General features: G+C 34.9%; 114 protein-coding genes (2 of these 114 cut by a window edge). 54 read left to right on the top strand and 60 right to left on the bottom strand.

Features of this window, described 5'->3' with window-relative positions:
* On the top strand, window positions 1–1,048 hold the 3' portion of the coding sequence (gene zwf, locus BUR19_RS08810; RefSeq protein WP_074234901.1) for a glucose-6-phosphate dehydrogenase. Its footprint begins 434 nt before the window's first position; 1,048 of the gene's 1,482 nt are visible here — the last part of the coding sequence; the start codon falls outside the window, past its left edge; it ends in the stop codon at window positions 1,046–1,048.
* A gap of 16 nt (window positions 1,049–1,064) precedes the next feature.
* The gene (gene pgl / locus BUR19_RS08805; RefSeq protein WP_074234899.1) at window positions 1,065–1,775 is read left to right on the top strand and encodes a 6-phosphogluconolactonase; all 711 of its coding nucleotides are present in this window, start codon (window positions 1,065–1,067) and stop codon (window positions 1,773–1,775) included.
* A gap of 70 nt (window positions 1,776–1,845) precedes the next feature.
* Here the strand turns inward: pgl and BUR19_RS08800 are convergent, their stop codons facing one another.
* Window positions 1,846–3,453 (bottom strand): S8/S53 family peptidase, encoded by a 1,608-nt coding sequence (locus BUR19_RS08800; protein ID WP_074235615.1) that lies wholly within the window; start codon window positions 3,451–3,453, stop codon window positions 1,846–1,848.
* Between the two features lie 143 nt (window positions 3,454–3,596).
* On the opposite strand from BUR19_RS08800, the gene BUR19_RS08795 reads away from it, so the two are divergent.
* Window positions 3,597–4,727 carry a DegT/DnrJ/EryC1/StrS family aminotransferase gene (locus BUR19_RS08795; RefSeq protein ID WP_074234897.1) on the top strand — a complete coding sequence of 377 codons (1,131 nt, stop codon included), beginning with the start codon at window positions 3,597–3,599 and terminating at the stop codon, window positions 4,725–4,727.
* A gap of 22 nt (window positions 4,728–4,749) precedes the next feature.
* Entirely contained in the window at window positions 4,750–5,769 is a 1,020-nt protein-coding gene (gene galE, locus BUR19_RS08790; protein WP_074234896.1) for a UDP-glucose 4-epimerase GalE, read from the top strand.
* A gap of 32 nt (window positions 5,770–5,801) precedes the next feature.
* Here galE and BUR19_RS08785 read toward each other — a convergent pair whose 3' ends face one another.
* From BUR19_RS08785 to BUR19_RS08760, 6 genes are all read right to left on the bottom strand, one after another.
* The gene (locus tag BUR19_RS08785) at window positions 5,802–6,458 is read right to left on the bottom strand and encodes an NAD(P)H-binding protein (RefSeq protein ID WP_074234894.1); all 657 of its coding nucleotides are present in this window, start codon (window positions 6,456–6,458) and stop codon (window positions 5,802–5,804) included.
* Between the two features lie 154 nt (window positions 6,459–6,612).
* The gene (gene idi / locus BUR19_RS08780; RefSeq protein ID WP_074234892.1) at window positions 6,613–7,122 is read right to left on the bottom strand and encodes an isopentenyl-diphosphate Delta-isomerase; all 510 of its coding nucleotides are present in this window, start codon (window positions 7,120–7,122) and stop codon (window positions 6,613–6,615) included.
* Between the two features lie 308 nt (window positions 7,123–7,430).
* A complete protein-coding gene (gene rsmA, locus BUR19_RS08775; protein WP_074235614.1) occupies window positions 7,431–8,204 on the bottom strand; it encodes a 16S rRNA (adenine(1518)-N(6)/adenine(1519)-N(6))-dimethyltransferase RsmA in 774 nt (257 codons plus the stop codon).
* A gap of 139 nt (window positions 8,205–8,343) precedes the next feature.
* The gene (locus BUR19_RS08770; protein WP_074234890.1) at window positions 8,344–9,471 is read right to left on the bottom strand and encodes a lactonase family protein; all 1,128 of its coding nucleotides are present in this window, start codon (window positions 9,469–9,471) and stop codon (window positions 8,344–8,346) included.
* 63 nt (window positions 9,472–9,534) lie between these two features.
* Entirely contained in the window at window positions 9,535–11,850 is a 2,316-nt protein-coding gene (locus BUR19_RS08765) for a DUF5686 family protein (protein ID WP_083600710.1), read from the bottom strand.
* 55 nt (window positions 11,851–11,905) lie between these two features.
* Window positions 11,906–13,018 (bottom strand): lactonase family protein, encoded by a 1,113-nt coding sequence (locus tag BUR19_RS08760; protein ID WP_074234888.1) that lies wholly within the window; start codon window positions 13,016–13,018, stop codon window positions 11,906–11,908.
* A 281-nt stretch (window positions 13,019–13,299) separates the two neighbouring features.
* Here BUR19_RS08760 and BUR19_RS08755 point away from each other — a divergent pair, with 281 nt between their 5' ends.
* Window positions 13,300–13,944 carry a uracil-DNA glycosylase gene (locus BUR19_RS08755; RefSeq protein ID WP_074234886.1) on the top strand — a complete coding sequence of 215 codons (645 nt, stop codon included), beginning with the start codon at window positions 13,300–13,302 and terminating at the stop codon, window positions 13,942–13,944.
* Window positions 13,945–13,975: 31 nt separating this feature from the next.
* Here the strand turns inward: BUR19_RS08755 and BUR19_RS08750 are convergent, their stop codons facing one another.
* Together BUR19_RS08750 and BUR19_RS08745 are read right to left on the bottom strand one after the other, a co-directional pair.
* The gene (locus BUR19_RS08750) at window positions 13,976–14,386 is read right to left on the bottom strand and encodes a hypothetical protein (protein WP_074234884.1); all 411 of its coding nucleotides are present in this window, start codon (window positions 14,384–14,386) and stop codon (window positions 13,976–13,978) included.
* Between the two features lie 9 nt (window positions 14,387–14,395).
* Window positions 14,396–14,884 carry a DUF456 domain-containing protein gene (locus BUR19_RS08745; RefSeq protein WP_074234882.1) on the bottom strand — a complete coding sequence of 163 codons (489 nt, stop codon included), beginning with the start codon at window positions 14,882–14,884 and terminating at the stop codon, window positions 14,396–14,398.
* A gap of 87 nt (window positions 14,885–14,971) precedes the next feature.
* Here BUR19_RS08745 and BUR19_RS08740 point away from each other — a divergent pair, with 87 nt between their 5' ends.
* The 8 genes from BUR19_RS08740 to gcvP all read left to right on the top strand — a co-directional run bounded on the left by BUR19_RS08740 (window position 14,972) and on the right by gcvP (window position 24,883).
* Window positions 14,972–16,231, top strand: a complete 1,260-nt coding sequence (locus BUR19_RS08740; protein WP_074234880.1) for a mechanosensitive ion channel family protein — start codon at window positions 14,972–14,974, stop codon at window positions 16,229–16,231.
* A 23-nt stretch (window positions 16,232–16,254) separates the two neighbouring features.
* A complete protein-coding gene (locus BUR19_RS08735; RefSeq protein ID WP_074234878.1) occupies window positions 16,255–16,974 on the top strand; it encodes a pyridoxine 5'-phosphate synthase in 720 nt (239 codons plus the stop codon).
* 16 nt (window positions 16,975–16,990) lie between these two features.
* Window positions 16,991–17,764 (top strand): alpha/beta fold hydrolase, encoded by a 774-nt coding sequence (locus BUR19_RS08730; protein WP_074234876.1) that lies wholly within the window; start codon window positions 16,991–16,993, stop codon window positions 17,762–17,764.
* A gap of 82 nt (window positions 17,765–17,846) precedes the next feature.
* Entirely contained in the window at window positions 17,847–18,788 is a 942-nt protein-coding gene (locus tag BUR19_RS08725; RefSeq protein WP_074234874.1) for an alpha/beta hydrolase, read from the top strand.
* 72 nt (window positions 18,789–18,860) lie between these two features.
* Window positions 18,861–19,121, top strand: coding sequence for a hypothetical protein (locus BUR19_RS08720; protein WP_074234873.1), 261 nt, complete (start codon window positions 18,861–18,863; stop codon window positions 19,119–19,121).
* Window positions 19,118–20,128 carry an NAD-dependent epimerase/dehydratase family protein gene (locus BUR19_RS08715; RefSeq protein ID WP_074234871.1) on the top strand — a complete coding sequence of 337 codons (1,011 nt, stop codon included), beginning with the start codon at window positions 19,118–19,120 and terminating at the stop codon, window positions 20,126–20,128. The genes BUR19_RS08720 and BUR19_RS08715 overlap by 4 nt, the downstream gene beginning before the upstream one ends.
* Window positions 20,128–21,888, top strand: a complete 1,761-nt coding sequence (locus BUR19_RS08710) for an AMP-dependent synthetase/ligase (RefSeq protein ID WP_074234869.1) — start codon at window positions 20,128–20,130, stop codon at window positions 21,886–21,888. The genes BUR19_RS08715 and BUR19_RS08710 overlap by 1 nt, the downstream gene beginning before the upstream one ends.
* Window positions 21,889–22,024: 136 nt before the next feature.
* Window positions 22,025–24,883, top strand: coding sequence for an aminomethyl-transferring glycine dehydrogenase (gcvP, locus tag BUR19_RS08705; RefSeq protein ID WP_074234867.1), 2,859 nt, complete (start codon window positions 22,025–22,027; stop codon window positions 24,881–24,883).
* Between the two features lie 78 nt (window positions 24,884–24,961).
* Here gcvP and BUR19_RS08700 read toward each other — a convergent pair whose 3' ends face one another.
* Window positions 24,962–25,732, bottom strand: coding sequence for an alpha/beta hydrolase family esterase (locus tag BUR19_RS08700; RefSeq protein ID WP_074234865.1), 771 nt, complete (start codon window positions 25,730–25,732; stop codon window positions 24,962–24,964).
* A gap of 433 nt (window positions 25,733–26,165) precedes the next feature.
* Between BUR19_RS08700 and BUR19_RS08695 the strand changes: the two genes are divergently transcribed.
* Window positions 26,166–27,596 carry an OmpA family protein gene (locus tag BUR19_RS08695; RefSeq protein ID WP_074234863.1) on the top strand — a complete coding sequence of 477 codons (1,431 nt, stop codon included), beginning with the start codon at window positions 26,166–26,168 and terminating at the stop codon, window positions 27,594–27,596.
* 287 nt (window positions 27,597–27,883) lie between these two features.
* On the opposite strand, the gene BUR19_RS08685 is transcribed toward BUR19_RS08695, so the two are convergent.
* Window positions 27,884–28,519 (bottom strand): hypothetical protein, encoded by a 636-nt coding sequence (locus tag BUR19_RS08685; RefSeq protein WP_074234859.1) that lies wholly within the window; start codon window positions 28,517–28,519, stop codon window positions 27,884–27,886.
* A 3-nt stretch (window positions 28,520–28,522) separates the two neighbouring features.
* Window positions 28,523–28,855, bottom strand: coding sequence for a DMT family transporter (locus BUR19_RS08680; RefSeq protein WP_074234857.1), 333 nt, complete (start codon window positions 28,853–28,855; stop codon window positions 28,523–28,525).
* Between the two features lie 226 nt (window positions 28,856–29,081).
* Between BUR19_RS08680 and BUR19_RS08675 the strand changes: the two genes are divergently transcribed.
* Genes BUR19_RS08675 through BUR19_RS08665 form a run of 3 tightly spaced genes read left to right on the top strand, consistent with a single transcriptional unit; the run spans window position 29,082 to window position 32,600 of the window.
* Entirely contained in the window at window positions 29,082–29,852 is a 771-nt protein-coding gene (locus tag BUR19_RS08675; protein WP_074234855.1) for a 4-hydroxy-tetrahydrodipicolinate reductase, read from the top strand.
* A gap of 54 nt (window positions 29,853–29,906) precedes the next feature.
* Window positions 29,907–30,470: a hypothetical protein gene (locus tag BUR19_RS08670; protein WP_245799047.1), complete on the top strand. Its 564-nt coding sequence runs from the start codon at window positions 29,907–29,909 to the stop codon at window positions 30,468–30,470.
* 6 nt (window positions 30,471–30,476) lie between these two features.
* Window positions 30,477–32,600 carry a cation:proton antiporter gene (locus tag BUR19_RS08665; protein ID WP_074234851.1) on the top strand — a complete coding sequence of 708 codons (2,124 nt, stop codon included), beginning with the start codon at window positions 30,477–30,479 and terminating at the stop codon, window positions 32,598–32,600.
* A gap of 22 nt (window positions 32,601–32,622) precedes the next feature.
* Here BUR19_RS08665 and BUR19_RS08660 read toward each other — a convergent pair whose 3' ends face one another.
* The 7 genes from BUR19_RS08660 to BUR19_RS08630 all read right to left on the bottom strand — a co-directional run bounded on the left by BUR19_RS08660 (window position 32,623) and on the right by BUR19_RS08630 (window position 37,738).
* On the bottom strand, window positions 32,623–33,243 hold the full coding sequence (locus tag BUR19_RS08660; protein ID WP_074234849.1) for a DUF4304 domain-containing protein: 621 nt from the start codon (window positions 33,241–33,243) through the stop codon (window positions 32,623–32,625).
* A 15-nt stretch (window positions 33,244–33,258) separates the two neighbouring features.
* Window positions 33,259–33,759 carry a hypothetical protein gene (locus BUR19_RS08655; protein WP_074234847.1) on the bottom strand — a complete coding sequence of 167 codons (501 nt, stop codon included), beginning with the start codon at window positions 33,757–33,759 and terminating at the stop codon, window positions 33,259–33,261.
* A gap of 8 nt (window positions 33,760–33,767) precedes the next feature.
* Window positions 33,768–34,829, bottom strand: coding sequence for an NAD(P)H-dependent flavin oxidoreductase (locus BUR19_RS08650; protein WP_074234845.1), 1,062 nt, complete (start codon window positions 34,827–34,829; stop codon window positions 33,768–33,770).
* A complete protein-coding gene (locus tag BUR19_RS08645) occupies window positions 34,826–35,257 on the bottom strand; it encodes a hypothetical protein (RefSeq protein WP_074235612.1) in 432 nt (143 codons plus the stop codon). Before BUR19_RS08645 ends, BUR19_RS08650 begins: the two co-directional genes overlap by 4 nt.
* A gap of 4 nt (window positions 35,258–35,261) precedes the next feature.
* Window positions 35,262–35,927, bottom strand: a complete 666-nt coding sequence (locus tag BUR19_RS08640) for a DUF2461 domain-containing protein (protein WP_074234843.1) — start codon at window positions 35,925–35,927, stop codon at window positions 35,262–35,264.
* 60 nt (window positions 35,928–35,987) lie between these two features.
* Window positions 35,988–36,905, bottom strand: coding sequence for a T9SS type A sorting domain-containing protein (locus BUR19_RS08635; protein WP_074234840.1), 918 nt, complete (start codon window positions 36,903–36,905; stop codon window positions 35,988–35,990).
* 101 nt (window positions 36,906–37,006) lie between these two features.
* Window positions 37,007–37,738: a DNA-formamidopyrimidine glycosylase family protein gene (locus BUR19_RS08630; protein ID WP_074234838.1), complete on the bottom strand. Its 732-nt coding sequence runs from the start codon at window positions 37,736–37,738 to the stop codon at window positions 37,007–37,009.
* Window positions 37,739–37,809: 71 nt separating this feature from the next.
* Between BUR19_RS08630 and BUR19_RS08625 the strand changes: the two genes are divergently transcribed.
* Window positions 37,810–39,165, top strand: a complete 1,356-nt coding sequence (locus tag BUR19_RS08625) for a deoxyguanosinetriphosphate triphosphohydrolase (RefSeq protein WP_074234836.1) — start codon at window positions 37,810–37,812, stop codon at window positions 39,163–39,165.
* 73 nt (window positions 39,166–39,238) lie between these two features.
* On the opposite strand, the gene lipB is transcribed toward BUR19_RS08625, so the two are convergent.
* The 3 genes from lipB to BUR19_RS08610 all read right to left on the bottom strand — a co-directional run bounded on the left by lipB (window position 39,239) and on the right by BUR19_RS08610 (window position 42,415).
* Window positions 39,239–39,952 (bottom strand): lipoyl(octanoyl) transferase LipB, encoded by a 714-nt coding sequence (gene lipB, locus BUR19_RS08620; protein WP_074234834.1) that lies wholly within the window; start codon window positions 39,950–39,952, stop codon window positions 39,239–39,241.
* Between the two features lie 195 nt (window positions 39,953–40,147).
* Complete coding sequence (locus tag BUR19_RS08615; RefSeq protein ID WP_074234832.1) at window positions 40,148–41,434, bottom strand: T9SS type A sorting domain-containing protein; 1,287 nt, start codon at window positions 41,432–41,434, stop codon at window positions 40,148–40,150.
* A gap of 189 nt (window positions 41,435–41,623) precedes the next feature.
* Window positions 41,624–42,415 carry a T9SS type A sorting domain-containing protein gene (locus tag BUR19_RS08610; RefSeq protein ID WP_074234830.1) on the bottom strand — a complete coding sequence of 264 codons (792 nt, stop codon included), beginning with the start codon at window positions 42,413–42,415 and terminating at the stop codon, window positions 41,624–41,626.
* 104 nt (window positions 42,416–42,519) lie between these two features.
* Between BUR19_RS08610 and BUR19_RS08605 the strand changes: the two genes are divergently transcribed.
* The 13 genes from BUR19_RS08605 (at window position 42,520) to BUR19_RS08540 (ending at window position 60,083) form a co-directional block, all read left to right on the top strand.
* Complete coding sequence (locus BUR19_RS08605; protein ID WP_074235611.1) at window positions 42,520–44,649, top strand: TonB-dependent receptor plug domain-containing protein; 2,130 nt, start codon at window positions 42,520–42,522, stop codon at window positions 44,647–44,649.
* Window positions 44,650–44,660: 11 nt separating this feature from the next.
* Window positions 44,661–45,767, top strand: a complete 1,107-nt coding sequence (locus BUR19_RS08600) for an HmuY family protein (protein WP_074234828.1) — start codon at window positions 44,661–44,663, stop codon at window positions 45,765–45,767.
* Between the two features lie 18 nt (window positions 45,768–45,785).
* Window positions 45,786–46,667, top strand: a complete 882-nt coding sequence (locus tag BUR19_RS08595; protein ID WP_074234827.1) for a heme/hemin ABC transporter substrate-binding protein — start codon at window positions 45,786–45,788, stop codon at window positions 46,665–46,667.
* Window positions 46,668–46,804: 137 nt separating this feature from the next.
* Window positions 46,805–47,845, top strand: a complete 1,041-nt coding sequence (locus BUR19_RS08590; RefSeq protein ID WP_074234826.1) for a FecCD family ABC transporter permease — start codon at window positions 46,805–46,807, stop codon at window positions 47,843–47,845.
* Window positions 47,842–48,618, top strand: coding sequence for a heme ABC transporter ATP-binding protein (locus BUR19_RS08585; RefSeq protein ID WP_074234824.1), 777 nt, complete (start codon window positions 47,842–47,844; stop codon window positions 48,616–48,618). The genes BUR19_RS08590 and BUR19_RS08585 overlap by 4 nt, the downstream gene beginning before the upstream one ends.
* Before the next feature lie 124 nt (window positions 48,619–48,742).
* The gene (locus BUR19_RS08580; RefSeq protein ID WP_074234822.1) at window positions 48,743–49,387 is read left to right on the top strand and encodes a class I SAM-dependent methyltransferase; all 645 of its coding nucleotides are present in this window, start codon (window positions 48,743–48,745) and stop codon (window positions 49,385–49,387) included.
* A gap of 129 nt (window positions 49,388–49,516) precedes the next feature.
* Complete coding sequence (locus BUR19_RS08575) at window positions 49,517–50,539, top strand: hemin-degrading factor (protein WP_074234820.1); 1,023 nt, start codon at window positions 49,517–49,519, stop codon at window positions 50,537–50,539.
* Window positions 50,540–50,806: 267 nt separating this feature from the next.
* Window positions 50,807–51,484, top strand: coding sequence for a response regulator transcription factor (locus BUR19_RS08570; protein WP_074234818.1), 678 nt, complete (start codon window positions 50,807–50,809; stop codon window positions 51,482–51,484).
* A gap of 138 nt (window positions 51,485–51,622) precedes the next feature.
* Window positions 51,623–52,924 carry a HAMP domain-containing sensor histidine kinase gene (locus BUR19_RS08565; RefSeq protein WP_245799045.1) on the top strand — a complete coding sequence of 434 codons (1,302 nt, stop codon included), beginning with the start codon at window positions 51,623–51,625 and terminating at the stop codon, window positions 52,922–52,924.
* Between the two features lie 346 nt (window positions 52,925–53,270).
* Complete coding sequence (locus BUR19_RS08560; RefSeq protein WP_175565887.1) at window positions 53,271–54,518, top strand: TolC family protein; 1,248 nt, start codon at window positions 53,271–53,273, stop codon at window positions 54,516–54,518.
* Window positions 54,518–55,642 carry an efflux RND transporter periplasmic adaptor subunit gene (locus BUR19_RS08555; protein ID WP_245799044.1) on the top strand — a complete coding sequence of 375 codons (1,125 nt, stop codon included), beginning with the start codon at window positions 54,518–54,520 and terminating at the stop codon, window positions 55,640–55,642. Before BUR19_RS08560 ends, BUR19_RS08555 begins: the two co-directional genes overlap by 1 nt.
* 214 nt (window positions 55,643–55,856) lie before the next feature.
* Window positions 55,857–58,955, top strand: a complete 3,099-nt coding sequence (locus BUR19_RS08550; protein WP_074234814.1) for an efflux RND transporter permease subunit — start codon at window positions 55,857–55,859, stop codon at window positions 58,953–58,955.
* 495 nt (window positions 58,956–59,450) lie between these two features.
* Window positions 59,451–60,083, top strand: a complete 633-nt coding sequence (locus BUR19_RS08540) for a peptide deformylase (protein ID WP_083600708.1) — start codon at window positions 59,451–59,453, stop codon at window positions 60,081–60,083.
* A 3-nt stretch (window positions 60,084–60,086) separates the two neighbouring features.
* Here the strand turns inward: BUR19_RS08540 and BUR19_RS08535 are convergent, their stop codons facing one another.
* Complete coding sequence (locus BUR19_RS08535) at window positions 60,087–60,452, bottom strand: winged helix-turn-helix transcriptional regulator (protein ID WP_074234810.1); 366 nt, start codon at window positions 60,450–60,452, stop codon at window positions 60,087–60,089.
* Between the two features lie 229 nt (window positions 60,453–60,681).
* On the opposite strand from BUR19_RS08535, the gene BUR19_RS08530 reads away from it, so the two are divergent.
* Window positions 60,682–61,599 carry a DsbA family protein gene (locus tag BUR19_RS08530; RefSeq protein ID WP_074235607.1) on the top strand — a complete coding sequence of 306 codons (918 nt, stop codon included), beginning with the start codon at window positions 60,682–60,684 and terminating at the stop codon, window positions 61,597–61,599.
* A 132-nt stretch (window positions 61,600–61,731) separates the two neighbouring features.
* Window positions 61,732–62,076, top strand: coding sequence for a phage holin family protein (locus tag BUR19_RS08525; RefSeq protein WP_074234808.1), 345 nt, complete (start codon window positions 61,732–61,734; stop codon window positions 62,074–62,076).
* 53 nt (window positions 62,077–62,129) lie between these two features.
* Here the strand turns inward: BUR19_RS08525 and BUR19_RS08520 are convergent, their stop codons facing one another.
* Window positions 62,130–62,717 (bottom strand): Crp/Fnr family transcriptional regulator, encoded by a 588-nt coding sequence (locus tag BUR19_RS08520; RefSeq protein WP_074234806.1) that lies wholly within the window; start codon window positions 62,715–62,717, stop codon window positions 62,130–62,132.
* A gap of 136 nt (window positions 62,718–62,853) precedes the next feature.
* Here BUR19_RS08520 and BUR19_RS08515 point away from each other — a divergent pair, with 136 nt between their 5' ends.
* A complete protein-coding gene (locus BUR19_RS08515; RefSeq protein ID WP_074234804.1) occupies window positions 62,854–63,747 on the top strand; it encodes an SDR family oxidoreductase in 894 nt (297 codons plus the stop codon).
* A gap of 43 nt (window positions 63,748–63,790) precedes the next feature.
* Here the strand turns inward: BUR19_RS08515 and trpA are convergent, their stop codons facing one another.
* The 12 genes from trpA to BUR19_RS08455 form a co-directional block, all read right to left on the bottom strand.
* On the bottom strand, window positions 63,791–64,525 hold the full coding sequence (trpA, locus tag BUR19_RS08510; RefSeq protein WP_074234802.1) for a tryptophan synthase subunit alpha: 735 nt from the start codon (window positions 64,523–64,525) through the stop codon (window positions 63,791–63,793).
* 86 nt (window positions 64,526–64,611) lie between these two features.
* A complete protein-coding gene (gene trpB / locus BUR19_RS08505; RefSeq protein WP_074234800.1) occupies window positions 64,612–65,790 on the bottom strand; it encodes a tryptophan synthase subunit beta in 1,179 nt (392 codons plus the stop codon).
* A 22-nt stretch (window positions 65,791–65,812) separates the two neighbouring features.
* A complete protein-coding gene (locus BUR19_RS08500) occupies window positions 65,813–66,346 on the bottom strand; it encodes a hypothetical protein (RefSeq protein WP_074234798.1) in 534 nt (177 codons plus the stop codon).
* Between the two features lie 7 nt (window positions 66,347–66,353).
* Complete coding sequence (locus BUR19_RS08495) at window positions 66,354–66,821, bottom strand: OsmC family protein (RefSeq protein WP_074234796.1); 468 nt, start codon at window positions 66,819–66,821, stop codon at window positions 66,354–66,356.
* Between the two features lie 56 nt (window positions 66,822–66,877).
* A complete protein-coding gene (locus BUR19_RS08490) occupies window positions 66,878–67,546 on the bottom strand; it encodes a phosphoribosylanthranilate isomerase (protein WP_074234794.1) in 669 nt (222 codons plus the stop codon).
* 10 nt (window positions 67,547–67,556) lie between these two features.
* Window positions 67,557–68,057: a hypothetical protein gene (locus tag BUR19_RS08485; RefSeq protein ID WP_074234792.1), complete on the bottom strand. Its 501-nt coding sequence runs from the start codon at window positions 68,055–68,057 to the stop codon at window positions 67,557–67,559.
* Between the two features lie 16 nt (window positions 68,058–68,073).
* A complete protein-coding gene (gene trpC, locus BUR19_RS08480) occupies window positions 68,074–68,853 on the bottom strand; it encodes an indole-3-glycerol phosphate synthase TrpC (protein WP_074234790.1) in 780 nt (259 codons plus the stop codon).
* A 73-nt stretch (window positions 68,854–68,926) separates the two neighbouring features.
* Window positions 68,927–69,916 carry an anthranilate phosphoribosyltransferase gene (gene trpD, locus BUR19_RS08475; RefSeq protein WP_074234788.1) on the bottom strand — a complete coding sequence of 330 codons (990 nt, stop codon included), beginning with the start codon at window positions 69,914–69,916 and terminating at the stop codon, window positions 68,927–68,929.
* A gap of 1 nt (window position 69,917) precedes the next feature.
* Window positions 69,918–70,484: an anthranilate synthase component II gene (locus BUR19_RS08470; RefSeq protein WP_074234785.1), complete on the bottom strand. Its 567-nt coding sequence runs from the start codon at window positions 70,482–70,484 to the stop codon at window positions 69,918–69,920.
* On the bottom strand, window positions 70,481–71,920 hold the full coding sequence (locus tag BUR19_RS08465) for an anthranilate synthase component I family protein (protein ID WP_074234783.1): 1,440 nt from the start codon (window positions 71,918–71,920) through the stop codon (window positions 70,481–70,483). The genes BUR19_RS08470 and BUR19_RS08465 overlap by 4 nt, the downstream gene beginning before the upstream one ends.
* A gap of 239 nt (window positions 71,921–72,159) precedes the next feature.
* Entirely contained in the window at window positions 72,160–73,710 is a 1,551-nt protein-coding gene (locus BUR19_RS08460; protein WP_074234781.1) for a T9SS-dependent choice-of-anchor J family protein, read from the bottom strand.
* A 137-nt stretch (window positions 73,711–73,847) separates the two neighbouring features.
* Window positions 73,848–74,315, bottom strand: a complete 468-nt coding sequence (locus BUR19_RS08455; RefSeq protein WP_074234779.1) for an acyl-CoA thioesterase — start codon at window positions 74,313–74,315, stop codon at window positions 73,848–73,850.
* A gap of 134 nt (window positions 74,316–74,449) precedes the next feature.
* Between BUR19_RS08455 and BUR19_RS08450 the strand changes: the two genes are divergently transcribed.
* From BUR19_RS08450 to BUR19_RS08435, 4 genes are all read left to right on the top strand, one after another.
* Complete coding sequence (locus BUR19_RS08450) at window positions 74,450–74,800, top strand: arsenate reductase family protein (protein WP_074234777.1); 351 nt, start codon at window positions 74,450–74,452, stop codon at window positions 74,798–74,800.
* 121 nt (window positions 74,801–74,921) lie between these two features.
* On the top strand, window positions 74,922–76,130 hold the full coding sequence (locus tag BUR19_RS08445) for a DUF763 domain-containing protein (RefSeq protein ID WP_074234774.1): 1,209 nt from the start codon (window positions 74,922–74,924) through the stop codon (window positions 76,128–76,130).
* A gap of 9 nt (window positions 76,131–76,139) precedes the next feature.
* On the top strand, window positions 76,140–76,700 hold the full coding sequence (locus BUR19_RS08440) for a hypothetical protein (protein WP_083600707.1): 561 nt from the start codon (window positions 76,140–76,142) through the stop codon (window positions 76,698–76,700).
* Between the two features lie 17 nt (window positions 76,701–76,717).
* A complete protein-coding gene (locus tag BUR19_RS08435; protein WP_074234772.1) occupies window positions 76,718–77,200 on the top strand; it encodes a hypothetical protein in 483 nt (160 codons plus the stop codon).
* 78 nt (window positions 77,201–77,278) lie between these two features.
* On the opposite strand, the gene BUR19_RS08430 is transcribed toward BUR19_RS08435, so the two are convergent.
* From BUR19_RS08430 to BUR19_RS08385, 10 genes are all read right to left on the bottom strand, one after another.
* Window positions 77,279–79,066: an acyl-CoA dehydrogenase family protein gene (locus BUR19_RS08430; protein ID WP_074234770.1), complete on the bottom strand. Its 1,788-nt coding sequence runs from the start codon at window positions 79,064–79,066 to the stop codon at window positions 77,279–77,281.
* A gap of 47 nt (window positions 79,067–79,113) precedes the next feature.
* On the bottom strand, window positions 79,114–79,470 hold the full coding sequence (locus tag BUR19_RS08425; protein ID WP_074234768.1) for a four helix bundle protein: 357 nt from the start codon (window positions 79,468–79,470) through the stop codon (window positions 79,114–79,116).
* A gap of 39 nt (window positions 79,471–79,509) precedes the next feature.
* A complete protein-coding gene (locus BUR19_RS08420) occupies window positions 79,510–80,685 on the bottom strand; it encodes an acetyl-CoA C-acyltransferase (protein WP_063968187.1) in 1,176 nt (391 codons plus the stop codon).
* 46 nt (window positions 80,686–80,731) lie between these two features.
* Window positions 80,732–81,094, bottom strand: a complete 363-nt coding sequence (locus BUR19_RS08415; protein WP_074234765.1) for a four helix bundle protein — start codon at window positions 81,092–81,094, stop codon at window positions 80,732–80,734.
* A gap of 39 nt (window positions 81,095–81,133) precedes the next feature.
* On the bottom strand, window positions 81,134–83,533 hold the full coding sequence (locus BUR19_RS08410; protein ID WP_074234763.1) for a 3-hydroxyacyl-CoA dehydrogenase/enoyl-CoA hydratase family protein: 2,400 nt from the start codon (window positions 83,531–83,533) through the stop codon (window positions 81,134–81,136).
* An 8-nt stretch (window positions 83,534–83,541) separates the two neighbouring features.
* Window positions 83,542–83,994 (bottom strand): MarR family winged helix-turn-helix transcriptional regulator, encoded by a 453-nt coding sequence (locus BUR19_RS08405; RefSeq protein ID WP_074235605.1) that lies wholly within the window; start codon window positions 83,992–83,994, stop codon window positions 83,542–83,544.
* A gap of 144 nt (window positions 83,995–84,138) precedes the next feature.
* A complete protein-coding gene (locus BUR19_RS08400) occupies window positions 84,139–85,086 on the bottom strand; it encodes an ABC transporter ATP-binding protein (RefSeq protein ID WP_074234761.1) in 948 nt (315 codons plus the stop codon).
* Between the two features lie 76 nt (window positions 85,087–85,162).
* Complete coding sequence (locus BUR19_RS08395) at window positions 85,163–85,540, bottom strand: GxxExxY protein (protein ID WP_074234759.1); 378 nt, start codon at window positions 85,538–85,540, stop codon at window positions 85,163–85,165.
* 79 nt (window positions 85,541–85,619) lie between these two features.
* Complete coding sequence (locus tag BUR19_RS08390) at window positions 85,620–86,588, bottom strand: iron ABC transporter permease (protein ID WP_074234757.1); 969 nt, start codon at window positions 86,586–86,588, stop codon at window positions 85,620–85,622.
* A gap of 12 nt (window positions 86,589–86,600) precedes the next feature.
* Window positions 86,601–87,236, bottom strand: coding sequence for a TlpA family protein disulfide reductase (locus BUR19_RS08385; protein ID WP_074234754.1), 636 nt, complete (start codon window positions 87,234–87,236; stop codon window positions 86,601–86,603).
* Between the two features lie 86 nt (window positions 87,237–87,322).
* On the opposite strand from BUR19_RS08385, the gene BUR19_RS08380 reads away from it, so the two are divergent.
* The 9 genes from BUR19_RS08380 to BUR19_RS08340 all read left to right on the top strand — a co-directional run bounded on the left by BUR19_RS08380 (window position 87,323) and on the right by BUR19_RS08340 (window position 94,453).
* Window positions 87,323–88,453 (top strand): 2Fe-2S iron-sulfur cluster-binding protein, encoded by a 1,131-nt coding sequence (locus tag BUR19_RS08380; protein WP_074234752.1) that lies wholly within the window; start codon window positions 87,323–87,325, stop codon window positions 88,451–88,453.
* Window positions 88,453–89,076, top strand: a complete 624-nt coding sequence (locus tag BUR19_RS08375) for a SanA/YdcF family protein (protein ID WP_074234751.1) — start codon at window positions 88,453–88,455, stop codon at window positions 89,074–89,076. Before BUR19_RS08380 ends, BUR19_RS08375 begins: the two co-directional genes overlap by 1 nt.
* Before the next feature lie 21 nt (window positions 89,077–89,097).
* On the top strand, window positions 89,098–89,697 hold the full coding sequence (locus BUR19_RS08370) for a hypothetical protein (protein ID WP_074234750.1): 600 nt from the start codon (window positions 89,098–89,100) through the stop codon (window positions 89,695–89,697).
* A 109-nt stretch (window positions 89,698–89,806) separates the two neighbouring features.
* On the top strand, window positions 89,807–90,304 hold the full coding sequence (locus BUR19_RS08365; protein ID WP_139297290.1) for a hypothetical protein: 498 nt from the start codon (window positions 89,807–89,809) through the stop codon (window positions 90,302–90,304).
* A gap of 96 nt (window positions 90,305–90,400) precedes the next feature.
* Window positions 90,401–91,018, top strand: a complete 618-nt coding sequence (udk, locus tag BUR19_RS08360) for a uridine kinase (protein WP_074234746.1) — start codon at window positions 90,401–90,403, stop codon at window positions 91,016–91,018.
* A gap of 2 nt (window positions 91,019–91,020) precedes the next feature.
* Window positions 91,021–91,371 (top strand): FtsB family cell division protein, encoded by a 351-nt coding sequence (locus BUR19_RS08355; protein ID WP_074234744.1) that lies wholly within the window; start codon window positions 91,021–91,023, stop codon window positions 91,369–91,371.
* Window positions 91,372–91,492: 121 nt separating this feature from the next.
* Window positions 91,493–92,647, top strand: a complete 1,155-nt coding sequence (locus tag BUR19_RS08350; protein WP_074234741.1) for a methylmalonyl-CoA mutase family protein — start codon at window positions 91,493–91,495, stop codon at window positions 92,645–92,647.
* 99 nt (window positions 92,648–92,746) lie between these two features.
* Entirely contained in the window at window positions 92,747–93,766 is a 1,020-nt protein-coding gene (locus BUR19_RS08345) for a pseudouridine synthase (RefSeq protein ID WP_074234739.1), read from the top strand.
* Between the two features lie 42 nt (window positions 93,767–93,808).
* Window positions 93,809–94,453 (top strand): alpha/beta hydrolase, encoded by a 645-nt coding sequence (locus BUR19_RS08340; RefSeq protein ID WP_074234737.1) that lies wholly within the window; start codon window positions 93,809–93,811, stop codon window positions 94,451–94,453.
* Window positions 94,454–94,487: 34 nt separating this feature from the next.
* Here BUR19_RS08340 and BUR19_RS08335 read toward each other — a convergent pair whose 3' ends face one another.
* From BUR19_RS08335 to BUR19_RS08300, 8 genes are all read right to left on the bottom strand, one after another.
* The gene (locus BUR19_RS08335) at window positions 94,488–96,884 is read right to left on the bottom strand and encodes a hypothetical protein (protein WP_074234735.1); all 2,397 of its coding nucleotides are present in this window, start codon (window positions 96,882–96,884) and stop codon (window positions 94,488–94,490) included.
* Between the two features lie 147 nt (window positions 96,885–97,031).
* Window positions 97,032–97,418, bottom strand: coding sequence for a DoxX family protein (locus tag BUR19_RS08330; protein WP_074234732.1), 387 nt, complete (start codon window positions 97,416–97,418; stop codon window positions 97,032–97,034).
* Between the two features lie 37 nt (window positions 97,419–97,455).
* On the bottom strand, window positions 97,456–98,229 hold the full coding sequence (locus tag BUR19_RS08325; RefSeq protein ID WP_074234731.1) for a DUF1223 domain-containing protein: 774 nt from the start codon (window positions 98,227–98,229) through the stop codon (window positions 97,456–97,458).
* Between the two features lie 119 nt (window positions 98,230–98,348).
* Window positions 98,349–99,116, bottom strand: coding sequence for a LytR/AlgR family response regulator transcription factor (locus BUR19_RS08320; RefSeq protein ID WP_074234728.1), 768 nt, complete (start codon window positions 99,114–99,116; stop codon window positions 98,349–98,351).
* The gene (locus tag BUR19_RS08315) at window positions 99,097–100,113 is read right to left on the bottom strand and encodes a sensor histidine kinase (RefSeq protein ID WP_074234725.1); all 1,017 of its coding nucleotides are present in this window, start codon (window positions 100,111–100,113) and stop codon (window positions 99,097–99,099) included. Before BUR19_RS08315 ends, BUR19_RS08320 begins: the two co-directional genes overlap by 20 nt.
* 120 nt (window positions 100,114–100,233) lie before the next feature.
* The gene (locus BUR19_RS08310) at window positions 100,234–100,674 is read right to left on the bottom strand and encodes a hypothetical protein (protein WP_074234724.1); all 441 of its coding nucleotides are present in this window, start codon (window positions 100,672–100,674) and stop codon (window positions 100,234–100,236) included.
* Window positions 100,674–101,642: a heme-binding domain-containing protein gene (locus BUR19_RS08305; RefSeq protein WP_074235604.1), complete on the bottom strand. Its 969-nt coding sequence runs from the start codon at window positions 101,640–101,642 to the stop codon at window positions 100,674–100,676. The genes BUR19_RS08310 and BUR19_RS08305 overlap by 1 nt, the downstream gene beginning before the upstream one ends.
* A 159-nt stretch (window positions 101,643–101,801) precedes the next feature.
* On the bottom strand, window positions 101,802–102,548 hold the full coding sequence (locus BUR19_RS08300; protein ID WP_074234722.1) for an SDR family oxidoreductase: 747 nt from the start codon (window positions 102,546–102,548) through the stop codon (window positions 101,802–101,804).
* Window positions 102,549–102,669: 121 nt separating this feature from the next.
* Here BUR19_RS08300 and BUR19_RS08295 point away from each other — a divergent pair, with 121 nt between their 5' ends.
* Window positions 102,670–103,008: a winged helix-turn-helix transcriptional regulator gene (locus tag BUR19_RS08295; protein WP_074234720.1), complete on the top strand. Its 339-nt coding sequence runs from the start codon at window positions 102,670–102,672 to the stop codon at window positions 103,006–103,008.
* Between the two features lie 61 nt (window positions 103,009–103,069).
* Here BUR19_RS08295 and BUR19_RS08290 read toward each other — a convergent pair whose 3' ends face one another.
* The 3 genes from BUR19_RS08290 to BUR19_RS08280 form a co-directional block, all read right to left on the bottom strand.
* Window positions 103,070–105,289 (bottom strand): NADP-dependent isocitrate dehydrogenase, encoded by a 2,220-nt coding sequence (locus BUR19_RS08290; RefSeq protein ID WP_074234718.1) that lies wholly within the window; start codon window positions 105,287–105,289, stop codon window positions 103,070–103,072.
* 148 nt (window positions 105,290–105,437) lie between these two features.
* Window positions 105,438–106,790, bottom strand: a complete 1,353-nt coding sequence (locus BUR19_RS08285; RefSeq protein WP_074234716.1) for a cadherin repeat domain-containing protein — start codon at window positions 106,788–106,790, stop codon at window positions 105,438–105,440.
* A gap of 7 nt (window positions 106,791–106,797) precedes the next feature.
* Entirely contained in the window at window positions 106,798–107,247 is a 450-nt protein-coding gene (locus tag BUR19_RS08280; RefSeq protein ID WP_074234714.1) for a T9SS type A sorting domain-containing protein, read from the bottom strand.
* 98 nt (window positions 107,248–107,345) lie between these two features.
* On the opposite strand from BUR19_RS08280, the gene tpx reads away from it, so the two are divergent.
* Entirely contained in the window at window positions 107,346–107,843 is a 498-nt protein-coding gene (gene tpx, locus BUR19_RS08275) for a thiol peroxidase (protein ID WP_074234712.1), read from the top strand.
* A gap of 66 nt (window positions 107,844–107,909) precedes the next feature.
* A complete protein-coding gene (locus BUR19_RS08270; RefSeq protein ID WP_074234710.1) occupies window positions 107,910–108,482 on the top strand; it encodes a Crp/Fnr family transcriptional regulator in 573 nt (190 codons plus the stop codon).
* A gap of 50 nt (window positions 108,483–108,532) precedes the next feature.
* Here BUR19_RS08270 and tatC read toward each other — a convergent pair whose 3' ends face one another.
* Together tatC and BUR19_RS08260 are read right to left on the bottom strand one after the other, a co-directional pair.
* Window positions 108,533–109,351, bottom strand: coding sequence for a twin-arginine translocase subunit TatC (gene tatC, locus BUR19_RS08265; protein ID WP_074234707.1), 819 nt, complete (start codon window positions 109,349–109,351; stop codon window positions 108,533–108,535).
* Window positions 109,352–109,405: 54 nt separating this feature from the next.
* On the bottom strand, window positions 109,406–110,365 hold the full coding sequence (locus tag BUR19_RS08260; RefSeq protein WP_074234704.1) for a KpsF/GutQ family sugar-phosphate isomerase: 960 nt from the start codon (window positions 110,363–110,365) through the stop codon (window positions 109,406–109,408).
* 178 nt (window positions 110,366–110,543) lie between these two features.
* On the opposite strand from BUR19_RS08260, the gene recQ reads away from it, so the two are divergent.
* From recQ to BUR19_RS08240, 4 genes are all read left to right on the top strand, one after another.
* A complete protein-coding gene (gene recQ / locus BUR19_RS08255; protein ID WP_074234701.1) occupies window positions 110,544–112,754 on the top strand; it encodes a DNA helicase RecQ in 2,211 nt (736 codons plus the stop codon).
* A 75-nt stretch (window positions 112,755–112,829) separates the two neighbouring features.
* Window positions 112,830–113,900, top strand: a complete 1,071-nt coding sequence (locus BUR19_RS08250; RefSeq protein WP_074234699.1) for a glycosyltransferase — start codon at window positions 112,830–112,832, stop codon at window positions 113,898–113,900.
* A 13-nt stretch (window positions 113,901–113,913) separates the two neighbouring features.
* Complete coding sequence (locus BUR19_RS08245; RefSeq protein WP_074234696.1) at window positions 113,914–114,834, top strand: sterol desaturase family protein; 921 nt, start codon at window positions 113,914–113,916, stop codon at window positions 114,832–114,834.
* Between the two features lie 2 nt (window positions 114,835–114,836).
* Window positions 114,837–115,292: a hypothetical protein gene (locus tag BUR19_RS08240; protein WP_074234694.1), complete on the top strand. Its 456-nt coding sequence runs from the start codon at window positions 114,837–114,839 to the stop codon at window positions 115,290–115,292.
* A 34-nt stretch (window positions 115,293–115,326) separates the two neighbouring features.
* Here the strand turns inward: BUR19_RS08240 and BUR19_RS08235 are convergent, their stop codons facing one another.
* Window positions 115,327–115,343, bottom strand: the 3' end of a protein-coding gene (locus BUR19_RS08235) for an NUDIX domain-containing protein (protein WP_074234691.1). The gene runs 400 nt beyond the window's last position; only the last 17 of its 417 coding nucleotides appear in the window; its start codon lies off the right edge, out of view — the gene reads right to left on this strand; it ends in the stop codon at window positions 115,327–115,329.

The following is a 115,343-nucleotide window of genomic DNA, read 5'->3' as shown; positions in this document are numbered from 1 at the left end:
CGCAAGTAAGGATAGAATTATTATTGAGAAACCTTTCGGACATAGCAAAGCTTCTGCGATTGAACTTAATACACTTTTGTCACAGACTTTTCAAGAAGAACAAATTTATCGTATTGATCATTATTTAGGAAAAGAAACGGTTCAAAATATCCTAACATTCAGATTTGGAAATTCGATTTTCGAGCCTTTGTGGAATCAGAAATATATTGAATCAATTCAAATAACTGTAGCTGAAGAAGTTGGCGTTGAAACTCGAGGCGCTTTTTACGAACAAACTGGTGCGCTGAAAGATATGGTTCAGAATCATTTGCTTCAAATTCTTTGTATGGTGGCGATGGAACCACCGGCTTCCTTGGAATCGGGAGAAATAAGAGACAGAAAAGTAGATGTTCTGAAATCGATTCGCAGAATCACACCAGATAAAGTTTCGCATTATGCAGTCAGAGGACAATATGGACCAGGAATGATTAATGGCACTGAGGTAAAAGGTTACCGTCAGGAAAATGGAATTGCTGAAGATTCTAACACAGAGACTTTTGTGGCAATGAAATTTTATCTGGATAATGAGAGATGGCAAAACGTCCCTTTTTATGTGAGAACGGGGAAAAAAATGGAAAAGAAACATTCTTATATTACCATCCAATTCCGTCCACTCCCAACATCTACATTCTCTAACAGTCCGTTTGAATTATCAGCAAACAGATTGATTATCAACATTCAGCCTTCTATGGATATTCGTCTTCAGTTTATGAGCAAAAAGCCGGGACTTTCTTTGGAATTGAAGCCTGTGGAAATGGTCTTTAATGATTTTGCTTGTCAGGAAGATAGTCCGGAAGCTTATGAAACACTTTTACTGGAAGCACTTTTAGGTGATCTAACTTTGTTTATGCGATCTGACCAGGTAGAAGAAGCTTGGGATGTTGTGAAAACAATTCAGGAATATTGGGAAAATAATAAAGAACTGTCTTTCCCGAATTATCAGGCAGGAAGCTGGGGGCCAGAAGGTAGCGATGCTTTAGTCAAAAGACAGGGGCACAAATGGGTTTAATTTTTAACTGACGAGAATGAACATTACAGTATTTAAAAATCTGGAAGAATTATATCAAAAATCGGCTGATACATTTGTTGAACTTGCTGAAAAATCAATTCAAAAACACGGCAAATTTGTAGTTGCTTTAAGTGGTGGTTCTTCTCCAAAAGCTATTTTTAAATTATTAGCAACCAAAGAATATGCTGATAAAATAGAATGGAACAAAATCTATTTCTTTTGGGTTGATGAACGGTGGGTATCTTTAGACGATGATAAAAGCAATGCGAAAATGACTTTTGAAACATTGTTGAATCAAGTTCCGGTAAATAAAAGTCGGATTTTTCCAATGTACAAAGATGGAGTAGAACCTCAGGAATTTGCGAAAGAATATGAACTGCAAATCAGAAATGTTTTAGGAAATGAAGGTGTTTTCGATTTTATTCTTTTGGGAATGGGAGATGATGGTCATACAGCATCTCTATTTCCAGGCGAAGAAATCTTGAATGAAAAAGAAAAATGGGTTGATGCTTATTATCTGAAATCTCAGGAAATGTACCGTATCACTTTGACAGAACCAATTATTAATAAAGCAGAAAACATTCTGGTTGTAGCATTTGGAGAATCCAAAAAACACGCGCTAAATGAAGTTTTGAACGGAGAATATAATCCGCAATTATATCCGCTTCAACTTATCAATAAAAAAGAAACATTTCAGGTTTTTACAGATGAAAAAGCCTTGAATTAATCAATTTATTTACATAAAAAAACGGTCAATAGAAATACTATTGACCATTTTATTTAGTTAAATACCGAATTTATTCTTTAATAAATTTCTCAATAATGTCTCCAGAATCAGTCTTTATTTTTAGAAGATAATTTCCTTTTGATAATTGAGAAACATTAATCTTAGTATAAGTATCTTTTTTTATTAATCTTCCCAAAGCATCATAGATTTCGACAGACTTTATGGATTTATCAGAAGTAATATTAATAAAGTCTTTCACTGGGTTTGGATAAACTTTAATATTAGTTTTAGTGATATCCTTTAAACCTAAAGTCTGATAAGTTTTATAGAAATTCAGAATTCCATAACCTCTTTGTGCAGAATAGTTCGGATACAGAGAAGCATTTTGTCTTAATTTTATTTTAATTTCTTCTCTGGATATATTGTTTGATAAGGATTGTAAGAGACAAGCAACACCGCCGGCAGCAAGTGGATTTGAAAGAGAAGTTCCACTTGCTTGCGTAACATCGTCAGCATAAACAGTATAAGTAGAAAAACCTCTTGCACTGGCATCAGGTTTTATTACACCTATTGAGTTGGGTCCATAAGAAGAAAAAGCGGCGGCGCTTCCTTGATCATTTACAGCTCCAATTGAAAATACCCTTTCATTATCTGCTGGAGTTCCTATGTATTTCCAATTTTGTTGTCCGCTATTTCCAGCAGAAGCGGTTACAAAAATGCCTTTTTCTGTAGCAATTTGAGCACCTCTTGCAATGAAAGAAGTTGTTCCGTTCATATCAGCATAAGTGTAATCATATCTGCTATCATCAAACTCAGTATAACCTAACGAGGTTGAGATTACATCAACACCTTTTCTGTCAGCTTCTTCTGCCGCTTCTATCCAATAAAGTTCCTCTTCAGGGATTTCGTTTGCCGCATCTTCGGTCGCATACAGATAAAAGTTAGCGTCTGGAGCAGTTCCAACAAATTGATTATCCAGATATCCACCAATAGTCCCCATGCAAATTGTTCCATGTGAATTCAGAGAACTACTATATATATCATTGGTTTTATTGATAAAATTATATCCACCTTTGATTTGACCATTATCACGAAGTCTTTGGAATGCACTTCCAGTATCTACAGTTGGAAAACCAGTGTCAATTACTGCAATGGTTATCCCGGTTCCTGTAAAACCAGCTACGTGAAGAGCTCTAATATTAACCTGATTAATTTGAGCTAGACCATCTCCATAATTATAAGTTGTTAAAATGTTTTTCTCCGTATTCTCTATATCAAATTCTTTAAATTTTTCAATCTTTTCACTACGTTTTCTACCATTCGGATTTTTGACAAAACTTTCCACATGATCTACATATGACTGTTGAGATAAAGTTTGGATTTGAGCAGAAGTAGCATTCACAGCAACACCATTCAGCCATTTAGAATAATCAGTAACCGTAAATCCAAGATTTTTAATATTCTGAATATATGTTGGCTCTATCGGAGCGTCTTGATCTGTTAAACTTATTCCAAGATTGATTCTCCTGTTAAGAGATTTCTGAGTTAATTCTGATAAAGGGTTGGAATAAAAAGAAGCTTTATTCGGTTTGTCTTTGAAGAAAACAAAGACCAATTCGGTTTGAGCAGTTGCAACTAACGAAAAGCAGACTGACAAAATTGTAAAGATTTTTCTCACGTTTAGGGGAATTAGATTTTTTAAACTGATAAATAAATGTAAATTTACAAAATAATGTTTTTGCATTTGAAATCGCATTCAAGAATTATTAAAACTAATATTGATAATGATTTTCAGATGCTTTTAATAATAAATATTTGATTATGAAGAAAATCCAAATGGTCGATTTACAAAGCCAATATTATAAAATCAAAAGTGAAGTTGACAATGCAGTTTTAAATGTGATGGATTCTGCGGCTTTTATAAATGGTCCGGAAGTCAAATCCTTCCAATCAGATTTGGAAACTTATTTGGATGTAAAACACGTGATTCCTTGTGCCAACGGGACAGATGCACTTCAAATTGCCTTGATGGCTTTGGATTTGAAAGAAGGTGATGAAATTATCACTGCAGATTTTACTTTTGCTGCAACCGTAGAAGTCATTCATTTATTGAAATTGAAATCCGTTTTGGTAGATGTAGATTATGATACTTTTACCATCGACACAGAATCAATCAAAAAAGCAATTACACCAAAAACTAAAGCCATAATTCCTGTTCACCTTTTCGGACAATGTGGGAATATGGAAGAAATCCTGAAAATTGCTAAAGAACACAATCTTTATGTTGTTGAAGATAATGCTCAGGCAATTGGTGCAGATTTTATTTTTTCTGACGGAACTGAAAAAAAATCTGGAACCATCGGAACCATCGGAACTACGTCATTTTTTCCATCTAAAAACTTAGGCTGTTACGGAGACGGAGGCGCTATTTTTACTAATGATGACGAATTAGCCCACAGACTGAGAGGAATCGTAAACCACGGGATGTACGAGCGTTATTACCACGACGAAGTTGGGGTTAATTCCAGGTTAGACAGTATTCAGGCTGCAATCTTGAGAAAAAAATTGCCAAATCTTGATTCTTACAACGAAGCTAGAAGAAAAGCGGCAGATTATTATGATGAAGCTTTTGCTGGCAATGAAAATATTTTGACTCCAAAAAGAGCAGAGAATTCAACACACGTTTTTCATCAGTATACATTAAGAATAACAAATGGAAAACGTAATGAATTACAACAATACTTAACAGAGAAAGAAATTCCTGCAATGATTTATTATCCGGTAGCGCTTAGAAAACAGAAAGCTTATTTCCAAGATAGTAATCCTGCAGATTTTGTGAATACTGATAAATTGCTTGACCAAGTAATTTCTTTGCCAATGCACACAGAATTGGATGAGGAGCAGTTGAAATATATTACAGATTCTGTTTTGGAATTTTTTGCGAAAAACTAATTCATAACTTATAATTAATTAAATGTCCATACTCGTAACAGGCGGCTTAGGTTACATCGGTTCACATACGGTTGTAGAACTTATTAATCATAATTTTGATGTCATCATTGTAGATGATTTGTCAAATTCAGAAAAATTTATCCTTGATAATATCGAGGAAATCACAGGGAAAAGACCCATTTTCTATCCTTTTGATCTTAGAAGAAAAGAACTATTACAGCAAGTTTTCGAAGCACACGATATCGAAGGTTGTATCAATTTTGCAGCTTCAAAAGCAGTGGGAGAGAGTATGACTGAACCTTTAAAATATTATGAGAACAATTTGTTTTCATTGATTAATGTCCTTCAGGAATTTAAAGAAAGAAATATTTCTAACTTTATTTTCAGTTCATCCTGTACAGTTTACGGCCAAGCGGATCAAATGCCGATTGACGAGAATACACCTCTCAAAGAAGCCGAATCTTCTTACGGAAAAACCAAACAAATGGGAGAGGATATCCTAAAAGATTTTTCTCGAGCCTATAACAAAAGAGTTACTCTATTAAGATATTTCAATCCGATTGGCGCGCATCCAACAGCATTATTAGGAGAATTGCCGTCAGGAATTCCAAATAATCTCGTTCCTTATGTTACGCAGACTGCTGCAGGAATCAGAGAGAAATTGAGCGTTTGGGGTGATGATTATCCTACAGAAGATGGAACAGCTATTCGTGACTATATTTATGTTGTAGATTTGGCGAAAGCTCACGTTGCAGCTTTACAAAAACTGATGCATTCGGACGAGGAAACAGTTTTGGATATTTATAATTTGGGAACAGGAAAAGGTTCTTCGGTTTTAGAAGTGGTAAAAGCTTTTGAATTAGCAAATGATGTAGCGGTTCCTTACCAGATTTGCCCAAGAAGAGAAGGCGATATTACGATTGCATATGCTAATGCTGACAAAGCTGAAAAAGAACTCCATTGGAAATCAGAAACAACTTTGGAAGAAGCGCTCAAAACCACTTGGGAATGGCAGAAATATCTGAAAGACAGAAATAATTAAAAATAAAATCCAATCAAATCAGATTGGATTTTTTATTGTGTTTTCTTCTCGGCAAAACTGAAAATATTATGAAGTTTTATTTCCGAAAAACTATTGGATTTAATCTTTGATGCAACAATCATCGCTTTGGCTAATACAGAAGTTGGTAAAGGCTGTTGACTTTTGAATAGCCCTAATTTATTAAGGAATTTAATTGCTTTCAAACCTGTGATTTCAGCACTTCTATCGCTGTTTTTTCGTTCCAGCATTCCGGGTTTGAAGATAGTAGTTTTATCGAATTTCAGATTTTTTACAGCTTCTTCCAATTCGCCTTTTATTCTGGAATAGAAGATTTTAGAATCAGGATTGGCGCCATATGCGGAAACCAAAATGTAATCTTCGACCTGATTTTCTTTTGCTGCTTTAGCAAAATTAAATTGATAATCATAATCAATTACTTTTTGATTTTCTTTACTTCCTGCAGATTTCAGAGTTGTTCCAAGACAAGAAAAAGCAACATCGCCTTTCACAAGGTATTTCCATTCTTCTGGATGGTCAAAATCTACAACGTGTGCTTTGACTTTTTCATTATGAAAATCAGAACGTCGTCTCACAAAAATATCGATTTGCTCGAAGTCAGCATCTTCACAAAGTTGATTCACAAGGTCATTTCCTGTAGCGCCGGTTGCACCAATTACCAAAGCTTTCATAAATAGAGATTTGATAATAAAGTTAAGCAATATTTTCGGGTTTAGAAATATTATAATTTTCTCAAAGATCTAGCGATTCATCAAAACTTTTTAATCTGCAAAATCGGCTTGATTTGCGAGAAAAAATATTCAATAATTTTTTTTGATTAAATTTCTAATTCAGCTGATTACGATATTCATCCCAAATGATTTTGAACCATTCCGTAAAGTGATCTGGATTTTCAGAAATTTCCTGTTGTAAATCAGCAATAGAAACATACCGAATTTCCGAAACTTCCTCAGGATTCAAATCAAATTCTCCATCAAAGTTTCCTGTAAAAACATAATCCAACTCGTGTTCCCAAAGTCCTTCTCCAACATCCGCTTTATAAATAAAATGGAATTTTTCCGTCAACTCACAGTCAATTCCCAGTTCTTCTTTGATCCGTCTTTTCGCCGCATCCAGATAAGATTCGTTCAATCTTGGGTGTGAACAACAAGCGTTGGTCCATTGGTTGGGCGAATGGTATTTCTCTTCAGCGCGCTTCTGCAAAAGCATTTCTCCCTTTTCGTTGAACAGAAAAACCGAAAAAGCACGATGCAAAAGTCCATTTTCATGCGCCTGCATTTTTTCCATTTGTCCCAAAACTTCATCCTGAGGATTGACCAATACCACTTTTTCCATACCACAAAAATAAGAATTTTAGAATTAATTTTTAGGAGCTTAATCCCGCTTTCCGCTATATCTTTTTTGTCTTAGAAGTTCTTGTCATCAAAACAATGTTTCCAGTTAAGACAAAAAAGGATGCCGCTGCAATCGGGGCTATGGGTTTTGTTTTTTATTAGAACATTTACTCAAGAACACAAGGTTTGTCATTCCGTAGGAATCTCAGCGGTTTAGATTTCTGCGGAATGACAAAATTCCTGCTGAATTATTATAGAAATTTGAAATGAAATCAGCCGAATCAGCTCAATCTGCGAGAAAATAGAATTCTACAAACTACTTTTCCACTCATTCGTAAAAGCAATAAAATCAGCAACAGACAATTCTTCCGCTCGGATGTCAAGGAAAGGATGAGATTTAATATTTTCAGGAATACCAAGAACTTTCAAAGCATTGCTCATTTTTTTCCGTCTTTGTCCAAATCCAGCTTTCACGATTTGTTTAAAGAGAACTTCATTTCCAGCCAATCCTTCTTTCAGATTTCGCGTCATTCGGATGACACCGGATTTTACTTTTGGAGGCGGATTGAACACATTTTCGTGAACCGTAAAAAGATATTCCACATCGTAATAAGCCTGAACCAAAACTGACAAGATTCCGTAATCTTTTGTTCTTGGTTTTGCAGCGGTTCTTTCCGCCACTTCTTTCTGGAACATTCCGCTCATTTCCGGAACATATTGGAAATTGTCAATGATTTTAAACAAAATCTGAGACGAAATATTATAAGGGAAATTCCCAATCACAGCCAATTCCTCGCCACCAAAAACCATCGGAATATCAGTTTTCAGAAAATCGCCAACGAAATGCTGTTCTTCTAATTTCGGATAATGTTTTTTAAGATAATCGATGGACTCGTTATCAATCTCCGCAACGTAAGTTTCAACGTCTTTTTCCAGAAGGAATTTTGTAAGAACACCCATTCCTGGACCAACTTCCAAAACTTTTTTATAACCTTCTAAAGAAAGCGAATCTACAATGTTTCGTGCGATATTCTGGTCTGTAAGAAAATGCTGACCAAGATGTTTTTTTGCTCTAACGTCCAATTCCGATTTTTTTGCAAAGATAGAATTATATTTAACGCAAAGGCGCAAGAATAGTTTCTAACGGGTAAAAAGAAGTCGCAAAAGTTTTCCTTTACGACTTATTTAGGCTAAAGGCAAGTAGCCAATTGCTATCAAATAATCAATACATCTTCGTCTTCACGCAAGTCACATTTTTGATTTTCACTGGTTTTCCCACTTTCTTCAACATTCCGGTTTCTGAATTTCTTTTGAAAACGGTTACATCTTGCGAAATAACATTCGTCACAATAATGAATTTCCCAGTTTCATCTATCGCAAAAGTTCTTGGATGTTTTCCTTTTGTTTTTTGATAGCCGATAGATTCTAGTTTTCCATCATTTAAAACTTTGAAAATCGCAATATTGTTTTCATTTCCTCTATTAGTCGCATATAGGAATTTTCCGTCTGGCGAAATATGAACATCCGAGCTCTCAAAACCTTCTTTGATTTTATCAGGATGCGTCGCAATTCTCTGGATTTCTTTCAGCCTGTTATCAGAAAAATCATAAACCGAAATCATCCCAGCCAATTCCTCAATAGAATAAGTCAGTTTTCCATCTTTGCTAAAAATGATGTGTCTTGGGCCGCTTCCGGGTTTGGTATTAATGAAAGTACTTTGGCTATCTATCAAAGGTTGTTTCTGATTGGCATCGAAAGGATATTGTAAAATTTTGTCAGCGCCCAAATCTGCAACGAGCAAAGTCTTGTAATCTGGTGAAAAAACGACAGAATGTGTATGTGCTTTTTCCTGTCTTTTAGGATTTATACCACTTCCTTCTGTGAATGTAAAATGTTGCGCTATCGAATCTATTTTTCCATTTTCAAGAATTGGAAAAACCGAAATCGTTGGAATATTGTAAGTCGCATTAATCAACCATTTTCCACTTTTATCAACATTCACATAAACCGGATTTTCGCCACCTGTTTTTTGTTGATTAAGGAATGTTAATGATTTTTTGTCAGCATCAAAAGCAAAAGCACTCACTGTTCCGTAGTTCGGAGTTTTTGCGTCGGATGAGGCGTAAACATATTTTCCATCGTTAGAAATTGTGATGTAACCAGGATTGATGACATCAGAAGACGACGCAACTTTGGTCAGCTTTCCTGTTTCTGTATTAAGTTCGTAAACATAAACCGCTTCTGAACCTTTCTCCCAATTATATGAACCAAAAAATACAAATTCTCTTTGAGAATATAAATTTGTGAAAATTAAGAAACTTAAGAGTAGAGCGATTTTTTGGATTTTCATTGATGAAATTTTGATTGAGAAATTAGATTTATTACAGACTTAATCTGCTTAGTCACAAATTTCCTAAAAATTCATCTGGAAACCAAACTGAACACCAAATTTTCTTACATCGGTATTTGCGGTTGTTTTATGATTTAAGTAATTTCCTCTCCAGTTAAAATCGACTCTCAATATTCTGAAATTGCCCCAACCAATATTCTCAATTCCAAAACCATATTCGTAGTAAGGTTTTTCAGGAGCGCTTAGGCTCATATTTCCAGCATTCATCATTATGGATTCTTGCTTCAGACTTCCAACGCCAGAACGGAAAAACGCAACTTCTCTTAATTTAAGCTTTTTAATCAAAGGAATTTGTGATAAAATTTTCCCATTGAAGTGATGTTCCAAAAACAAAACAGCATAAGAATCTGCTACAAATTCATAATAATTCATCAAAGAGAAAACACCGCGAACTAATCCATAAGATTGGTTGGCAGGCATCACATTTTGCAAAGCGAGTGGAAGTGCATCAAAGTTTTTACCGGCCTCCACATTCGCAAATAATCTTCCCCAATTTCCTAAAATAACGGGTTGATAATAATAGAATTGTAATTTGTTATAATTAAAATCAGAATTAAAAACACCACCAACTCCTTTTGTGTATTTTAAAATCAAAGTTGGATTAGTGGCTAAAGCCGTCATTTCGTAACGATCAACGCCATAAGTGGAAAATTTGATTCCAGGTCTTGCAATAATTGTTGCTGTGAATCTCGTGTCATTCAAATCTGATCGTAAAACGCCGCCTCTGTAATAATTGATGTTGAACAAGTTAGAATCTGCAGATTCGATGCTTTGTTGGGTCGCATCCAGACGTAATTGGATGTTTTTCCAAGGTTCGATACTCGTATAGATATTACTTTGTTTCACAGAACTCATAGAAGTCGTTTCTCCACTGTTAAGGACAGAAGAGGAAGCGAAAGATCTTGTCATAATTCCCTCGTCCGTAGTCAACTGAACGCCTAATTGTAAAACGTCTTTTCTAAAACCCGCACCAACCTGAAAACGATCGGTTTTATTGAACATATATTTTGCTTCACCACCAAATTTCCATTTTTGGTCTCGGAAACCGTAAGCTGTGTACGCCTGGATTCGCCACATATCGTTCTTTCCACGATAAGTTCTGAAACCGCCTCTAAGCCTGGTTCCTTCTATATCATTATAACCAAAAGACTGGAAAATATTCCCGAAATCAATGCCACTTTTTCCAATAGGAATGTAACCCGAGTTTCCTATTTCAATGATTTTAACAACTTTTTTGTACTTCGGATTATGTTCTAATTCGTCGTACATTTTGTATATATTCTGTTGACTAGTTGTTAGCGGTTCAGTTCTATTAACTTGCCAATACTCTTCGTCCTTAGCAACCATTTCGTCTTCGGGAACAACAATTTTGTTGAGGAAATCATCTGTTAATCCTTTATCAAACTGATAATCGGAATAGTTGGCAACCCTTTTTGCAAGCACATATTTTGCTTTTTCCTTATCATTAAGAACCAATTGCAAGGTCGTTTCGTTTCTGATTGGGATAAAAGTAGAATCGTCTGGATTATCGAATTCCAAATCTGTGGCAATGTTTTTTACGAAATTAATATTGATTTTTTTATTCGTTTCCATCTCCACTTTCATTACATTGTACTTGTCCATAGAAATGTAAAGTCGTCCTTTCAGAGCCAATGCATCAGGATTTTTAGGCGTGAATCGAATCTCGTAAGAACGAACAGTATTAACCTCAATCGTATCCGTAATATTATAATCGAAAATACCAAAACCATCGGTAGAAACTGGACTTACAAAACCAATATTCAGATAATTAATCGTGTTGTCATAAATATTGATGTCCTGATACATATTTTGTATTGTTTTGGAAACAATTTGATTATTCTTCAAACCAGAAAGTCTCGTTGCAACCAGATCTTTACGTTCTTTCTTTGGACCATTTTTACCATAGACATTGAAAATGCTTTCTGTTATGAAGATAGGAAGAACCGCTTTTCCCGCAATCTCGGAAGAATCATTGTATTTGAAAATGATAGAATCCATTCCGCGAAACGCTTTTTTCTTGGTAAAAGCACTGTCGATATTATCAAGACGAAAATCGATTTTCTCGTAAGTTTTGTATTGATAATCTTTGTGGAGCAGAAGTCCGTTTGATTTTTTCTTTTTCCAGACTTGCTGCATAATAGCATAAGCCGGATTTTCTTTTTTGTTCTTATATTTTTTAACGCCTTTGATAACGACGTCTTCGATTTGGTTTTCTTTTTCATTTTGTGAGAAAAGTAAACCATTTATTAAAATCAGAAATAAGGTAAGGATAAATTTTTTATCAAGCATCGATTTCATCAAGCATTAATCTATTAGAACTGTGTTTTGTTTAAAATATTGTTTAGCTGTAAAATTATTTACCTTTTTCATAGAAAATGACGTTCACAGGAGCACAAACGGGAATCGACTTATTAGTTGGAGTCAATTCGCCGGTTTTCAAATCTCTACTGAAAATATTGATTCTATTGGTGTCTTGGTTAGCTATCAAAACCAATTTGTTATTGGGGCTGATGGCAAAATTCCGTGGGTTTCTGCCAGTTGTTTTACTTTGCTGAATTTTCTTCACTTTTCCATCTTCCAAGATTTTGAAAGTCGTAATATCGTCGGCATCATCACGATTGGTAACGTATAAAAATTTTTCATTGTCCGATAAATGAATATCCGCCGCTCTGAAATTGAACCTAACTTTTCTGGATAACAAAGTTTCTTCCTGAATTAATTCAATCTTACCTTCATTAAAACTTAGAACAGATAAATCACCACTCAATTCCTGAACAAGATAAATTAATTTTCCACTTTTATCAAACGCAATATGTCTTGGTCCAGAACCTTTCTTTGTATCAAATTCTCCAACTTTTTCCAGAACTTTTTCGCCAGTTTTGTTGTATTTGAAAACATAAATTTTATCCAAACCTAAATCAGTTGCCAAAACATATTTTCCATCCTGAGAAAACTGAACCTGATGAATGTGCGATTTTTCCTGTCTTTTTGGATTCACGCCAACACCTTCGAATTTTATATTCTGAAAAACATCGGACAATTTTCCATCCGTATAACGTTTGAAAACATTAATGCTTCCGCCGGAATAATTCGCAACAATTAAATTTTGGTCATCGGAAATCAAGAAACACGGGTCTTCACCTTGCGTTTTACGTTCATCTTTTTTGATTAGAGTTCCATTCTGTTCGTCAATAGAAAAAGAAGTGATTGTACTTTTGTCGCCATTTTCGTTGACAGAAAAAAGAAATTTTTTATCTGGACTAAGGCTTACAAAACTTGGATTGATAATATTTTCTGTATGATATTTGAGGTTATATTTATAAGTGTTTTCATCAAAATCGAAAATGTGAATTCCGCCACTGCTGCACTTTTCACTGTTGGTGTAAGTTCCTACGATAATCGTATTCTGTGCAGATAAATTAGCCATAAATATTGTTGAGAAAATAAAACTATTCCAGATTTTCATTCTATTGAGGACTGTATTTTTAGATAAAATTTAAAATTTCGCCCGAATTTATTACAATAAAAATTAAGCCAAAGGTCTTTTATGAATAATTAACTTTATTTTGGAGGAAATGTCAGCAAATTTGCTTTGTTGATTTAAACGCAAAGTCGCAAAAGCTTAATTTTAATTTTCGTTGATAAAAGTGGCAAATCTTATAATAACTTATAATTATGTAGGCTAAAAATATTTTGCGTCTTTGCGTTTATAGTTTTTTAAATTTAATTTTGTAAAAAATCAGAAAAATGACTTGGAAAGAAGTTTTGAAGCCGATAAAGGAAAGTGATTATTTTAATGAACTATGGGAGAAAGTAAAAATTCAATATAATTCAACTAAATGTTTTCCTCCTAAAAATGAGATTTTCCGAGCTTTGGAACTGACGGAATTTGACGATGTGGAAGTTGTGATTATCGGGCAAGACCCTTACCATAATGACGGACAAGCGAACGGGCTTTGCTTTTCTGTTTCTGAGAATGTCACTGCGCCGCCTTCTCTCAAAAATATCTTTATTGAACTGAAAGAAGATATGGGAATAGAGAGAAAAAATAAAGATTTACAGGATTGGGCAAAACAAGGTGTTCTCCTTCTTAATGCAACTCTAACCGTAAAAGCGCACGAGCCCAATTCGCATAGAGACCTTGGTTGGGAAACATTTACGGATTATATCATTAAACAAATTTCTGATAGAAAACAAAATGTCGTGTTTGTACTTTGGGGCGCATTTGCACAAAAAAAAGCCTCGCTGATAGACGAGACTAAACATTTTATTATTCAATCGGCGCATCCTTCACCTTTTTCTGTTTACAGAGGTTTTTTCGGAAGCAAACCGTTTTCAAAAATCAATAATTATCTTTTGGAAAAGGGAAAGAATCCAATTGTTTGGGGATAATTGGGTTTTATAGTTTATTTATCATACAGATTTACTCTTCTTTCTCATATTTAATAGTTACAGAAGGAGATTCTTCTTTTTCTCCAGGATAAGGTTTTACTTCCTGCACCGTAAATCTGTAACCTGCATAATTAAATGATTTGGTAACTTCTTTTGGTAAGAAATCTCTTGTTCCAACTTGGATGTCTTGAGTGTTATTTCCAGAAGTTGCTTTTAAATTAACAATCGCAATTCCTTCCCAAACACAGGTTACATTAGCAGGACAACGGCTGTCTTCGGTAATTTCTTTAAATTCTAAACTCGTCTTTGAATTTGGAATCGTAACCTTTTTGTTGACTCCAAGTTTAATAATATTGTCTGATGTTGAAGTTTGAGATTGCGTTTTGCAATTGCTCATCAACAACAGGAAAGGTGCAAATAAAAGTACTTTGAACTTCATCATTTATAAATTTTAAAAGAAAATATAATAACCGACAACCAAAAACATTGCCAGTCCAACCATCAAACTAAATCCGGTGCCGTAAACAAATCCAATAAAAGCACCTTTCATAGAGTTAAAGGCTTTTTTTCTGTCATTAACATCGTGTAATAATTCTCCAAGAAAAACACCTAATAACATTCCTATCAAAAACCCTAAAGGAATCGGGATGAAAAATAAACCGAGCAATGTTCCAATAAAAGAACCAATGCTTCCGTAACGTGTTCCGCCGTATTTTTTGTTGGTTTTTGCGGGGATAACGTAATTCAGAACTGTGGAAACAAGAGTCAGAAAAACGAAAATCCAGACATACATCATTGGCATATTATTTTCTGTTCCAAATTTGAATATCAGTAATCCGCAGATACTCAATAACAATCCGGGCAGAACAGGAAGAAAAGTTCCCAGCATTCCTACAAAAAGTAGAACCAAAGCGATAATGTCGATAAAAACAGAATCCATAGTTTTTAAATTTATTTAAAAATACAACATTCAAAGTAATGCCAAAAGATTTTTTTTATCCTTAAATTTGTGAAATAATTCCTCTCAATGAAAAACGAACTCATAGATTACAAAGATTTTCTTCAACGAATCAGTGACGAAATTCATTTCTTCTGTAAAGATTTTTTTCCTGATGAATTTGTCTTAGCGGGTCAGATTACACTAAAATTTGCACTTCTGATATTCTTAATTTTTATTGTTGCTTTTCTTCTAAAAAACGGAATCAATCTTATATTCAAATTCTTTTTTGATAAGGAGAAATATCCTGTAATGAAATCCATTTATAAAGCAAAAGTCACCAATTCTGTGGCTAATATTTTGGCTTTAGGATTTGGGAATTATGCCTTGTTTTCTATCTTTTACAGACATCCCAAAAGCTTTGTTTTTCTGGAAAGGCTCATTGGGATTTTGATTGTTTTGGTGATTGCTAATATGGCTTTTCGTTTTATCAAAGTTTTACAGAATTATTACCTGATTCAACAGGATTATTATAAAATCATCGCTATTAATTCTATTTCTCAAACCGTTAGGATTTTCGGTGGATTTATTTTTGGAGTTATAGCTATTTGTGTTTTGTTCGGTATTAGTGGAACTACTGTTTTGGGAAGTTTAGGAGCAATAACTGCTGTAATTGTTTTGGTTTTCAGAGATACAATTTTAGGTTTTGTAACGGGGATTCACGTTGCTACTTCCAAGAATTTGAAAGTAGGAGATTGGGTTGCCATTCCAAAATATTCTATCGAAGGTAATATCGAGGATATAGATTTGCTAACGACGAAAATCAGAAACTTTGATAAAACACTTTCTACTATTCCGACCTATGACTTGCTGACCACAGAAATCAAGAATATGCAGGTGATGTCTGAAACGAATACGAGACGAATAAAAAAATCTATTGTATTTAATATCAAATCTTTCAAATTTCTGAATGATGAAGCTTTTAGTGAATTGTTGAAAATTAATCTGATTCACGATTATCTGGTGGAAAAGAAAAAAGAAATTGATGCTCAGAAAAGTACACTGAAAAACGCTGATGAGATCATCAATGGTCAGCAGTTGACCAACATTGGAACTTTCAGAATCTACGCTTTGAACTATCTGAAAAATAATCATAATATCGACCAGGAAGGAACAATAATGGTGAGACAAATGGAGATTACACCGCAAGGAATGCCCTTGGAGATCTATTGTTTTGCCAATGACTCTAATTGGGTGAATTTTGAACAGATTCAGGCTGATATTTTTGACCATCTTTTGGTGGCTTCCAAAGAATTTGACCTAGAGATAATGCAGGTAAACAAAATATAAAAATCAATTATTATTTATAAATTATGACCAAACTTAGTGTCAATATCAATAAAATCGCAACGCTGAGAAATGCCAGAGGTGGCGATGTTCCAAGTGTAACTCAAGTCGCTTTGGATTTGGAAAGATTCGGAGCACAGGGAATTACAATCCATCCAAGACCAGACGAAAGACATATCACGAGAAAAGATGTGTACGATTTGAAACCTTTGGTAACTACGGAATTCAATATCGAGGGAAATCCACATCGTCCGTTTATCGATATGGTTTTGGAAGTAAAACCAGAACAAGTGACGTTGGTTCCTGATGCTGATGATGCGATAACATCCAACGCCGGCTGGGATTGTGAAAAGAATTTAGATTTTTTGAAATCTGTTATTTCGGAATTCAAAAATGCTGGAATCAGAACGTCTATTTTCCTTGATCCAAATCCTGAAATGGTGAAGTTTGCTGCAGAAACGGGAACAGACAGAATCGAACTTTATACAGAAGCTTACGCCAAACATTATTTTGATAATAAGGAATTAGCTATAGAATCATATTTTAAAACGGCTGTAGTTGCAAGTGAATTTGGTTTGGGAATCAATGCCGGGCACGATTTGTCATTAGACAACTTAAAATATTTCGCAGATAATATTCCTAATCTTTTGGAAGTTTCTATTGGTCACGCCTTGATTTCGGAAGCACTTTATCTAGGTTTGGAAAATACAGTTCAGGCTTATTTGAAGAGATTGGCGAAATGGTAATTATATTTTATTATTAATGGAAATTTTACATTCAAAAATATACGGAGAAGAGAGAACGGAGACACCACTTTTGGTTTTTCACGGATTGTTTGGAATGCTCGATAATTGGGGAAGTTTTGGAAAAGAATTTGGAGAATTGATGCCGACTCACATCTTAGATTTGAGAAATCACGGTAGAAGTTTTCATTCAGATTCTATGTCGCACGATGATTTGGCTCAGGATATTGCTAATTATATGGATGCTCATAACATTCAGAAAGCTAATGTTTTGGGACATTCTCTGGGAGGAAAAGCAGTGATGCAATTTGCGATTAATTTCCCTGAAAGATTGGAAAAACTGATTGTTGTAGATATTACGCCAAAAGCCTATCCGCCACATCATCAAGGGATTATCAAGGCTTTACAAAGTGTGGATTTCGAAAAAGTGGAATCTCGACAAGATGTAGAAGCCGTTTTAGGCGAATATATTCACGAAAAATTTGTGATTCAGTTTCTCATGAAGAATCTGTATTGGACAGATGATAAAAAGCTAGCTTGGAGATTTAATCTAAAAACATTAGCCGAAAAATATACAGAGTTTGTTTCAAATGCCATTAGATTCGGCGTTTTCAAAGGTCCAACTTTGTTCATTGGCGGCGCAAATTCCAATTATATTTTACCTCAAGATGAATTCCTGATTAAACAGCAATTTCCAGATTCTAAAATCATTAAAATCAAAAATGCAGAACATTGGGTTCAGGCAAATAATCCTGTCGATTTCAATGCGGCTGTGAAAGATTTTCTTCTTTAGTCGGTTTAAAATATAATTCAATATGGATTTGTTAATGGTATAAGCCTTGTATTACCGAATCCATATTTTAATTTGTGACTCTATGAAATGGCCGATTTCTTTTATTCTGATCTTTATTTTGACAATTTCCGCTGCTCAGGAAAAGCTTTCAGAAACTTTAAATTTCAAAGATGTTACTTATAAAATAAAAGACACGGCTCAGCAGAAGCTTGATATCTATCTTCCTAAAAATACAGCTAAAAAATCTCCGGTTCTTGTTTTTGTCCACGGCGGAGGTTGGGCAGAAGGCGATAAAGCGCTTCGCGATGATTATTACCTAAGTGATTTTTTCTTAAAATTTATAAAAGAAGGTTATGCTGTGGTAAGCATCAATTATACATTGCTCAATGAAAAAACTCATTTTCCGACACCAATTGAAGATACAAAAGAGGCCATTCGTTGGATTAGAGCAAATTCTGAGAAATATAATTTCGATACGGAGAATATTGGCATTTTGGGAGCTTCGGCAGGTGGACAGATTGGTATGATTGCAGCTTACTCCAATGATTCTCTATTTTCTGAAAATAGCAATCTCTCCAATTATTCATCGAAAATCAATTATTTTATCGATTATTTTGGACCAGCGGATATGAACAAATTGTTCCGTACAGAAGCGCCAGGTTTTATGATTTTTATTTTTAAACTGATTTTTCCAAAGATTTATGACATCAGAAACAAACTGGTTTTTGGATTCACAGGTTATAATGTAAAAGAACAAAAAGATGAAGCTGTCGATCGTCTGAAGGTATATTCTCCAATCACTTACATCAGCAATTCTTCTGTTCCAACATTGATTATTCATGGGACGAAGGATAAAATAGTTCCTTATTCCCAAGCTGAGATCTTGAAAGAAGTTTTGGATAAAAACCAAGTTAAAAATGAAATGATTTCCATCAAAAAAGGGAATCACGGGCTTAACAAAGAATCTGATCATGAATTGATGTTCGAGAAAACCTTCAATTTTATCAAAGAAAATACCCATTAATTTACTGATAGATTTCAAGAAAAGTATAAACGATTTTTTCCCGAATTGAATTATCTTTGTAAAAATCTCTTAATGAGGAAATATCAGGAAACTATTTACAAGATTATTTTAATTTTTTCAGGTTTAATCAATCTTTTTCTTTTAGTACTTTTGTTTTTTGTACTTCGGGATTCACTTTCCGGAACAGGAAATTACTTTTTGATTTTGGAAGGCAAAAGTTTGTGGTATTTTATCGGAGTTATTGTTGCTTATACCATTGTTAATTCCATTTTCATTATTAATCTTTTCAAAAAAACATCCGATATCGGACATCAAACACCTGACATAGAATGATTTTAGTAACTGGCGCAACAGGAATTTTGGGAAGAGTTATCGTTCTCGAGCTTTTGAAAAAAGGCAAGCAAGTCCGTGCCACCAAAAGAAAATCCAGTAACCTGAAAGATGTTTTAGAATCTTATCGATTTTATACCGACCAGCCTGATTTTTATTTCAATCAAATTGAGTGGGTTAATGTTGATTTTGAAGATTCAGAATCATTGGAGAATGTTTTGAAAGATGTTGAAGAAGTTTACCATTGTTCTGCTAAAGTAAGTTTCAATCCCAAAGATGAGAAGGAATTATACAGAAATAATTCTGAAGTGACTCAGAAATTACTCTTCGCCATAGATTCTAATCAAGTAAAAAAGTTTCTTTTCGTGAGTTCTATCGCTGTTTTGGATGGATATAATGAAAAAGGGGAAATGGATGAAAATTCTGATTTTAATGAGAAGCTTCACCATTCGGATTATGCGATTTCCAAATATGTTTCAGAAATGGAAGTTTGGCGCGCGCAATACGAAGGTTTGGATACGGTCATCATCAATCCAGGCTTAATCATCGGTTCCGGAAACTGGAATCACAGCAGTGGAAAATTGTTCAAAGAATTGTCGAACGGTTTTACGTTTCCAGGTTCTACAGCTTATGTCGATGTTCGGGATGTTGCGAATGTTGCGATTGAATTGATGGAAAAATCAATTTTCGGACAAAGATTCATCGTGACCTCTGAAAATGTGAAGTATAAAACGATTTCTGATAAAGTCCGAAAAGTTTTTGGAAAGAAACCTGTAAAAATCATCCCGGATTCGGTTCTTGATATTTTACCAGTATTTTCAACTTTGCTTGGTTGGTTGATTCCGATTCTCAAATTGGCGAACAAGACCAATGTAGAAACTGTTAAATCAGATTCTAAAATTACCAATAAAAAAATTCGTGAAACTTTGAATTACGAATTCATTCCCATCGATGAAAGTGTTGATTTTCATCTGAAAAATTATGCCGAAAGCATTCAAAAATCTAATTAATGAACATTGCGGAATTTCTGAATAAGAACGTCAAAAGATTTCCACAGAAAGCCTCTGTAGGATTCAAAAAAAATAATGAGTGGAAGGAACTGACTTGGGCGAGATTCCAAAAAACAGTTTTCAAAACAGCCAACGCACTTGCAGAAGCCGGAGTTCAAAAGGATGACAAAGTCGCAATTTTTGCGGACAACTCGCCGGAATGGATGATGATGGATTTGGCAACGTTATGTCTTGGCGCGGTCACGGTTCCGATTTATTCGACCAACGGAACGGAACAAGTGGAGTATATTATCAATCATGCTGAACCGAAAATTATCTTAGCAGGAAATGAGGAACAATATGATATTTGCCACGAATTATTAAGCAAATCGCAAAATGTCGAACTCATTATTTCAGCAAAAAGTAGTTTTAAATTAAAAGATAAATCCATTACGCTTCAGGATTTTATTGAGAATACTTCGGATAAATTTTACATTGTCGAAAGAACGAATGAAGATGTTGCAACCATCATTTACACATCTGGAACTTCCGGAATTCCGAAAGGCGTGATGATTACGCACGGCAATTTCCAAGACACTTTTGATAAACACGTTAAATTTTTCAATTTTAAGAATTTTGAAGGTGAACATTCTTTGGCATTTCTGCCACTCAGTCACGTTTTCGAAAGAAGCTGGACATTGTTCTGTTTTTCTCAAGGCGCCAAAGTCAGTTTCTTGGAGAATCCAAAATTGATTGCAAGTGCTTTGGTAGAAGTTCGTCCAACCACGATGTGTTCGGTGCCTAGATTCTATCAAAAAATCTACGCAGGCATCCACGAAATGCTATCTGCTGCTTCTCCAATCAAGAAAAAAATCTTCGCTTGGGCGATTGAAAATGGAAGTCAGGTTTCGGAATTAAAACGGAATCAACAAGATGTTCCTTTCTTATTAAATCAAAAATATAAAATTGCCAATGCTTTGGTTTTCAATAAAATCAAAACCAAATTAGGCGGAAGATTGTGGTTCATGCCTTGCGGTGGCGCATCGATTTCTGAAGAAGTAACGAAATTCTTTGATGCAATGGGAATTCACATTACCGTTGGTTATGGAATGACAGAAACGACGGCGACTGTAACAGCTTTTCCATTCACCAAATATAAATACGGAAGTGCGGGAAAACTGTTGGGAGATTCTCAAATCAAAATCGGAGAAAATAACGAAATTCTTGTGAAAGGAAGCGGAATAATGAAAGGTTATTACAAAAATCCTGAAGAAACGGCCAAAGTTTTTACAGAAGATGGTTGGATGAAAACGGGCGATGCCGGTATTTTTGATAACGAGGGAAACCTAACCATCACAGACCGAATCAAAGATTTGATGAAAACGTCTAACGGAAAGTACATTGCACCTCAACCAATTGAGAATATGTTTTCCAACAACAGTTACATCAACCAAATTATGTTGATTGCGGAAGATAAACCATTTGTTTCTGCTTTGATTGTTCCGAATTTTGAAACATTGGAAGAGAAACTTAAAACTTTAAGTGTGACTTTTACCAACTGGAAAGAAGTAGTGGAGAATGAAAAAGTTCAGAAGTTTTATCAGGAACTCATAGACGGTATTCAAAGCAATGTTTCGAGTTTTGAGAAAATAAAAAAATTTATCCTGATGCCTGCAGATTTTGAAATCCAAAACGGAGAAATTACACCGACCTTAAAAATTAAACGAAATATCGTTCTCCAAAAATATTCGGATAAAATTGATACGATATATAATAAATAGCCTTTAAAAATAAATTTTTTGTATCAAATAAAATGATGTCGATCGATTTTATCAAATTCTACACTTAATAATTATTTTTAAAAATTGATTAAATTTACAAACCTTATTAATAAGAATCTAATTTGAAGTTTTATAAATGAATACACAACAATTCGTAAATCGTCACATCAGTCTTAATGAGTCTGATAAAGCGGAAATGCTGAAGAAAGTAGGGGCTGGAAGCATAGAAGAATTAATCTCACAAACCATTCCTGATTCTATCAGGTTAGAAAAAGATCTGGACATCTCGGAGCCACTTTCGGAGTATGAGATGCTTTTACATTCCAAAGATTTAGCTTCTAAAAATGCAGGTTTCGATACCTATATCGGATTTGGTTACAACGATACCATTCTGCCTTCGCCAATCCAAAGAAATATTCTTGAAAATCCAAGCTGGTACACAGCTTATACGCCTTACCAAGCGGAAATCGCACAAGGAAGATTGGAAGCTTTGCTCAATTTCCAGACTGTAGTTTCTGATTTGACAGGTTTCCCATTGGCCAACGCTTCTCTTCTAGACGAATCTACGGCTGCGGCAGAAGCGATGCATATGTTCTTCAACAACAGAACTAAAGACCAAAAGAAAGCGGATGCGACGAAGTTTTTTATTTCAGATTTAGTTCTTCCACAAACGGTTTCTGTTCTTAAAACCAAAGCAGAAGGTTTAGGAATCGATGTGATTGTAGGCAATCATATCAATCATCAGTTCAATGATTCTTATTTTGGTGTTTTGCTGCAATATCCGGGAAAAAACGGAATCGTTCTGGATTATACAGATAATATTACTAATTATAAAGAATTCGATTTGCAAGTGGTTGTAGCTTGTGACCCGATGGCTTTGGTAAAACTAAAATCTCCTGCCGATATGGGCGCAGATTGTGCTGTTGGTACCACGCAGAGATTCGGGATTCCTATGGGTTACGGTGGTCCTCACGCAGCATTTTTTACTTGTAAAGAAGATTATAAGAGAGACATCCCTGGTAGAATCATCGGTGTTTCTCAGGATATGTACGGCAAACGTGCATTGAGAATGGCTTTGCAAACCAGAGAACAGCACATCAAAAGAGAAAGAGCAACTTCAAACATTTGTACAGCTCAAGTTCTTTTGGCGGTAATGGCTGGAATGTATGCTGTTTATCATGGACCTAAAGGTTTAAATTTCATTGCTGACCAAATCCATTATAAGACTAATGCACTTGGAGATGCATTACAGATTTTAGGTTATGATATCGTATCGGAACCGGTTTTTGATACGGTTAAATTCAGACTACACGAGGAGGAGAAAGCGTCTTTGAGGATGAAAATGAGAGACCAGAAAATTAATCTGAATTATTTCTCTCAAGGTATTGTAAGTATTTCTATTAACGAAACTACGACGGTTGATAAATTAAATCATTTGATTGAAGCTTTTGCTCAGTTCAAAGGAAAACAAGGTTATAAAGTAAGCCTTAAAGAAGAATATTCGATTCCAGAAGAATTATTGAGAACTGATAGTATTCTGGATGAAGAAGTTTTCAACAAATATCATACTGAGACAGAATTGATGCGCTACATCAAACGTCTTGAAAGAAAAGATTTATCATTAACACATTCAATGATTTCGTTGGGTTCTTGTACAATGAAACTGAATGCTGCAACTCAAATGATTCCTCTTTCTTGGGGAGAATGGGGTGGTGTACATCCATTTGTACCAACAGAGCAAGCAGGCGGTTATCAAGCAATGATTAAAGAGTTGGAGAAAGATTTGGCAGAAATCACAGGTTTTGCAGGAACTTCTCTTCAACCAAACTCTGGTGCTCAAGGTGAATATGCGGGTCTAATGGTTATTCGTGAATACCATAAAAACAGAGGCGAAGGACACAGAAATATTGTATTAATTCCTCAATCTGCGCACGGAACTAATCCTGCTTCTGCTGCAATGGCGGGAATGAAAATCGTAGTTGTGAAGAATCTTGAGAATGGAGAAATCGATTTTGAAGATTTCAAAGCGAAGACAGAAGAGCATTCTGAGAACTTGTCTTGTGTGATGATTACTTATCCATCGACATACGGTTTCTTCGATGCTAATATTAAAGAAATTACGAAACTAACGCACGAACACGGTGGACAAATCTATATGGATGGTGCAAATATGAATGCTCAGGTTGGATTTACAAGCCCTGGAAATATCGGAGCAGACGTTTGCCACCTGAATCTTCATAAGACTTTCGCTATTCCTCACGGAGGTGGTGGTCCTGGTGTTGGTCCAATCTGTGTGGCTGAACATTTGGTTCCTTTCTTGCCAACCAATGCTAATATCTCAACCGGAGGAAAAGAAGCAATTGAAGGTATTTCTGCAGCACCTTATGGTTCTGGATTGATTCTTAATATCTCTTATGCTTACATAAAAATGTTGGGAACTTCAGGGTTGAAGAAAGCTACTGAACACGCTATCCTAAATGCTAATTATCTGAAAGAAATCTTGGCAGAGCATTTCCCGATCCTTTATGCTAATGATAAAGGCAGAGTGGCGCACGAATGTATCGTAGATTTCCGTCAGTTCAAATCTTTAGGGATTGAAGTAGCAGATGTTGCAAAAAGATTAATGGATTATGGTTTCCACGCTCCGACGGTGAGTTTCCCTGTGGCTGGAACATTGATGATAGAACCAACTGAGTCTGAAAATAAAGAAGAAATTGACAGATTTGCTGAGGCTTTAATCAATATCAAAAAAGAAATTGAGGAAATTGCTAATGGTGAAGCGGATGCTACAAACAACGTATTGAAAAATGCGCCTCATACTGAGCAATTGGTCATCTCTGATAATTGGGATAAACCTTACGGTAGAGAGAAAGCTGCTTATCCATTGGAATGGGTGAGAACACACAAATTCTTTGCGACGGTTGCAAGAGTAGATGAAGCGTATGGTGACAGAAATCTGGTTTGTACTTGCGAGCCGATTGAAGCATATATGTAAATCAATGATTAATTATGAATTGTTTTGTTATTCATTGATAATATAAAAATGACAACCTCTCCAATCTGGAGAGGTTTTTTATTTTGTGTGTCTTTTGAAGAAGCTTATTATTTCTGGAAGTGAGGATTTTGGGAATTCGTGACCGGAATTGCTTTGCTGGAGAACGAGTTCTGTGTTGTTTTTTCCTGAGAAAATAGTTTTATCGTCTTCTGTTTTTCCATTATCTGTGATTCCAAGGTTAGTTTTGACGATTGGGATGGACTCTTCCTGACTCTTTGGGGAAACGATGCGGTCATTTTTACCAATGTACATCCAAACTGAGATTGGGACTGCTTCAGAAATCATATTGCCGCCTTGTGCTGAGGCTGAACAGATGGCTGAGATTTTGTCACCTCTCGTTTTCCAAAGGACATTCGCAAATCTGGCACCGTTGGAATGACCAATCAGGTAGATTTTTTTGTCATCAATAGTATAATTCTTCTGATGGATATCTGCGAAAACTTTGTCGAAGAACTGGATGTCTCTTCCTTCGAGATCGTCTGTGAAAATTTGCCAGCCATTCATTGTACCATTCGGATCCAGGCCGGGAACTGCCCTGCCAGGCAGACCCTCCATAAAAATGACCAGAGCTTCTTTGTAATAATTCTGGACGTCAATACTTCTGCTTACAAAATTGGCATTGCCTCCATGACCGTGAAAAACAAATACTACTGGAACTCTGTCAGATTTTATCGTCGGTTCATAAAGGATTGCTTTACGTGTTAATCCATTGACATTATAATTTTTCGCAGTCTGTGAAAATATAAGAATGCCGAAAGTAATTAGACTCAGTAAAATATATCTTTTCATCGTATCATATTTTTTTTCTTTGGATTAAAATTTATGCAAGGAAGTTAAAGGCAGAATTAAATTATTGCTAATAATATCTGTAAAATTATTATACCGTAATAATAACTTTCTCTTTTTAAGTTGATCAGAGTTAAGTTTAGATAGCATTTCCTCCTTTTTTAAGTTTGTGAATATTTTTAATTATTTAACAAATATTAATTAAAATAAAATGTTTTTGTGTGATTTCTATAATTCATCAAGGATTTTCAGGAAAACGAGCCTAAGAATTAAATGATTTCTATTTTTGAATAATTCAAAATAATAAATAAATATTTTTATTGGTATGGTAATTGGATAATGGAACGCACCTCTCAAATACGACGGTATTCACGATAGGTTTATATGATTTTTCTAATTGTATAATTAATAAGTAAAACAATTTAAATTTATTATTATGAAATCAAAATTAACAATTTTGTCATTGGCCTTGGCGTGTCCGGCTGTGATGTTTTCGCAAGAAATGGTGCAGACAACAAGTAGTACTAATCCTGTTGAAACTACTTCTTTAAAATCTGAAGGTCCGAGGTTTAACAGCTGGTCTATTTCCTTTGGTGGTGGTGTTCCGTTGATGCAGAATGCAGATCTTAAATCGATCCAAAGCGGTAATACATTGGTAGGTTACTCCGCTTATTTCAGTATTGACAAAGCGCTTTCTCATACATTTGGATTGAAGTTGCAATACGACCGTGGGGAAACAAGACAAGGATACTTCAATACAAAAGATGCTGCGACTGCAAATGCTGCAGCTAATTTGCAAGTTGCCGGAAGAACACAGTATGATGCGATCTCTCTTTTGGGAGATATCAATCTTTCTAACCTGCTAAGAAGAGTAGACAGCAAAGCAGACTACAGATGGGCAATCCACGGATATGCTGGTGTAGGAGTTTTGGCTTACCGCGCTTATCAGAAAGATGAATTTGGTCAAAGATTGATGACAGAGAATAAACCATTTAAATTTAACTCTTTGTTTGGACAAGCTGGAGCCGGATTGAAATATAAAATCAGTAACCGAGTAGATATCGAAGGAAGATTGATGTATGTAGTAACTGGTGATGATGCGTTTGACGGTGGTGGAAGCGACCAATATAGCGCTGTTAACAGAATCAGTGCTAAGACTTCTGATAACTTCTTCAATGGTACGTTGGGTCTGACTGTTCATCTTGGTAAACACAGCAATAGTCTGATGTGGCACGATCCATTGCAGGAAGTATATTCTAAAATAGATGAACTGGAAACTAAAATCGATAATATCCAATTGTGTAAAGCAGGAGATGCAGACAATGATGGTGTTTGCGATGACTGGGACAGACAGCTAGACACTCCGGCTGGTGCCAGAGTAGATGGTTCTGGTGTTGCATTGGATGTAGATCTTGATGGTGTAATTGACCTTTATGACAAATGTGTAACGGTTCCAGGACCTGTAGAAAACAATGGTTGCCCAGTAAACAATACTGGTAATGGTGTCGTGTCTGCAGACGAAACAGCAATGAGCGGTATCGAATTCGATCTTAACTCTGACAGAATTTTACCTAATAATACGCCAATACTAAATAGTGCTATCAGCTACATCAACTCTAACAACGGTTCTTATGTGGTTGTAGGTGCTACAGATACAAGAGGTACAGAAAGTTATAACCAAACTCTATCTGAAAGAAGAGCTAATAATGTGAAACAATATTTAATTTCCAACGGGGCTAATTCTGCAAAATTAGAAGCTAAAGGAAATGGTAAACTGGATCTAAAATATCCAGAGTGCGATCCTGCATCCAAGTGCCCTGAATGGAAAAATAAAGCTAATAGAAGAGTGTATTTTCAAGCAAAATAAATCCTAATTTTCTATTTTTTAGACTGTCAGTAATGGCAGTCTTTTTTTGTATATTAATATCAAGGCTTATAAAATTAAAACCTCTCAAGTGATTGAGAGGTTTCAAAGAGTATTTATCTAAAATATTTATTCCAGATTCGAGAGTGTTTGCAGACTGTCTAATGAACATTGGAGATAGTCTATTTAACATTAGAAACTGTCATAAAAGTTTTCTGCCCTACTCAAATCATTGACAGGAATCTCGATAACAGGATTGGTATTTTTCATTATAGATTTGATTTTAAAATTTAGATCCCTGAAATAATTATATAAACAATCGGAATATAAATCAATATTGCAATAATAAGAGGTGATACAAAAGAACGGCTTCTGTATTCCAGACCTTTTGGAATTAGCTGTTCGCGGATCAATCCCAGTATCAAAGCACCCAATGCGGAAAATAAAAATGTTTTAGAATTATTAAATTTTGACGGGAATTGATAATCTAATTGTTCTATCCAAGTAAGCAAATAAATCTGAGCTATCGTATATAAAATTCCAAATAGGAGCGAGAGGTAAAGTCCTTTTTTATTTTGTAAACGTGAGAAATTCATTGCCTGCAAAACTGCCCCGAAAATTACTCCAAAAATAAGACTAAAGATCCAAATCAACCGATTGGAATATAATTCTATAGCCGTTTTATTTGCAGTCATATTTTCGTCCCAGTCTTTTGAAAAATCTATTTTTTCTGCTTCTTCAGCTGCTTTTTTATCACTGATCATCTGTTCTATTCTCAGCTTTTCCACATCGTTAAATATTTTTCCTCTGGATTTCAGAATCTCGTAAGCGTAACTGACAGCCATTGCAACAAATCGACTGTCAGGTTTGATATAGTTTTCCAGTTCTCTGTCGCTGAGTTTTTCAATAATTTTTTTGTTGACCATTGGTTAATGTGCAGAAGATTTGGAGAAAAGATTAATAATCACAACACCAATTACAATGAAGACAATTCCCAAAATAGCAGGCCAATCCAAAGCTTGTTTATAAACAAAATAGCCAACGGTGGAAATCAGAACAATACCTACAGCAGACCAAATCGCATAAGCGATCCCAATAGGAATGCTTCTAAGCGCAAAAGTCAATAAATAAAAAGAAGAAGCCATCGCCACAACAAAAATAATTGTAGGTAAAGGTTTGCTGAAGTTTTCTGTCTTCTTGAGAAATGATGTGCCAATGGTTTCGCAGATGATAGCGGCAGCAAGAAAGAAGTAATTTTTCATTGGTTTAATTGAAGTGATAAATTTAGTCAAGATTTTTTTAAGTATTCTATTAATTAGATTTAACTAACACTCATCGGATTTGTTTTAAGAACATCATGTCATACAATTCCTCTGCGGAAGGCTTAAAAATATATTTTCGTATCTTAACCACAATTAGTTATTATATGATGGGATTGTGTGAATTGGTTACACTATTTGAAAATTAATTAACTTAAAAAAAAATATTATGAAAGTAGGTTTAATGGGCTTCGGTAAAGCTGGAAAAGCAGTCGCTAATGTTATTTTACAACATCCTGATTTTTCGCTGGAATGGGTTTTTAAAAACAGTAAAACAATGGATCATATTACTGCCAAAGATTTTTTAGGTGTTTCTTCTCCTGATAAGGCATTAATTATATCTAAACAAAATACAAATATTGATGATTTGCTGGATCAGCATTCTGTAGATATCATCATCGATTTTTCCACAACAGAAAATATCCACGCTTATGGTAAAACAGTTTCTGACAGAGGGATTAAAATTATCTCAGCTATTTCGCATTACGGCGATGACGAAAAAGCGCTGTTGAAACAATTATCAAAAAATACTGTGGTTTTCTGGTCTCCCAATATTACTTTGGGTGTCAATTATCTGTTGTTTGCATCATCTCTTTTAAAAGATCTCGCACCGGATGTAGATATAGAAGTGATTGAGGAACATTTTAAAGCTAAAGAAGGTGTCTCCGGAACTGCAATGAAAATTGCTGAGACGCTTGATATCGAAACTGAAAATATTAATTCTGTGCGAGCAGGAGGTATTGTAGGTAAACACGAAGTCATTTTTGGTTTTCCTTTCCAGACGGTGCGTTTGGTTCACGAGTCTATTTCTCGGGAAGCTTTCGGGACTGGCGCATTGTTTGTAGCGAAGAATATAAGGGACAAATCCAGAGGTCTTTATAATTTTGAAGATATTCTGAGACCTTATTTTTTCAAGGAAACCGAAAGTACACTTTCTTAAAAAACAATATTTTAGAGCTATTCTCCTTATATATTAAGATTAATAAAAATGCTTATGAGATATTTTATACTATTATTTACTTTTCTGCTATGCCTTAGCTGCGAAGATAAAGACAAGGCAAAAGAACTCGCAGAAAGAGAGCAGCAACTTCTGGATAAAGAAAAATCCTTTGCTCTTAAAGAATCCGAATATCAATCTCTTCTGAAAATGAGAGACAGTATCTTTGCAAAACCCGTAACAGATTCTATGCAAATTATTACCAAATGGCCAGATGAGGTCATTGGTTCGTGGATCGGAAAAGTGGTTTGTACAGAATCCAATTGTAGTGATTATGTGGTTGGTGATCAAAGAACCGATGTCTGGGAATTTGACAGCGATTCTACTCAATTATTTACCAAAATTATCAACAATAATAATCTGGTTAGGCTCTACAACGGTAAGCTTGAAAACAATGAGGTTAGGCTTAATTTCAAGACAGATTCAACCGCTAAAAAGAAAGTGGATATGAATGTTTTACTGAATGACATCTCCGTAAATAAGATGAGAGGAACCAGAACGATAACCGTTGATAATTGTATTGCCAAGTTCTCTGTAGAGCTTGTTCGCACTAAAAAATAAACACATATGATTTTACTGAGTATTCATAATCTGGAACTTCCTATCGAAGATCCGGTTCTCAAGTTCCTGTTGGTGCTGATTATTATTCTGGCTGCACCGCTTTTATTAAACAAAATCAAAGTACCACATCTGTTAGGACTCATTATCGCAGGTGCGGTCATTGGTCCAAATGGTTTTAATGTTCTGGCGAGGGACAGTAGTATTGTGGTCACCGGAACAACAGGATTGCTTTATATTATGTTTCTGGCAGGACTGGAAATTGATATGGGCGATTTTAAGAAAAACAAATGGAAGAGTTTGACATTTGGTATCTACACCTTTGTTGTTCCTTTTGTTTTAGGCTATCTGGGCGCCTATTATATTCTAGATTTTTCGATATTAACATCGGTACTTTTTGCCAGCCTTTTCTCTTCTCATACCCTTATTGCGTATCCGCTGGTAAGTAAAATGGGAATTGCCAAAAATCTAGCTGTGAACATTACTGTTGGGGGTACGATGATTACGGATGTTCTCGCATTATTGGTTTTAGCGATTATTGTTGGGATGTCACAAGGTGATGTCGGAACCGAGTTTTGGGTTAGGTTGTCGTTATCATTTATCATTTTCGGATTGATTGTTTTGGTGGTGTTTCCGATTATAGGCAGATGGTTTTTCAAAAAAGTTGAGGATAAGATATCGCAATATATTTTTGTCTTAGTGATGATTTATCTTGCAGCCTTGTTGGCCGAGTTAGCCGGAGTAGAAGCTATTATCGGAGCTTTCTTTGCTGGTTTGGCTTTGAACAGATTGATTCCGCATACCTCTTCTTTGATGAACAGAGTTGAGTTTGTGGGAAATGCGATTTTTATTCCGTTTTTCCTGATCAGTGTGGGGATGCTTATTGATTTTAAAGTCTTTTTCAAAAGTTGGGAAACGCTCGAAGTTGCAGGTATTATGCTGGTAGCATCCATTGGTGGAAAATATATTTCTGCTATTGCAACACAGAAAACTTTCAGGCTTTCTAAAGAAGAGGGCAAATTGATTTTCGGATTGAGTTCTGCTTCGGCTGCTGCAACATTAGCTTCTGTAATGGTAGGTTATAACATCATTCTTTCCGAAACTGAAACCGGAGAGCCAATAAGACTTTTAAACGAACACGTCTTGAACGGAAGTATTTTATTGATTCTGATTTCGTGTACTATTTCGTCTTTTATTTCGATGTCCAATGCGCAGCAGATTGCGGATAAAGACAATGAAGAAACCGTTTCCGGAAACAGCCACGAGCAGGAGAATATCTTACTGGCTCTTAACTACGAAGCTACAGTTGACAGAATGGTTAATCTTGGGATTCTGATTAAAGCGCATTCTAACACAGAACATTTATTTGGGCTCAATATTATTAATGAAGATAAAAATGAATCTTCTATCAAAAATGCAGAGAAACTTTTGCACCACGCTACAACTGCAGCAGCGGCGGCTGATGTAAAACTGCAATCACTAAAACGTTATGATAATGATGTGATCAACGGAATCAAGAATGTTATAAAGGAACAAAATATCACGGATTTGATTATTGGTTTAGATGAGGACAAAGGATTTACACCTTCTTTTGCTTATAATTTGTATAACGGTTATTTGCAAAATGATAATGTAAATACACTCATTTATCATACTGCTCAGCCTTTATCGACAATTAAAAAATATGCAGTGATGATTCCTGAAAATGCGCAAAAAGAAGCCGGATTTTTCCACGCTCTGCTCAGGGTTTGGAACATTGCTCGTAATTCTGGAGCGACAATGACTTTTTATGCGCCGGAGAGAATTCTGGAAATCCTAAAACGTATTAGTAAAAAAGCAACGATAGAAGCGGAGTTTATTGCAACAAAATCCTGGAAAGATGGCGAGATAATCGCTTCGCAACTGAAACAGGACGAGGCAATCATCATAATGATGGCGAAAAGAGGAATGAAATCTTACATCCCGCAAATGAGGCTGATTCCGGAACTTCTGAATAAATATGTGAATGATAAAAATTACTTGCTTGTCTTTCCGTTTTCAGAATTTGATAACAGCAATCTGGAGAAACGTTCTGTTGGAAATCACGACGATTTTATGGAAATTGGTAATGTTATCAAGAAGATTTTCGGGTGAAAGGCTGAAATTATTTTTGAATTTATTTTAACAGATCCGAAATCGTTTCTCTTCTGTTATGTTTCAGCAAAATATTAGATAAACGATTTTGAAAGATTGTCCAACGCTGTTCTTGGCCAAAAGTTGAAAACAGTTTTTGTATATAGCGCTTTAATTCTTTCCAATTATCCGTTAGAAGTAAGAATTCAAACAATTCTTCATAATTATTCAAGCCATTTTTAGCAATCATCAGATCTGTTAAATCATTGGTATTTTTTATCGAGTCAAATAGATTGATAACTGCTTTTAAGTCTGAACTGATGTTTTCAGCTGAAATTTCCAGATCAGTTTCTTCCACAATAGAATATCTGTCTGTTTCCGATTGGATTATTGTTGAAATTCTGGATCTGAAATGACATTCATATTCTTTGGGATCCAAAGTTTTTTTTCGCCCAATAATTTGATCTATTATAGTTGAATGGATTCCGCAATTGATATAGAATTTGCTCTCGTCAAAAGAATTGCCGCGGCTTTTTTGAAAATTAATTATGAAAATCAAATCATCTTTCTTTTTAAGAAAATCCAAACCTTTTTTTGAAAAACCATTGGATTTCAAAAGTGGTTTTACAGTTCCATTTATAATATTGTTAAATTTTTCTTTCATGTTGTAAGAATCAGATTATACATCAATATCTTTTCGTTTTGTTATTTGTTTTCTGAATTTTTTCTCCAAAGCAGTATCTAAAATATTTGCAGGTTCGAGAATGTTTTTATTGTTTAAAAGATTCGCCATCCCAACGAATAACTTAAAGTCCGATTCATCTTTTTTATGGATGACAATTTTGGAATAATCTGTATTGTTATGGATTCTGATGGAATTGATTTCAGAATAATTGATTACTTCGGTTTTGTCGGACTTAATCACTAATTCTGTTTCTTTAAATGTCAATTCATACTTTTTGCCCAGCGTTTTACTGACAATTAAAGCTAAAATGAAAAACGAGATGATTCCTAATACTCCTAAAATGACTACGAGAAAAGATCTTGGAATTTTGTTGAGGTTATTGATAATAACAAACGACATAAAAAGCAAAACAGGAATCAGAATCGCTAAAACAATCATTACAATTGCAATTTTGTATTCTTTTTTGGTTAAAGCTTTGAATCTTAATGTTATCATTTCTGTTTTTAATTTTTATCGACTTCTTCAATCAGATTTTTTAAAATAATAGTCGTAGATTCTTCACTGAGTTTGCCAATCGATTGTCCTATCCAAAGATTGACAAATTCTGAATTATTTTGAATTCTCGCAGCTTTACGAAATTCACCTGTCAATTTATTCTGATAAGGATAGGGAAGTATGAAATCCGAATTTTCAACAGCTTCGATAAAAGTGTTTTTGATTCCTCTCGCGTATCTTCCGGAGAAACTTTTGGTCAGAATAATTTCATCTTCTTTTAGCTTTTTTAATCGTTCTTTCTCGAAATCTTTCAAAGCGCTTTCTTCAGAATTTAATAACAGACTTCCGATTTGAAATCCTTCTGCGCCCAAAGTTTTTGCAGCCAAAATTGTTCTCGCATTATAAATTCCGCCCGCATAAATGATTGGAACTTTTACAGAATCGCGGACTTGTGATAAAAGAGATAAGCCACCAATCTGAGGGATATTTTCATTAGTAAAACTTCCTCTGTGTCCACCAGCTTCAATCCCTTGAACACAAATAATATCAATCCCTGATTGTTCCAAAATCAAAGCTTCATTTACAGATGTACAGGTTCCAATAAGGATTGTTCCGTTATTCTTTAATTTTTCAATGCTTTGATTGTCAAGGTTTCCAAATGTGAAACTGACGATTTTGCAATTTTCAGAAATAATCACATCAAGTTGTTCATGATAGGAATTAACCTTGATTTCATTAATTTCTGGAAGATTAACCTCGATTTGATTTTGTTTGGCTAATTCTTCTAAAAAGGTTTTGGTCTTAGAATATTTCTCTCTTAGTTCATCCGTAACTTCCGGAATCTCGTGGACAAAAATATTAACAGCAAAAGCTTTGTCCGTTAATTGCTTTGTCTTTTTAATTAATTCTAAACATTGTTCTGCGTTTAAATCTGCTAAAGCCAAAGAACCTAAACAACCAGCCTTTGAAGCTGCAGCAACCATCTCCGGAGTTGTAACACCAAACATTGGTGCCTGGATAATCGGGTAGGTGACTCCTAATTTTTGTGTTAATTCATTTTCCCAATTCATTGGATGGATTTAATTTTCTTTCTGAATATTTTGAATTCGATTGCTGAAAAGATGACGTATGTGATGCAAAATATTGAGAATAGTATCAATGGGTTTTCATTGTGAATGAAATTTTCTGCAATTACGATGATTAGCCAATAAACAGTAAAAAGAGAAGCCAGTCCCACAAATGTTAATAGTGAATAATAGAAATTGTTTCTGATGTTTTTATTCAGATTCAAAAAAATTGATAACGAACAAATAACCATTGCGCCCAGATAAATCAAAGAAAAACCTAAGCTCGTCAATATTTTTAAAATCTCCAACAGCAAGCCCAGCCAATTTTCATCAGCTGTTTCTGTCTCGGAAATAATGATTCGGTAAGCCACAAATAAAACGAAACTTATCAGAACATTAATTATCCAAAATTTAAATACAATTTTTCTCATCCGATTATTGAATTGCGTCATTCAAAAACTGGTTGAAAGGATAGATTTCTTTGAAAACTTTAACCGCATTCTTAACAAAATTTTCATCCAAAACAGCTTCGTCAGAAAGCAGATGAAATACCGTAAATTGTTTGAATTTGAGATAATCACCCATTGGATTTTCCTTATCAAAACCTTGTGGCACTTTTATCAATCTTTCGCCTCGTAATTCCAGATGATCTTTGAATGATTTTTTGTTGAGGATTTTCAGGAAATCTTTGCCTTCAGAACTGATTTTTTCACGGATGGCTTTCAGATTTTTTGGTTCGGTCATATAAACGCCGCCGGCCAGAAAAGATTTGCTCGGTTCCAAATGGACATAGTAACCTGCGTGATTCAAAGTTTTTGGACCTTTTTCTACCAAAGAAGCTCCGATATTCGTTTTGTAGGGCGTTTTATCTTTAGAAAATCTGGTGTCTTTGTAAATTCTGAAAATACAATTCTTAGCTTCCAGTCGTTCCACACTTTTATCGAATTCTGAAACACCGGAAATAATTTCATTCACCACATTTTCAACATTCTCTTTGGCCTGTAGATAAAGCTGTTTGTTCTCATTAAACCACTCTCTGTTGTTATTGATTTCCAGAGTTGAAAGAAAGTTAAGTGTTTCCGGATGGATAAGATTTTTCATCAGTATAAGATTTTGTATAAAATTAAATAAAAAATCCTGCGCTGTGGCAGGATTTTCAATTTATTGTTTAATGAATTTGGAATTGTAAGTTTTGTTTTTATCTGTTTTGATATCAATCAAATAAACACCTTTTGATAGACTTTCCACATTAATTTCAGTTTGCTTAGAAACTGTTTTCAGTTTTTGTCCAGCAACATTATAGATGTTGATTTCGCTGATGTTTTCGTTATTTGAAAGATTGATTTTTAAAATATCTTTGACTGGATTTGGATATAATTTGATGTTGGCTTTCTTCACATCATTAACCGCCATTACTTCATCATTGATTTTGATATTGTCGATATAAGCACCACCAGAGAAATTGTCATGAAGAAGATTGATTCCTGTAATATTGGTTTTGGAGAAGTTAGGTATTGTATGAACCAAAGCACCATCAACATAGAATTTGATTTCATTTTCAGAAGTGACAGATTTCAGTTTATACCATCTGTTGGCTTCCCAGTTGAAATTGGTACTTTCGTATTGATAATCTTCATTTTTCACAACTTCCAAAATACCTAAAGAATTAAAAGCGAAAATAGCAACAGGCATATATTCGTCTGTGTCAACAATTCCAAAAGTTCCAAAATCAAAATTTGACGCTTCTTTTTCTGTGATAAAAACATCCATTTCTACAGTAGTATTCTTGTAGTCGTACACATTGTCAAACAATTTTGCAGCACCAAAAATGGGAAAGAAGAGAAAGTTTTCGTCCAAATCAACATCTATTTTTATAGACTGAGTTCCTTCTGATGCTTTTTCAGTAGTGATAACTTGATTTTTGATTGGCTCGTCATCACTGTTTAGGGTAACTTCCCATCCATTTTGTCCGTTGATATCTCCAGCCACAAAGCCCTCTGAAGCTTCAAAAGAAATGGTTTGTTGCGCAAAAGCAAATGAAGAAACTAGAGATAGAATTAATAAGTATTTGTTTTTCATAAATTAAATTTCGCCAATTATAGGTAAAATAAAACTCAAATCAAATCATTATTCTTAGTAAAAGCCTTTTGATTGTAAGTTTTCGTTAAAATGAATTTTATTTAGAATAATTTTTGGTCTGTTTCACAATAGAAACTTGCGCGTTTAGATTTTCCGGTCATTTTCTTGGTCAAAGGTTTTCTGCAAGTTGGACAATTCTTTTGCTCATATACCTGAAATTTTTTTCTTAAGACACCTTCTCGCTTCCATTTATAAAAGTCAAAACTAAAATTTCTTGCCTCAGAAATTAGATCATTCAGTTTTTTTATTGGAATGTTTTCAATTAAACTTTCCGGCTGAATTGTAGTTCTGAAAAGAGCCTCATTTTTAATAATATTGCCAACACCAGAGAAAATATCCTGATCCATCAAGGCATCACAAACCATCATTTTCGGATTTTTTTTCATTTTCGTTTTTGCTTTTTCAGGATTCCAAACTTCACTCATTACATCTGCTTCCCAATCGATAGTTTCGAGAAAGCTATTTGGTAAAAGTTTGACGGAACAAGTATAGAAAAACGCCTTTCCACTTTTAAAACTTAATCCAAGTTTTAGATTGTCAGTAGGTTTTGTTTGTTTATCAATTTCATAGGAACCAAACATTAATAAATGAATTCTAATATTAATTTCATCAAAAATCAAATAAGTCTGTTTCCCATAAAGTTTGATTCCTTTCAAAGTTTTACCTTTAATTAGACTTCCTTCTATTTCGGATCCGCTAACAGCAATCACTTTTTCCCCAACAAATTTTTGGAGGTGTTCTTTCATTAATAATATTACAGGACCTTCTGGCATAATTACTTTTTTGATAAAAACTCAAATATTATTCCTTTAAAAATAAAATATCCCTTATTTTTGAATCCATTATGGATTTGAATTCAATTTTTACCAATCAACGCACAGGAAATAATCCGCATACCAAAGCTTCCAGAACCGATTTTCAGAGAGATTTTGACAGAATCATTTTCTCATCGGCATTCAGAAGGTTGCAGAATAAAACTCAGGTTTTTCCACTCCCGGGAAGTGTTTTTGTACACAACCGATTGACGCATTCTTTGGAAGTTTCGTCTGTCGGTCGTAGTTTGGGAAGCGTGATGGGAGAATTTATTTACGATAATTACACTAATGATCTCAACGAAGAATCCAAGAGTTTTTATCTCCATAACCTTGGAAATGTTATTGCTGCAGCTTGTCTTTGTCACGATGTTGGGAATCCTGCTTTTGGACATTCTGGAGAAGATGCGATTGCGAGTTATTTTGACAGGAATGAAAGTGATTTGAAATCGAAATTCAATGAAAAAGAGTGGGCGGATCTGGTTAATTTTGAAGGAAATGCCAATGCAATCCGAGTTTTAGCACAGCAACAACAAGGAAAAGATGCTGGCGGAATCCAATTGACTTTTGCGACATTGGCAAGTATTGCAAAATATCCTTGTGAAGCGATTGCTAAAAAGAAAGGTTTTATCCATCGTAAAAAATTTGGGTTTTTCCAGAATGAGAAAGATATTTTCTTGGAGATTGCAAAAGGAACATCAATGATTCAGGAGAACGAAAATCCTTATATTTTCAAAAGACATCCATTTGTTTGGCTCGTAGAAGCGGCGGATGATATTTGTTACAATATCATTGATATGGAAGATGCGCACAGATTGGGAATTGTTTCTACGGCAGATTGTAAAAATCTGTTCTTCGAATTGGTGAAATCTGAAACAGACGATATCAATAGAGTAGAGCAAAAACTAAATTCTATCAGTAATGAAAATGAGCAAATTTCTTACCTGAGAGCAAAGGTTATCAATGCTTTAATTAATAAATCTGTTGAGCTTTATAAAAGTAATTTCAATACAATTTTGGAAGGTAATCTTGATAAAGGTCTTTTGGACATTTATAAATCTGAAAACAAAACGCTGCAGGATATTGAAACCTTCTCTATTGAAAAAATTTATAATCACAAAGCCGTTGTGGAAATCGAAAATGCTGGTTACAACGTAATGTACGAGTTGCTAGATCATTTTATTCCATCCATTTTGAAAGCTGCTGATGAAAGAAAATCTTATGATAAAAAAGCCCTGAAGCTTCTTCCAAAGCAATTCTTTTATGAAGATGGAACCGATTATCAGAAAGTGCTTGGCGTAATTGATTTTGTTTCCGGAATGACGGATAATTTCGCAACCGATCTTTATAGAAAAATTAAGGGAATTGATATTGGGATGACGATGTAAGATAACCAATATTTGATAATTGATAAATGATTTATCGAAGTTTTAATATGATCTATCAATTACCATTAATCATTTATGAAATTAGTTCACAGCCAAATACATCTACAAAATGTTTTTTGATTTTTTGCTTTACTTCTTCGTAATCAACTTCTCGCTCTAATTCTCTTTTCAAAGAGGTGACTTGTTTATCGGTAATTCCGCAAGGGATGATATATTCGAAATAGCGCATATCGGTGTTCACATTCAAAGCAAATCCGTGGATGGTAACCCAACGCGAAGCTTTTACGCCCATTGCGCAGATTTTTCTGGCATAAGGTTTTCCCACATCCAGCCAAACGCCCGTTTCGCCATTGGAACGTTCTCCTTTCAGTCCATATTCTGCAATAGTTCGGATAATGACTTCCTCCAGATCGCGCATATAACGGTGGATGTCTGTATAAAAATTCTCCAAATCCAAAATAGGGTAGCCAACAATCTGTCCAAATCCGTGATAGGTAATATCACCACCACGATTCACTTTGACATAAGTAGCATTGATTTCCTTCAGCTTGTTTTCATTAGCCAGGAGATTCTCCTCGTGACCACTTTTTCCAAGTGTATAAACGTGTGGATGTTCTACTAAAAGAAGATAATTATTGGTCGCTTTTTGATGGTCTGGATTTTCCCGATTAAAGATTTTAGTTTCGAGATTTTTTTTCAGTAATTCTTCCTGATAATCCCAGGATGGTTGGTAATCTTTGGTTCCCAAATCCTGAAATTCTACTTTTTTATTGATAATGGAATTCACTGTAATCGAATTATTTCTACAAATTTACTCATTATTTAAGCAAATCACAACAAGCAAAAAACCACCCGAAGGTGGTCTTATAAAGAATAAAATCTGAAATCGCCACGATAAATATTTGATGACAATCACCAACGGCGAAATGGCGATTGCATAGGATTTATAAAAATCAATCAATATTTACCCATGAAATATGGCTTATTTTACGACAAGCTTTTTTGTTTCTGTCTGTCCTCCATAAGTGATTTTCACGACATAAACTCCTGACGAAAGTCTATTAAGATCAACTTGTTGTGTAGAGAATCCTGACTTGTTTATAATAGAAGTTTCATATACTTTTTTACCAGAGAAATCAAATACTTCAATGCTTCCGTTCTTAAAAGCTGCTTCTTTTACATCAAACAAGATGTTAACTTTTTTGTCTTCTTTAGTTGGGTTTGGATAAATTCCGAATGTTCCCTTTTTACCAAAGTCTGCAACAGCAAGTTCTCCCGTGATGTTTTTATATTTGAAATACATATTACCTGTAGTAGCACCGCCATTGGAAGTGAAATACATTCTGTAATAGTTACTTCCTTCTTTTACGTAATAAACTGCATCTGTATATGATCCTGTTGTTCCTTTCCAAGAGTGACCAATAGTAGTAATTTCTTTAGAGTAAGAACTGCTTGCAGGAGCTGTATAGGTAGAAGTAGCCTGAGTTTCTGGTCTTACGTATGCAACACTCACATTTGGAGATTGGATTGTTCCGGACATCAGATACATCATAATATTGTTATAGAAAGTCCAGTATCTTGTGAACATCAGATCCCAATTTGCTTTTGGAGGCTCGATATTATTAACTTTTGCTCCTGTTGCGAACGAGAAATAGTTGAAGTATGCATCATCTGTTCCACTAGCAATAGTTCTGGTTTGTGTTGCATCCCAAGAGCTTCCGTTCCATTTGGCATATTTGAATGTATATCCAGCAGAGTATTCATTAATAAAGAATTTGTAATAATCTCCATTACCATATTCTAGTACGAAAACTACTTTACCTGTAATTTTGTGTGTGGTGATGTCATAAGTTCCCCAGCTGAAATTAAGACCCCCTGATGGCAATAATGTTGCATTGTCGAAGACGCCATCTTCCAAAGCTTCAGTTTTGTCAGGATTGTATAATGGCTCGCCCCAGTTAGCTTTATCTCCCGGAACTACAGTGTCAAACGCGACAGGATCAGCAGAAACCTGATAAACTTTCACATTATTAGCATCATTTACTCTCTCTCCAAACGACATACTAGAATTTCTGTAAAAAGCAATATCCCATCCTGTAGCAGGCTGTGAAATAATATTGTTAGAAGAGAAATCAAAATAAACTTGATTTTGATATTGAGCGCCCATACTTAGATTAACCGAAGTATACCCGAATTCATCTGTTTGCGATAAAACTGTTTGGCTAACAGCCAGTGTCAGCATACTTGCAAAAAATAGTTTTGTTTTCATAATTTATAAATAGATTTTATTATTTAGAATTATTCTACAAAACTATTAAATTATTCTTATTTAGAATTATTAAAAATTAATATTTTTGATCAAATGATAAATATCATATTGGTTTAAATCGTCTTTATAATCAACAAAAAAAGCCTTTCAGAATTCTGAAAGGCTTTCAATTTTTATAAATGAGTTTATTTACTTTTTAATAAACTTAGACTTAACTGTTTGTCCAGCATTGTCTTCTATAGCAATAAAATAAACACCGGATTTCAATGTAGAAATGTTTAAAGTGTTGTTTGAAATTTTACCTTCAGTTGCAATCTGTCCAGCAGCAGAATAGATTTTTGCGCTAGAAAGCGTAGTTGTAGAAACAAACTTCAAAGAGTTATTATCTGCAGAAACTGCAAATTTTACATTATTTGTGTTGAAAGCGCTTTCATTAACAGCTAGGTTAGTATCATACTTTACATTGTCGATTTGTAGAGCCGTGTGCGCTGCAGTAGGGGTATGTTTTATAACAAGATAAGTTCCAGCAGATGCAGGTACATTAACCTTAACATTCTGAATCACAGTAGAAGTGATTTGTATTGGATCTCCAACAGCTGTAAACGTTGTCATATCCGCTGGATTGGTCGCTACACCAATCTGAATGGTTGTAGTACCAGGCGAAGAAGCTACCAAACCAGTGTCAAAAGAAATAGCCTTATCTCCAGCAGGCGCTACAATCTGAGGTGTTATTAAGTATAATGGTTGGTTCGAGCTGCTTCCAGGATAAGCTTGGATTACCTTGTTTGCTCCATCTGCAGCTACAACTAGCATCATAGGTTGTGGCGGGAAAGGAGCTGTTGGTAAAATTGCTGACCAGCCGTTTTGAGGAAAGGTTGCATTTCCAGCTGTAAATCCGTCAAAGTTTTCATTAATAGTCGATAATTGTGCTTGTGCAACTACTGCGAAAAGTGATGCAGCTAGAAGTAGTTTTGCTTTCATAAGTCTTGTTCAGATTTTATTATTATTTAGAATTATTCTACAAAAGTACAAAATTGTTTTTAATGATTCTAAATAAAATCTTATCTTCGCAAAAATTTTTTTCAATGAAGAAGCGAACGATGAGCCTTTTATCATTAGCGATTTTGAATTTTGCATATGCACAAAAGGATACTCTTAATCAAAAAAATATTGAAGAAGTCGTCATTACTGGACAATATACTCCCCAGTCTATCAATAAATCTATTTATAAAGTAGAAATAATAGATGCAATCCAAATCAAAAATATGGCTGCTACAAATGTGGCAGATGTCCTTAACCAAAATCTAAACATTTTGATTACCCCCAATTCTAGTTCTGGAGATTCTAATGCAAATATTATGGGACTCAGCGGGGAATATACAAAGATATTGATTGATAATATTCCTGTAGTTAGCGATAAAGGAATGGGGAATTTGGTAGATCTTACAAAAATTAATGTCAATAATATAGAGCGAATAGAAATTGTAAAAGGTGCTATGGGCGTAGAATATGGTAATAATGCAATGGCAGGTGTTATCAATATTATTACTAAAAAAAATTATCAAAAAAAGGTTACTATCAATGCTTCTCTTCAAGAAGAAACTGTTGGTAAGGATTATGATTGGAAGAAGAAAGGCTATGGAAGGCATATTCAAAGTCTTAATTTAGGTTACCGGATTTCCGATTCATTCACATTAACAGCCGATATTAACCATAATGATTTTCAAGGTTTTGAAGGGACTCAAAAGGGCTATAAATTCTTTGACGAAACAACTAATGGCCAGCGTGGTTATGAATGGCAACCAAAAGATCTGTTAATTGCTAATGCTGCACTCCGGTATTCTAAAAAAAATACTTCCATTTTTTATAAAGTCAATTTCTTAAATGAAGATATTGATTATTACAATCCTAAAACAGATGTATTGGCTTTTTCCGGTGGACAGAGAACTTTTACAGCAGAAGACAGAGAGTATAACTCTACAAGATGGATTCATCAGTTAAATATTTTGACAAAACTGGGATCTAGAATCAATTATAACGGAGATTTCTCTTATCAAATACAGGAAAGAGATTACACTAAAAAAATATATGATGTACCAAATAGGTATGTTAGATCTGAAAGTCCAAAAAGAACCTTCTATAAGTCGGAGGTTTTATATTCAAGAGGGATGTTCAGTAATTTTTTAGATAATGATAAAATCAATTTCCAAATAGGTTATGAGTTAGATAATACAAAAGGATTTGCAGATTCTGAAACTTTTGAATTCAATAATAATGGTAAAAGTGTTAACCGATCTATTTTCAATTATGCAAATTTCTTGTCTGCAGAATGGAATCCTTTGAAATGGCTGTCTTTCCGTCCTGGAGTAAGGTTAACGGTAAGTAATAAATTTGACAGGCAATATAATTATTCATTAACAACAAGGTTCTCTACCACAGATAAATCAAATATCAGATTAATATTAGGTTCTGCAAATCGTTTTCCGGTTTATGATGAACTTTACACTTACGTTGTTGATAATAATCATGACATTAGAGGTAACGAAAATTTAAAACCTGAAACAGGTTATTCTGGTGGTGTTTCTTGGGACTTTGCAACTACTAATTCTAATTCTTGGAGAATGAATGTAGGTCTAAGTGGAATATATATGGATGTGAAAGATCGTATCGAAAGTGTTATTGTTAGCAACAGTCCGTTAAAGTACACCTATTTGAATGTTGATAATTATAAATCAATTATCCTGGGAGCAAGTTTCAATGCAAGAAAAGATAATTTCTCATTCAATGCTGGTGTATCAACATTAGGCGTTTCTCAACTTTTGAATACTGGTAATGCTACATCCAATGATGATTTTAATTACTATGTGGAAGCTAACGTAAGTGCAAATTATACATTACCAAAAGCCAATACCATATTTGCATTGTACTACAAATATACAGGTAAAAGAAAACTTTATACACTAGAATCTGATGGCGCTTCTGATACAGGACATTACGTATTAGGTGATATTGGCGATTTTAATATGCTGAATTTTACTGTAAGTCAACCTTTTTTCAATAATCATTTTGAATTAAGCCTTGGAGTGAAAAATATTTTTGATGTTACCAGTATTAGAAATACTGCACAATCTGGTGATGGTCATAATGCTGCAACAGATTTGCAGAACTTATTTTATGGTAGAAGTTATTTTGCCAGAATTAATTATAATTTTTAAAATTTAAAGAAATGAAAAAATTATTATTCTTATTAATATCAACATCTTTCATTTTTCAATCTTGTCTTAGAGATAACGAAGATCCAGTTGCCGTTTCTCCTATTATAGGTAAGATTGACAGTGCTGATGTTGGAGGAGCAAGTGAACCTAACCAAGTCTGGTATGATCTAAGTTCAGGAGATAAAACTTTAAATAAGAGAACAGATTGGGATTTGGCTTTCTATTCTGGAGATGAGTTTAAGGTTATTATTAATTCTTCAATTATGATGGCTGCAGGCAAAATACCCAATGTCACAGATATTAATCAGGTAAAAGAATCTGATGTTGCTACACTTAAAACTAAAGTTCAGGTAGCTAATTTTGATCCGAATAATGTTACTTATATAGATGATGTTAAAGGTAATTTTCCAACTAGTTATACTGCAATTGAAGAGGTTAAGGTTGTAGATTCAGACAATGCTGTGTATCTGGTCAATATGGGTAAAAATATTTACACAGGTTCTATTCCAATTGGATCAGTTACTACTGGCGGAACAGATAGAGGATGGATGAAGTTACAGATTGTTAGGAATGGAAGTTCAGCTTACAAAATCAAGTATGCAAATATTGGAGAGACAACGTACAAAGAGTATATCATAAATAAAAATACAGATTACAATTTCAATTATTTTAGTATGACGGATAATAAAGAAGTTGTTATTCAGCCTCAAAAACAAAAATGGGATCTATGTTTCACTGTCTTTACAAATGTCATAGAAGGTGCCGGTACTTACATTTATGCAGATTTTGTGACAGATAATATTGTAGGCGGATCAGCTTCTTACCAAGTTACAATTCCTGCTGGGACACCAGCGTCAGACTATTATAATAACTTCACAGCTGCTGATATAGATATTTCAAAATTCGATCATACCGATCAAAGAGCAATTGGAGCTAATTGGAGAAATCCTGTTGGTACAAACGGATTAGAAGTATATGGTGATAGATTTTATGTTGTAAAAGATCCTGAAGGTTTTTACTTTAAGTTAAGATTCACCAGAATGACAAAAACAAAAACAGACCAATATGGAGAAGCTGGTGAAAGAGGCTTTCCACAATTCGAATACAAACCACTTTAACCAAATCAAAATAAACATATGAAAAATATTAAAATAGCTGTTTTGTCAGTACTTCTTTTAGCCGGATTTTCTTGTAAAAAAGAAGATTCTAAAGTTGCAAAAGCAGAAGAAACTAAAGCAGAAGCTCCAGTTTCTAATCAAAGAATAGTAAGCATCAGTGGTGGTGTTACAGAGATTGTAGCTGCATTGGGCCACGAGAAAGAGATTGTTGGAATTGATGTTACAAGCACATATCCGGAAAGTTTGAAAACTACTGCAGAGGAATTGGGTCACGTTCGTTCTATGACTATTGAACCAATTATGAAACTTAATCCAACATTGATTCTTGCTTCTGATAAAGATATCAATCCTGATTTGCTAGAAAAAATTAAAGCGTCAAAAATCCAAACTGAGTTATTCAATCAAGAGTTTTCAATTGACGGAACCAAGAAATTGATTGACCAAGTGGCGAAAGCTTTAGGAAATACAAACCAGCAGGCATTATTGGACAAAATTGATGCAGATGTAAAACAAATCCAGCCAATTGCCAAAAAGCCAAAAGTTCTTTTTATCTACGCTAGAGGAAATATGATGATGGTTGGCGGAAAAAATACACCAATGGCAAGTATTATTGAGATTGCAGGAGGGCAAAACGCAGCAAATGATTTCGAAGATTTTAAACCATTGACACCGGAAGCAGTTGTACAATCTAATCCTGATGTACTATTGTTCTTCACAAGCGGTTTGCAAAGTTCAGGTGGAATAGAAAGTGCTCTTAAAATGCCAGGCGTTCCTCAAACCAATGCAGGTAAAAACAAAAAAATAATTGCATTGGACGGCGGATTATTATCTTCTTTCGGACCAAGAGTTGGAGAAGCTGCATTAAGCCTCAACAAACTTTTAATCGAGTCTTCAAAATAATCAAAACAACGAACCCTTCGGGTTCAATTTGAATAGCCATAGGTAAAACCTATGGAAAACAATGTAAAATAAAACAGAGCCCAAAGGGTTCAATATTAATAACCATAGGCCAAACCTATGGAAGAAAAATTGATATTTTGAAATCAAAAAGTCTTACATTTTACGCCATTATCGGTATTATTTTATTAATACTGATGATGGTTTTAGCTTTAAATATCGGAGTTTACGATTTTGGTAATTCCTCTTCTTACGAAGTGTTATGGAAGTTTTTAACCAGCGATTCTTCATTATCATTAAGTGAAAAATATGTGATCTGGGAAGTCCGAACTTCAAGAATTGTAATGGCAGTTTTAATAGGAAGTATGTTAGCGGTTTCCGGAACTACTTTGCAAGGGATGTTCAAAAATCCTTTAGCAACTGGAGAATCGATTGGTTTAACATCGGGAGCCACTTTGTTAGCAGCAATCGCAATCATTCTCGGACATACTTTTGAACAATATCTTCCGGAAATCATAAGAAATTCCTTAGTCGGCGTTTCTGCATTTGTCGGAGCATTTTTAGCAATGATTATTGTTTATAGAATTTCAACAAGCGCAGGAAAAACAAATGTTGTAATGATGTTACTTTCCGGAGTTGCCATTACATCTATTGGTTTTTCATTTGTAGGATTTTTGATTTACATTTCAAAAGACGAACAGCTCAGAGACTTAACATTCTGGAATTTAGGAAGTTTAGCAGGTGCAACTTGGACAAGAAACATTATCTTATCAATTGTCTTACTATTTTCGTACATCATTATTTTACCAAAAGGAAAAGCACTGAATGCAATGTTACTGGGCGAAAAAGATGCACAGCATTTGGGAATCAATGTTGAGACTTTGAAAAAACAAATCGTATTGATAACCTCATTAATGATAGGAACTTGCGTCGCATTTTCCGGTACAATCGGTTTTGTGGGACTTATTGTCCCTTACATTTTGAGATTATTATTCCGTTCAGATTATCATTTCATTTTGCCGTTATCAGCGATTTGCGGAAGTATTTTGTTATTGCTTGCAGATACAATCAGTCGAACAATCGTTGCACCGTCAGAATTACCAATCGGAATTTTAACATCATTGATTGGAGGCCCAATTTTTATTGCGATTTTAATCAAATACAAAAACACTTTGAGATGATAAAAGGACACCAAATCAACTATCAAAGTCAGAACGTCAGCATCTTAAAAGGGGTTGATATCAAGGTCGGTTACGGCGAATTTCTGGCGATTGTTGGTCCAAATGGAGCAGGGAAGTCAAGTCTGTTAAATGTCCTGGCCAACGAAATCAGAACCGATAAAAAGCAAGAGATATTCTTCAAAGACAAAATAATTTACGACTGGAAACTCGAAGAATTATCAAAACATAAAGCTAAATTTTCCCAGCACAATGCTCAGGATATTCCGCTTTTGGTGAAAGATGTTGTGATGATGGGGCGTTATCCTTACTTCGGTTCTCAGCCGACTTTGGAAGATATAAAATCGACGGAAATTGCTATGGTGGAAACCGAGATTATTCATTTTCGAGAAAGAGATTACAACTCGCTTTCTGGCGGTGAAAAGCAGAGGGTTCATTTGGCGAGAGTTCTTTCTCAGTTGGATAACGAGATTGCACACAGGCTTTTGTTTTTGGACGAACCACTCAATAATCTGGACATCAAACACCAGCACAATACATTAGAATTAATTAAAAAATTTACTCAAAATAATAACACCGCAGTCGTTGTTTTGCACGATTTGAATTTAGCCGCAAGTTTTGCAGACAAAATTCTGTTGATGGAAAAAGGCGAAGTTTTAGCTTACGGTGCTCCGGAAGAGGTTTTTACGGAGGAGAAAATCAGCCGTGCTTACAACTTTCCGTGTACCATTTGCAAACATCCGGTCAATGACAGCACAATGATTTTATTTGGTTAAAAAACTAAAAACGGATTAATTATGGCAGCTTAATCCGCCCTCCGTTCCCGCTATCCGCTTTCAGCGGATGAGCTCCACTCAGGTCGGGCTGCGTAAGATTCTCTGTTATAATAAAAACTAAAAAATGACAGAACAAGAACTCAAAATATTAGCACAACAATTATCCAATCCGGAAGGAGAAACCGGAAAGGAAGTTGCGAAAATGATGAACGAGACTAACATTTCGATGACAAAAGAAAGCATCAAAGCTTTGTATTTGACGGACAACGAAAGCATTTTGGAACTCGGTCACGGCAATGCAGGACATTTGTCTTATCTTTTGGATTTTGCAGAAAATATCCAATACACAGGGTTAGAAATTTCTGAAACAATGAAATCCGAAGCGGAAAGTCTCAATTCGAAATATCTTTCTCAAGCCAATTTTCAATTATATGACGGAAACAAAATTCCTTTTGAGAACGAAAGTTTTGATAAGGTGATGACTGTCAATACAATTTATTTCTGGGAAAATCCGGTGGAGTTCTTTAATGAAATTTACAGAGTTTTAAAGAAAGACGGAAGTTTTGTTCTAACATTTGCGAAGAAAGACTTTATGAAAAACCTGCCTTTCACAGCGGATTTCAAGCTTTACAATTACGAAGATGTGGAAGAATTAGTCGCACAAACCAATTTCAAAAGAATGATTCGCTCCGATAAAGAAGAATGGATAACAAGCAAAACCGGAACATTTGTAAAAAGAGAATACAAGGTTCTAACAATCAAAAAGTAGATTTTATTTTCAACTTTTCTAAGCGATAGCTCCTTTGTGAACCTTAAAACAGTTAGAAATAAAAAATCTTTGTGCACTTTGTGTTAAAAAAAAATCATTTTAAAATAAACAATCAAAAAACAAATCAATATGAGTACATTAATAAACGATTTAAAGACAAAATGGGAAGCTTTGAAAGCAGAAAATCCACATCTTAGAATAAGAAACGCTGCAGAACAATTAGGCGTGAGCGAAGCAGAACTTTTAGCTACAAACATTGGCAATGGGGTAACGGTTCTTAAACCAGAATTTGCTTCGCTTTTACAAGAAGTTGTAAAGCTTGACAAAGTAATGGCTTTGACAAGAAACGACGAATGCGTTCACGAAAGAAAAGGCGTTTATTTGAATCCGGATTTCAGCAATCCTCACGGACAGGTTTTCGTAGGAGAGGACATCGATTTGAGAATCTTTATCAACTCTTGGAAATTCGGTTTTTCGGTTGTTGAAGGCGATAGAAAAAGCTTCCAATTCTTCGGAAAAGACGGATTGGCACTTCATAAAATCTATTTGACAAACAAAAGCAATGAAGCAGAATTTGATGCTTTAACGGAGAAATATAAAGCTGACGAACAGTCTGCGGAAATCGTAACAGAACCAATTGCTCCAAAACCGGCAGAAAAAGCAGATTCTGAAATTGATGTAGCAGGTTTTCAACAGGCTTGGAAAGATTTACAAGATACACACGATTTCTTTATGATGACTAAAAAATTTGGGGTTAGCAGAACTCAGGCTTTGAGATTGGCTCCGGAAGGTTTTGCTCAGAAAATCGATAATTCTAAGGTTGTGAATGTTTTAGAAGATGCTTCTGAGAAACACATTCCGATTATGGTTTTTGTTGGAAACAGAGGAATTATTCAGATTCACACCGGCGAAGTTAAAAAGACGCTTTGGCATCAGCAATGGTTCAACGTAATGGATCCGGATTTCAATCTGCATCTTGACACAACCAAAATTGGTGAAACCTGGATCACGAAAAAACCAACGGAAGATGGCGAAGTAACTTCGGTGGAAGTGTTCAATAAAGAAGGTGAATTTATCGTTCAGTTCTTTGGAAAAAGAAAGCCGGGTAATCCAGAACTTCAGGAATGGAAGGACTTGGTTGCTGGTTTATAAATAAGAAATAATTATTATTGATCTGAGGTCGTTTTATAGTTTTAATTTACTTTAGAACGACTTATTTATTTTATTGATAATTAAAAAGTTGTTATTGTTTATTGCTATAATAAGTTTAAGTAAATATTTTAAAACGTAAAGATTTTCTCTATAGTACATTTGTTTAGTTTTCAAAGTTTATTAATTTATTTTAAATATAATTATTTTCTTTTTTACATTATTTCCCAATTTACTTTTCCCCATATTTGTAAAATAAATCATCACAAAATGCAGGCATTACTTTTAGAAGACGATGCTGTCTTGTCTTCAGAAATTGCACTTTTCCTTGAGTCCAAATCTATCAAAACTGATAAGGCGGAAGATGGCGAAAAGTTCCTTGAAATATTTTCCAAGAAATCTTACGACGTTTTTCTTTTGGATATTAATGTTCCGAAAATCAACGGGTTGGAAATTTGTAAAACCATTCGAGAAACCAATTCCGAAACGCCAATTATCATTATCTCTGCCTATGACGGAATCGAGGAGAAGAAAGAAGCGTTCTTGAGAGCGGCTGATGATTATCTCGTAAAACCATTTTTGTTGGAAGAATTGTTATTGAGAATCAATTCTCAAATGAGAAGGCTGACACCAAAAACGGAAGAGAAAGAAAAAATTGTCGTAGAAGATTTGATTATATATCCGGAAGATAGTAAAGTTTTCCGTTCCGGAGAAGAAATTAATCTGACAGTAAAAGAGTTTCAATTACTGGTTTTATTAGCAAGAGCTAATGGTAGAACACTTTCTAAGCAATATATCTCCGATGAAGTTTGGAAAAATCAATTCCAATCAACAAATAATGCCATCGAAGTTTACATCAACTTTCTGAGAAAGAAAATTGATAAAAACTTTAAAACAAAATTGATTCATACGAGACCTGGCTTTGGATATTATTTAAGTCCATTATAGGAGTAGAGAGTTTTATAATTATAACACTCAAACAGCAATCAATTATCATTTATCACTAATCATTCATAATAATTTATGTCTCTGAAACGTAGAATAGCAATAAGTATAAGCATAGCATTTTCCTTAATTTTTGGGATTATGATGTTTATTGTGTACGTTTCTTTCAATGATTTTAGAAAAGATGAGTTTAAGGAACGTTTCCAGAAACGTTTGGTTTTCACGGTTAATTTTATTGAGAAATCCGGCGATTTTGAAAAAGAAGCACCCATTTTCTTTGATGAGAACTCCGACAATGTTCTTTTGAACGAGAATATTATGATTTTCGGTTCTGATAAGGGTTTGGTTTATAGTACTTTGAAGGATAAAAAAATCACTTGGGATCAAAGTTTATTAGAACGTTTGGACAAACAAAAAACAATATATCAGGAAAATTCTGTCCCCGAAATTTATGCTGCTTTAAGAAAAATAAAAGGCGAAAATTATTATATTCTAACTAGTGCTCAGGATGTTACTGGCCAATCCAAGTTGGCTTTCCTGAAATATATGCTGATTTTTTCTTATATAGTCAGTATTTTACTGATTTGGTTTTTCAGTTATTACCTTGTTTCAAAATTTCTGGAACCTCTGGAAATTTTGAAGTCCGATATTTCTGATATAAGCGTTCACAAACTAACAACGCCCGTCATCGTCAAAAATTCCGAAGATGAAATTGGTGTTCTGGCAAAATCATTCAACCTGATGACCAGTCGATTGAATGACGTTTTCCAATCTCAAAAAGATTTCAATTCCAGCGCGGCACACGAGATGCGAACGCCGTTGACGAGGATGGCTTTTCAGTTAGAGAATTTGATTCAGTTGGAAAATCATTCGCCGAAAACCAAAACTACTTTGCAACAGATGTTGCAGGATGTACATCAGCTGTCAGACCTCACAAAATCATTGCTTTTATTATCGAAATTTGATAAAGAAGGCATCGCCACAGTTTACGAAGAAGTGAGAATCGACGAAGTTGTTTTCAATGCTTTTGAGACTGTTTATCGTAATTTTCCTGACTTCAAAATGGATTTCCAGATTGATGAAGAAAGCGTGGAAGATTCTATCTTGACGGTAAAAGGCGTCAAATCTTTGCTGGAAATCACGTTCATTAATTTGTTTAAAAATGCTGCTTTATATTCCGATAATCAGGAAGTTGATATCTCTATCAAGGAAACCGATTTTCGCATAATCGTCAAGGTATTTTCCATCGGTTCCGTGATCCCAGTTGACGAAAGAGATAAACTTTTCGAGGCCTTTATGCGTGGTAGTAATTCTCAAAATAAGACAGGCTCTGGCCTCGGTTTACGCATCGTAAAACGTATTCTGGAATATCATAAATCCGAAATTTCTTACACGTCCAATTCCGACAGAGAAAATCTTTTTACTGTTATTTTTAATAAGTAGAATAATTATTTGGGCAGCTATTTCCGCCTTCCGTTCCCGCTTTTTTTGCCAAGCTCTTCCCAATGCAAAAAAGAGCTCCACTCAAGTCGGGCTGCGACTTCCAGCTTCGAATCAACATTTGTTTATAAAAATACAATATTTGTCATTCTGAAAGAATCTAAACTGCTGAGATTCCTCAGGAATGACAATATTGCGTTTTAAATCTGCGAGAAAGTAATTTATCAAAATCTTTCATCTATACGTCTATTTTCTATCATCTCAAACAACAATTAAGCTTTTTTTAAGTCACATTTAAGTCCGTTTTAATCTCGGAAAGCCATTTTTGCAAAACCAAAACGAGATAAGAATGAACAAAATAACAACGCTGGTGTTATCCGTTTCGGCATTTGTATGTCTTTCCGGACAGCAACAGATGTCTCTTCAGGATTGCGAATTAGCATTTCAAAAAAACAACCTCCAACTTCTTGCCGCACAGTACAATATCAATATGGCAGACGCCGATATTATTCAGGCAAAAATCTGGGAACTTCCACAAATCGAAGGTTACGTGAATGCTGTAAATCCTCAGGACAAAAGAGTTTTTGATGTCACAAGAGCCAAGGGTGTAGAAATCACTCAACTGATTTATTTGGGAGGAAAAAAGAAAAACGAAATCCAATTCGCCAAATCAAATAAAGAACTATCGCAACTGCAATTCAGTCAATTGTTGGTGGATTTGAAAACGGAGTTAAGACAGACTTATTACAATCTGATTTATGAGCAAAAAAAGCAGATTAGCATACAGAATCAATTGAAATATATGAACGACCTCTTATCGGCTTACAAAACGCAGACAGACAAAGGGAATATTTCTCTGAAAGATTATGTTCGACTACAAAGTATTGTGATTCAGTTGAATAATGATAAAATTGAAATCAATAATAATATTTTGGCTTTCCAGCAAAAGATGAAAGTCCTGACAGGAAATCCGGAAAATATTTTACCCAATATACCCAAAGCTGAAGAGAATGAGATTCTTATTTCTCAACCTTTCGGAGATGTAGAAATCCTGAAAAACAAAGCTTTAGAAAACAATGCAGATTATCTCTATCAATTAAAATTGATTGATAACAGCAAGCTGTACGCCCAATGGCAAAAATCACTCAACATTCCAGATCTTAACCTTGGAGCCGAATATGACCAAGCTTCTGGCACCTTCAATAATGAAGTCAATCTGAAAATAGGAATCCCAATCCCGCTTTGGAAATCGAATAAAGGGAATGTTGAAAAAGCGAAATATGCGATTCAGCAAAACGAGAAAAACTTAGAATATCAAAAACTTAATCTCGAAACTCAGGTAGAATCGGCTTATCAAACCTGGAAAAATCAATACGACCAATATTACGAGTTGAAACCCGTAGATATGGAAAATCTGGACACAGTTTACAACGGAATTCTCAAAAACTTTCGAAGCGGGAACATCAGTTTGATGGATTTCACAGACTTTCTGGAAAGCTACAGACAAACTGTTTTGCAGGTTTACGAAATGAAAAAGCAGATTATGATTTCGGCTGAAGAAATCAATCAATTAGTACAAACCAAAATCTTTTATTAATGAAATCGAAGATTCACGAATTCAAAAATAAACAAAGTATGAGTAAAAATATTATTATTCCAATTATCCTCGCCATCAGTTTGTTTTCCTGCTCAAAAAAGGAAGAAACGGTGAAAGAAGAAGCAAAAGGTTTTGAATTGAGCCAAACGATGCTGAAGTCTACAACATTCGCTAAAGTGGAGAAAAAATTCATTGAGGATGAGTTCAGTTTCTATGGAAAAATCTCGGCAGATAAAAATACTTACATTGATATTTTCCCTTTGGTGGGCGGTAACGTGCTGAGCGTGAATGTGGAATTAGGCGATTATGTCCACAAAGGTCAGGTTTTGGCAACCATCAGAAGTACAGAATTGGCGGACGTTCAAAAAGACGTTAGCGATGCAAAAACCGATTTGCGTGTTGCAGAAAACAATCTGCGTGTTGCCAAAGAAATGTATGAAGGAAAACTGAACACAGAAAAGGACATCAGAGAAGCACAAGCCGATGTACAAAGAGCCAGAGATGCAGTTCGACGTTCCAACGATGTGAGCACCGTTTACAATGTGAAAAAAGGAAATATCTACAGTGTGATTTCGCCAATCAACGGTTACATTGTGCATAAAGACATTAATAAAGATATGGAACTCAGAAGCGACCGAAGCGAGAATATCTTTGATGTGGCGAATACCAAAAACGTCTGGGCAATAATGAACGTGAACGAGGCTGATATCGATAAAATCAACCTTGGAATGAAAGCTCAGGTTTCCACATTATCTTATCCTGACAAGGTTTTTTATGGTAAGATTGATAAGATTTTCAAAATCATTGACCCGTCTACCAATGCGATGCAGGCTAGAGTAGTGCTGGATAATACGCAAGGTTTGTTGATTCCGGAAAGTAAAGCAACCATCAGAGTATCGTCTGCGGAGAATGAAACGGCTTTAGCTATTCCGTCCAGCGCAGTAATTTTTGATGACAACCGGTATTTTGTAGTGGTTTACAAAACTCAGGCAGACATCAAAGTCAAAGAAATCAAAATCCTGAAACAGAATGCAGAAAATACCTACATCACGTCAGGACTTTCTGAAGGTGAAACCATTGTCACCACCAACCAACTGTTGATTTACCGCTCTTTGAATAATTAAGAAGAAGATAGATAATAGAGAAAAGATGAAAGACTAATAAGCACTTCATTTTTATCTCTAGAATTCCATTATTTCAGATTTCATACCAAAAATCCAAAAGGATTTTATATCAATAGCCATAGGAATACCCTTATGGACAGGAATCAACATATCATAAGAATCCAACGGATTCAATTTTAATAACCACAGTTTTACCTGTGATTAAATATAAAATATGAACAAATTCATCAAAAATATCATAGGATTTTCCCTCAAGAATAAAGCGTTCACATTCATTTGGGTTGCGATTTTGGCGGTTGCGGGATTCATCAGTTTCAAGAATATGCCGATTGAAGCATTTCCTGATGTAACCAATACCCAAATCGTCATCATCACGCAATGGAACGGGCGAAGTGCCGAAGAAGTAGAACGTTTCGTCACCACACCAATCGAGCTGGCAATGAGTCCGGTTCAGAAAAAGACCAGCGTCCGAAGTACCACAATGTTTGGACTCTCCATCGTCAAGATTTTGTTTGAAGATGGTGTGGACGATATTTTTGCGAGAAATATGGTCAACAACCAGCTCCGAACAGTGAGTTTACCGGAAGGCATTGACCCGGAAGTTCAGCCTCCGTACGGACCAACCGGCGAGATTTACCGTTACACCTTAGAAAGCAAAGACCGGGATTCCAGAGACCTTTTAACCTTACAAACTTGGGTAGTTGACAGAGCACTTCGAAGTGTTCCGGGCGTTGCCGATGTCAATGTTTTCGGTGGTCAGGACAAAGTTTTCGAGTTGAGCATCGACCCAAGAAAATTAGACAAATACAATCTTACACCTTCCGAAGTTCTGGAAGCCGTAACCAACAGCAACCTGAACGTCGGTGGCGATGTTATCGAGAAAAGCGGACAAGCTTATGTGGTTCGAGGAATTGGTTTGGTAAAATCGATTTCGGATATAGAAAATATTACCATTCACAGTGATGGCGGAAACCCGATTCTTGTAAAAAATGTGGCCGACGTTCACGAAGGTTCTATGCCACGTGTAGGTCAAGCTTCTTTGGATAATGAAGCGGACACGGTTGAAGGAATTGTGGTAATGAGAAAAGGCGAAAACGCACAGGAAGTTCTCCTTGCCGTTAAAGCTAAAATCGAAGAACTGAATACGAAGATTCTTCCCAAAGATGTGAAGATGAAAACCTTCTACGATCGCCAAAACCTGATGGATTTCACGACCAAAACTGTGATGCATAATCTTTTGGAAGGTATCATTTTGGTTACTGTGATTGTCCTTATTTTTATGGCAGACTGGCGAACGACTTTGATTGTTTCCATCATCATTCCATTATCATTATTATTTGCGTTTTTCTGTCTCAGAATGGCAGGAATGAGTGCCAATTTATTGTCATTGGGAGCCGTCGATTTTGGAATTATCATAGACGGAGCCGTCGTAATGGTCGAAGGATTATTCGTAATGCTCGACCACAAAGCCCACAAATACGGAATGGAACGTTTCAACAAAATGGCGAAAGCTGGTTGGATAAAACAAACCGGAACCGGACTCGGAAAAGCGATTTTCTTTTCAAAATTAATCATCATTACGTCACTTTTACCAATCTTTTCTTTCCAGAAAGTAGAAGGTAAAATGTTCTCGCCATTGGCATTTACATTAGGATTTGCATTGTTAGGTGCATTGATTTTTACACTGACCTTAGTTCCGGTAATGTCGCATTTACTATTAAAGAAAAATGTAAGAGAAAAGAACAACCCATTTGTGAATTTCTGGGATAAGAGTGTAATGAAAGGCTTTAAATTCACTTTTAGAAATAAAAAAATAAGTTTATTAGTTTCGACTGTAATTCTAGCTATTACATTATTCTCAGCTAAATTCCTTGGAACAGAGTTCCTACCTCAATTGAATGAAGGTTCGCTTTGGATTACTGCAGAAATGCCGATGAGTTCATCGCTTAAAGAATCTTTGAAAACAGCTGATGTCCTTAAAAAAGACATTATGAGCTTTTCAGAAGTGACTGGCGTTTTGGCTCAAACAGGTAGAAGTAATGACGGGACTGACCCAAATGGATTTGGATTTGTTCAGTTTGCGGTGAGTCTTCAACCTAAAGAAGAATGGAAAAGAAAAATCACTTACGATGAATTAATCGAGGAAATCGACAAAAAACTGAAGAATTATCAGGGAATTACATTTAACTATTCTCAACCAATTTCTGATAACGTGGCAGAAGCTGTTGCAGGTTTCAAAGCGGAAAACGGAATCAAAATCTATGGTGATAATCTTCATACATTAGACAGATTGGCGGAAGAAGTTCTGGCTTCTATCAAAGATGTAGATGGTGTTAAAGAACCGGGAATTATCAAAAATATTGGTCAACCGGAAATAAGTGTGGTTCTTGATAGAAATAAAATGGCGGCTTACGGTATTTTACCTGCCGATGCACAAGCAGTTTTGGAAATGGCTTTTGGAGGTAAAACAGCGTCCGAAATGTTTGATGGCGAAAGAAAATTCCCAATCAGACTTCGTTATGCAGAAGATTACAGAAAGAACGAAGAAGATATTGCTTCTCTGATGGTTCCGACGCAGGACGGTGCGAAAATTCCGTTGAAGGAAATCAGTACGATTGAAAAAGAAAATGGTGCTGCGTTTATTTACCGAGACGATATCAAACGTTATATCGGGGTTAAGTTTTCGATTCGCGACCGTGACCTTGGAGGAACGATTGCCGATGCTCAGAAAAAAGTGTCTAAAATTAAATTGCCGGACGGTTACTCGATTGGATGGACTGGGCAGTTTGAAAATCAGCAGCGTGCGACACAACGATTAGCTCAGGTGGTTCCTATCAGTATCCTGGGAATCTTCTTCCTGTTGTTTATCCTGTTTGGAAATATGAAAGATTCACTTTTGGTTTTGGCCAACGTTCCTTTTGCCTTGATTGGTGCTATCATCGCACTTCATTTGACGCATATGAATTTTGGGATTTCTGCCGGAGTTGGGATGATTGCCTTGATTGGGATTTGTATTCAAAATGGTGTGATTTTGATTTCGGAGTTTCACACCAATGTCAAGAATGGTTTGTCGTTAGATTCATCCATAATGGAAGGTGTGAAAGTAAGAACCAGACCGGTTGTGATGACGGCTTTGATGGCTTCGATTGGGTTACTTCCAGCGGCGCTTTCTACAGGAATTGGTTCTGAGTCTCAGAAACCTTTGGCTATAGTGATTATCGGCGGATTGATAACGGCAACCGTCCTTACACTTCTTATTTTCCCAATTATCTTTTGGATTTTCAACAGAAGAAAGAATGAGGTTATTAACTAACACTTCGAGAGCCTCAATATGACAGTTAAAATGCGAGATGTTTAATCAGAATTTGTCAGACCGAGGCTCTCGAAGCCATATAGAAAATTGAGTTATAGTTGTTACATTTTCTCTCTATTATTTGCGTTCCTCTAGGATTTTTCCAGAGGAACGTTTTGTTTGTCCTGAAGAAATTCAAAAAAGGTCTTGATGTTTTGATAAAAACAACTTGACCTTTTTGTGAAAACACCAAGTTGTTTTTAATGCCTTGCGCAAACGCTCTGTTCATCGGACTTTGCAAAGGTCATTTTTTGAATTTTTAATTAACTTCAATTTGGTTGTAAGTTGATTCGGATTTCTTGATTTCTACTTGGCGAAGCGCACCCCGACTTGAGCGGAAATCCTTTTTTGCCAACCTTCGAGTTCTATTTAGACTGAAATCGTCTGCAAAAAAGATTGGGAGCGGAAGGCGGATAAAGGTGCCCAAATTCTTATCTTTGATATTAAAATTAAACAATGCGGAATTTTACTTTCCTTTTATTACTTCTGATAGGCTTTCACGGGTTTTCTCAAAAATTTTCTAAAGAAGAAAAAGCGCTCATCCTGGCAGACGATGTGAAGACGGCACTGCCAATCTATCAAACGGATAACGAAGAGCAACACAGGGTTTTGCTAGCGCAATCAGAAGAGATTTCTCCAAAAGATAAAACATTGCCGATTTTGATTGAAAGAATGAGGTTGGCTTTGGCTGGAACTGGCGGTGGTGTTGGGATTGCGGCGCCTCAGGTTGGGATTAATAGGAGAGTGGTTTTGGTTCAGCGCTTTGATAAAACCGGACTTCCTGTGGAATATTTTATCAATCCGACAATCGTTTGGCGTTCGGAATTGTTGAACAAAGGTCCGGAAGGCGACCTTTCCATCGAGAATTTCCGGGATGCTTTCTATAGAAGTTATGCCATCCGTCTGGAATATTATGACCTTGAAAATAAGAAACACGACGAAATGGTGGAAGGCTTCACTGCTGTAATTTTTCAGCACGAGATAGACCACCTGTCGGGAATTTTGATTCCGGATAAATTGGAAAAAGAAAAGAATGAGTCTTATAAAAAACTGGAATTCTTTAAGAAAAGCAGTTCTACATCAAGATAGATTCTATTTGGTTTTGCCGTAAAGAGAAGCACGGTAGTTCATCCCGAAATTGGCAATTTCGTCTATGATTGGGGAAAGTGTTTTCCCGAATTCTGTGATTTGGTATTCTACTGTTACAGGTTTTGTGTTCAGCACGGTTCGGCTGATGAGATGGTTCATTTCCAGGTCTTGCAGTTCTTTGGAGAGCATTTTGGTTCCGATGCCTTCAACTTCCCGCAAAAGGTCCATAAATCTTAATTTATCACTTTGGAGCAATGTTCCTACGATATGGAATTTCCATTTTCCGGAGAGTAATTCCATTGTGTCTTTGATGGCTGTGATTCGGTTTTTGCAAATCGAAGTATTGTTGACTACAGGTTGTTTTTTCATTATCAATCTATTTCTTGACAAAGATAATTTTTCTCTGTTTAGTTTCTAACGGGAAAGTAGTTTCCAAAAAGAAACTGATAGCTAATGTAAACCGAAATCGATTTAAATTTGTTCCAATAAAACGAACCTAGAAATTATCCGAATGAGATTCTACAAAAACTTATTGGTTTTTAGTTTAGGAATGATGTCTTTTTCTGGCAACGGACAGACACCGAAAAATAGTAAAACAATGAACGAACAAACAAAGAACAATCCATTACTTTGCGATGCAGAAACAGGCGTTTGTGGACTTCCTGAAGTTGGAAATAATGATAATATCTCCATCGAGACCAAAGAAAAATCTGTTAAAGTCATCTATTTTACAGACCCAATCTGCTCTTCCTGCTGGGGAATAGAACCGCAGTTGAGAAAAATGAAACTGGAATATGGTAAAGAAATCGATGTAGAATATCATATGGGTGGACTTTTACCGGATTGGAGCTACAATAGCGGTGGAATCAGCAAACCTTCTGATGTTGCGCACCATTGGGATGAAGTAAGTGGATATTACGATATGCCGATTGATGGCGATGTATGGCTGGAAGACCCGCTAGATTCTTCTTATCCGCCTTCGATTGCTTTCAAGGCAGCTCAATTGCAGAGTAATGAAAAAGCGATTCTGTTTATGCGAGAACTGAGAGAATTCGTTTTCCTGAAAAAGAAAAATATCGCCAGATGGGAAAATATCGCTTTGGCAGCAAAGAAAGTCAATCTGGATGTTAATCAATTGAAATCTGACTACGAAGGAAAAGCAAAAACTCTTTTTGAAAATGATTTGAAGTTGGCAAGAGAACTTGGAGTAAGAGGTTTTCCGACTTTGTTCTTCGTGAATCCAAGAGGTGAAACTCAAACTGTTTACGGAACTAAACCTTATCCTTTCTACGAAACCGCAATTCTTACCGTCAATCCAAAAGCAACAAAAGCTGAGTTTGCGAAAGATTGGGAATCTCTCTTCAAGAAATATAATTCTCTTACAGCAAAAGAATTTGCTGAATTATCGGGCAAAAACAGAAAAGAAAGTGAAAGAATCTTGGACGAATTATCTTCTCAGAAAAAACTGGAAAAGTTTACGACCAAAAATGGTTCAATGTGGACGTTGATTAATTAGGCCTATTATCTTTTAGGAGTTGTTGCAAAACATTATGAGATTTTCTTGTAATGTTTTTTATTTTTATGGATAAAAGTCTAACTTAGGTCTGCTTTTTGAAGAGAAAATTCCAATCAATTAAACCTTAAAACTATGAACTTTATTATCCGTTTGCTGATAACTGCAATTTCAGCATTTTTACTCAGCAAAATCCTTTCAGGCGTCCATTTTGACAGCTTTGGTTCAACTATTATCTTCGCTATCGTTTTGGGATTACTGAATCTGATTGTCAAACCAATCTTGTCAATTTTATCATTACCTATTACGATTTTAACACTTGGATTATTTTCCTTCGTCATCAATGCATTAATTATCCTATTGGCGGCGTATGTTATGGGAAGTATGCAAGTCGATGGCTTCTGGTGGGCATTGCTGTTCAGTATTTTACTGTCGCTAGTGACATCAGCTTTCTCTACAATATTTGAAAGTAACGATTAAAAATAGAAAGAGCTTCAAGAAATTGAAACTCTTTTTTATTTGATTATAATAGTTTAAATCACTGTTTTTAAAATATTTCTTCGGACACGCGACAAGGTTTCTCTGGAAAGTCCCAGATAAGAAGCGACCATATGCAAAGGAACTCTATTGAAAATGTCAGGATATGTATTAATGAAATCCAGATATTTTTCTTCCGGACTGCTACTGATATTCATCAAAAGACGTTTATGAATCTCCATTGATTTTCTTGTCAAGATGTTTTCTACAAAAATATTGAGTTCAGGGATTTGTTCTCTTAGTTCAGCAAAATCATCAAGATTGAAGGCGAAAATTTCTGAAGTTTCCATTGCTTCGATATTAAGTTTTGAAGGTGTGTTGTTATAGAAACTTTCGGGGTCGGTTGTCCAAGACATTTCATTCACGAATTGGAGAATGTGTTCATTGCCATCTTCAGATATAGAATAATTTCTCAAAAGTCCTTTTGCAACAAAGATTTTCAGATTGCAGACTTCGCCTTGTTTACAAACGATTTCCTTGCGCTGAAGTTTTATTAATTGACTTTTATATAGAATGAAATCAAACTTTTCATCTGTAAAATCGGGAAGAACTTTATGAAAGTAATTTTTAAGAATCTCTGACATTTTCTAAACTGAAATTATAATTAAAATTAATTCTTTTTATTGAATTAATATAAAAATTGTGTCAAATGACCTCGTTTTTGAGATTGATTCAAAGCTAAATTTGTATTAGAAATTTTAACAAAACAAAATTAAAAATATGAAAGTATTTGTAACAGGAGCTTCAGGGTTTGTAGGCTCAGCAGTAGTAAAGGAATTATTATCAAACGGACATCAAGTCATTGGATTGGCACGCTCAGAAGAATCTGCGAAGTCTGTGAGAGAAGCAGGAGCAGAAGTTTTGATGGGAGATTTAGAAAGTCTTGATATTTTACAAAAAGGAGCAAGAGAAGCGGACGGAGTGATTCACACGGCTTTTATTCACGATTTTTCGGATTATCAAAGTAATGCAATTAAAGACCAAAAAGCAATCGAAGCAATGGGTGAAGTTCTGAAAGGAACCGATAAACCGATTGTAGTAACAGGCGGAACATTAGGATTGCCATTGATTAATGGAAAAATAACGGAAGAAAGTAAAGCACCGGCAGAATCAATCCGATTTTCTGAAAAAGCATTTTTAGACTTGTCAGAATCTGGAATTAATGCATCTATTGTTCGTCTTTCTCCAAGTGTTTACGGAAATTCAGAGCTTGGTTTCAAAGGTGGTTTTGGTGTAATGCTGGCTGAAATGTCTAAAGCTAAAGGTTTCTCAGCTTACATAGGTGACGGAAGTAATGTTTGGCCAACTGTTCATCGTTTGGACGCTGCGAAGTTGTTTCGTTTAGCTCTTGAAAAAAATGAAAAAGGAGCGAGATATAACGCAGTCAATAATGATAAACAATTATCAATGAAAGAATTTGCAGAACTGATTGGGGAAAAACTCAATATTCCTGTGAAATCTTTATCCGCAGAAGAAGCTCCAGAATATTTTACTTGGATGACGTTTTTTGTTGGAGCAGATTGTCCGGCAACAAGCTTGCAAACTCAGGAAAAATTAGGATGGAATCCTTCTGAGAAAAGTTTTGCCGAGGAACTGAATCAATATTTCTTCTAAAAAAACAAAAGCAGTCTTATTTTTGAAGTAAGACTGCTTTTTATTAATTCTTTACACTTCTGATAAAGCTTTCCGCTTTTGCTTCCCAATCCTGATTTTCCAATAGAATCTTCACGAAAGCAGTTCCGATGATTCCGCCTTGCGCTTTCTCTGTCACATTCTCAAAATCCGATTTATCCTTGATTCCAAATCCGATGAAAACTGGATTTTTCAAATCTAAAGAAGCCAATCTATCAAGATAATTCTCATTTTTTAAAACTGCATTTTCGTTTCCCGTTGTTGAAGAAGAACTTACAGCGTACAAGAACCCTGAACTTAAAGAATCAAGATATTTAATACGTTCTTCCGAAGTTTCTGGAGTTACTAGAAAAGTGAAATTCAGATTGTATTTTTTAAGAATTTCGCCATATTTATTTTCGAATTCAATGGGTGGTAAATCAGGAATAATCAATCCAGAAATGCCAACTTCTGCACATTTCTGACAAAAGTTTTCGAATCCAAATTGAAGAACTGGATTCAAATAACCCATCAAAATCTTCGGAATGGTCACAGAATCTTTGACTTCTGCTAATTGTTCGAACAGCTTTTTGATGCTCATTCCATTTTTCAAAGCCAAAGAATGCGCATCCTGAATCACAGGTCCATCTGCAACTGGGTCAGAATAAGGAATTCCTATTTCCATCATATCTGCACCCGATTCCTGAATCAGTTTGGCAATTTTTCCGGTATCATCAAGTTTTGGAACTCCTGCAGTGAAATATATGTTTAGTTTTTTCATTTTGTTTAATGTATTAAAGTATTGACGTAAAATGTATTAACGATTGAGAATCATAAATACATAAATACGTTTTACATTTTACAGATTTAAAGATGTTTCAAATACGTTTGCATATCCTTATCGCCACGACCAGAAAGGCAAATCACGACAACATCATCTTTTTCAAATTTCTTTTTATCCAAAACAGCCAAAGCGTGTGCACTCTCCAAAGCCGGAATGATGCCTTCGATTTTTGTCAGTTCAAAGGCAGATTTCAAAGCTTCGTCATCATTAATACTGAAAAATTCTGCTCTTTTTTGGTTGAACAGATTGGCGTGCATCGGACCAATTCCCGGATAATCCAAACCTGCAGAAATTGAATGAGGCTCTATGACTTGCCCGTCTTCTGTCTGCATTACGAGACTTTGACTTCCGTGTAAAATTCCTAAAGTTCCAAGAAAAGTTGTCGCTGCAGATTTCCCTGAATCAACGCCGAAACCGCCAGCTTCCGCCGCAATAATTTTCACACTTTCTTCATTTACATAATGATAAAAAGTTCCTGCGGCATTACTTCCGCCGCCAACGCAAGCGATTATATAATCAGGATTTTCTCTCCCAATTTTTTCGTTCAGTTGTTCTTTAATTTCTTTCGAAATAACACTTTGAAATCTCGCTACCAAATCAGGAAATGGATGCGGACCAACCACACTTCCAATAATGTAATGCGTTGTGGAAGGATTATTAATCCAGTCTCGCAAAGCTTCATTCACAGCGTCTTTCAAAGTTTTTGAACCGGAAGTTGCAGGAATCACAGTTGCGCCAAGCATCTTCATTCGAGCAACATTGGGAGATTGTCTCGCAATATCAACTTCGCCCATATAAACAATGCATTCCAAGCCAAGAAGTGCGCAGGCAGTCGCCGTTGCAACACCGTGTTGTCCGGCTCCGGTTTCAGCAATGATTCTATGTTTTCCTAATTTTTTTGCGAGCAAAGCTTGTCCTAAAGCATTGTTGATTTTATGCGCTCCGGTGTGATTCAAATCTTCTCTTTTTAGATAGATTTGAGTCTGATATTTTTCGCTCAGATTCTTCGCAAAATAAAGTGGTGTAGCGCGTCCAACATAGTTTTTCAGCAAATCCTGAAATTCATTTTGGAATTCTTCGGATTCGATGATTTGGATATATTTTTCCTGTAATTCGGCAACATTCGGGTAAAGCATTTCGGGAACGAAAGCGCCTCCGAAATCGCCGTAATAGCCGTTTTTATCTGGGTTTTGGTAGTTCATTTATTTTAAATTTTCTAAATCGTTATATTAAAATTGCTTTATTCTGTTCATTCAGATTTTGCAAAATATTGATGTGTTCTTCGGAAGTACTGAGGATTAAAATATCATCGTCGTCAGAATCTATCCATTCATTATTTTCAAATTCTGTTATGAAAATTCCTTTTCCATAAAGGATTTGTATGTTATTTTTCTCATAAAATGGTCTTAAATTCATTTTGCAAAAACCTATAGTTTCAATTTTTCTTTCAGTTAGATTCGCTACTATTTTATTAAATAAAAAACTACCATATTTTTTAGCTTTTTCAATAGAAACAAATCCTACAAATTCAGCAAAGTTGTACAGATTCTTTTGGATTTCAAGTCTAAAATTAAAGTTGATTCTCGCTAATGAAACAATTTTGTCTTCAATTTCTAAGAAATGAAATTCAGAATTTTCAAACTTGATTTTAAAGTCAAAAGAATTCAAATTAAACCAATCTTCTATTTCCCAAGATTTCAAAATTAACTCAATTTCTTTGTCTGATAAGTCTTTTGAGCATTTAATGGAATATTGCATTTCAAACTTATTTTGCTGTGATCTCTGGATGATGTTTCACGTCGAAGTTTAATGAATTGGCGATGAAGCAATATTCGTTTGCTTTCTGATGGAGTTCAACTGCTTTCGGTATCATTTCTTTTTCAGCAACTATAATCTTTGGTTTTAAAGTGATTTCACTGAATTTTCCACTTCCGTTTTCATTCTCGATCATTGTTCCTTCGGCAAAATCTTCATATTCCAAAACCAGAATTTTGTTCACAGAACAAAGATGAAGATACCACAACAAATGACACGAAGAAACCGAAGCCAACAACAAGTCTTCAGGATTATGAAGTTCCGGATTTCCAAGAAATGCCGGGTCAGATGAACCTGAAATATCAGTTTTTCTATCAACAGAAATCGTGTAATCTCTTTGGTAAGAGCGATAGCTTTTTGTAGATTCACCAGTATTTCCTGTCCAGAATATTTTGCTTTTATATTGATGATGTTTCATCTGTTCTTTTATATTTTTTTATTGGTCAGATGGAACATCTATAACATTTGCTGTTTTTAAGAAAGTTTTGAAATAGATGTTTCATTTTTTATTAATGATAAAAATTCTTTTACTTTTTGTAAATCTTTATTTCCAGCTTCGATTTCAAATTTTGAATTGATATCGAGAGCAGTTGGTTTTTGATTGATATTTTTTAAATCTTCTGTATTTTCTAATGAAACTCCGCCACTTAAAAAATAAGGAATGGGAATCTCGATATCATTTAAAATATTCCAGTCAAAGGTTTTTCCTGTTCCTCCAAATGCTTTGGAATCTGTGTCGAATAGAAGATAGTCGATGGTTGATGGTTGATGGTTGATGGCTTTTTGCAATTCATCGGAAGTCTGATTTCCAATTCTGATAACTTTAATAATTCCAATTTTTGGATTCAATTTTTGTTTTAATTCTGAAATGAAATCTTCGGTTTCATCGCCGTGAAGTTGGATGAAATTTAAGTTTGCTTGTTCCGAAATTTCAATAATGTTTTCCAAATCTTCATTCACAAAAACACCAACTTTTTGTAAGTGTGGGATTTCAGAAATCTGTTTTAAATTCAAATGATTCAGAACATATCTCGGAGATTTTTCATAAAATATAAATCCCAAGAAATCAACATCCAAATTAATCAGTTCCTGAATCTGATCAAGTTTTGTTAATCCGCAAACTTTAAGTTTTAGTTGAGTCATAAATTCATTATTAATAAAGAGTGTTTTTCGGATTTGAGCATTTCAAATCGAATTGTTGACAGATCTTGATAATCTCATCTGTATTTTTTTTATACACCAAGAATAGTATCAGATCATCACCAAAACTTTTTCCAATTTCAAGAATTTCTTCGTTGCTTTCGGACAAAATATCATCTAACCAGATAAAGTATTTTTTGGCAGTCATTTTTTCGTCGAAAGGAAACTCAGGTAAGTCTTCAATAATATCACCGATTTGGTCGTGTATTTCATCTATTTTATCACCAACTATTGCTATTTCATTAATTTCCAACGGAATTATATAGTCCAATGAAAGTGGATTGCTCTCGTTCTCCTCATAAAGCCATAATAGGTCATTTTTTTCAGCGTAGTCATATGGATGATGAATTGCATGACCCAAATTAGATACAATATCGTTTAAATGTTCTACTTCATAACCTTCGGTTATTAGTTCCACCAACTTTTTAATATTCTCACTTCTTTTATTTTCCATAGCAATTATTGAATAGTTAAATTCTCATTTTTGAAACAAATTCTCCGAATTTCTCTCCAGGATTTTCATTCTTTATAAAATATTCGCCCATCAAAAATCCATCAAATCCTTTTTCTTCCAGGAATTTGAAATCTTCTTCATTATAGATTCCGCTTTCTGCAACGGACAAAATATCGTCCGGAAGCTGGTTTTTCAAATCTACAGAATGTTGCAAATCGACTTTAAAATCCTTCAAATTTCTGTTATTAATTCCAACAAAATCGACATTTTTATTAATATGTTTTAATTCTTCCCCGGAATGGATTTCTAGCAAAACTTCGAGATTTAAGGAATGAGCCAATTCTGTAAATTCCAAAACCTGAGTTGGCGAAAGACAAGATGCAATCAGCAAAATAACGTCTGCTCCAATTGATTTTGCCTCATAGAATTGATATTCATCAATCATAAAATCTTTTCTCAGAATCGGAATCTTGATGTGATTTCGAACGCTCAAAATATCTTCAAAACTGCCACCGAAAAAATCTTTGTCCGTCAAGATTGAAACTGCGCTCGCCCCAAATTTTTCGTATTGAGAAACGACTTCTAAAGGCGGAACTTTGTCATTGATAATCCCTTTGCTTGGCGATTGTCTTTTGAATTCGGAGATAATTCCGGATTTTGTTTTGATAGTTTCTTTTAGCGAGAATGTTGGTTTGTTAAAAAACTCTGTGTCTTTAAGTTGTTCAATAGAGATTTTGGATTTTGCATCTGCAACTTCCTGTTTTTTTCGTTCTATGATTTTATCGAGGATGTTCATTTTTAATAATTATTAATTGTAAATTACTAATTGTTAAATTTTTAAATAATATGTTTTAGCTAATCATTAACGATTAATCATTAATAATTGAGCGAAGCGATTTCAATGCTTTTCCACTTTCCAAACTTTCTTTTGCTAAAGTCATACAATCGTCATAATTCCCATATTTTCCAGTATTTTCCAAAGCAATAGAGGCATTGGCAAGAACTACTGAATTTTGTTCTTCGGTTCCATTACCTTCCAAAATATTGATAAATAATTTCGCTGCATCTTCTTTAGTTTCACCTCCGAAAATACTTTCAGGAGATATATTTTTGAATTTCAAATCTTCTGCGGAATAGATTTTTTCTCCAATTTTACTAAAGATTTTTGTATCGCCTGTCAAAGAAATTTCGTCGTAACCATCCAAAGCGTGAACCAACATAAACTCGCTTTTCTGCTTTTGTAAAAGATATTGATAAACTCTTGCAATTTCCAGATTTGCAACACCAATCATCGTGAAATCGGGACGTGCAGGATTCACCAACGGTCCCAAAATATTGAAAAAAGTTTTCAGACCAAGCTGTTTTCTGAGAGGTGCAACGGATTTCAAAGCGGGATGAAACAGCGGTGCGTGTAGAAAACAGATATTTCCTTTTTCCAGATCGGTTTTCAAATCCTCGGAATTATCCTTGAATTTATAACCCAGTTCTTCCAAAACATTAGAGGAACCAGAAATAGAAGAAGCTCCATAATTGCCTTGCTTAGCTACTTTTTGCCCAGTTCCTGCAACGATGAAACTCGCTAAAGTCGAAATGTTAAACGTGTTTTTTCCGTCTCCGCCAGTCCCAACGATGTCAACCAAATCTTTGGTTCCTAAATCGACAGGTTTTGCCAATTGTAGCAATGCTTCTCGGAAACCTTCGAGTTCTTCCAGGGTAATTGTCCGCATCAGAAATACCGTGATGAAAGAAATGACTTCACTTTCGTTGAATTTATTTTGTGAAATTTCAATCAGAATCGCTTTGGCTTCGGCTTTTGTCAAAGTCTGGTGATTGAAAAGGTATTGTAGGATTTCTTTCATTTTAATTTTGTAAAAAGTTCTCTAAGATTTGTTTTCCATTCGGAGTCAGAATACTTTCCGGATGATACTGAACCGCGTGAACATCGTACGATTTATGTTTTAAACTCATAATCATTCCGTTTTTGTCAACGCTTGTGATTTCTAATTCGGTAGGGAAATCATCAGGATTGACTGCCCAAGAGTGATAGCGACCAACTTCCAAAGTTTCCGGTAAATTATTGAAAATCTTATGTTCATTAGTTTGAGTTGCTTCAGTTGCAACACCGTGATAGATTTCAGACAAATTAATCAAACTTCCACCGAAAGCCTCCGCAATGGCTTGTTGTCCCAAACAAACTCCGAAAATAGATTTTGTAGGGGCATATTTTTTTATCACATCTAATAAAATCCCTGCTTCTTCGGGAATTCCAGGACCTGGGGAAAGAATGATTTTGTCATATTTCTCAATGTCTTCCAATGGGATTTGGTCATTTCTGTAAACATCTACTTTTTCATCCACAATCTGCTCGATGATTTGAACCAAATTGTAAGTAAAACTGTCATAATTATCGAAGACTAAGATTTTCATAATTTCTCTGCTTTTAAAATGGCTTTTTTCAAAGCGCCTAATTTGTTATTAACTTCCTGAAGTTCATTTTCCGCAATAGATTTTGCGGTAATTCCAGCGCCGGCTTGGTAAAATAAAGTGTTGTTTTTACTTAAAAAAGTTCTTATCATAATCGCTTGATTACAACTTCCGTCAAATCCAACAAACCCGATACAACCCGCGTAATAACTTCTGGAAGTTTTCTCGTGTTCATCAATTAACTGCATTGCACGGTATTTTGGAGCGCCGCTCAAAGTTCCTTGTGGGAAAGTAGTTGCAATCATTTCGTAAGGATTTTGGTCTTCTTTGACATCAGTTATAACCTCAGAAACCATATGAATCACGTGCGAGAAAAAATGGATTTCTTTCAGTTTGGAAACCGTTGTGTTTTTTCCGTGAATACTCAAATCATTTCTTGCCAAATCTACCAGCATCGTATGTTCCGCATTTTCTTTCGGGTCTTTTTTGAGTTCTTCCGCAGATTCTAAATCTTTTTCAATGTTTCCTGTTCTTTTGAAAGTTCCTGCAATTGGATGAATAATGGCTTTTCCGTTTTTGATAATCAACTGACTTTCCGGACTTGAGCCCATTAATTTGTAATCGCCATAATCGAAGAAGAATAGATAAGGAGAAGGATTGATATTTCGTAAAGCACGATAAACATTGAACTCGTCACCTTGAAATTTCTGTTCAAATCTTCTGCTCAAAACCAATTGGAAAACGTCGCCACGGAAACAATGTTTCTTCGCAAATTCTACAGATTCCAAAAACTCTTCATCTTTTAAATTCGAAGTTTCTTCTGAGGTAATTTCGAAAGGAAAAACCGGTGCATTTTTTTGATTAATGATACTCTCAAGTGTAGAAAGCTCTGATTTTAAACCGTTGATTTTGTTCTCGATCAGGAACATCTCATCATTGTGGTGATTGATTGCAATCACGTATTGATAAAGGCGATAACGCATCAATGGAATTTTATTTTCCTCCGATTGTTCCTTGAATTTGATATTCTCAAAAAATGGAATCGCATCATAACTCGTATATCCGAAAAATCCTTGCGCTTGTTTTCCAATCTCGTGGTTTGGTTTTTCACATTTGAAACAATTGGAGAATTCCTGCATCAAATCAGATAATTTCTCATTTTCTAAATCGATTTTCTGAGGATTTTCAAGCGGAAATTTCAATTCAGCTTCGTTATAATTTCGAATTTCTATTCCTGCAATCGCATTGACACAAATAAACGAAAACGAATTTTCAGAATTCTGATTTCCTGCGCTTTCCAGAAGAATCGTGTCACGAAACTGGTCACGAAGACGAAGGTAAATTCCAATCGGCGTGTAAAGATCTGCTAATCGGGATTTAACAGAGGTTTTTATGTAAATTGGTTGATGGTTGATAGTTGATTGTTGATGGTTGCTCATCGTTTCAATTTTAAATTATTTTTATTAAAACTTATCGAAGCCTTAAAATAAAAAAGACTTCAACAAAATTTGTCAAAGTCTATTATGATTGAGTTATAGTTAGTTCAGAATTTTAGAACACCGATAATCCTTTCAGACCCGACAAAGAGTTTGAAAGCCACCACCAGTTTTTTGTGTTCATTGTTTTCATTGGAACAAATTTAGAAATGATTTTTAATTCTGCAACTATTTTTAAAAAATTATTTTATAACTTTTTGAGAAGTCGTTGATTTATTGGTCTCAATCTTAACCAAATAAGAACCTTTTGGGTAATTTTTAAAATCAACTGTGGTTGTATTTCCGTTGATGGTTTTAAGCAATTTTCCATCTAAAGAATAAACCTGAACAGATTTAATTGTCTCGTCTGTCTTGATATTCAACTGGTCAACCACTGGATTTGGATAAACCTTAATGTTGGTTTTATTGACATCACTAACCGCCAGATTACTTTTTGAGAAACTGATATTATCAAGTCTCAAAGCAGTTGTCGTTGTAACTTGAGCTGTTGTATTCCCAAATCCGAAATAATAAACTTGGTCAGCTGTTGCTGTATAACTCACAGTGTGTTCTGTATAAGTTTGTTGAGACACAGTTTGAGTAGATAGATTTTGGATGATGCTGTCTTTGTTTTGAGCGCTAGCAATAGCAACTTTCAAAGTTGCTGGTTCTGCAGATTCATTTCCAATGGATGTGTAATATTTTGCAGTAACTGTTTCTCCGTTTTTTAGATAGATTGGATAAGAAAAAAGCCAATCATTCTTTGCGGTTGCAGAAGTACTGGTGTTGTTATAAGCGTAACCACTTCCGTTTTGAGCAACAGCTTCATTTTCTCCCATCAACCAAGTGTTAGAGGCCCAACCGTCTGAGTCATATTCGCCAAAGTTCTCAACTGTTTTTTCGAAATCATAAGAGTAAGGCAATTCTGTTGGTGTCCAGATTGATTTTGGCCCAGCCCAGCCAGAACCGCAATCTGCATTTTTCAGGAAGAATTGGTATCTTTTTCCAGCTTGTAGATTATCAAAACTTTTAGTTGTAGCAGAAGTGATTCCTTTTGAAGATACATATGTATTGAATGTCGTTAAACCTGCATCATAATTGTTAATTCCGCTGGTTGATGACCAATCTATTTTTACGGAATTTGGTTTAAGCTCAGAAACTGAAAATCCATCCAATGAAGGCATAACACAATCAGCAGATTGACTGATATACAAATCGTCCAAAGCCAAATATGTTCCGCTGTTTGTGTTATTTACGAAAGCCAAATAGATGGTTTTTCCTTTATAATCGGATAAGTCTAACGTATGCGATGCGTAGTCAAACGGTTGCTCGGCATCAATCTGAGTCAGTGTTGTGAAAGATTCCGGGCTGTCATTGGTTGCAGAAACTTTTACAGCGTAGGAGTCTGTATATTCAAAATCATACGATTTTCCTTTCCAGTAAAGTGTGGGTGTTCCTTCAGAAGGAATTGTAATTGCTGGTGTAATCAACCAATCATTTGCCTGACCTTCCGGAGAATAATAAGATGTACTAAAAGCTATTTTGTTATCATAACCGTCATAAAACTGAATCCAGGCTTCTGTGTTGAATTCCTGTACTTGTCCCCATTCCGGTACTGTTAATCCATCTGCATTGATTGTTTTGAATTGAGACAGCGGTGTGCCGTTATTGTTTTCGAAACCTGCATTGAAAACCTGCGCATTGATATTAACCACTAATGATAAGGCTAATAAACTGATAATTTTTTTGTTCAATTTGAATACTTTTTTAATTTTTCAGAACAAAATTAAGTGTTATTAAGTTTATAAAATCAATCAAATCATTAATTTTATTTAATTTATAATTATTATGAATTGTTGATTCTTAAATATAAATCGTTTAAATTATCAATTCATAAAAATGGTTTCATCTCATCTTCGATATCTTTTCTCAGGTTCATTAGTTTTTTCGCGTATTGTTCCAGCTGAATTTGCTTTTCTGTAGTTGGTTTCCATTTTGGAACTTGCATTGCTTTTCCGTTTTCATCAACCGCTACAAAAACAATAATGCAATGCGTTTTCTTTTCGAATTTTTTCTCCTTTACGTTTCTGGAAAACACATCAATAGCAATATGCATACTTGTGCTTCCTGTGAAAATGACGTGCGATTCCAATTTGACAATTTCCCCAATTTTGATAGGTTGATAAAATCGGATTCCGCCGACATAAACTGTTACACAATAAGTTCCCGACCAATTACTGGCGCAGGCGTAACCCACTTGATCTATCCATTTCATCACACTTCCGCCGTGAACATTGCCTCCAAAATTAACGTCCGTTGGTTCAGAAATAAACTGAAACGTGACTGGTTTGTTTTCCATTCTATTCTTATTATGTATCAAAAATAGGGAAGAATTTTAGATTATAACTTCAATATTTATGTTTTATTCCTTTGACATTTGTACTAAATTTGTAATTCTCAAATTCTATTTTAAATCTCCTGACTTTAATAAAAATGAAAAAAGTATTCTATCTCAAAACCTGTGGAACCAACAAGAAAATAATGACGCCTCTTGATCTTTCCAATTGGGAATTGAGAGAAATAAAAGCCCAACCGATAACCGAAGCAGAACTGGAAGAGATGTATGAGAAAACGAAATCTTACGAAGCGCTTTTCAGTAAAAAATCGACACAAATCAAGGAAAGAGGAATTGATGTCAGTACTTTAAAAGAAAAGGATTTTAAGAAGTTGATTCTTGACCATTACAGTTTTTTGAAACGTCCGGTTTTCATCACAGATAATGAAGTTTTTGCAGGAAGTGATAAAAAGAATCTTGAAAGTCTGAATGCTTTTTTTGAGAAGTAATAATTTCTCGCAAAGGCGCAAGGATTTTAAATCATAATGTTATAAAAGTCGCAAAGTTTTGCGCCTTGAAAAAGTTGAATTGCTAAATGAAATTTGCGCCTTTGCGATTAAAAAATAAAAAATGAAACGTTCGGGAACTGCAGATTTGCCTTTACATTACGGTCAGGTTCCGCCTTGGCTTTATGAACGTATGTCCACACTTGGGCTGGCGATTGTGGAAGTGATTCTTGCCGATTATGGTAAAGATGAAGTTCTGAGAAGGCTGGCAGACCCATTTTGGTTTCAGAGTTTTGGGGCGGTGATGGGAATGGACTGGCATTCGTCCGGCATCACAACATCTGTGATGGGCGCTTTGAAACGTTCCATCAACCCGCATTCCAAATCGCTGGGAATCTACATTGCTGGCGGAAAAGGAAAATTCTCCAAAGATACACCGAATGAACTTCTGAAAATTGCAGATTCAACCGGACTTGACGGGAATGAGTTGGTGCGTTGCAGTAAGTTGTCTGCGAAGGTTGATAACACGGCTATCCAAGATGGTTATCAGCTTTATCTTCATAATTTTATTTTATCAGACCAAGGGAATTGGGCGGTTGTTCAGCAAGGGATGCACGATTCCGACGGCACTGCGAGGCGTTACCACTGGCTTTCTGAGAATGTCAGTTCTTTTGTGAATGAGCCTCACACGGGGATTTCCGGTGTGAATCGTGGCAATATTCTTAATCTGACTTCTGCTCAGGCGGAACAAAGCAGAAACGGCATTGTGGACATCACGAAAACCGATTCTGAGAAATGGATGCAGGATTTCCAACGCTTGATTTTGCCGGCGCATCACGAGGTTTTGGCCAGTGATGTGGATATGAAAAAGCTGGGAAATATTCTTTGGTTGGCGAGGGAAAATCAGCCTGAGAATTTTGAGGAATTGCTGATGCTGAAAGGCGTTGGCCCCAGAACGATGCAGTCTCTGGCGCTTGTGAGTGAGGTGATTCACGGGGCGCCGTCGAGATTTACAGACCCAGCGCGGTTTTCTTTTGCGCACGGCGGGAAAGACGGTCATCCGTTTCCTGTGCCTACCAAAACCTACGACGAAACCATTTCTATCCTAAGAACCGGCATCGAGAAATCTAAGTTGGGGAATACCGATAAAAGCCAAGCCATCAAGAAACTTCACGAGATTGCTTTGAGAACGGAAGCGAACTTTACGCCGGATTTTAACCTTGAAGAAGTGATAGAAGAGGAGCGACAAAACTCTTGGCGATTTGGCGGGAAAACGGTTTTTGGTGATGCGAAGCCAGGGAAGAGTGGTGGTATTCAGTTGAGTTTGTTTTAAAATTTGATTATGAACAGATATTTGTATAATAATTTGACGATTGAAGTTTTCAATGATTCAACATTTTCTCTCAATTCAAATGATAATTTGAATGTTTACAAGAATATCTATTTTGGAGAGGATGCTGAGAGATATCCAAGTTCAAAGCACGGCATAAAATTAATTGAGAAGGATGAAGAAATTAATAATTGTTTGATTATCGGCTCTGGTGGCGGAACAAGTATTAATGAAAATTCTTCTATTTTAGATGATGATAATCTTCTTGTCTGTTGTTCTGATTCTGTTTTTTCTATTTCAATATTAGATTTGAAACTGAATTGGGTCAAGAAATTAGATATGGCAACTTGTTTTAAAATATTCAGGATTGAAAATGATTTTGTTGTCCACGGTGAGTTGGAAATTTCAAGAATTGATAGTTTTGGAAATATTATTTGGCAATTTGGTGGTGCTGACATTTTTGTTTCTTTGGATGAAGAAGATTCTTTTCAGCTTAATGATAATCATATTGTTTTGAAAGATTTTACTGGGACAAGTTATATGATTGATTTTGATGGAGAAATTTTAAATTAGCACTTCAAATAATTATAATGAAAAAAAGGTTATCGCCTCTCGTACTAATATTATTTCTTTTTACCATTTCGTGTGTAAGTAAAAATGAATATATTTCAAAAATAGATTTGCTTTGTGCTAATTTTGATTCGAATAAAAACCTATCAATCACAGAATTCCAAACTGGTATTGGCAATGGTAAAAATGATATTATAGTCACTAGTGGAAAAGTAATATTTTCTAAAGATGACAGAACGACTCAAAAGATTGAGGAAAGTAGCTTTGCACATTATAATTATGAAACGAATATTTATTATAAAAATGAAAAACCTGTTAAAGCAGTAATTACAATAAGAAGTAATCCTGAAACTTCAATTGAAAAACTAGATTATGAAACAATTTATTACTATAAAAATAAGAAGTGTTTGCAAAGAATAAATGAAAAACCAGAATTTACGAATTGTGATGAAACAAGAAAATCAGCAAATTTATTAAGAGCTAGCTATCCGATTATTGAGTGATAATCCATCTTATTTCGATAAAATAATAAACCCTCCGAAAAATTCAGAGGGTTTTATTATTTCAATCAAATTGATAATCTAGTAAGAACCTTTCGCTATAAAATGAGCGGCAATCTTTTCTGTCAACGCAATTGGATTTGGCGTGTTCACGTATTTTGTAAAACGTCTTAGTCCGGCTAGCATCATTCTTTGCTCGTCGCCTTCCGAGAAAGAGACGATGCCTTCTTTGGCGTTGGTGGCGATGATGTCAACGGCTTTGTAAAGATTCAGTCTTGCCATTGCTGCTTCTACAGAATCTGTATCGAAATGTTTCTCCGCTCTCAGGATGGCTGATTCTGCCATATAGATTTGGTTCAGGATTTCGGAAGCGTTCAGGAGAAGATGCTGTTGTTTCTCGATGTCCATCATATATTTTTGAAGGGCAGAACCGGAAACCATCAGGAATACTTTTTTCAGGTTTTTGATGACTTCTTTTTCCTCAGACATATATTCTGAATAATCCGGAATGTCGAAAGACGGAATTCCCATCAATTCTTTTCCTACATTTTTTGCAGGCGTCAAAAGGTCGATTTTCCCTTGCATTGTACGTTTGATGAGCATTCCAACGGCAAGAAGTCTGTTGATTTCGTTGGTTCCTTCGTAGATTCTGGAAATCCTTGAATCTCTCCAGGCAGATTCCATTGGTGTATCTTCTGAGAAGCCCATTCCACCGAAGATTTGGATGCCTTCGTCTGCTGAATGCTGTGCTAAATCTGAAACGAAAACTTTCAGGATTGAACATTCTACAGCGAATTCCTCTACGCCTTTCAGTTCCGCTTCCTCGTGGTTCATTCCCCCGGCAACCAATTCCTCGATTTTATTTTCGACATCTTTTGCACCACGGTACGAACCAGCCTCACTCACGAAAGCGCCAGTCGCCATCTCTGCCAATTTCTTGCGAATCGCGCCGAAAGTATTGATAGAAACGCCAAACTGTTTTCTCTCCGTAGAATAAGTCAGTGAATGGTTCAGAATTCTTCTTTGTGCATCCAGACAAGCCGCTGCCAATTTGATTCGGCCAACGTTCAGGGCATTAAGAGCGATTTTGAAACCGTTGTTTCTTTCGCCCAAAAGATTCTCAACCGGAATTTTCATATCATTGAAGAAAACCTGACGCGTAGAAGACGCACGGATTCCCAATTTGTGTTCTTCCTCTCCGAAAGTCATACTCTCAGGATTTTCCAATTCAGAACGGTTAATGACGAATCCAGTGATGTTTTTGTCATCGTCAATCTTGGCAAACAATGTGAAAGTGTCTGCAAAACCTGCATTGGAAATCCACATTTTTTGTCCGTTGATGATGTAATGTTTGCCGTCTTCGGAAAGTTTGGCTCTTGTTTTTCCGCTGTTGGCGTCAGAACCAGCGTCCGGCTCAGTCAAGCAATAAGCACCAAATTTAGTTCCAGCCGCTAAGTCCGGAAGGTATTTGTTTTTCAGATATTCGCTTCCGTAAAGTAGGATTGGCAAAGTTCCGATTCCAGTGTGTGCGCCATAAGCTGTTGCTAATGAGCCAGTTGTTCCAGAGATGTAATCGCAAGCCAGCATTGTGGTCACGAATCCCATTCCCAATCCGCCGTAAGCTTCCGGAACAGCGATTCCCAGGAATCCCATTTCTCCAATTTTACGCATCACTTCTTCCGTGTAGGCGTAATCTTTTTTCTCGAAGCGTTCTTTGTTCGGAACCACTTCTTTATCTATGAATTCTTTCGCAGAATCGCGAAGCATTGTTTGTTCTTCGGAAAGTTCTTCGATGCTGAAGATTTCCTGAGCAGTGATGTCCTTTACAAGGAATTCGCCACCGTTTAATGTTTGGGTTTCAGTACTCATTTATATTATTTTTTTTGATTAAAGAATAAAGAGAAAAGAATAAAGACTTACCACTTCAATGTTTTTTGAAAGCCTGAAATCATTCTCTGTAATTCGGTGATTTTATTTTCTATTAATTCAAATTTCGATTGTTCGATATAATCTCTTCTTGAAGAAATTATTATCTGCGTTTGTAATTCATAAAGAGAGCCCAAACTGATTTCTAAAAATCGATTGAAATCTTTTTGTGAAGTTCTGCTTGAACCTTCTGCAATATTAGAAGCAACAGAAACTGTACATCTTCTGATTTGAGATTTCAAACCGAATTCTTCATTTTTAGGAAAACTTTCTGTAATTGCATAAATTTCATCAGCTAATTCAATGGATAATTTCCAAATGTTCAGATGCTTAAAATTATGTTTCATTATGAAAAGTCTTTTCTCTTTATTCTTTTTTCTCCTTGTCTATAACAACTCAAAAACACTCGCTGCACCCTGACCAGTTCCTACGCACATTGTCACAACACCATATTTGCTGTTTCTGCGTTTCATTTCGTCAAGAAGTTGGACTGTTAATTTTGTTCCTGTGCAACCCAGTGGATGTCCAAGTGCGATTGCTCCTCCGTTCACGTTGACGATGTCAGGATTGATGTTCAGTTCTCTTAAAATCGCCACTGATTGAGAGGCGAAGGCTTCATTCAATTCAAACAAATCAATATCAGATTGTTTAAGTCCAGCTTGTTCCAACGCTTTTGGAATGGCGAACATTGGTCCGATTCCCATAATTCTTGGCGGAACTCCGACAGTCGAATAGGAGAGAAGTCTCGCAACTGGAGTCAAGTTTAATTCCTTTACCATTCTTTCGGACATTACCATTGTGAAAGCGGCACCGTCAGAAGTTTGAGAAGAGTTACCTGCTGTTACAGAACCATTTGCTGCGAAAACGGGACGAAGTTTTGCCAGAGCTTCCACCGAAGTATCAGCTCTTGGACCTTCGTCTTGCTTGAATGCATATTCTTTGGTCTGGATTTTTTCCTTTTCGTCAAGGAAATTATATGCTACATCAATCGGAACAATCTGGCTTTCAAATTTTCCTTCCTTGATGGCTTTCATCGCTTTCTGATGCGAGTTGTAAGCGAATTGGTCTTGCTCCTCACGACTCACTTTGAATTCGTTGGCAACGGCTTCCGCAGTCAATCCCATTCCCCAATAATAATCGGGATGTTTCTTGGCCAAATCCGTATCCGGAATCGGTTTGTAACCGCCCATTGGGATGTAAGACATACTTTCTGCACCACCAGCGATGATGCATTCTGCCATTCCTGCTTTGATTTTAGCTGCTGCAATCGCAATAGCTTCTGAGCCTGAGGCGCAATATCTGTTGACTGTAACACCCGGAACTTTATCGGTGTCCAATCCCATTAATGAAATTAGTCTTGCGACATTAAGGCCTTGTTCTGCTTCCGGCATTGCACATCCGACAATCAAATCGTCGATGCGAGCCGGGTCAAGATTTGGAACATCTTTCATCAGATGTTGTATCACAGTTGCCGCCATATCATCTGGTCGGGTAAAACGCAAAGAACCTTTCGGTGCTTTACCAACTGCTGTTCTGTATCCTGTTACTATATATGCTTCCATTTTATTTTGTTGTATTTACGTATTAATGTAAAATGTATTTATGATTTTAAAATGTTTGAGTATTAAATTTCTGTTTCAATTTTGCCAACATATTTTGTATGTGTTTGATTTCGGAATAAATGATATTAAAATCATCATTTTTAAAGAACCCCAAATCATTAGCAATTAATATTTGAGTTTCAAATTCGAATGATGAGCCTAATGCAATATTCAGAAAATGAGAAAACTGAGCATTTGTGTCACGACCAGCGCCTTCAGCAATATTAGACGGAATTGAAATTAAACTTCTTCTTGCTTGAGAAGTCAATCCAAACAATTCATCTTTTGGAAAATTACTAGAAGCCAAGTAAAATATTTTACAAAGTTTCATTGATTTTGTCCAAACTTCTAAATCTCTAAAATTGTGCATCGTTAATACATTAATACTTTTTACATTTTACAAAAAAATCTAATTTCTAAGTGGTTTTCCAGTCGTCAACATCGTCTGAATTCTTTCAAGCGTTTTTCTCTCACCACAAAGTGAAAGGAAAGCTTCTCTTTCCAAATCCAAAAGATATTGTTCGGAAACTTCTGTTGGTTCGGAGAGATTTCCGCCAGTCATTACGTAACCAATTTTGTTGGCAATCAATCTGTCGTGTTCTGAGGCGTAACCACCGGCAACCATTTGGTCTGTTCCAACGTAGAACATTCCCATTGCTTCGTTTCCGAGAACTTTAACTTTCTCAGGAACCGGCGGTGTATACCCTAATTCGTCCAGAACAATTGCCTGACGTTTTGCTTCTGCTATTTGTCTGTCTTTGTTTACAACGATGATATCTTTATCTGTCAGAATTCCCATTTGCTTAGCTTCGTGGGCAGAAGTAGCCACTTTTGCTGTTGCAATATTCATAAAGTAATTTCGCAAGTGATTGGTTTTAACATCATCAGGAAGTGTTCCTTTAAGTGCTCGTAAAGCAAACTCTTTTGTTCCACCACCGCCTGGAATCAAACCAACTCCAACTTCAACCAAACCGATGTAAGTTTCCGCTGCTGCAACGATTTTGTCTGCGTGCATAGAAAATTCGCAACCACCGCCAAGTGTCATTCCGAATGGTGCCGCGATAACTGGAATTGATGAATATCTTAACTTCATTGAAGTCTGCTGGAACATTGCGATTGCCATATTCAATTCGTACCAATCTTGTTCAACAGCCATCATCATTACCATTGCGAGATTTGCTCCGACAGAGAAATTATCTGCTTGATTTCCTACAACCAAACCTCTGTAATCTTTTTCAGTAATATCGATGGATTTATTAAGACCTTCTAAAACGCCTCCTCCAAGAGAATTCATTTTTGAACGGAATTCAAAGTTCAAAATGCCGTCGCCAAGGTCGATTAACGCTGATTCAGAATTAGACCAAATCGTTTTTTCTTTTCTGATGTTATCAAGAATAATGAAAGCATCCAAACCTGGAATCGGCTCGTAAGTTTTTGTGTTTTGATTGTAGAATAATTGCTTTCCGTTTTCTAATTTGTAGAACGATTCGTTTCCGGAAGCCAGCATTTCCTTAACCCAATCAGCAACTTTATAACCTTCACTTTCAACCAAATCAATTCCTTTTTGGATTCCTACAAAATCCCAGTTTTCGAATGGTCCATATTTCCAAGCATAACCGGTTTTCATTGCATCATCGATAGAGTAGAACACATCCGTGATTTCCGGAACTCTTTGAGAAACATAAGCAAAAAGTGAAGCGTAATGTTTTCTAATCAATTCTCCGGCTTTGGATTGGTCTTTCAACAAAATCGGTAAACGATTTTTCAAACTTCCTGCTTCTTTTGCAGTTGTAACAATCGAAAGTTTTGGCTGTTTTGTAGGTTCATAACCAAGTGTTTCATAATTAAGAACGAAACGATTCACATTTCCGCCAGCATCTTTTTCTTTATAGTAAAATCCTTTTTTAGCTTTATCACCAAGGAATTTATTTTCAATCAAGAAATTCAAAGTTTTAGAATCTTTAAGCGCCTGAACCATTTCATCGTCTTTAAGATTGGCTTGAAGTCCTTTGGTTACATTGAAAGCTGTATCCAAACCAACCAAATCTCCCAATTTGAAAGTTCCGGTTTTTGGACGATTCAGTAAATCTCCTGTTAAAGAATCAGCTTCTTCAATCGTTAAACCTATTTCTTCCGTCAATTCCATAATCTTCGCCATCGAATAAACTCCGATTCTGTTTCCGATGAATCCTGGTGTATCTTTACAAAGAACCGTCGTTTTTCCTAAGAATTTCTCGCCGTAAGACATAAAGAAAACAATAACTGATTTATCTGTTTTAGGACCTGGAATGACTTCAAATAATTTCAGATATCTTGGCGGATTGAAGAAGTGTGTTCCGCAGAAATGTTTCTGGAAATCTTCTGACCTTCCCTCTGACATCAAATGAATCGGAATTCCAGACGTGTTGGACGTAATTAAAGTTCCCGGTTTGCGAAGTTTGTCAACTTTCTCGAACATCGATTGTTTGATGTCCAATCTCTCAACAATCACTTCAATCACCCAATCCGAATTTTTGATTTTCTCCAAATCATCCTCGAAGTTTCCAACGGTAATTCTGGAAGCGAAAGATTTGTCATAGATGGGCGAAGGATTGCTTTTCAGAGCGGTATCAAGATGACCTTGCGCCACACTGTTTCTGAATTTTTTACTTTCTGGATTTACGCCCGTCGCTTTGTCTTTTTCAGACAATTCTTTCGGAGGCATATCCAACATCAAAACCTGAATCCCGTTACCAGCCAAATGGCAGGCAATTCCGGAACCCATCACGCCTGAGCCGAGGACAGTAACGTGTTTTATTTTTCTGTTCATTATTAGAATTATTTTTTATGATTAAGTTCGTTTGCTATTTTCAGAATGTCTGTCATCACTTCCTTGAAAACTTCAAATTTCTCAGGAGCAATTCTTTCCAAAACTTTTTTATTGAAATTAAGAACCACTTCTTTTGATAAATTTCTGGAATTGATACCTTTATCAGTTAATTTGATAATGACTTCCCGCTTATCAGTTGTGGTTTTTTCTTTGTAGATATAACCATTGTCTTCAAGAAGTTTGATGATTCTTGTAAGTGAAGTAGGTTCAATTGCCATTTTGGGACCAAGGTTTGTACTTCTTGTTCCTTCTTTCGGGTCAATTTTAAGTAATGTAAGTGCTTGAACTGCAGTTGAGTTATACAGAGATGCCTGATCCGAATACATTTTCGAGACCGCTAACCAAGCCGACTTTAACATCAAGTCAATACTTTCGACTTTTTCTGAATTTTTCTTTTCCATAACTGGCATATTGAAGTGCTTTATACAAATATAAAAAAAATACTATGCATGCATAGTATTTTTATATTAAGTTGGTTAAATATTTGATTTACAACGCTTTAATTATTATGCAAATCTTATTAAATAAAATTATAGAAAATCTATTTAGTTAGAATTTCCTTTATTAATAAGAGTTTGCAGAGACTGTTTAATTTGTTGAAAACTATGACAATTGTCATAAAAATTATCCAAATTCAGTTCCCAAAAATCATTTTTAAACGTCAATTTAAATTTCCGCAAATTCTGAGAGAAGTTTTTTTGTAAAAAAGAAAACATCATTTCTTTTTCCAATTTCGGCGCATCAATTTCAGGAGGATGAAAGGTTTGATTAAAATCTAAAATCTTTGGTGTAATCAATTCAGGATTACTAAGAATCACTTCTTCCGAAATTCCTCTGATAAGTTTTTTATCTTTAATCCACCAGATTTTATCAGAAAATTCCTTTGCCAATCGCCAGTCGTGAGAAGAGAAAAGAATCAATTTATTTTCAGATTTTGCAAGATTTCTGAGAAGTGAAAGAATCATTAATTTATTTTCTTCATCCAAATGAGTTGTCGGTTCATCCAGAATAATAAATGGAGAATTCTGAGCCAAAGCACGACCAATAAAGACTTTTTGAAGGTTTCCGTCAGATAATTCGGTTAGTTTTTTGTTTTGATATTCTGATAAATTGAGTTTGGTTATGATATCAGAGATTTCTTGTTTATCAGTTTCATTCAATTTAAAATAATAAGGATAATGAATATACTTTCCTAACGAAATTAAATCTGTAACCGTATAATTATCAGGAATTTCAGCTTTTGAAAAAACAATAGCAATCTGAGAAGCTATTTCATTCGAATTAAGTTTTTGATTTGATTTTCCATTAATAGAAATTTCACCTTTTAAAAGCTTATTTTGTCCAAGAATTGATTTGATTAAAGTCGTTTTTCCAATACCGTTATTTCCCATTAATAAACAAACTTCGCCTAATTGTAGGGAAGTATTGATGTCAGAAATTAATGGTTCTGAATAGCCGATTGATGTATTTTTTAAGTCTAGGAAATGCTTCATTTTTTAACGCAAAGGCACAAATTTTTTTTAACTATTATTTTATTTAAAAGTCGCCAAGGTTTATCTTCGATAAATTCTAAAGTTTGTTTACAACTCTTTTTATTCCGTTTTTATAATAATCTGTTCTGAAATTCATTAACAATCCTAATTTATAATTCGTCATTTTGAGATAAGTTAGAATTTGTGCTTTGTGAACATCATTCAGGTAATCAACAGTTTTTATTTCTAAAATTAATTTGTCTTCTACTAATAAATCAATTTTGAAAGCATTCTCAATAATCAAGTCATCATAAATTATTGATAATGATTTCTGTTTCTCAACTTTTAATCCAAACTTTTTAATATCGTGAAAAAGACATTCTTCATAAACGTTTTCGAACAAACCTGCACCAAGTTTTTTGTAAACTTTAAATCCTAAATCAACGACAATTTTTGCCAATTCATTTTCATCCATTGTATTTTTTTATCGAAGATAAAAAACTTTGCGACTTTCGTCTGTTTTACAATCCACTTTTTGCGACTTTGCGATAAAACTATTTATTACTTTTTATCAGCATCAATAATATCACAGGAATTCCAAAGAAAGTCGTAATAATATTAATAGGAAATTGGCTCAACTCAGAAATAATTGAGAAAACCTGCATTATAAAAACACCCAAAATCATATTCAAAATCCATTGATGCCAAAGTTGGGCTGGATTCCAGATCATTCTGCAAAAATGCGGAACTACAACGCCGATAAATAAAATCGGACCTAAAAAAGCCGTAACAGAAGCAGAAAGTAGGGAAGAAGCTACAATAATACAGATTTTTAGCTTGGATTGATTGATTCCGAAACTCTGTGCATAAGCACTTCCTAGCGCATTTCCGATTAATGGTTTTATAGATTTGAAAGTAAAAATTAATCCAATAATTATTAAAACCGTAAGAATTAAAATTTGAATTAAATTCGCCTGATTATTGGCTCCAAAAGTCCAAAGCATATAATTTTTCAGACTTTGACTTTCTACATAAAACTGAAGAAAAGAAACCACAGCACCAGCCAAAGCCGAGATCAAAAATCCAAAAATAATGATGAAACTTTTATCCCGAAATCGATTCGAAAATAAGAGTAGAAGCATCATCAAAACAATACTTCCAATGATGGATGATAAGCTGATAAAGCTGTTCTGCAAAAAATCTGGAATGACAATACTCTGTGAAAAGAAAATGTAAAATGCCACAAACAAACTGGAAACCGAGGTGATTCCCAAAACATCTGGACCAGCTAAAGGATTTTTAAAATATTCCTGCAAAAGAAATCCACTCGTTGGAATCGCAATTCCAGCTAAAAGCATTGCTAAAGCACGATTGATCCTGAATCCGGCAATCTGAAAATTCTCGGATTCTGAATTTAAAAAGTCTGAAAAATTCAGTTTTGCAAAACCAATATTGAGGTTGATGAAAAATGTAATAATCGCTAATACGACTATCGATGTTACCAGAATAGGAAAACGTTTCATCAAGAATAATTGTTATTTCAAAGATTTTTTCGGGCCAGAAATTCCTGCTTTTTCCTTATTCTCAACAACTTTTGTGGTAGTATTATGAGCCAATAGTTTTTCAATTTTCTGATCTAGCATTTCCTCGCTCATAGAACCGACGGTTTCGTCCGATTTATCACCTTTTCTAATCAAGGTAAATGGAATAGCTCCTCCATCCCAAGACTGGAAATTTTGCTTGAAAAACTCTTGATTTAAAAGTGCTCCGTCTAAAAGAACAACATTTTCTCTGATGTTGTATTCATCAGCAAAATCACTGACATCCGTTGCCCAATCGGTTTTATTGTCAAGGCTCACAAAAGTGAATTTGACTGGTTGATTAGCCAATTCTTCCATCTTTTTTCTGAAAAACGGAATCTCGTGCATACACGGTCCACACCAGGTTGCAAAGAAGTTGGTCACATACAATGTATCGGAATGATTCGATTTTAAAGCTGTTGAAATTTTTTCGGGAGAAAACTCTTTCAGTTGTGCAACATCTGCTTCGGTTTTTGTTGGTTCGACTTTTATTGAATCTTCTTTTGCTTCTGCCTCAGCAACTTTTTCATCATTCTTTTTACAAGCTAAAAAGCTGAGTGACAAAACGGAATATATCAGGAATTTTCTCATTGTTTTATTTTATTCGAAATTGAAAAACAAGCTTTGTTATTTAGATTTTTTCTTTTGTCAAATTTCATTAAATTTGATTCTTGACAATGGAGAATCAATTAACAATCGCGAACCAACCTCAGTTTCACAGGCTAAAAATAGCTAAAAAACGACAATTGACCAAAAATGCTTTTGCCTTGGAATTGGAAATTCCTGAGGAATTAAAATCGCAATATCAATATCAAGCCGGACAATATGTGACGTTGAAATATCATTTTAATGAGAAGGAAATCCAGAATGATTATTCCTTCACATCATCACCTTTTGAAAATAAACTTGAGTTAGCCATCAAAATCAATGGCGACGAAAGTTCCACCCAATTTCTATTTCAGAATTACCATATTGGCGACGAAATCTCTGTAAGTGAACCTTTAGGCAGATTTTTCATTCCATCGAGACCTAATGAAAAAAGAACAATTCTGGCGTTTGCTTCTGGAATCGGAATAACACCACTTTTTAGCCATATTAAGAATATCCTTCACGAAGAACAATTTACCAGAATTTTCCTTTTTTATGGGAACAAAAGCTATGAAGATATTGTTCTAAAGCAAGAATTGGAAGAATTACAAAAAGAAAACGTAGGAAGATTCGAAGTTTATTATTTTTTGTCGCAAGAACCCATTAAAGACAAATTGTTTCAAGGTCGATTGGATGAAAAGAAAATTTCATTAATCATTAATCAAATCCTTCATTTGGATGAAGAGGATGAGGAATCAACAATTTGGGATAGTACAGATAAGGTTTTAATTTGTGGTCCGGGCGCGATGATAAAATCTGTCGCCAATGCTTGTTACAACCACGGAATCCCGAAGAAGAATATTCATTTCGAATTGTTTGAAGCTTTTAATGAAGATATTTACCCAACTGAAAAAGAATTTCCTTTGATTGAAAATGTGAATGTTAAAATCAAATTCAATCATATTGAAAAAGACGGAATTATTCTAAAAAATAATGAACGAAAAATCCTTCAGCAATTATTGGATTTGGGTTACAAACTGCCCTATTCCTGCAAATCCGGAATCTGTGGAAGCTGTCTTTGCTATCTGAAAAATGGAGAGGTGGATATGACAGAAGACGAATATTTGACAGAAAATGAAAAACTTCAGGGAAAAATTTTACCTTGTGTTTCCATTGCAATGAGCAAAGATGTATATTTAGATTTTGATTTGTATAACTAATGTTGAAGAAGGTTGCTAATTTTCTGAAGATTATTTTCAGACTTGTAGAGCTGGGGATTTTGCTATTGATTTTAGCGAACTTCTGGGTTGTTGCTCTCACAAGTGGAAGAACTTATACGAAAATCAGCAAAGTTCCGCCAAGAGATTGTGCTCTGGTTTTAGGGACTTCTCCTAAAATGCGTTCAGGCGTTGCCAACCCATATTTTACGGCAAGAATGGATGCTGTGGGAACACTTTATCATCACGGAAAAATTAAAAAAATTATTGTCAGCGGCGAAAAAAGTGAAAACTATGACGAGCCAGCCGCTATGAAACGTTTTCTCGTGTACACAGAAGGTGTTCCCGAAAATATAATTATTGAAGACCCAAAAGGCTTCAACACTCATAAAAGTATTTTGCGTTGTAAAAATGTTTACGGTCAAAAAAATGTGATTATCGTTTCACAAGGTTTTCATAACCTCAGAGCCTTATTTTTTGCTCGAAATAATGGGATGAATGCATTAGGTTTTGATGCGCAAGACGTCAGTAAAAATGAAAGCTTCTACAGAAATCACACCCGTGAATTTTTTGCCAGAGTTTTGGCTGTTTTCTATTATGTTTTGGGGATTTCTCCTGAAGAATAAATGAATTTTTGTTGATTTATAATGTATAAAATATTTTCTATATTAATTCTATTATTTTTTCTAAATTCTTGTAATGAAAATTTCACCAAATTACCAGAAAAAGAAACTTATGATGAGGAGTTATTAAAGTCTATTATTCCAATTAAAAATGTTGAATATTGGCAAGTTGACTATGTATATGGTATTTCACCTGAAAAAATATTTTCTAATGGTAATACAGAACTTGCAAAGCTAATTCCTATTCCTGAAGCTAAAACAGGAAATGGATTCTTTTCAGGATGTCAACCGAGTTATTGTAATTATAGAATTCTATATTTAAAAAATAAGAATTGGTATTTCGTTCAAAGTATAGAAGAACTGAGAGAGTTTATAGGAAAAATTGATAACGAGAAGGAAGCTTTTTTGATTGCGCGAATTAACGATTATGATATCGATTATAAATCTTCAAAAGGTAATGGTTTTCTAAAAACGAATTATGGTTATAAACTTAAAGTAAATAAATATAATAGTTGTCCAGAATCTAAAGAAGCGTTTATTGTATCTGTACAAAAGGATGGAAAATTATCAAAATTCAAAGATTTAGGATATTACTATAAATCTAAAAACTGTATAGTTTACTAAATTGTCTTCTATTTTGAATAAAGTGATTTTATAATTAATTCAATCTTGGCAGATTCTTTGTAATTCATTTGTTAATACAGACAATGTATAACTTATAAAATCGAAGAAAATGAAAAATTCAATCAAAATAATATTAGCTGCTTTTGCAATGAGTATGGTTTCTTGTGTCACAGCAACAGATAGTTATAATAATGACCCTTATTCTATGGGTTATTCCGATGGTTACAGAGACGGTTATTATCAGTCACCTGATGGTTATTGGTATGCGCCAAACGTCGTATATTTAGATTATAACAACAATTATTACAGAAATGGAGTCGTGTATAAGTCTAATTCCAGACTGCGAAATAACATTGTGATTTCACCAAAAAGAAACTCAATGCATAATGATAATATTAAAATTCAACCTGTTAGAAGTCAGAGAAACAGTGGGATGATTAATACTAATCAAAATAATGTGAGAACCCAGCCTGCCACTGGAAATCAAAATAATATCAGAGTTCAGCCAACAAGGAGAAATCAGAATAATATAAGAACATCTCCACAAAAACAGGTTCAACCTCAAATCGAAACACGTTCCACCGAAAATAGTGGAAGAAGAAAATAGAAAGAGCTGCAGATTGCAGCTTTTTTTGTGCAAGTAATTTTAAGTTTTATTTGATTCTGAAAAAAAAATTATAGTATTTTTGTAAAAAATGTAGAGATGCTCGTGATTGGTATAGCCGGAGGAACAGGTTCCGGAAAAACAACTGTTGTTAATAAGATTCTTCAACAACTTAATTTAGAAGGTGTTAACGTGCTTTCTCAAGATAATTATTACCACGACAACCCTAATTTAACTTTATCAGAAAGAGAAGTTCTCAATTACGATCACCCAAAATCAATCGATTTTGACCTGATGTTGCAACACGTTAAAGCGCTTAAAAATCATCAGAGCATAGAACAACCAATTTATTCTTTCGTAACCCACTCCAGAACGGGCGATCACGTTACTGTTGAGCCAAGAAATGTTTTGATTGTGGAAGGGATTTTGGTTTTAACAAGTAAAGAATTACTTAAAGAATTTGATCTAAAAGTGTTCGTTCACGCGGATTCTGACGAGAGATTAATCCGTAGAATTCGAAGAGATACGCAGGAGAGAGGTAGAGATTTGCAAGAAGTTTTACACAGATATCAAACGACTTTGAAACCGATGCATCAGGAATTTATCGAGCCTTCCAAAAACGAAGCAGACCTGATTGTTCCGAATATGAAGCAGAATTCTGTGGCAATTGATTTCTTAACTACTGTGATTAACAATTCGCTTAAAAAAGTTCATTAATTATGAAAGAACTAATCAAAGATATCAAGAAAAAATCGCCGACACTCAAGTTTTTCCAGACTTACGTTTTTAACAAATATGTATTGACATTGGTTGGATTTTTGGTCTGGATGATATTTTTTGACAGCACTTCTTTTTTGGTTATCAACGAGCTGAACGGCGAAATAAAACGCTATGAAAGCCAACGTGAGTTCTACAAAACTGAATACGAAAAGAATGACAAGTTCTACCGTAAACTGATGAACAACAAGCAGGAGAAAGAAAAATACGCCCGTGAAAATTACTTTATGAAAAAACCGAACGAAGAGATTTTCATTTTGGTAGTTGACAGTTCCAAAATTGCAAAAAAATAAATTGATATAAAAACCTTTTCCGACTTGAAAAGGTTTTTGATTTTTATAAATACTTTTCTGACAAATTTTACACTGCTTTTGCTGTGAAATTTGTACTTTTCAAAACAAAAATTTTTCAAAGATGAGTGGATTTGACAATTGGGAAAAGCTGGTTCAAAAACAATTGAAAACAGATGATATCTATGCAATTCTTCAAAAGGAGAATCTGGAAAATATTGAGGTAAAGCCTTATTATCAAAACAATTCTGAAACAAAAATTCTTCCAAAAGTTGAAGAAAGCACACATCTTGTCGCCGAATATCAGGATGGTTTGGAAGAACAGGCTTTTGCTTTTCTTTTAAATGAAAATGTTGAAGGTTTAGAAGAAAAAGCAATTTTCATCAATAATCAGGATTTAGCAGAGCATATTTTGACCAAAGAAACTAATCGATATTTTTCTTTGATTGATGTTTTTTCTGATGATAAAAAAGCGGAAATCAATGAACATCTGGCTGGCGAATTATTATCAAAAACTTTCGAAAGACAGATTGGCGTTGATGTAAGTTTCCACCAAAATGCTGGTGCTTCCATCATTCAACAATTGGCTTTTGCGCTGACGAAATCTAAGGAATTAGTAGAAAAATTCGGTTCGGAGATTCTTGAAAAATTGGTTTTTCGATTTGCAATAGGTTCCAATTATTTTTTCGAAATTGCTAAAATCAGAGCTTTCAAATATCTGTTCAATCACTTGTCTAAGGAATTTGAAAAAGACTTAATACCCTACATTTTTGCAGAAACCTCGTTTAGAAATAAGGCTAAAAATGATTCTGATAATAATCTGATTCGTTCCACTTTGGAATTAGCTTCAGCAATGATTGGCGGCTCAGACGCAGTTTTTTCAAATGATTATAAAATAGAAAATCAGACAAAGCTTTCAAAAGAAATTTCTTTTAAACAACAGATTGTTTTAGCTTACGAAAGTATTATCAATGTTTTTGAAGATGCGACTTCCGGAAGTTATTTCGTAGAAGATATTACACAACAATTCGCTGAGAAATCTTGGAAATTATTACTTGAAATCGAGGAAAAAGGTGGTTATCTTGAACTTTTGAAATCAGGCGAAATTCAGAAAATGATTTTCGAGCAAGCCGTGAAAGAACAAAGTTGGGTTGAGGAAGGAAAAATTAAAATCATCGGTGTCAATCTTTATCCAAAATTAGAAAAGAAAAAATCTGTTGAAGAACTTTATAATTCTAATGAAATAAAAGCTGTTCGTTTAGCTGAGATGTTTGAATAATTTCAAGATTTAAAATTCCATTATTCTCAATTTTAGTAAAATGTAGTTCATAATTCGGAACTCTTAACTAATTCACTATCTTTGCAAAAATTTTAGAAAATGAGCGGAGACGGAAATCAATCAGGTAGAAATAGAAAACCAAGAACTTCTGGAGGCAGTAGACCTTCAGGAAACTCCCGTAGCTCCAGCGATAGCAGAGGAAATTCTGGAAGTGGAAAATCTTTTGGAAATTCTCGTGGACCTAAAACTACTAGAGGCGGAGACCGTTTCGACAGTAGAGATAAATACGAAAATGGCGATAGAAAATTTGGTCCTAAAAAACCTTTCAACAGGGCTGAAAAAGATGAGGACAAAACAAAATCGTTCATCCAAAAAAGAAGATTCGAGAAAATAAGCAAAGAAGTTTTCAAAGATACAATCCGACTTAATAAATATATTGCTAATTCAGGGATTTGCAGTAGGAGAGAAGCTGATGAATTGATCACGCAAGGTCTTGTAGAAGTGAATGGAAAAGTGGTAACCGAAATGGGTTATCAAGTTCAGAAAACTGACAGAGTTGTTTTTGACGGACAGAATATTACGCCTGAAAAACCGGTTTATGTTCTTTTGAATAAACCAAAAGGTTATATCTCTACAACCAAAGACGATAAAGCGAGAAAAACTGTTATGGATTTGACAGCGAATGCTTCACCTTACAGAATTTTCCCTGTTGGAAGATTGGACAGACAAACGACTGGTGTTATTCTTTTGACAAATGATGGTCATATGACGAAAAAGCTGACGCATCCTTCATTCAATATGAGAAAAATCTATCACGTGACGCTGGACAGAAAATTAACCAATGATGATATGAAATTGATTGGTGAAGGAATCCGTCTGGAAGAAGGTGTTGCAGAAATCGACAGTATTTCTTTCATCGAAGGAAAACCAAAAAATGAAATTGGAATCGAACTTCATATCGGATGGAATAGAGTAGTTCGCAGGATTTTCCAAAAACTCGGCTACGAAGTAGAAGCGCTTGACAGAGTAATGTTTGCTGGATTGACTAAGAAAAATATCAAGCGAGGTCACTGGAGAATACTAACGGAACAGGAAGTGAACAACCTTAAAATGTTATAAATTAAAAGACTGAAATTTTTCAGTCTTTTTTTATATTTATATATGAATAAAATTTATGTTTTCAGTGGTTTAGGTGTTGATAAAAGAGTTTATGGTAATATAGATTTTGGAACTTTGGATGTGGAATTTATTGACTGGATTCAGCCTCTCGAAAATGAAAATTTAGAAAATTATGCTTTTCGGATTTCTAAGAAAATAACTGGCGAAAACCCAATTCTCATCGGTTTATCTTTTGGTGGAATGCTATCTGTTGAGATTTCAAAAATCATTAAAGTCAAAAAAATAATTCTGATAGCTTCTGCAAAAAATAAATTTGAACTTCCTTTTTCTTTTAAACTCTCAGGAAAATTAAAGCTGAATCAATTGCTCCCGAATTCAATTTTAAAACATCATAATTTCATTCTTAATTGGCTATTCGGAATTGAATCGAATGAAGAGAAACAATTACTAAAAAGCATTCTTCAAGATACAGATTCAAATTTTTTAAAGTGGGCAATTAATGAAATTGTAAATTGGAAGAATCAAATCTACCCTGAAAATTGTATTCATATTCACGGAAGTCAAGACAGAATTATTCCTATTAAAAATGTAAAAGCTGACTTTGTTATTGAAAATGGCGGACATTTTATGACAGTAAATAAAGCTAAGGAGATTGAAAAGATCATTTTGAACTTAATCAAAAAATAAAAAGACTTCCCAGTTCGGAAAGTCTTTTTTGCAATTATTTCACTTCATTATAATAAAGCATCTTATCATCTTTATCAAAGCTAATGATAATGATTTCCCGGTTTTTTGCATCATCATTATTAAAGAATTTCGCTCTTGGTGCTAAGCTTCCTTCTTGCGAAAGCTTAGGATTCCAATATAATGTTTCTCTAGTATCTGTTTTTATTTTCTTGTAAGCATCGCTTGTGATATCGGGTAATTCGAATTCAATTGATTTATCATAACCTCGCAGAACTGTTTTGTTAACCTTCTCAGTGGTTTTATCTTCTTCGGATAACATATTTCCTCTTTTGGTGTAGATTGCAATAGCATTTGAAACCAAACCGCCAGTTTTAATCACTTTCACCATCGCAATATTACTGACAGGCAAAGAACTAATCATACTTGCATCTGTAGGCATTTCGTCCAAAAATAAACTGGCTTGTGAACCACGAATAGATGGAATATAATTTCCCGAACTATCCATTGTAAAAGTTACACCAGCAACTCTACCTTGCAGCCATTGTAAAATATTGAAAGAAGATTGAGCATCTTTGTTATCATTTACAAAGTCAAAAATTGTGGCATCCATACTGCTGAATCTTCCGCTGGATAATTCCTTGTCCAATTCTGCTTTTTTATCAACTTTTTCGGCGGTTACTTTTACTTCTTCAATCAAAGTTTCTTCTTCATTAGTTGTTTTTAAAATCTGTTGATTTTTCTTATTTTGAAGTGCTTTTGCAATAGCGGGATTAGAAGTCTGACCAGAATTTACCAACTGATAATTAGTAGGAGGAAGATTATTTTTATAAGGAATATTAGAAACCAAAGATTGGAAGCTGATATTTAGATTATCACTTTCTGAAACTTGCTTTTTATCTTTGTTAAGGTAATAAGAAATAGTCAAAGGTTCATCAAAATAGATATTATCCAGATAAATAAATCCATTATCATCCGTCATAGCAGGAACAAAGCTCTTATCTGAATTTTCAGTTTTTAATAATAGATTGATGCTTTTATTTGGCAAGAAACGTCCATTATTAGTCACTTTTCCTTTGAAAGAAAGATTATTTTGAGGTTTATAGGTGAATTCTGGAGTCTTCCCAGATAGAAGAGATTCCCAATCAAAACGTTTCCATTTTTCTGAAATTAATAATGCATCAAAAGCTTCCGGATTGGCAGTTTTCCCAAAATATTGAGACGGATTGAAAATAGAAGAAGTGAAATCTCCGGTTAACCATTTTGCACTCAATAAAGTGTTTTCACTTTTACTTTCAGAAGGTTGATTTTCTCTTACCAAAACCGTGTAGTTTGTATAGTCTTCATTGGGTTCGATATCAAAACTGTTGAAAGCGCGAGGTTCATTATTTAATGAAAAATTCAAAGTCGGTTCGTCAAGATTCAGTTTTTTTGGATTGACGAAAAATAATCGTTGCGCTACAGGATTTTGTTTCTCATCAAAAATTGTAATATTCAAAACTGCAGTTTCATCATTGCTGACTTTTGTTGGAATAATGCTGGAGGCTTCATTATTTGACGTTTTAATATTCGCTCTGTAAACCATTACATTATTGATGGTTCCAACGATGGAATAACCTTGTAAACCTTGTGGCAAAGCCGTTCCTTTGATTTGATAACTGATTCCCTTTGGATCATTGACTAATTGAAGATTGATTCCGGAATTTGCAACTGCTGGCAAAGCGATCGTTTGTTTTGTACCTTTATTATCTTCAACAACTACTTTATAAGTTTTACCAAATTTTGGAGTAATCGTAAAGATTCCAACATTCTTATCTAAGCCTTTAAAAGTTGTCAATTTCTCATTTGGTTTCTCAGGATCGATAACATAACCACTCCAACTTTCTGGCGGAATACCTTCTGAGTAAAGTCTCACAGCAAATTTAGTCGAAATATTATCGATGAAATTTCCGCTCTCTGGAAAAGCATTTGCAGTCCATTTTGTATTTTTATTAAGGATCAATCTCTGCTCAGAATTCGGATTGTAAATCGGAACTTGTTTCATAAAATTAAATTCCTCAGGGAAATTCGCCATCCAAGTGGTGTAAGCTCGGAAGTAGTAAACATCTTCTTTCAAAGCTTCGGTCAAAGCAAAAGAACCATCGCCTTCACCATTTTTCAAAGCTATGGTTCTCTTATCAACCAGATTTTTGCTATGGTCATATAACTCCACAAATAATGTGGTAGAAATGGTTGAACGACCGTAACCGTTAAATACAAAAGATTTGAAATAGATATTATCGCCTACGACATAATTGTCTTTATCCAACAAAACATAGACTTTTTCCTGCGTATAATTTTGTTCCAGATTCTGGACGGCTTTGTCTATTTTGTCCTGCGCTTTAAATTGCATCATCCCAACAACATAAAGAAAAAATATAAATGATTTTCTCATACTAAAAGCTTGTAAATATTAATTTATTAAACCTACCAAAATTACAATATTTCTTTGTGCCATTGCTCCTTTCGACTATTTTTTAAGATACTTTATGATAGTAAAAATCAACTCCCAATGATGAGAGTTGATTTTAGTTCAAAAATTTTAATTAAAGCTTAGTCTAGATTTATACAATTTCCTGAACATCAGATACGTCACCGAAAGCACTGTAAAGGCAACAATCGCATCAATCGTTGCAGGAAAACCGAGTACCACGATTTTTGAAAAGAAGGCGAAAATAATATCAAAGAACATTCCTGCGAAAACCCATTCTTTCAATCTTAATAATCGATTGGGAAGTAATAAGACCAGAATTCCTGATAATTTGAATACCCCTAAAATGTAGATGAAGTGTGGCGGATAGCCTAATTGTCGGGTAATGTCCCATACTACAGGATTTTTTGTCAATTCAAAGAAGCCGCTCGCTCCAAACCATAATGACATAAAAATTGAGCCTGACCAGTAGATGATTTTTGTTGTTTTTGTTTCCATTTTTTTATTGTTTTAAATTTTTATGTTGATTTTAATATTAAAGATTAGTTTTTGCTGAACCCAGAATTTGACCTGTTTTCACATTCTGAATCAATCCGATAATTTCCCAATCATTTGCAACGAAATTTTCCGGAAGCTTGAAAGTGCTAATTCCTTCTGAGTTATTTTTTAACGAAATCTGATTTTGCTGATGGACAATCTGCCAATGAATCAAGTGTCTGCCTTCGTTCTCGCCACGTTTCACATTGGTTTCTGATTTTTTTTGAATCAATGTGATAAGAAGTCTGTTCTGAGAATTGCTTTCTATCGTTTTAAAGTTCACATCTATCTTTTTCTCAGAAATTTTCGCAGACAAATCAATTTTAGAATTTTCAGAGTTTGATAGAGTAGTTTGTATTGCATTCTCAATGGCTTCGCGGTCAGAACCAACAAACTCATTTTTTCCATTGACAATCAATTGTGGTGTGTAAATCTGAGAGTGTAAATTTCTACTATATTCCTGTTGACGTTTTGAGTTTTCCGCACTGCTGAATTGGTCTTTCCAACCCAAATTATTCCAATAATCTACGTGATAGGAGAGAATAAAAACAGGTTTGTCCTTATATCGATTTTCTATTTCACCGATTAGTTTATCAGCCGATGGACAACTGGAACAGCCTTCTGAAGTAAAGAGTTCCAAGACAACGAAACTGTTATTTTCAGAGTTAGAATTTTGCTTTTCTTCGTTAATTTGATGGTTGTAAGCAAAAGCAGAAATTGTGAAAAACACAATAGCAAAAGCCGCAATTTTTATTACATTTTTAAGTATCATTTCTTTTAATTTGATTCAAAAGTAGATAGCTTGCCCAATCAAAAGAATACAAAAAAGGCTCAACCGGACAAATTGTAAGGTGAGCCTATAAAATAGTAAGCTGAAAATTTTTCAGAATCTTAGCGGTCTTCCAGCCAAGTAAAAAAGCTGTGCGTTTTTTCTTTGTTTATGAATAGTTGTTCAGGAGTTTCAATCGTTAATTTAACCAATATTTTTCGTTGAAAATAATGTTCCATTTCTTTAATAGCCTTGAAATTAACAAGATATTGTCTGTTGACTCTGAAAAATTGTTTATCCGAGACCAAATCAGCAACTTGTCCTAGAGTTTGACTTAACTGAAACTGTTCTTTGTCAAAAGTCATCAAGTGTGTAATTTCATTATGAATGAAAAAATAAGCAATGTTTTCTGTAAGAACAGTCGTGTATTTTTGATTTTTGAAAACCAGAAAATTGCTTTTGCCATTAGATTTGGGCTGAATCATATTCTGAAGTAGAGATTCCAATTCTGGCAATTCGTTTTTTTGAAAATGTTTTTTCAGTTCTTCCACTTTTCTAAAAGCTTCGGCGATATCTTCTCGTGAAAAAGGTTTCAATATATAATCTACACCTTTGGTTTTGAAAGCGTCTAACATATATTGGTCAAAAGCAGTGCAGAAAATTACAGGACAAGTTATCTCCACTTGTTTGAAAATCTCAAAAGAAAGTCCGTCTGATAAATGGATGTCCATAAATATCAAATCAGGTTTCATCTCTTTTGACAAAACATCGATACTTGTTTCTATACTGTCATAAACACCAACTATTTTTGCATTGGGTTTAAGTTCCAATATCAGATTTTCAAGTGATTTTGCTGCACGAAATTCGTCTTCAATGATGATGATATTCATAAATGAAAGGTAGTTTTATTTGAAATGTTTTTTCGTCTGAATTGATTGTGATTTCCTTTTCCAAAAGATGTTTATAACGCAATTTTATATTATCCAAACCAACGCCTAAAGAATCTTCTGTTATCATTTTTTTCTGAATTGGATTTTCTATCAGGATTTCAGTTTCGGAATTGTAAATTTTTATTTGCAAAGGTTTGCTTCTTGAAACAATATTGTGTTTGATACAATTTTCGACTAACAATTGTAAAGTAAAAGGTGGAATCAATGTTTTTAAAACTTCTGCGTCAATTTCGTTTGAAAATATAAGTCCATCGCCGAAACGTGCTTTTTGGAGAAAGATGTATGATTCTACGATTTTCATTTCTTCTTGAACCGTTATCAAGTCTAGTTTTCTGCTTTCTAATGTGTACCTGTAAAAATCCGAAAGTTTCATAATAAAATCAACTGTTTCCGAGTCATTGGTTTCAGCCATTGATTTCAAAGTATTGAAACTATTGAACAGAAAATGAGGATTGATTTGTTGTTTCAATAATTCGAATTGTGCTCCCAGATTATCACTTTTCACTTTTTCTAATTCTAATTGTATCTGCTGACCAGAGTAATTATTCTGAAGCAAAGTCAAAAACATATAGCAAACCAGATTTATAAGAATTCCTCTAACTTCTACCATTAACATTGTAGGACCAAAATTGATATGCGATAAAATAAGTTGCTGAATCCAAGCTAAGAAAAACATCACAACCATACCAAAAGCCAGAATATTCAGTAATCTGGAATACGAAATCTGCTGTCTTCTTTTTCCTGTATCACGATTGAGAAGGTAGATATTAACGTACCACATTATCACAGAAAATGCTGCTGTAATAGCAGAATTGACAACTGCTTCTTTCCAATTGAATGTATGCGAAGCCAATTGAGGTACAGATGACAGAACGCCCAAAAATATAGAACTGACCCAAATAATGGTCTGAGAGATTGTAATTTTTTGCTGCTGCATTGGAACGGCTGGTTTTTAAAGTGTTAAATTAATAACTTTTATTGGTAAAATAATAAAATAGATAATCTGAGAAAGGACTTTCAATCTAATCTCAAACTATCTATTTTTTTTAAATTACTATTATGGTCTTGTGACTGGTTTATAACTCATTATGTATTTTATTCGATTGTCTCTATTTAAAGAATTATGCTTTGTTTTTGAATCATCTTTCAATTGATAATTGATGTTTCCATTTTTATCGGTTTCAAGAGTTTCTATACTTAATAATTCTCCAGTAATAGTTCCACCAATGTACTGCGGATTATCGTGGTATTTCCAAGTGACAAGTTTCAGAATAGAACCGTTCAACGGCAGACTTTTCTCTTCTTGTAAAGATGTTAAAGCTTCTTGATTGCCATACAATGCGGATGAAGTTCCTTTTATTGTATTCATCGAGGTTGAAATGAATTTTAAATCGCCAGCATCAAAAACAATGCGCTGTAAATCTTTGTCTGATTCCTTCGTCTCACAAGCGGTCAATAAGCTTACAATTGAAATTAGAATAAATAATATTTTTTTCATTATTTCTGAAGGGTTTTTAGTAATTTTTCTGTATTTAGTTTCATTGGAACATCGAAGAGACAACCTGTTTTTTCAGCTAATTGACGATGACAAGCAATGCAGGATTCTTTGGCGAATGATGCCGTTTTTCCGGTTGGATGCAAGTCGTTGCCCGAAAATTTCGCAAATCCCCAACCTTCTGTATCCGTATATTTTTTAGAATCTTTTACCATAAACTGAGCATTGACAAATTCTCCAGCTCGGATTTCGCCATCAGCAAGTTTCTCCTGTTTCCATACAGATTTTACAACAACACTTCCATCTGGCCAAGGATGAAAATCCTCATTCTCAATTGCTTTTACAGCAATATCATTCCCATAAATGACTCTTATTGAATGGTCAAAAAGTGTACTCATACTGATGACTTTCCAATTCTTATATTCGTCTGTATATTTGATACCATTTGGGGAAATTGGTGTGTCATTGGATTTCTTAGTCTCTACACTTTTAGAAATTTCTTTTTCTACTTTCTTATTTGAACTAATACTTGATAATGAAAGCGTATATATTCTAATAACCTCTATATCTTTTTGAGTTATCTTGGCGGAAGGATGAAGGATTGTATATTCGGGAAGGGGCATTTTTCCGCTTTGCATCATATTCAAAATAGCGTACATTTTTCCTTGATGTTCTCCCGCAGAATAATTCCATTCGGAAAAATTCAAGACTTCTTTAGCTCTTTTTACATCTTTGTTTACCGCCCAAGAGATGGGAGCAATTTTATCATACCAACTCAAATTCTGTTGATTGGAGTGGCAATTGAAACACGAATTTTCCAATATAGAAATTACTTCACGAGGAGCTTCGATTGGTTTGGTTACAGATTCTCCCTTCAAAGATTCGTTGAAAAACTGAAGTCCTACAAAGATTCCCAAACTTACCAAGAATATAATCGCAATCGGGTAGCTTTTCTTTTTAATTGTAGTCATAATCAAAATTTTATGTGTCAAAAGTAATTTGAACATCATTCTTTTGAAATGAATAAATACCCGAAGTGGACAAATTAGAAGGTAAAAGCAGAATAAAAGCTTTCGAAAAAAAATGCCGAACATTTGATTGTCGGCATTTTGATAAAGTTGATGTTGGTTTTATAAAACCATTCCGCCATCAATCAGAATTTCTGTTCCTGTCATAAAACTCGCAATATTATTGTCGGACAAGTAAACAACGGCTTTTGCGACATCTTCTGGCGTTCCCATTTTTTTTAATGGAATTTCATTGATCAGCCATTCATTGATTCCTTTCAAGGTTTCTTCATCAAGTCCAGCTTTCGTCATTATTTCAGTTTTTGTTGGACCAGGGCTTACGATATTGACACGGATTTTCCTTGGAGCCAATTCTGCCGCAGCTGTTTTCGCGATAGAATTCAAAGCTGCTTTACTTGCTTGATAAACAGAACTATTTGGTTTGTAAGTTGAAGCTACATTTGAAGATAGAAAAACGACGGATGCACCATCATTCAATAATGGAATGAATTTGCTTAAAGTGAAATAGGCACCTCGCAAATTAATGTTCATCACATTATCAAAATTCTCAGAGTTCATATTTTCGATAGAACCTAATGTTCCTGTAATTCCTGCATTGATAAACAAAATATCAACTTTCCCGAATTGTTTTTCAATCTCTGTTTTTAAAGTTTCAATATCTTCCAGGTTTCCCTGGTCAGCTACAAAAGGAATTGCTCCCAGTTCTTTTGCCGCTTTTTCAATCGCTTCTTTTCGTCTTCCTGTGATGATGACTTTTGCGCCTTCTGCAATCAATTCTTTTGCTGTTGCATAACCAATTCCGCTATTTCCGCCAGTTACGATGGCTAATTTGTGATTAAATTTACTCATTGTTTTAAAATTTTTGACAAAGTTATTTCAAATTGATATACTTTTGTAACCAGTATCACAGAGTATATCAATATCATTCATTATATCAATATCATTCATTATATCAATTAATTTTGCAGCTATGGAAAGAGACCAAACCGAAGAATTGCGAGCATTGCAAGACACACTATATTTCATTGGAGGAAAATGGAGAATTCCTGTTATCAATTCACTTTGCAATGGTAACAAGCGTTTTCGCGAAATTGAAAGAAGTATTCCTGGAATCACAACCAGAATGCTTTCAAAAGAGCTGAAAGATATGGAACTGAATAAATTGGTAAAACGAACTGTTTTTCCCGACACGCCGGTTTTAATCGAATATGAACCAACAGGTTATTGCCGAACATTCGGGACAATTATCGGAGAAATGATTAATTGGGGAAGAGAACACAGAAGAGTGATTGTAGAAGATAAAATTTAAAAAAGTATTAAAACAAAAAAAGCTCCTTTTTTGAGGAGCTTTTATAATTTATTGATAAGAATTAGATTCCGTTTACAATTTCATTAAGCGTTGCAGAAGGTCTCATTGCATCATCAGTTTTTGCGAAATCTGGTCTGTAATAACCATCGATTTCCTGAGCTTTACCTTGAGAACCAATCAATTCTTCATTGATTTTGCTTTCGTTTTCAGTCAATGCTTTTGCAACAGGCGCAAATTTAGAAGCGATATCAGCATCTTTAGTTTGATTGGCTAAAGCTTCTGCCCAATAAGTTGCCAAATAGAAATGCGAACCTCTGTTGTCAATTGTTCCTAATTTTCTTCCTGGAGATTTATCTTCTGCTAAGAATTTAGCGTTAGCTTCATCTAAAGCATCAGCCAAAATCTGAGCTTTTGGATTATTCTGAGTCTGAGCCAAATGCTCCAAAGAAGCCTGTAATGCTAAGAATTCACCAAGAGAATCCCATCTCAAATACCCTTCTTCGATAAATTGCTCAATGTGTTTAGGAGCAGAACCTCCGGCTCCGGTTTCGAACAAACCACCGCCGTTCATCAATGGAACGATAGACAGCATTTTTGCAGAAGTTCCCAATTCCAAAATAGGGAATAGGTCGGTCAAATAATCTCTCAAAACGTTTCCGGAAACAGAAATGGTGTCTTTACCTTCTCTTGCTCTTTTAAGCGTTTCTGTCATTGCATCTTTCACATCAAGGATTCTGATGTCAAGACCTGTTGTATCGTAATCTTTAAGATATTTCTCAACTTTTTTGATGATTTCTCTATCGTGCGCTCTTGCTTTATCTAACCAAAAAATAGCAGGCGTATCAGATAATCTTGCTCTGTTTACCGCTAATTTTACCCAGTCTTGGATTGGCGCATCTTTGGTCTGACACATTCTGAAGATATCAGATTTCTCCACTTTTTGTTCCAAAAGAACGTTTCCGTTTTCATCAAGAACCTTTACAGTTCCGTCAGCTTCAGCCTGGAAAGTTTTGTCGTGAGAACCGTATTCTTCAGCTTTTTGAGCCATCAGACCAACGTTTGGAACAGAACCCATTGTAGTCGGGTCCAATTTTCCGTTAGCTTTCATATCATCAATTGCTGCCTGATAGAAACCTGCGTAAGAACGGTCTGGAATAATGGCAACTGTATCTTCTTCAGCACCAACTTTGTCCCACATTTTTCCTCCGTTTCTGATTAATGCAGCCATAGATGCATCAACGATGATGTCGGAAGGAACGTGGAAATTTGTGATTCCTTTGTCAGAATTTACCATTGCAACTCTAGGTCCGTTTTCAAGAACTTTATCGATGTCAGCTTTGATTTCAGCTTCTTGTGGAATTCCAGCAATTTTATCGTAAAGGTTTTGTAATCCGTTGTTTGGATTAACATCCAGAGATTTGAAAATCTCAGCATATTTAGTAAACACCTCTTTGAAGAAAGTCTCAACAATTGCTCCGAAAATAATCGGGTCAGAGATTTTCATCATCGTTGCTTTCAAGTGAGCAGAAAGAAGAACACCTCTTTGTTTTGCTTCTTCAATTGCTTCTTGAACAAAAGCTTTCAAAGAATTGATATTCATTACAGAAGAATCAATTACTTCACCAGCTTTAAGGTTTGCGAAATCTTTCAGAATTTTCTCAGAACCATCATTTCCGAAGAATACGATTTTGAATTTAGAATCATTTTCAACTGTTGTAGAAGTTTCAGTTCCGTAGAAATCTCCGCTGCTCATATGAGCCACATCTGTTTTGCTGTCAGATGCCCAAGCTCCCATTTTGTGTGGATTAGCCTTAGCATAATTTTTAACAGCTTTTGGTGCACGTCTGTCAGAATTTCCTTCTCTAAGAACAGGATTTACGGCGGAACCTAGAACCTTTGCATATTTAGCTTTGATTGCTTTTTCTTCTTCAGTTTTTGGTTCAGCAGGATAATTTGGAACTGCGAAACCTTTAGCTTGTAATTCTGCGATTGCTTCTTCTAATTGAGGTGCAGAAGCAGAAATGTTTGGTAATTTAATAATGTTAGCTTCTGGAGTTGTTGCCAATTCTCCCAATTCAGAAAGAGCATCTCCAATTTTTTGATCGTCCGTCAAGAATTCTGGAAAGTTAGCCAAGATTCTCCCTGAAAGTGAAATGTCTTTTGGAACGATGTTAACGTCTGCAACAGAAGTAAAAGCCTTAACGATAGGCAAAAAAGAATGTGTTGCAAGCATCGGCGCTTCATCCGTAAGCGTGTAGATAATTTTTGATTTTTCTGACATTATAGTAGTTGATTTTATTTACTGTTTTTTCAAAACATACAAATTTAGTGTTTTTATAATAATTTTCTAATATCAGAAATATGATTTTTGAGCGTTTTTCTTGTTAATTAAAATAAAAAAAAGACTGCTTATTGCAGTCTCATTGTCTTTATTGTTTTTGAACAGTATAACTTGATGTTGTAAAATCTAATTTTACAGAATAACTGCCAGGTTCTGGAATATTAATAAAACCTTGTCCAGCCGGAGTAATAATATTATTTTGTCCTCCATATTGAATTGTACCATTCCCGGAATAAGAATCTGTAAAATATATTACAGCAGGATGAGCTGTGGTAAAAGTTCCATTGTAAATACTTGCGGCAGAAGAAGACATTGTTATTGACTGATTTCCACTTGTTCCATTGGTATAATATACCTTCATATAAAGGTTTGATGGTGGAGTATACCAAGGGACATAAGAATAACTACCCGAGCCGTTGAAATTAATTTTAGTTTTTAATACATTATTTCCGGGCAAGACAATTTTTGGACCATTATAATCTAAGCTTCCATCCGCTAGATTATCTCCAAAATCATTACTGCCAATTTCTACATAATAACTCATACTGCTTGGATATACATTCTGCATATTAAAATTTGTATAAGAGGGAGTACAGTTGTCTAATTTCATAGTGTAATCATATCCAAATTTTACATTTATAGAAAAAATTTGATAATAACTATTACTTTGGTCAATTACGATTCTGTAATATCCATTGGAAGGAATTGTGATGGCATTTCCATTCTTAACAATATTCCCAGTTAATCCATCGTTTCCACCATATATAACATTTCCTGTTTTATCTGCTAAGAATTTAATTTGGTCTCCTGCTTTTAAATAAATAAAACCATTATAACCCGAGCCAAATGGTTGTACGTTCTTTCCAAATTCTAATGCAGAAGCTGGTGACCAATTATTAAAAGAACCATAAAGATATAAATTAGAAGCCGCTGTGCTTGAAGAATTGGAAGTTGGTAAAGATAATTGACCATTATCGTTGACATTTAGCTCATAAGGGGTTCCATTAGGAGAAACCAAAATAATTCCTTGTCCGGCTCCCGTAACAACAGTTTTACTAACTTGAGCATAAGGCACACTCATCAGCTGATTTACACCAACATTAGTATAATTGTTTCCGCCAGTTGGGTCCATTTCAACTTTTACAAATTTTGTATTCGTTCCCCAATTGATTCCGCCGAAGTTTCCTGTAGTCGGTGTTCCGCTTCCAATATTTAAATTAACCAAACCTTTGGAATTGGTTGTTTTTGTATGAGTTTCAGTATATAAAACAGTTCCTGTTGCAGAATTGTCCAGAATGCTGATTCTTAAGTTGACGTTTCCATTAGCAATTGGCGCACCCGCAGAATTGAAAGCAATGGTTTGATAACTAAAAGCTTGTGGAACTTGAGAATAAGCGAATGAAGCTAAAAATAAACTTAAAGCGATGTAGAGTTTTTTCATTTGGTTTTTATTTTTTTATAATTTTTATAGGTTTGATATCCGTGTTTGTGAAATAAAGAAGATAGATTCCTGTATTGAGGGAACGTAAATCTATTTTATCCGATTCGATTTTTGTTTTTAAAATGATTCTGCCGGAATTGTCGTAGATAACAGCTTCGTCAATTTTAGTTTTCGAACTTAATTGTAGATTGATAAAATCGGCAGTAGGATTGGGATAGATTTTAACTTCGTCTTTCAATATTTCATTAATACCTAAAACCTTTAGATTGGTTTGGTATAGGATCCCCAGTGTTCCGGAATTGACATCATCCGGATTAGATGGTATTACATAGATTTCTCCTACAGAATGGTTGAAAGAATTCTCAGAAACAGCACCGGAATTAATATTCCCAATGACCGACTGAGCGCTTCCTAACAAAGGAAAAACCAGTAATACACCAAAATAGAGTTTTTTCATTTGTGTATTTAATAATTTGGGCGCTAAAATAAGAATATTTGTTAATATTTATTTCGGAAAAAAATATCTAATTTTGAGTCTTACTAAAAAATAAAACAATGTCACAAATTACATTCAAAGGGAGTCCTATCAATACGGTTGGAACTTTGCCGGAAGTTGGAACTATCGCTCAGGAATTTACATTAGTCGGAGCAGATCTATCAGAAAAACATCTGGCCGATTATACTGGAAAAAAAGTATTGTTGAATATCTTCCCAAGTATCGATACGGGCGTTTGTGCTGCTTCTGCAAGACAATTCAACAAAGAAGCTGGTTCTTTGGAAAATACTGTTGTTATTAATGTTTCCAGAGATCTACCATTTGCGCTTAATAGATTTTGTGCGGCTGAAGGTCTTGACAATGTAGAAGTTTTGTCGGATTTCAGAGGGAATTTCGGAGAAGATTACGGAGTGACTTTGGACGATTCCCCATTGAGAGGTTTGTTGAGTAGAGCGGTTGTGGCTTTGGACGAAAAAGGAACTGTGATCTACACAGAGCAAGTTCCGGAAATAGGGCAGGAACCAAATTACGAAAATGCAATCAGCGCATTGAAATAAAATTTCAATTAAAATAATTCATATTAACGGAAAATCTACTATTTTAGACTTTCCGTTTTTTATTTTATGGACGTACTAAAAAATATTTATCAGCATCCCGCATTTTCTGAAGAAGACCTCAGTCTAATCTTTAATAAACACGAGAAAATCAATTATAAAAAAGGTGACTTTTTCCTAAAAGAGAATGAAATCTCCAATGATTATTTCGTACTGGAAAGTGGCGTTGTGCGTTCGTTTGTTTATGATATCAATAATGACGATATTACCATTAATTTCTTTACAATCAATGATATTATTATAGAAGCGTCTTCAATATTCCAAAGAATTCCTTCGATAGAAAATATACAGGCGGAGACAGATTGTGTGGTTTGGAAAATAAGTTATGAGGATTTCCAGGAATTGTTCCATAGTATTCCGGCGCTTACGGAATGGGGAAGAGCGTGGATGTCTTATCAGTTATTTTATCTTAAAAACCGTTCTGTGGAAATGATTACCAAATCTGCTACAGAACGTTATCTGGACTTAATTCAAGAAAAACCTGATGTTCTGAAATTTGCGCCTCTTAAAAATGTCGCTTCTTATCTCGGGATTACAGATACATCACTCAGCAGAATTAGAAAAGAGATCGTAAAAGGTTAATAAAAAAATCAGCAATTATTATTGCTGATTTTTTACTTTCTATCTGATTTTTAATTTTCGTTTTTTAGATTCTTTTTCTGCATTTTCTTGTAAATGACATTGGACATTATCACACTGATTTCGTATAATATAATCAGAGGAAGTGCTGCTGCCATCATACTCAAAACATCAGCAGGTGTGATAATTGCTGCAACAACCATAATTAAAACAATCGCGTGTCTTCTGTAGGTTCTAAGGAATTTTGGAGTAAGAATTCCAATGGATGTTAAAATATAAACGGCAATTGGGAAAAGAAAGACAACACCCATTCCCATTGTCACCTGTAAGAATAGAGTAGTGTAGTCTGACAAGTCAAATAATTGAACGATATTATCAGAAACTTTGAACAACAATCCGAAGTTAATTGCAAAAGGCAAAATCAAAAAATAACCTGTCAAAACGCCGGTCATAAATAACATCCAAATTGCATTGATGTAAAAAATCGAATTCTTTTTCTCATTAGGCATCAAAGCTGGACTGATGAATTTCCAGATCTCCCAAACGATATAAGGAAAAGCTAAAACAACACCCGAAAAGATAGAAACTGCCATCATTACATTGAACTGTTGAAACAATTGTTTCTGTTGAACACTAAACTGTGCTGGCAGAATAAAACTATCATTGCCTGTCAACTCTCTGGAGAAATGATTTACAATCCGAAAAGTCAAAAAATCATTTCTTGTAGGACCAAAAAAGATATGATCCATTACCCAGTTGATGTTGAATCCAACAATAATGGCTAAAATGACAATCGCTAAAATAGATCTTACAAGGTGTGATCTCAGTTCTCCAATATGTCCAAGGAAGGACATCTCCTTTTCTTCACTCATTATTTTATATTAATGATTAATTATAATTGATGATTGACTTCAAAACTCTGTAAATTAATTGATTCCTTCATCTAATAAAGTATGGATATCGATAATTCCATAGTATTTTCCGTTATCTGTCACGATTAATTGACCAATATTGTATTCTTTCAAAATCTGCATAGCTTCTTTTGCTAATTGATTTTTATCGATGGATTTTGGATTTTTACTAATGATATCAGACGCTTTAACTTTAGAAATATCATCTTGATTCAGGAGCATTCTTCGGATATCACCATCAGTAATTACGCCCATAATGTTTTCGCTTTCAATAACGACAGTAATTCCGTGTTTTGAACCGCTTACAGAAATAATCACATCTCTGATTCCTGATTCTGGCGAAACCTCCGGTTTATTCTGAGAAACGAATTGTTCCACTTTTGCCGTCAGATTTTTACCGAGACTTCCACCCGGATGAAATTTAGCGAAATCGATATCTTTAAAACCGTTCAGTTCCATCAAGCAAACCGCTAAAGCGTCTCCTAAAGCCATTTGAACTGTTGTAGAGCTTGTAGGAGCTAATTTATTAGGGCAAGCTTCTTTTTCTACATGTGTATTCAGAATGATGTCAGAAGCTTTTCCCAGTTTACTTTCGGGATTTCCGGTCATTCCGATTAAAGCAGATGAATATTCTTTTAAGAATGGTAGAAGATTCACAATCTCCGGAGAATTTCCGGAATAAGAAATACATAAAACAACATCTTGTTTCTGAATCACGCCAAGGTCGCCATGGATAGCTTCGGCAGCGTGAAGGAATTGCGAAGGTGTTCCTGTTGAATTTAGCGTAGCAACAATTTTATTAGCAACGTGCGCAGATTTTCCTATTCCAACAATAATCAATTTTCCTTTGGCTTCATTAATAGTCAAAACGCTTTTTATAAAACTGTCATCCAATCGGTTTCTGAGATTGTTCAACTCACTGATTTCTATATCCAGCGCCAGATGGGCATTTGCTATTATATCTTTTGAATCCAAAACTTTTAAAGTATTTAATTATTTTTTTTAATAATATATATTTTGTATCTTCACGCTAATATTTTAACAGAACAAAATGAAGTTTTTTAGCTTCATTTTTTTATCCCTAAAACTTAGGATATTTACCATTAATGTATAACCTTCAATAAAATGCAAATTTAGCAAACTATATTAAAGGATGGACACAAAAGACATCAACTTATCTGCTGAACTCAAAAAATATTTCGGATTTTCAAAATTCAAAGGTCAGCAAGAGCAGATTATACAAGAACTTCTCGGCGGCAAAGATATATTTGTTTTGATGCCGACTGGTGGTGGAAAATCACTTTGTTATCAGCTTCCGGCATTGATTTCTGAAGGAACAGCGATTGTAGTTTCACCATTGATTGCATTGATGAAAAATCAAGTAGATGCTGTCAACGGTTTATCTTCAGACGAAGGTGTTGCCCATGTTCTGAATTCTTCTCTTAATAAAACCCAGACCAAACAGGTGATGGATGACATCACAGCCGGTAAAACCAAATTGCTTTACGTCGCTCCGGAATCTCTCATCAAAGAAGAATATCTTGAGTTTCTAAAAGCAGTGAAAATATCTTTTGTTGCGATAGACGAGGCGCACTGTATCTCGGAATGGGGACACGATTTTCGCCCAGAATATAGAAACCTAAAAGGTATAATTGATAAGATTGCTGATGTACCTGTTATTGCTTTAACGGCTACTGCAACACCAAAAGTTCAGGATGATATTCAGAAAACTTTGGGGATGAATAATGCTTTGGTTTTCAAGGAAAGTTTTAACAGAGCTAATTTGTTTTACGAAATCCGCCCGAAAGTCAATGTAGATAAAGAAATTTTAAGATTCATCAATCAACATAAAGGGAAATCCGGAATTGTCTATTGTCTTAGCAGAAGAAAAGTTGAAGAATTTGCTCAGCTTTTGCAAGTTAATGGAGTGAATGCTCTGCCTTATCACGCTGGATTGGATCAAAAATTAAGAGTAGCTAATCAGGATAAATTCTTGATGGAAGAAGCCGACGTGATTGTAGCAACTATTGCATTCGGGATGGGAATTGATAAGCCGGATGTTCGATTTGTAATTCATTATGATATTCCGAAATCTTTGGAAAGTTATTATCAGGAAACTGGTCGTGCAGGCAGAGATGGAGGAGAAGGACATTGTCTGGCTTTCTACGATCCAAAAGATATTGAGAAATTAGAAAAATTCTTAGCTCAAAAACCAGTTTCGGAAAGAGAGATTGGTCTTCAGCTTCTGAATGAAGTTGTTGGTTATGCAGAAACCTCGATGAGCAGAAGACAATATTTGCTTTATTATTTTGGAGAAAAATTTGACCCGGTAAAAGGTGAAGGTGCTCTAATGTGTGATAATTCTCAAAATCCACCAAAACTAAAAGATGCAGCACAGGACTTGAAAAAAGTTTTGGAGATGATCAAATCTTTGGGAGAAAAATTCCGCACAAAAGATTTGATTTCCATTATTGCAGGAAAAGAATCTGCGGTTACCAAATCTTATAAATTGGAACAGACAGAATTTTTCGGATTCGGAAAAGCTGAAAGTGATAACTATTGGAAATCTATTATCAGACAAGCAACTGTTCAGGATTTTCTTAGAAAAGATATTGAAACTTACGGTGTTTTGAAAATTTCTGAAAAAGGAAATGAATTCATCAACGGTAAAAACAAACAATCATTCTTCATAGCAGAAGACAGAGAATATGATCTTGTGCAATCTAAGTCAAAAGCGGATAGTGAACAGGTTCAAACTCAAGCTGGAGGCGGATTGGATCAATTATTATTTGGTCAGTTGAAAGAACTCCGTAAAACTGTTGCTAAAAAACACGGGATTCCACCTTATACGGTTTTTATGGATCCAAGTCTGGAAGATATGACGGTACAATATCCAATAACTGTAGAAGAAGTTGCAAAAATCTATGGTGTTGGTGAAGGAAAAGCCAGAAAGTACGGAAAAGAATTTGCTGACTTTATCAAAAAATATGTAGAGGATAATGAGATAGAAAGAACTCAGGATATGGTGATGAAACAGGTGGCCAACAAATCCAGCCACAAAGTTTTTATCATTCAAAATACCGATAAAAAGATCGATCTGGAGGATATTGCAAAGGCAAAAAATCTCTCGATGACAGAGCTTCTTTCTGAAATGGAAAGTATCATTTATCAAGGTACAAAACTGAATATCGATTATTATATTGATGAGAATTTTGATGAAGATATTGTTGAGGAGTTTATGGATTTTATGAAAAACTCAGAAAGTGACAGTATGAAAACTTTGCTTGCAGAATATGGCGACGATTTGACTGATGAAGAAGTAAGGATTCTAAGAATCAAATTTATTAGTGATGTAGCTAATTAAAATAAATAAAATGCCGGACTTGTTCCGGTATTTTTATTTATAGGATTTACCATTTCGGTTTTGTAATTTTGAGTTATGAAAAAATCAATCATTTTCATATTACCCGATTTGGAAACAGGAGGAGCAGAGCGTATTGTAACTACAATTGCCAATCATCTTCCCAGAGACAAATTTTCACCAGCGATTCTTTTATTAAGAAAAGAAGGTGCTTATCTAGACCTGTTGAAGCCAGATGTGGAAATTATTGATATCCATACACCAAGGATTAGACATTCTTTAAAACCAATTCTTCTGGAAATTAAGCGTAGGAAACCAGATATTGTGTTTTCTGGCTTTGGGGAAGTGAATGCTTATCTATCATTATTCATAAAACTTTTCCCAAAAACTAAATTCATCGCAAGAGAAACTAATGTTGTTTCTCAGCACGTTACAAGAAAAGAGATTAAATTTTTCTATAAATTCTACAATAATTATGATAAGATTATCGCCCAAAGTAATGATATGGAAGTAGATCTGATCAAGAATTTTGGGATTAAGAAAAAGAAACTATTTAAAATTAATAATCCTGTTGATGTCAACTTTATAGAAGAGAAACTAAAACAATCGGAACGTCCAACGGAATTTTCTCATCAGCATAAAAATGTTGTTGCTATTGGAAATTTATCAGCTAGAAAAGGATTTGATAATCTTCTGAAAGTATTTTCCAGACTCAAAAATCAGAATATTTTACTTCATATTCTTGGTGATGGAAAAGATAAAGAAATGCTTTTGCAGATGAAAGAAATGCTTGGGTTGGATCACGTTATTTTTCATGGAAAGAAAAGTAATCCTTATCAATATCTAAAATTTGCGGATCTGTTCATTTTATCTTCCAGATATGAAGGTTTTCCCAATGTACTATTGGAGGCCGGAACTTGTGGTATTTATTCTTTAGCCAATAATTGTCCCGGCGGAATTGATGAGATTATTATCGATCAAGTCAACGGCGAAATCTCCAACATTGAAAATTATGATGATTTTGCTGAAAAAATAAAGCATTCTGTTCATAGGAGCGATGATAAAGATAATATCAAAGCTTCTATAAAATCTCGTTTTTCTTCAGAAATAATCCTGAAAAAATATGAAGATCTGCTTTGGAATTTATAAAAACTAAATAAACATGTTAGACGAAATTTTCAGCGAAAACGGGCAGGGAATTATCTATATGTGGTCAATCCCGATCCATGCGATTGTGATTTTAGGAGAGATGATTTACAGTCATTTCAACAGAGAAAAATTATACGAGACCAAAGACGTTTTGTCCAATGTCTATTTGGCAATTCTTAATTACGGTTTGGATTTGCTAATGAAAGGTGTTTCTATGGCTGTGATGTTTTTCTTTTACCATCATCGCCTTTTTACTTGGGAATTCAATGTTTGGTATTTTGTAGCTGTTTTTGTTTTGCAGGATTTTGCTTATTATGTTTTGCATTATGTAGATCATCATTCCAGAGCATTTTGGGCGGTTCATATTACGCATCATAGTTCGGATCATTTCAATATCACGACAGGTTTCAGAAGTCCTGTTTTACAACCGTTGTACAGATATTTGTACTTTTCGCCTTTAGCATTTTTAGGATTTAATCCTTGGCATATCATGGTGGCATATTCGGTATTGCAGGTTTATGGGACTTGGGTTCATACGCAAGCCGTTAAGAATCTTGGTTTTCTGGAGTGGTTTATGGTCACGCCTTCTCATCATAGAGTTCACCACGCATGCAACATCCGATATCTTGACAGAAATATGGGAATGGCGCTGATTATTTGGGACAGAATTTTTGGAACATTTGAAAAAGAAGTTCCCGAAGTTCCCATCAAATACGGAATTTATCCTAAAATGGAAGACAAAGGTCCTGTTAATCTTGTTTTCTACGAATGGAAAAAAATAGCACGTGATCTAAAACAGCCTGACTTAAAATTTACAGATAAGTTGAAATATCTTTTCTATTCACCAGGCTGGCGACACGATGGAAAAGGAAAAACTGTTAGGGATTATCAGCGAGAAGAATTGGAAAGAAGAATAAAAAAACAAGCATCATAATTATGAGAAAATTGATTTCATACATTGCATTATTATTGATTTTAATTAATTGCAATTCATCAGTCAAATCAGGAGATTCAATTCTTAATCAAGAAATTCCTTACAAAGAAGCGAAGAATTATTTTGTAAAGAATAATATGGATGCTGCAATTGATGATCCTAAGTTTGAAACTCAGGAAGAATTTGATCAGGTTTTTGGAATGGCAACAACAATGGGGGATAAGGGGAAACCCACACCAATTGATTTTTCTAAAGAATTTGTTGTCGCACAGATCGAAGATCCTTCAAATCAAAGTATAGAATTAAAACCAGTTTCTATTCGAAAAAATAGCAATATTCTTGAAATTAAATACAAGAAAGTTGTTGGTGAAAGCCAATCATATACGACTCAAACTGCAATGATTTTGATTATTGATAAAAAATACGACGGCGATGTTAATTTCGTTGAAGTAAAGTAATTACAAAAGAAATTAAATAAAAAATTCCTGAAACTTACTTCAGGAATTTTT

The sequence above is a fragment of the Epilithonimonas zeae genome (assembly GCF_900141765.1).
GTDB lineage: Bacteria > Bacteroidota > Bacteroidia > Flavobacteriales > Weeksellaceae > Epilithonimonas > Epilithonimonas zeae.
This window is presented reverse-complemented; position numbering and strand designations above follow the sequence as displayed.

Excerpts from the sequence above, each read along its gene's own strand:
- pgl (WP_074234899.1), top strand. The coding sequence starts at position 1,065 with ATGAACATTACAGTATTTAAAAATCTGGAAGAATTATATCAAAAATCG.
- BUR19_RS08795 (WP_074234897.1), top strand. The coding sequence starts at position 3,597 with ATGAAGAAAATCCAAATGGTCGATTTACAAAGCCAATATTATAAAATC.
- galE (WP_074234896.1), top strand. The coding sequence starts at position 4,750 with ATGTCCATACTCGTAACAGGCGGCTTAGGTTACATCGGTTCACATACG.
- BUR19_RS08785 (WP_074234894.1), bottom strand. The coding sequence starts at position 6,458 with ATGAAAGCTTTGGTAATTGGTGCAACCGGCGCTACAGGAAATGACCTT.
- idi (WP_074234892.1), bottom strand. The coding sequence starts at position 7,122 with ATGGAAAAAGTGGTATTGGTCAATCCTCAGGATGAAGTTTTGGGACAA.
- BUR19_RS08770 (WP_074234890.1), bottom strand. The coding sequence starts at position 9,471 with ATGAAAATCCAAAAAATCGCTCTACTCTTAAGTTTCTTAATTTTCACA.
- BUR19_RS08765 (WP_083600710.1), bottom strand. The coding sequence starts at position 11,850 with ATGAAATCGATGCTTGATAAAAAATTTATCCTTACCTTATTTCTGATT.
- BUR19_RS08760 (WP_074234888.1), bottom strand. The coding sequence starts at position 13,018 with ATGAAAATCTGGAATAGTTTTATTTTCTCAACAATATTTATGGCTAAT.
- BUR19_RS08755 (WP_074234886.1), top strand. The coding sequence starts at position 13,300 with ATGACTTGGAAAGAAGTTTTGAAGCCGATAAAGGAAAGTGATTATTTT.
- BUR19_RS08750 (WP_074234884.1), bottom strand. The coding sequence starts at position 14,386 with ATGATGAAGTTCAAAGTACTTTTATTTGCACCTTTCCTGTTGTTGATG.
- BUR19_RS08745 (WP_074234882.1), bottom strand. The coding sequence starts at position 14,884 with ATGGATTCTGTTTTTATCGACATTATCGCTTTGGTTCTACTTTTTGTA.
- BUR19_RS08740 (WP_074234880.1), top strand. The coding sequence starts at position 14,972 with ATGAAAAACGAACTCATAGATTACAAAGATTTTCTTCAACGAATCAGT.
- BUR19_RS08735 (WP_074234878.1), top strand. The coding sequence starts at position 16,255 with ATGACCAAACTTAGTGTCAATATCAATAAAATCGCAACGCTGAGAAAT.
- BUR19_RS08730 (WP_074234876.1), top strand. The coding sequence starts at position 16,991 with ATGGAAATTTTACATTCAAAAATATACGGAGAAGAGAGAACGGAGACA.
- BUR19_RS08725 (WP_074234874.1), top strand. The coding sequence starts at position 17,847 with ATGAAATGGCCGATTTCTTTTATTCTGATCTTTATTTTGACAATTTCC.
- BUR19_RS08720 (WP_074234873.1), top strand. The coding sequence starts at position 18,861 with ATGAGGAAATATCAGGAAACTATTTACAAGATTATTTTAATTTTTTCA.
- BUR19_RS08715 (WP_074234871.1), top strand. The coding sequence starts at position 19,118 with ATGATTTTAGTAACTGGCGCAACAGGAATTTTGGGAAGAGTTATCGTT.
- BUR19_RS08710 (WP_074234869.1), top strand. The coding sequence starts at position 20,128 with ATGAACATTGCGGAATTTCTGAATAAGAACGTCAAAAGATTTCCACAG.
- gcvP (WP_074234867.1), top strand. The coding sequence starts at position 22,025 with ATGAATACACAACAATTCGTAAATCGTCACATCAGTCTTAATGAGTCT.
- BUR19_RS08700 (WP_074234865.1), bottom strand. The coding sequence starts at position 25,732 with ATGAAAAGATATATTTTACTGAGTCTAATTACTTTCGGCATTCTTATA.
- BUR19_RS08695 (WP_074234863.1), top strand. The coding sequence starts at position 26,166 with ATGAAATCAAAATTAACAATTTTGTCATTGGCCTTGGCGTGTCCGGCT.
- BUR19_RS08685 (WP_074234859.1), bottom strand. The coding sequence starts at position 28,519 with ATGGTCAACAAAAAAATTATTGAAAAACTCAGCGACAGAGAACTGGAA.
- BUR19_RS08680 (WP_074234857.1), bottom strand. The coding sequence starts at position 28,855 with ATGAAAAATTACTTCTTTCTTGCTGCCGCTATCATCTGCGAAACCATT.
- BUR19_RS08675 (WP_074234855.1), top strand. The coding sequence starts at position 29,082 with ATGAAAGTAGGTTTAATGGGCTTCGGTAAAGCTGGAAAAGCAGTCGCT.
- BUR19_RS08670 (WP_245799047.1), top strand. The coding sequence starts at position 29,907 with ATGAGATATTTTATACTATTATTTACTTTTCTGCTATGCCTTAGCTGC.
- BUR19_RS08665 (WP_074234851.1), top strand. The coding sequence starts at position 30,477 with ATGATTTTACTGAGTATTCATAATCTGGAACTTCCTATCGAAGATCCG.
- BUR19_RS08660 (WP_074234849.1), bottom strand. The coding sequence starts at position 33,243 with ATGAAAGAAAAATTTAACAATATTATAAATGGAACTGTAAAACCACTT.
- BUR19_RS08655 (WP_074234847.1), bottom strand. The coding sequence starts at position 33,759 with ATGATAACATTAAGATTCAAAGCTTTAACCAAAAAAGAATACAAAATT.
- BUR19_RS08650 (WP_074234845.1), bottom strand. The coding sequence starts at position 34,829 with ATGAATTGGGAAAATGAATTAACACAAAAATTAGGAGTCACCTACCCG.
- BUR19_RS08645 (WP_074235612.1), bottom strand. The coding sequence starts at position 35,257 with ATGAGAAAAATTGTATTTAAATTTTGGATAATTAATGTTCTGATAAGT.
- BUR19_RS08640 (WP_074234843.1), bottom strand. The coding sequence starts at position 35,927 with ATGAAAAATCTTATCCATCCGGAAACACTTAACTTTCTTTCAACTCTG.
- BUR19_RS08635 (WP_074234840.1), bottom strand. The coding sequence starts at position 36,905 with ATGAAAAACAAATACTTATTAATTCTATCTCTAGTTTCTTCATTTGCT.
- BUR19_RS08630 (WP_074234838.1), bottom strand. The coding sequence starts at position 37,738 with ATGCCAGAAGGTCCTGTAATATTATTAATGAAAGAACACCTCCAAAAA.
- BUR19_RS08625 (WP_074234836.1), top strand. The coding sequence starts at position 37,810 with ATGGATTTGAATTCAATTTTTACCAATCAACGCACAGGAAATAATCCG.
- BUR19_RS08615 (WP_074234832.1), bottom strand. The coding sequence starts at position 41,434 with ATGAAAACAAAACTATTTTTTGCAAGTATGCTGACACTGGCTGTTAGC.
- BUR19_RS08610 (WP_074234830.1), bottom strand. The coding sequence starts at position 42,415 with ATGAAAGCAAAACTACTTCTAGCTGCATCACTTTTCGCAGTAGTTGCA.
- BUR19_RS08605 (WP_074235611.1), top strand. The coding sequence starts at position 42,520 with ATGAAGAAGCGAACGATGAGCCTTTTATCATTAGCGATTTTGAATTTT.
- BUR19_RS08600 (WP_074234828.1), top strand. The coding sequence starts at position 44,661 with ATGAAAAAATTATTATTCTTATTAATATCAACATCTTTCATTTTTCAA.
- BUR19_RS08595 (WP_074234827.1), top strand. The coding sequence starts at position 45,786 with ATGAAAAATATTAAAATAGCTGTTTTGTCAGTACTTCTTTTAGCCGGA.
- BUR19_RS08585 (WP_074234824.1), top strand. The coding sequence starts at position 47,842 with ATGATAAAAGGACACCAAATCAACTATCAAAGTCAGAACGTCAGCATC.
- BUR19_RS08580 (WP_074234822.1), top strand. The coding sequence starts at position 48,743 with ATGACAGAACAAGAACTCAAAATATTAGCACAACAATTATCCAATCCG.
- BUR19_RS08575 (WP_074234820.1), top strand. The coding sequence starts at position 49,517 with ATGAGTACATTAATAAACGATTTAAAGACAAAATGGGAAGCTTTGAAA.
- BUR19_RS08570 (WP_074234818.1), top strand. The coding sequence starts at position 50,807 with ATGCAGGCATTACTTTTAGAAGACGATGCTGTCTTGTCTTCAGAAATT.
- BUR19_RS08565 (WP_245799045.1), top strand. The coding sequence starts at position 51,623 with ATGATGTTTATTGTGTACGTTTCTTTCAATGATTTTAGAAAAGATGAG.
- BUR19_RS08560 (WP_175565887.1), top strand. The coding sequence starts at position 53,271 with ATGAACAAAATAACAACGCTGGTGTTATCCGTTTCGGCATTTGTATGT.
- BUR19_RS08555 (WP_245799044.1), top strand. The coding sequence starts at position 54,518 with ATGAAATCGAAGATTCACGAATTCAAAAATAAACAAAGTATGAGTAAA.
- BUR19_RS08550 (WP_074234814.1), top strand. The coding sequence starts at position 55,857 with ATGAACAAATTCATCAAAAATATCATAGGATTTTCCCTCAAGAATAAA.
- BUR19_RS08540 (WP_083600708.1), top strand. The coding sequence starts at position 59,451 with ATGCGGAATTTTACTTTCCTTTTATTACTTCTGATAGGCTTTCACGGG.
- BUR19_RS08535 (WP_074234810.1), bottom strand. The coding sequence starts at position 60,452 with ATGAAAAAACAACCTGTAGTCAACAATACTTCGATTTGCAAAAACCGA.
- BUR19_RS08530 (WP_074235607.1), top strand. The coding sequence starts at position 60,682 with ATGAACGAACAAACAAAGAACAATCCATTACTTTGCGATGCAGAAACA.
- BUR19_RS08525 (WP_074234808.1), top strand. The coding sequence starts at position 61,732 with ATGAACTTTATTATCCGTTTGCTGATAACTGCAATTTCAGCATTTTTA.
- BUR19_RS08520 (WP_074234806.1), bottom strand. The coding sequence starts at position 62,717 with ATGTCAGAGATTCTTAAAAATTACTTTCATAAAGTTCTTCCCGATTTT.
- BUR19_RS08515 (WP_074234804.1), top strand. The coding sequence starts at position 62,854 with ATGAAAGTATTTGTAACAGGAGCTTCAGGGTTTGTAGGCTCAGCAGTA.
- trpA (WP_074234802.1), bottom strand. The coding sequence starts at position 64,525 with ATGAAAAAACTAAACATATATTTCACTGCAGGAGTTCCAAAACTTGAT.
- trpB (WP_074234800.1), bottom strand. The coding sequence starts at position 65,790 with ATGAACTACCAAAACCCAGATAAAAACGGCTATTACGGCGATTTCGGA.
- BUR19_RS08500 (WP_074234798.1), bottom strand. The coding sequence starts at position 66,346 with ATGCAATATTCCATTAAATGCTCAAAAGACTTATCAGACAAAGAAATT.
- BUR19_RS08495 (WP_074234796.1), bottom strand. The coding sequence starts at position 66,821 with ATGAAACATCATCAATATAAAAGCAAAATATTCTGGACAGGAAATACT.
- BUR19_RS08490 (WP_074234794.1), bottom strand. The coding sequence starts at position 67,546 with ATGACTCAACTAAAACTTAAAGTTTGCGGATTAACAAAACTTGATCAG.
- BUR19_RS08485 (WP_074234792.1), bottom strand. The coding sequence starts at position 68,057 with ATGGAAAATAAAAGAAGTGAGAATATTAAAAAGTTGGTGGAACTAATA.
- trpC (WP_074234790.1), bottom strand. The coding sequence starts at position 68,853 with ATGAACATCCTCGATAAAATCATAGAACGAAAAAAACAGGAAGTTGCA.
- trpD (WP_074234788.1), bottom strand. The coding sequence starts at position 69,916 with ATGAAAGAAATCCTACAATACCTTTTCAATCACCAGACTTTGACAAAA.
- BUR19_RS08470 (WP_074234785.1), bottom strand. The coding sequence starts at position 70,484 with ATGAAAATCTTAGTCTTCGATAATTATGACAGTTTTACTTACAATTTG.
- BUR19_RS08465 (WP_074234783.1), bottom strand. The coding sequence starts at position 71,920 with ATGAGCAACCATCAACAATCAACTATCAACCATCAACCAATTTACATA.
- BUR19_RS08455 (WP_074234779.1), bottom strand. The coding sequence starts at position 74,315 with ATGGAAAACAAACCAGTCACGTTTCAGTTTATTTCTGAACCAACGGAC.
- BUR19_RS08450 (WP_074234777.1), top strand. The coding sequence starts at position 74,450 with ATGAAAAAAGTATTCTATCTCAAAACCTGTGGAACCAACAAGAAAATA.
- BUR19_RS08445 (WP_074234774.1), top strand. The coding sequence starts at position 74,922 with ATGAAACGTTCGGGAACTGCAGATTTGCCTTTACATTACGGTCAGGTT.
- BUR19_RS08440 (WP_083600707.1), top strand. The coding sequence starts at position 76,140 with ATGAACAGATATTTGTATAATAATTTGACGATTGAAGTTTTCAATGAT.
- BUR19_RS08435 (WP_074234772.1), top strand. The coding sequence starts at position 76,718 with ATGAAAAAAAGGTTATCGCCTCTCGTACTAATATTATTTCTTTTTACC.
- BUR19_RS08430 (WP_074234770.1), bottom strand. The coding sequence starts at position 79,066 with ATGAGTACTGAAACCCAAACATTAAACGGTGGCGAATTCCTTGTAAAG.
- BUR19_RS08425 (WP_074234768.1), bottom strand. The coding sequence starts at position 79,470 with ATGAAACATAATTTTAAGCATCTGAACATTTGGAAATTATCCATTGAA.
- BUR19_RS08420 (WP_063968187.1), bottom strand. The coding sequence starts at position 80,685 with ATGGAAGCATATATAGTAACAGGATACAGAACAGCAGTTGGTAAAGCA.
- BUR19_RS08415 (WP_074234765.1), bottom strand. The coding sequence starts at position 81,094 with ATGCACAATTTTAGAGATTTAGAAGTTTGGACAAAATCAATGAAACTT.
- BUR19_RS08410 (WP_074234763.1), bottom strand. The coding sequence starts at position 83,533 with ATGAACAGAAAAATAAAACACGTTACTGTCCTCGGCTCAGGCGTGATG.
- BUR19_RS08405 (WP_074235605.1), bottom strand. The coding sequence starts at position 83,994 with ATGGAAAAGAAAAATTCAGAAAAAGTCGAAAGTATTGACTTGATGTTA.
- BUR19_RS08400 (WP_074234761.1), bottom strand. The coding sequence starts at position 85,086 with ATGAAGCATTTCCTAGACTTAAAAAATACATCAATCGGCTATTCAGAA.
- BUR19_RS08395 (WP_074234759.1), bottom strand. The coding sequence starts at position 85,540 with ATGGATGAAAATGAATTGGCAAAAATTGTCGTTGATTTAGGATTTAAA.
- BUR19_RS08390 (WP_074234757.1), bottom strand. The coding sequence starts at position 86,588 with ATGAAACGTTTTCCTATTCTGGTAACATCGATAGTCGTATTAGCGATT.
- BUR19_RS08385 (WP_074234754.1), bottom strand. The coding sequence starts at position 87,236 with ATGAGAAAATTCCTGATATATTCCGTTTTGTCACTCAGCTTTTTAGCT.
- BUR19_RS08380 (WP_074234752.1), top strand. The coding sequence starts at position 87,323 with ATGGAGAATCAATTAACAATCGCGAACCAACCTCAGTTTCACAGGCTA.
- BUR19_RS08375 (WP_074234751.1), top strand. The coding sequence starts at position 88,453 with ATGTTGAAGAAGGTTGCTAATTTTCTGAAGATTATTTTCAGACTTGTA.
- BUR19_RS08370 (WP_074234750.1), top strand. The coding sequence starts at position 89,098 with ATGTATAAAATATTTTCTATATTAATTCTATTATTTTTTCTAAATTCT.
- BUR19_RS08365 (WP_139297290.1), top strand. The coding sequence starts at position 89,807 with ATGAAAAATTCAATCAAAATAATATTAGCTGCTTTTGCAATGAGTATG.
- udk (WP_074234746.1), top strand. The coding sequence starts at position 90,401 with ATGCTCGTGATTGGTATAGCCGGAGGAACAGGTTCCGGAAAAACAACT.
- BUR19_RS08355 (WP_074234744.1), top strand. The coding sequence starts at position 91,021 with ATGAAAGAACTAATCAAAGATATCAAGAAAAAATCGCCGACACTCAAG.
- BUR19_RS08350 (WP_074234741.1), top strand. The coding sequence starts at position 91,493 with ATGAGTGGATTTGACAATTGGGAAAAGCTGGTTCAAAAACAATTGAAA.
- BUR19_RS08345 (WP_074234739.1), top strand. The coding sequence starts at position 92,747 with ATGAGCGGAGACGGAAATCAATCAGGTAGAAATAGAAAACCAAGAACT.
- BUR19_RS08340 (WP_074234737.1), top strand. The coding sequence starts at position 93,809 with ATGAATAAAATTTATGTTTTCAGTGGTTTAGGTGTTGATAAAAGAGTT.
- BUR19_RS08335 (WP_074234735.1), bottom strand. The coding sequence starts at position 96,884 with ATGAGAAAATCATTTATATTTTTTCTTTATGTTGTTGGGATGATGCAA.
- BUR19_RS08330 (WP_074234732.1), bottom strand. The coding sequence starts at position 97,418 with ATGGAAACAAAAACAACAAAAATCATCTACTGGTCAGGCTCAATTTTT.
- BUR19_RS08325 (WP_074234731.1), bottom strand. The coding sequence starts at position 98,229 with ATGATACTTAAAAATGTAATAAAAATTGCGGCTTTTGCTATTGTGTTT.
- BUR19_RS08320 (WP_074234728.1), bottom strand. The coding sequence starts at position 99,116 with ATGAATATCATCATCATTGAAGACGAATTTCGTGCAGCAAAATCACTT.
- BUR19_RS08315 (WP_074234725.1), bottom strand. The coding sequence starts at position 100,113 with ATGCAGCAGCAAAAAATTACAATCTCTCAGACCATTATTTGGGTCAGT.
- BUR19_RS08310 (WP_074234724.1), bottom strand. The coding sequence starts at position 100,674 with ATGAAAAAAATATTATTTATTCTAATTTCAATTGTAAGCTTATTGACC.
- BUR19_RS08305 (WP_074235604.1), bottom strand. The coding sequence starts at position 101,642 with ATGACTACAATTAAAAAGAAAAGCTACCCGATTGCGATTATATTCTTG.
- BUR19_RS08300 (WP_074234722.1), bottom strand. The coding sequence starts at position 102,548 with ATGAGTAAATTTAATCACAAATTAGCCATCGTAACTGGCGGAAATAGC.
- BUR19_RS08295 (WP_074234720.1), top strand. The coding sequence starts at position 102,670 with ATGGAAAGAGACCAAACCGAAGAATTGCGAGCATTGCAAGACACACTA.
- BUR19_RS08290 (WP_074234718.1), bottom strand. The coding sequence starts at position 105,289 with ATGTCAGAAAAATCAAAAATTATCTACACGCTTACGGATGAAGCGCCG.
- BUR19_RS08285 (WP_074234716.1), bottom strand. The coding sequence starts at position 106,790 with ATGAAAAAACTCTACATCGCTTTAAGTTTATTTTTAGCTTCATTCGCT.
- BUR19_RS08280 (WP_074234714.1), bottom strand. The coding sequence starts at position 107,247 with ATGAAAAAACTCTATTTTGGTGTATTACTGGTTTTTCCTTTGTTAGGA.
- tpx (WP_074234712.1), top strand. The coding sequence starts at position 107,346 with ATGTCACAAATTACATTCAAAGGGAGTCCTATCAATACGGTTGGAACT.
- BUR19_RS08270 (WP_074234710.1), top strand. The coding sequence starts at position 107,910 with ATGGACGTACTAAAAAATATTTATCAGCATCCCGCATTTTCTGAAGAA.
- tatC (WP_074234707.1), bottom strand. The coding sequence starts at position 109,351 with ATGAGTGAAGAAAAGGAGATGTCCTTCCTTGGACATATTGGAGAACTG.
- recQ (WP_074234701.1), top strand. The coding sequence starts at position 110,544 with ATGGACACAAAAGACATCAACTTATCTGCTGAACTCAAAAAATATTTC.
- BUR19_RS08250 (WP_074234699.1), top strand. The coding sequence starts at position 112,830 with ATGAAAAAATCAATCATTTTCATATTACCCGATTTGGAAACAGGAGGA.
- BUR19_RS08245 (WP_074234696.1), top strand. The coding sequence starts at position 113,914 with ATGTTAGACGAAATTTTCAGCGAAAACGGGCAGGGAATTATCTATATG.
- BUR19_RS08240 (WP_074234694.1), top strand. The coding sequence starts at position 114,837 with ATGAGAAAATTGATTTCATACATTGCATTATTATTGATTTTAATTAAT.